This window comes from Methanoregula sp. (assembly GCF_028712425.1).
Lineage (GTDB): Archaea > Halobacteriota > Methanomicrobia > Methanomicrobiales > Methanospirillaceae > Methanoregula.
In genome coordinates this window covers 114,666-203,708 of sequence record NZ_JAQTQD010000002.1, presented here as the reverse complement: position 1 = coordinate 203,708, position 89,043 = coordinate 114,666, and the positions used below count along the sequence as shown (strand labels likewise).

Genomic DNA, 89,043 nt, shown 5'->3' with positions numbered 1-89,043 from the left:
GGCCGGACGATCTTTTATTTGTCTCCTTACTAGTTGAGCACACATCTTGGTATGGAGACAATGTACCTTAGATCTTTTGGTCATTCGCCGTTCTCTTTTCTCTCGTTCAAAGCATTTCTACAGAGCACAATTTTTCAAACGCGATCACGATTGCGATTGATTTGCTGATCCGGATCAACCGGACCCTGTTCACATTTTTTTGAGCGACCCCTTATCAAAAAATTTTCAGCAGACCCTGCCTGCGAAATGTTAACTGGATCTGTATGAACGGAAAACCTGCATGGTGCATCATCGACGAGGAGACTTCCGGATTTTCGTGCAGACCCTGTGCAATTTTTTCCGGGCAGTCCTTGCTCAAAATTTTTGCAGCAGACCCTGCTTGAATTTTTTTGCCGGACCCTGCTCACAATTTTTCAAACGCGATCACGATTGCGATTGAGAATGTGTTTTGGATCAATCAGACTTTGATTGAATATTTTTTGCCGGACTATAGGTATGAACTGTAAAGCTCACGCAAACGATGCGATGCCCTACGCGCAAAAGGTCTGCCGACTACTCGAAGAGTGTTGATACACACTTCTCGCAGTTCATGTTTGAAAACCTTCACCGGCTCGAAGAACACTCTGGCGTTCATCTCATGTCTCGACTATGATGAGTCTCGACATTGCGCAACTCACTTACCTGTCCGAGAACTTGCGGACAGGCCGTTGCCCGACGAGGGAGCGACGACCCCCCGAGCGACCGCTAGGCGGGGGGAGGGATCTCAAATATTACTCCGGGTTTTCGACCATCACTTCACGGGGAAGATTAACGCGGGAAAATGTTATGGTGAATAGCTGGTGCGACAGGTAATGGAGAACTGAATTCGCGGGTTCCGCACTCAACATCAGATCTTTTCGAATGCCTCAATGAAAGCTTCCCGGGAAATCCCCACATGCATGCAGATTGTCCGCAAGGTTGATCCCTTGATTGTCTCGTGATTCGGGATCGTCATCGGAATCTTTGTTCCATCCGGGTTCATGCGTTCGAGTGCAATATGGTTACCCATCCGGATAACAGAAAAACCGAGAGAATTGAACGTCTGGAGTACCTTCTGTTTCGGGACATCGTGAGGGAATTTCATTTCAGATGACGACCTCGGCCAGCCGTGCATCTACGATATCGTCATCGGAAAATGCATTCTTGCCAAAGGTCTCGATATGGAACCGGATCGCGGAGGTGATATCTGCCACTGCATCTTCATACGTGTCGCCTTCGCCAACAACAACACCCTTCATCCCGACAGGATACGCCACAAAGCCATCCGGGTGTTTCTCGACAATGATCTTGAATGGTTGCATGAATGTCTCCCGTCTTTGTATTTTATAGGCACCGGGAAATAATAAGGAGATCGTTTGGAAAAAAGATTGCGGATTTAGAAATCCGTCATAACCCTGAACTGGTCGATCTCATCACGGTTGAGCTGCTCCAGGAACTCATCAGCTGCATGGCCGATGTCCTTGCTCGCAGTGATGGCACGGCCGACCACGAGGATATCGGCGCCGGACTTCAGCGCTTCCTTCACGACATCGACGCGGATACCGCCGGCGGTTGCGACCAGCAGCTTGCCGCCTGCCGCCTTCTTGATGGCCGGGATGTCGCCCCAGGCATGGGCGGTCTCTTCCACATCGATTGCACGGTGGAGCTCCACGATGTCGGGCTTGACCTTTAAGCTCGCGATCAGTTTTACCGGGTTCGTGACGTTCAGCATGTCGATGATCGAGTAGATGCCGACCTTCCGTGCCTCCGAGATCGCCTTTTCGATGGTGGAGGTGGGGGCAAGGCCCGAGACCACGACCGCGTCGGCCGTTGCATCGGCTGCCATGCGGGCCTCGAGATTGCCGGTGTCGAGGATCTTCATGTCCGCGATGATGAACGCGTTCGGGCGGAGTTTCCGTATCTCGCCAAGCACCGAGAGGCCGAACTTCTTGATGAGCGGGGTCCCGGCCTCGATGATCACGTGGTCGTTGTCGGGAACGCTCTTCAAGACCTGGGCTACCTTGCCCATGTCAACAAGGTCCATTGCCACCTGCAGGTAGGGCGGGTCCCAGAGCCGGGTGACCTTGAAACCCATGACGGCGTGGGCCGCACGGTCCTTCTCGAAGACAAGCGTCTTGGTGTCCGGGAACTTCTCGAGCGCACGGTGGATCGCAAGCTTGGTTGCGCCGTAGTTGTAGCGGTAGATCTTGTTGTAGTCCTTTGCATCCGGGTGAACAAAGGCCGAGCAGATGATGACGGTGTTCTCGATATCGACACCGGCAAAGGCGTTCTCCTCAACGCAGTCGGCAACTGCCTTCGCAACCGCTGCCTGCACCGGGCCGAACATCTCGTTGACCTGGTCCATGTCCTTTAAGGTTACCTTTGGGATGATGACGGTCGCGGGCTTGGTCAAAAGATTCGGGCGTACAACGGCAAGGAGAGGGGTGTGCCCCTGGGAAAGCTGCGAGATCGCGTTTGCGAACGCGTTCCCGACCGGGCCTTCCTTGTCTCCCATGAGGAGGTCGATGTGCGCCAGTTCCGCGCCATCGCCAATGAGTGCTTCTCCGACAAGATACATGAAATTCTCCGTGTTATTCAATTATGTTACGCCAATCTATGATAAGGTTACGAGCCGGGCTCTGAGTCGTGGGAACGATCGCACCGTCCCGCACACATTTTGGTACAATACATGAGGCCCGTGCCGGCATCAAAGAGGCACTGGGGCTCCGACTCGTTGCAGGCGACTGGCCGTTGCCGGATCTATCCTGCGATCATGTGCGAGAGAAGGATGTTCAGCCCGATCACGATCAGGATAAGGCCACCCGCGATCTCGACCCGTTTCCCGAGAACGGACTTGAGCTGCATTCCCGATAAAACACCGGCACAGGAAAAAATGAAGGCCACGATCCCAATGATGAGAGCGGGAATAAGCACATCCATGTGGAGAACTGCAAAGGACACACCCACCGCGAGCGCATCGATGCTTGTTGCAAAAGAGAGAACCATCACCGGAACAAAGGCGAGGGTGCTGATCTTCTCTTCCTCTTCCCCGGTTTCCAGCCCTTCATGGATCATCTTTGCGCCAATGACCGCGAGCAGGATGAACGCCACCCAGTGATCGAACCCGGCAATAAGAACCGTTAATCCGGTGCCGGCAGCCCATCCAACCAGCGTCATGCCGGCCTGGAAACTCCCAAAGCAGAACGCGATGATGAGCGCTGTTTTCAAAAGATTTGCCTTTGTCGATGTCCCGATGGCAAGAGAGACTGCCAGGCAGTCCATTGCAAGCGCGATGCCAATGAGAACGGGGGTGACGAGGTCCATGGTTTGTTAATTGTTCGAGCCGGGGGGAAATAAGGGCACTGGACGCTCCACGATTATTCAGATGAACGATTATACGAGGAGTTTTCCCGAGAAGACCTGCACCGCATTGCTCGAGAGGATGACACGGTCGCCCGCAAGTCTCACTCGTACCGATCCTCCCCGTACTGAGCACTGGAACCCGGTCATCTCCGTCTTGTTCAGCTTCTCCCCCCAGTAGGGCGCAAGACAGCAGTGGGCCGAGCCGGTCACCGGGTCTTCGGGCACGCCAACGGCCGGCGCAAAGAACCGCGAGACAAAGTCGAAGTGCGGCAGATCGGATACCGCCGTAACAATGATGCCCCGGGCCTTGATGAGAGCAAGTGCCTCCATGTCCGGTTCCAGGCTGCATACATCATCGGCAAGGGGGAGCTCGACAAGGATGTCGAACCGGTTCCGGCCGGTGTAGAGCGGCTCGATCCCAAGCGCCTGCCCGAGCCCGGGGATCGCCATGGAGGTCTTCGGGGATTCGGCCGGGAAGTCCATGCTGATCCAGTCGCCGTCCTTTCGGGCTGTCAGCCTGCCGGAGAGCGTTTCGAAAACGATCTCCCGATCTTCTGGAACGCGGCGGGTCTCGTAGAGAACTGACGCTGCCGCAAGTGTTGCATGCCCGCACAGCTCGATCTCCTTTGCGGGTGTGAACCACCGCAGCCGCCAGCCCTGCCCCTCAGGGGAGAGGAACGCGGTCTCGGAGTGCTTCAGCTCGGCGGCCACCTGCTGCATCCATGTATCGTCAGCCGGGCCGTCCGGGATACAGACGCCCGCCGTGTTCCCGCGGAACGGTGAACTCGTGAAGGCGTCAACGAGGTGCAGTTCTGCTTCCATGGAAGAGAGGTTGCGTGCCGGGAAAGATAAACGATCGGACTGAACGCAGTGAAGAAATCCGGGAAGAGATCCGGAAAACCGGAAAAGCAGCTCTGATATATGGGAACTATATGGGAACTCATGAGTCCCGATCGAAGAAAATCTTAAGAGAAAACGTGGGGTTGGTGAGATTTGAACTCACGATCGACGGGTCTCTCCGACATGCGCATCAGTGCTCCAACGGGTCATCATCTTGTTATCAGTAGACCCATTGTTCATCATCTGCGAGCACGAAGAACGCAAAGACCGCTGGAGCCCGTCGCCATACCGGGCTAGGCCACAACCCCTTACACCAGCAGGGACGGTATTCCCGTGCTGACTCAATACAATCGCATTGCAGAAACTTAAGAGTTTTGTTCCCGTGCAGGCCCGGACATGACGGCAGGTGCACCACTTCCGCCACGGATCATCACGCATATAAAATCCCATGCCCCAGTACTGGTGCAATGGTCGAGGGCAGTTATACGTGCGGAACATCAGCAGTCCCCCTGCTGGGCATGACCATCGGCGAGATGGTCGACAGTATTGCAGCAAAATACCCGGACACGGATGCGGTCGTGTCGATGCACCAGGATATCCGGTGGACCTACAAAGAGTTCCTTCAGCAGGTGGACACCGTGGCCCGGGCACTGATGGGCCTTGGCGTGGAGAAGGGCAACCGCGTGGGCATCTGGGCTATGAACTATGCCGAGTGGGTGGTTGTCCAGTTCGCCACCTCCAAGATCGGTGCCATCATGGTGAACATCAACCCGGCGTACCGGACGTACGAGCTCGAGTACGTGCTCAAGCAGGCCGAGATCCAGACCCTGATCATCCAGGGCAGGTTCAAGACCTCGGACTACGTGGGCATGTTCTACGAGGCGTGCCCCGAGGCGTACGAATGTAAGCCCGGCAAGATCGCAAGCGAGAAGTTCCCGTTCCTAAAACACGCGATCTTCCTTGGTGATATCCCGTATAACGGCATGTTCACGTGGGGAGATTTCCTGAAAAAATCCGAGGAGATCTCTGTTGACGAGCTGAAGGAGCGGGGTGAGGGGCTTACCTTTGACGATCCCATCAACATCCAGTACACGAGCGGCACCACAGGGTTCCCGAAAGGTGTTGTCCTGACGCACCACAATGTCCTCAACAATGGCTATATCATTGGCGAAGGCATGGGCTTCTCAGAAAAGGACCGGCTCTGCATCCCGGTCCCGTTCTACCACTGCTTTGGCATGGTGCTCTCCAACCTCGCGTGCGTAACCCACGGTACGACCATGGTCCTGCCCGTACCAGCATTCGATGCCGAGGAGGTCTTAAAGACTGTCGAGAAGGAGCACTGCACGGCTCTCCACGGCGTCCCGACCATGTTCATCGCCGAGCTCGCCCACCCGAACTTCGCGAAGTACGACCTCCGCTCCCTCCGGACCGGCATCATGGCCGGTTCTCCCTGCCCCATTGAAGTGATGAAAGAAGTCAACACCCGGATGAATATGAGCGAGATCGTGATCGTGTACGGCCAGACCGAGACTGCTCCCGGCGTCACCATGACCACGACAAAGGACCCGCTAGACCGCCGGGTCACGACCGTTGGCCGGGCATTCCCGCACACAGAGCTCAAGATCATCGACCCCAATACCGGCAAGATCGTCCCCACGGGAGCGATTGGCGAGATCTGCGCACGGGGCTACTGCGTGATGAAGTGCTATTACAACAATCCCGCGGCCACCCACGCAACGCTCGACAAGGACCGTTGGAACCATACAGGCGATCTCGGCACCATGGACGATGAGGGATATTTCAAGATCGTTGGCCGGCTCAAGGACATGGTGATCCGGGGCGGCGAGAACATCTATCCCCGCGAGATCGAGGAGTTCCTGCACCACCACGAGAAGATCTCCGATGTCTACATCACAGGGGTGCCGGATATCAAGTACGGTGAGGAACTCTGCGCCTGGGTAAAGATGAAGCCCGGCCAGACCATGACCGAGCAGGAGGTCAAGGACTATTGCAAAGGGAAGATCGCCCGGTACAAGATCCCGCGGTACGTGCTCTTCGTCCAGGAGTTCCCGATCACGATCTCCGGCAAGATCCAGAAATTCAAGATGCGCGAAGAGTCGATCAAGGTGCTCGGTCTCGAAGAGGCGGCCCAGATCAAGACCGCGTAATCTCTTTCCTTTTTTGTTGTTTTTTCTTGAGGAATGTATCGCGATTCCGGTATCTTCCCTGCACCACCCACTGCTCCGCAAAGCCTTTGATGTGAGACAACGACATCGTGCATGCTATGAAAGCCCATCGTCTCATACCTGTTGCGGCCCTTCTGCTCCTCTCCCTTGTCATGGTCTTCTTTTCGGGGTGCACAACCGCCTCCCCTGACGCATCCACATCGGGAACGCAGGCCACGATGCCGGCGAACCTGAACGCAAAGGACTGCTTCTTCCGGACCGATGACTCTGCGCACAGCATGAACTACGGGGACATACGCGAGATCACGATCACCGGCCATGTCAGCAACATCTGCAGCGTTCCGATGGACAAGCTCACGGTACGGGCAACATTCTATGACACTGCCGGGAAACGTCTCGCCTCAGCTGACGGGTATGCCGGACGCGTCGGCTTCCATGAGACCGTGCCATTCACGCTTACAGCAGATATTCCATCGGACGCCGGAGCGTTCAGGTATACCCTGGAACCGGTATTTCTCCGGTAACCGGTACGGACACTCTCCCTTTTAGCGCACGCGGTAGCCGGAATAGTCCATCTGCGCCGCAATTGTTTCCAGCACCTCCATTCCGACGATCCTTAATAACAAACACGATCTTCATGGGAAATCTCTCCGGGATAATGAAAAATGGATCAGTGGACGCCGAACCATACAATATAGGATGTCGGGATCATGATGACGAGGAGCACGATCAGGATCTTGTACCCGCAGGTCTCTCAGATGCCGAGAAACGAGGGATTCTTCTCAGGATCGTACGATCCCGAACAGATGCGGTATGCCCGGGATGTCTCATCGTGCCCCGGGTGATCGTGGTGTTCGAATGCCTCATGATGGCGGGTCATAGTACCGTCATTTATCGGTAAACAGGTAAAACGCTGTCGGATTCCGGAGCTCGGGCATCCTGTTTTTGAGATCAGGATCGCTTCCTGAGCTTCTCCACCAGGCCGGAGACCCGGGCCTTTGCCGCGACAGTTGCTTCTTCATCCCGCTCCAGCATGACTGTGATCACGTCCCCCTCCTGGCAGCCCGGGGGGAGGAGCGAGACCGGGATGCTGATGTGCCGGGTACCGTCTTCACGGTCGATAAGGACCGCAATCTCTTCTTCGATCCGGTCTATCGTTGCCTTCATGCCCCTGCCTCGCCTGCCCGCGTATCGATGACCGTCCCGGCTCCATCCCGCAGGATCGCGAGGTCGCCGCTGTTGCCCCAGAGGGGGGATGACCTGCCCATGTAGAGCGCCGTGTCGTTCATGCTGCCGCTCCCGGAAAAGACCGTGACGGACGATGACGGGAGAAGGAGGACGGCCGGGAAGGTATATGTGCCCGAGCCGGTTTTGTCAGAGAGCGTCCAGCCGGCGATCAGGACTGCATCGTCTCCGCGGTTTCCAACCGTAACCCATTCGCCGTTCAGGTTCAGGCGGTCGTCGCCCGGTGCATCGAACTGGACCCTGCTGATATATACGCCGGAGGCATTGCCGAACTGGACCGGGGGAAACGTTACCGGTATTGTCACATTTGCAGGGATGGACGATGCGATGCCTGCTATATCGAGGGAGATCGTGGGCAGGGGTGTTGCCGCGCTGCTGGTTGCGGAGGCCGCGGGCGTTGCCGTGACTGTTTCGTGCCAGAAGCCCGCATCACCTTTTTCTGTCGTAACCGAGATTGTCTCTCCATTGCTCTCCACGCGGATCGTCCCGTCCGTGTCCGTGCGGAAGACCATGGGGCCTGCAGCCTTCAGCCGTTCGAGCGTCTCCTTGTGGGGATGCCCGTAATCATTTCCTTTCCCCAGTGACAGGATGGCAACCTGTGGGTTAACACGGGAGAGGAACGCCGCAGAGCTTGCACCGGAACTCCCGTGGTGACCGACCTTCAGCACCTGTGCGCCCAGCGGGTAGCCGGATTTCACCAGTGCCTCCTCCGCGGGAATCGTCGCATCACCCGTATAAAGCAGGTTCACGGTGCCGTACGAGACCCGGAGGACGATGCTGTTGGTGTTGAGATCGTCGCCAGTCCGCTCTCTGGGAGGCGAGAGCACGAGGAGGCGGAGCGCGGGATCGATACCGATGGTCTGACCTCGTTCTGCAACAATATAGGGGATCTGTTTCCGGTCAATCGTTACCAGGAACTTCTCGTACAGGGACGATGAGGAGGGGAGACCGGAATCGAGGACCTTTCCAACCTCGAAATGTGCGAGTACGTCCTCCATCCCGCCGATATGGTCGGCGTGCGGGTGCGTTGCCACGAAGAGATCGATCTTCCTGACGCCAAGATCCTGCAGGGCATGGACAACCGTGTCGCCCTGGTCCGTGTCACCGGCATCGATCAGGATCACCGTATCCCGGAAGAGAATGACCGACGAGTCGCCCTGCCCGACATCCAGGAAATACGCTTTGAGGTCGCCCGTGGTGTTCTGGTTGAGAACCGGACCGGAGTGTGTGCCGGAGGAGCCGGTGCACCCGGCAAGAAGGAGAGCGAGAACAAGAATGAGGGTGAGGCAGGCACCGGCCCGCAGCGGAGACAGAGAAGATACCCTCATAGGCTTCCTTATCCTGATTGTGCCCGTGCAACAAGGGCAACAGCTGCTTCCGCTGCCCCGTTCAGCACATATGCCTCATCGGGGATACCGCGGTCGAGCATCAGTACGCGGCCATTGCAGATGGTGGTCTCGACCGAGCCGCCGTTTGTGGAATAGACAAGGTTCGAGATCGCATTGTGGAGAGGGATGTTGCAGGCATCGCGGTTGCTGACAAGGATGATGTCCGCCGGTGCACCGGCCACGATCTTTCCGGTCGGAAGACCGAGCGCCTTTGCGCCGTTTGCCGAGACCATGGCAAGAGCCTCCGGCGCCGGAAGCACTGTGGGATTGTTCCAGAAAAATTTCTGGAGAAGGGCTGCCACCTTCATCTCCTCGAACATGTCGAGGTTGTTGTTCGAGGCGCACCCGTCCGTGCCCAGGCAGGGATTCGCACCGGCTTCCTTCAGGGCAGTGTACGGCATGGCCCGGTTGGTTGCTAGCTTCATGTTGCTGACCGGATTATGGGCAGCCGAGACGCCGCGCTTCCCGAGAAGAGTGCACTCCGCCTCATCCAGCCAGCAGCAGTGGGCGGCAACGGTGCGGGGAGTCAGGATGCCGCAGGCATCGAGGTGGGCTGCAGGGCGCATTCCGTGGGCCGCAACGCAGTCAGTCACCTCCTTCTCGGTCTCGGACAGGTGGATGTGGATGCCGATCTTCTGTTCCCGTGCAAACTCGGCGCACCACTTCAGACCTTCAGGGGAGACCGTGTAGATCGCGTGCGGCCCGGCAGCCGCGGTGATCCGGGGATTGTTCCGGGAACGGATATGGGATACGAGGTTCTCGGTGGCCTTGCACTCGGCCTCGCGTTTCTCCGCATTGAAGAGGTCGATGAACCCGTACGAGAGAACTGCGCGGATACCGGTCTCGTCAACAGCCTTTGCTGCCTGGTCCATCATGAAGTACATATCGTTGAACGCGGTGGTACCGGAACGGATCATCTCGATGCAGGCAAGTTTCGTCCCCCAGTAGATGTCCTCGGGTTTCAGGTGGGCTTCAAGCGGCCAGATCTTCTGGGAGAGCCAGTCCTGCAGGATCATGTCATCGGCATAGCCCCGCAGGAGGGTCATTGCCGCATGGGTGTGCGTGTTGACAAGCCCCGGGAGGACAAGCGCCCCGTTCCCGTCGATCTGGAAGTCCTCCTCTCCTTTCCACTCCTTTCCCGCCATCTCCCCGATGGATGTGATGATCCCCTTCTCGTTGATAATGATGTCCACTTTCTTCCCGTCGACGACAACATTTGTTATCATCAGGGAGTGATTCTTCCCGAATATCCCGTCCATGTCATCTGAAGTCATAATTCTTCCCGCTCCATTCAGCTCAAATGCTTAATTATCGTGTTCAAAATCTCTTCTGTCCTGTCCTTGTGCTGTCGGGAAACACTGACCATATGCTCGTACGTCAGGACTTCCGTTCCAAGGCCGTTCGCATAGTTCTCTATGGTGCAGAGTGCCGCAAACTCAATCCCCAGTTCGCGGGCAAGGGTAGCTTCGGATGCGACCGTCATGCCGACAACATCTGCGATCTTCGCGAGCGCTTCCACCTCCGCCACCGTCTCGATCCGCGGCCCCCGCGTCTGGACATAAATCCCCCCGTACCGTGCTGACGGGACAAGGTCTTTGAGTTTTTTTGCCAGACGTTCCGAGAGCTCGGGGCGGACGTGCTCGATTGCATGGTCATGGATGGAGGGGATGTCCGTCATGCTCACGTAGTCCGTAGGGATTAGGAGCGAGCCGGGCACGATCTCCTGCTTCAGCGAACCCGATGACCCGAATGCCACGATATCGGTGACGCCGGCAATGGCCATGGCCGCAAGGTTGGCCCGGTAGGTTATCCGGTGCGGGGGCCGGTTGTTCTGGTGGCGCATCAGCATCACAAGGTCCTTCCCGCAGAGTAGTTCTGCGGTGCCAAACGGCGTTGGCACGATCTTTTTCTTTAAGCTTGGGAGGGTTGAGAAGAGCAGGCTCGTGCCCCCGATGATCCCGAGCATCAGGCCCTCCGGGGAGGGGCAATGGGTGATGGAACAGTGGTAACTGCCATGGAATCCTTCCTTGGTGAGAAAGGTTGGCGGGGATGCACTAATACATACCGTATTCCGGACTCGGAATATTTGCGGGCCGAACGGCCCGGGCGGCAGGTTGACTCACCAATTCTTTTATCCAATGCCAACTTAGTAGATAGGAGCGGGCCGGTAGATCAGTGGTAGATCGCTTCCTTGGCATGGAAGAGGCCGCGGGTTCAATTCCCGCCCGGTCCATTCTCTCCCGTAAACTCTCCATTTCACCCGATTTTTGGTAATTATGCAGATATTCTCCCGGTCTTTTACCTCATTCCCGCAGATTACTCCGGGATCGATTTCGGAATGCATAAGAGAGGTCACGGCGAAACAGTCTCATCAGGTGCACCTCATTCCCGGTACGGGAGCTTTTTGGTGCAGCACAGTACCGTGGAATAGCGTGAGGTGAATCGGAAAGATGGCAGGGCAAAACAGGTTCTTCGGCAGGCGGATCATTGTCGTTGAAGACAGCCGCACCCAGGCTGAGTACCTCTGCCACCTCCTGGAACTGGAGGGCGCCACGGTCATGGCAGCGGCCACGGGAGATAATGCGCTGGCAGAAATCCGTAAAAACCCACCGGATATCGTACTCACCGATATTGTGATGCCGGGGATGGACGGGTACGAACTCTGCCATGCGATCAAGTCGGATCCCCGCACCTCCGGGATCCCGGTGATTCTTGTCACCCAGCTCCACGATCCTTCAGATGTCCTGATGGGGCTCGGTGCCGGGGCAGAGAACTTCATTGTCAAACCTTTCGAGCCGGAGCAGGTCTACAACCGCATCGTTGCCGCCCTTGCTGCCGCAGGAAGACCCGACCCGGACGGTCAGCCGGAGGCATTTGAGTATATCCTGGACGGGCAGGCGCACACGATCAATTTCAGCCGTTCGCGGATCCTCGACATCCTCCTCTCCACGTACGAGTTCGCCGTCAGGAAGAACAACGAGCTGCAGGATGCTCATGAACGGGTGACCGCGTTGAACGAGGAACTGATGGCGGCAGTCGAGGACCTCCAGCTGGCAAACCGGAACCTCTCAAAGGAGAATGCCGAGCGTGGACGGGTCGAACGGGCGCTTGCTGATGCCAACCGGAAACTCAACCTCATGACAAGCGTTACCCGGCATGATATCAACAACCAGATCCTCGTGCTCCAGGCTTTCATCGAGCTTTCGGAGATGGAAATCCATAACGAAAAAGTCCTCGATTATATCAGGAGGGCGAAGGCTGCCGCACGGACGATCCAGCGGCAGATCGCGTTCACCAAGCAGTACGAGGACATTGGCGTGAAGGCCCCCCAATGGCAGGACCTTGCCGAAGTTGTCGACCAGCTCCGGCAGGCCCTTGCCGACCAGTCCATCGTGCTTGAAACCCGCAATCTCCAGTATGAGGTCTATGCCGATCCGCTCTTCTCCCGGGTCTTCGAAAACCTTGCCGACAACTCCCTCCGCCATGGCAAAAAAGTTCGGAGGATCACCGTATCCGCTGAACGGACCTCTGATGGAGGGCTGCTCGTGGTGTACGAGGACGATGGCGCGGGGGTGAGCGAGGACGAAAAGACATTGATCTTCCAGAAAGGATTCGGCAAGAACACCGGCCTTGGTCTCTTCCTTTCACGGGAGATCCTCGAAATCACCAGGATCTCGATCCGGGAGAACGGGCTGCCCGACAGGGGTGCGACATTTGAGATCGCGATCCCGCCAGAAAGCGTGAGAACCGTCGGTTCACGGTGATTTCCCAGGTCCTGAAGTGCAAGGTACACCTGACATCTGCACATATTCCCTGCAACGGGCCGCTTCCGGCACCCGGCCATGCCTGCGTACATACTTTTTTATAGGAGCGCAGAGAGGGTACGACCGGAGATTATGCGCATCCGTGACCTGATCCTGCCGGAAGACAAGGTCTTTTTCACGCTCTTTTTGGAGATGGCCGAAAAGATCGGCGAGGCCGCCGCGACCTTCAACGAGATCACGCACGAACTTCCGGGCGGAACCGAGAAAGCCCACAAGGTCCGCCAGATCGAGCACCACGGCGACGAGATCACCCGGAAGATCTTCGAGCAGCTGGACGAGTCGCTGATCACCCCGCTCGAACCTGAGGAGATCGCACGCCTTGCCCCGGTGTTCGACGATGTCCTCGACCGTCTCGACTGGGTCACCCACCAGCTCTGCAACTACGAGATCCCGGCAACAAACGAGGTGCTCAAGGAGTACTCCTACCTGATCCTGCTTGCGAGCACCGAGATCGAGCATGCAGTAAAAAGTCTCTCCACGCTGAAGAATGCCGAGGGTGTCAGGACCCATACCACCGAGATCAGCCGGCTCTACAATATCTCGACAGAGCTTCTCTCGCGGGCTATCCCCGAGCTCTTCAAGACACAGGACCTCCTGATGATCATCAAGCTCAAGGATATCTACGAGGGCATGGCAAAAGTCATGGAGAAGTGCAATGATGTCGGCCATGTCATGCACGACATCGCCATGGCCCACGCGTGACCGTCATGGAACCGATCGTTCTTTTTGGCATCATCCTGGCCCTTGCCCTCAACTTCGTCAACGGGCTCAATGATGCCTCACACTCCATTGCAACGGTTGTTGCAACAAAAGCGCTCTCCCCGTTCAAAGCGGTCATCTATACCGGGCTCTGCAATATCGCCGGGCCGTTTGTCTTCACGACAGCGGTCGCAGCCACCATCGGGACGGCCATCGTCCATGCAGACGGGCTTACCCCGCTCTCGATCGTGGTCGCCATGGGTGCAGCGATCATCCTCGTCTTCGTTGCCACCCGGTCCGGCATCCCCATCTCAAGCAGCCACGCCATGGTCGGGGGACTTCTCGGCGCCGGCATTGCGGTCATGGGACCCGCTGCCGTTCTCCTGCCATCAGTGCTCGAAATTGAGGAGGTCATTGGTGCAGCCCTTGTCGGGGGTGCGGCCGGGACAGTCCTCCTTGGCCTCTTTGTCGCATCCTTCCACGAGAATGTGCGGCTCGGCGCCCTGCTCGGGGCAATCTGCGGGGCAGCCCTGATCATTCCGGTCCTGATGCTGCTTGGGCTCATCAAGATCTCAGGGCTCCTTGCCATCGTCCTCTTCATCTTCATCTCCCCTATTATCGGAATAACAGGAGCATTCTTCTTTGACCTCCTTATCGTCCACCTGTTCCGGCACTCCCGCCGGAACCGGATGAAGCGGGTCTTCCAGCCGTTCCACGTCCTTGCCTGCCTCGTCCAGGCCACTGCCCATGGCGGTAATGACGGCCAGCATGCGGTGGGAGTCATCACGGCCCTGCTCGTCTCCTCCGGAATCCTCATGAGTTTTGAGGTCCCCCTCTGGGTGGTCCTGACGTCCGCCGTCGCGATCGGCCTTGGAACCTTCTTCGGTGGCTGGCAGGTCGTCGACAAGATGGCAAAGGAGATCACGAAGATCCGACCGTACCAGGGATTCTGTGCGGCAACCGCGAGCAGCGCCATCCTTGTTTCGGTCACCCATGCGGGCATCCCTGTCTCGTCAACACACGCGATCAACGGGGCGATCATCGGGGTGGGTGCGACACGGGGGAAAAGCGCAGTCCAGTGGCAGGTTGTCCGGGAGATGATGACCGCATGGATCATCACGATACCGCTCGCGCTGGCGATTGCTTGGGCCGGATACTTCGTTGTCGTGTTTGTCACCGGGCTTTTATAGGACACGGCCCGTTTCGCTAAATTTTTATCATCTCCGGCCGATTTACCACCGGGTTTGTTATGGGTTTGCGGGAATTGCTGATACCCCAGGACAAGGTTTTTTTCGACCTGTTCGAGAAACAGGCAGGGATCGTGAAGGAGGCTGCATGGCAGCTTGTTGCCCTCACGGAAGATTTCACGAACGTCAAAGAGAAACGCCATGCCATCGAGAAACTGGAGCACAAGGGCGACCTCCTGACGCACGATATCTACAACCAGCTGAACACCACGTTCATCACGCCGCTCGATCCTGAGGAGATCTCCCGGCTTGCCGCGAGTCTTGATGACGTGCTGGACTTCATCGACGGTGCAACAGAGAAGATGCAGTACTATGGTATCGAAGCAGCCGACTCCCACATGGTCGAGCTCGCAAAACTGATCCATATGTCAGCGGTCGAGATCGAGAGTGCGGTCAAGGGTATCCGGTCGATCAAGGACCCCCGCTATGTCGAGGAGCGCTGCATCGAGGTGAACCGGCTCGAGAACCTTGCCGACGATGTGCTCGCCCAGGCGGTTACGGATCTTTTCAGGACAAATGACGCGATCATGATCATCAAGTTCAAGGACATTTACGAGCACCTCGAAACCGCGACTGACCGGTGCGAGGATGTGGCAAACGTCCTGTCCGACATCGCGATCCGTCACTCATGAGACTGTAACGGGAGACGCGAGGTGGCGGCAGAGTGATCGAGGCAACATGGGAACTGATCCTGATCATCATCGGTATTGCACTCATCTTTGACTTCACGAATGGGTTCCACGATTCGGCAAATTCTATATCAACGGTTGTATCCACAAAGGTCCTCACCCCCAGGAAGGCTGTGGTCTTTGCAGCCTTCTTCAACTTCATCGCGGCGTTCGGCTTTGGTGTCGCAGTCGCAAGCACCATCAGCAAGATTATCCACCTCGACATTGTCGAGACCGCGGTTGTCCCCTATATCATTCTCGCTGCGCTTATCGGCGCTATCTCCTGGAACCTGATCACCTGGTTCTTTGGCCTCCCCACCTCTTCATCCCATGCGCTTATCGGGGGGCTCGCCGGTGCCGGTATCTCGGCCGCGGGCCTTGCTGCGATCAAATGGTCAACAGTCGAGATCGTTGTTGCCTTTATGATTCTCTCCCCGATCATCGGCCTTGCCTGCGGGTTTGCATTCATGGCGGCCGTCCTCTGGCTCACAAGGAAATCAAACAAGCAGTCTGCCGAGAAAAATTTCCGGAACCTCCAGCTCGTCTCTGCGGCAGCGAACTGTTTCAGCCACGGGACGAACGATGCCCAGAAGACCATCGGCATCATCCTGCCCCTCCTTTTTGCCATCGGGTATTATGGCGCGTCTGTTGATCCGAACAATCTCCCGGTACCATTCTGGGTCATCATTCTCGCCTATACTGCAATCGCACTCGGGACACTTGCCGGGGGATGGAGGATTGTCAAGACGATGGGTTATAATATTATCAAGATGCGGCCTGTCCACGGTTTTGCCGCCAATGCTGCAAGCGCGTCCACCATCATCGGGGCATCCATTGCCGGTATCCCCGTGAGCACCACCCATGTCATCTGCTCGTCCATCATGGGTGTAGGGACCACCATGGGGTCGAGCTCAGTGAAGTGGGGGATGGCACGGACGATCATGTGGGCATGGATCCTCACGATCCCGATAAGCGCCGTCATAGGATTTGCCGCGTTCGTCCTGATCCGGATCGCAATCGGGTACTAATCTTATTTGGAAAATCCTTTTCATGTTGCACGGATCGCCCCCTTCTCACGCGAGTGCCCGCCCGTTCCGGGAATAGTCCGTCTGGGCCGGAAAGAATTACCCGCTTACCGACAGGTTAACAAGATCTTCACGTGATAAGGGGTACTACGGTATGATCGAAGCTTCGTGGGGCCTGATCATCTTCATTATCGGTGTAGCACTGGTTTTTGACTTCACGAACGGCTTCCACGATTCGCCAAATTCCATATCCACGGTTGTTTCAACCAAGGTCCTCTCCCCCCGAAATGCCGTGGTCTTTGCAGCCTTCTTCAACTTTGTTGCCGCGTTCGGCTTTGGTGTCGCGGTGGCGAGCACCATCAGCAAGATCATCCAGCTGAATGTTGTCGAGACTGCCGCCGTCCCGTACATCATCCTCTGTGCCCTTATCGGCGCCATATCCTGGAACCTGATCACCTGGTTCTTCGGGCTTCCCACCTCATCGTCCCACGCGCTCATTGGTGGGATGACCGGTGCGGGCCTGTCCGCGGCCGGGATTGCTGCGATTAAATGGTCAACGGTCGGGGAGGTTGCCCTCTTCATGGTCGTTTCTCCGCTGATCGGCCTTACCTGCGGATTCCTCTTTATGGCAGCCATCCTCAACATCACGAAGAAGGCAAACAAACTTTCCGCAGAGACCCATTTCAAGCGGCTCCAGCTCTTTTCCGCGGCCGCCTACAGTTTCAGCCATGGCACGAACGATGCGCAGAAGACCATGGGGATCATCGTCCCGCTCCTCTTTTCTATCGGGTACTTCGGGGCAGCTGCCGACCCGAACCATCTCCCCGTCCCGCTCTGGGTGATCCTCATCGCCCATACTGCCATTGCCCTTGGCACGCTCTCGGGCGGCTGGCGGATTGTGAAGACCATGGGATACAAAATCACCAAGCTTCGCCCGGTGCACGGGTTCGCAGCTGAAACTGCCGGGGCATCAACGATCATTGGTGCATCAATTGTCGGAATCCCGGTGAGCACGACCCACATCATCTGCACGTCCATCATGGGGGTCGGGACAACCATGGGGACGAGCACGGTGAAGTGGGGCGTTGCACGGACGATCATGTGGGCGTGGATCCTCACGATCCCAATCAGTGCCCTGATCGGATTTGCTGCGTTTGCAATGATCCGGGTAGTGATAGGGTACTGAACTCCATCGTCACCTTCCGGCAATCCCGGCACTATTGGGCTCTATTCAGACCTCCGTCGAAAAACCTGATGAGTTCCACGAACGATGATCCGATATCCGGAGGTCCGGCACCCCCTCCCGGTTCCTTCAGCCCCACACTTCCCTGACACCCATCCTCCAAATCGATTCAAAAAGCACCAATTAGGCTATTTTTGAAGTCTGAAATGCCCCCAAAATGCACAAAGTAACGCCAATTCGCCATCCGATCCAAAACAGCCCCCTGTAATTCACCAAAAAACGCGAGTTCCCAAAAACCCGTTTTCCAAAATGGCCTCTGATCCGAAAAATAAGCCCAAATTAAAGAGATAATTCCATAGTGCGATTACTCCCGAACAGAGAGTAAGAGCTTGAGAATGTCGAGAGGCATCAGACTTGAGACATGAGAAGAAAGTCTTCGAAGAACGAAGTTCTTCGAGCGAAGAGTCTCTCTGAAATCCCCCCTGCCGCCCTTCAGTGGATCTCCACCCTCTCCCCGGTCTCCATGTACTGGACGTTCTCGGCGATCTTGCAGGCATGGTCGGCGCAGCGTTCTAAGTACCGGGCAACCATGATGTAGTGCGTGCACCGCGAGATGGTCCGCGGGTCCTCCATCATGTAGGTGATCCCCTGCCGGAAGATCGAGTGACGGAGGGCGTCGATGGTGTCGTCGCGGGATGAGAAGGATTCGATGAGCCGGAGATTGTCGGTATCGTAGGCCTCGATCGCGTCGTCTACCATATCGATGACGAGCTCGGCCATGTGAGGGAGGCTCATGAGGTGTGCGATATGCGGGTTGTCGGACAGGTCCCGGACAATGTTTGCGATCACTTTCCCGTAGCGCCCGATGCGGAGCGAGGCGGTAATCACCTTGAGCGTGCACGCGATGATCCGCATGTCCTTTGCCATCGGCTGGTTGAGCGCAATGAGCTGGTAGCAGCGCTCTTCGAGCCGGACTTCCATTTTGTGGATCTCTTCCTTCCTCTCGACAACGGAGACGGCAAGCTCCTCATCCTGCCGGATGAGGGCATCCACGGCATCCCGCAGCATGGACCTCCCGAAGTGTGCCATCTCCACTGCTTCCTTCCTGAGTTCTGATAGTTCCGTGTGGAATTTTTCTGCCATGGTTCACCTACCCGAACCGCCCGGTGATATAATTCTCCGTCAGCTCTTCGGCCGGGTGCTCGAAGATCTGCTTGGTCTTTCCGCACTCGATCAGCTTGCCGAGGTACATGAATCCCGTGTAATCGCTGACCCGCGCTGCCTGCTGCATGTTGTGGGTCACGATGATGACCGTGTAGTCCGCCTTGAGCATCTCGATGAGGTTCTCGATCTTCGCGGTTGCGATCGGGTCGAGCGCCGAGCAGGGTTCATCCATCAGGATCACTTCCGGCTCGACCGCGAGCGTCCGCGCAATACAGAGCCGCTGCTGCTGGCCGCCCGAGAGGCCGAGAGCCGAGTCGTTCAGCCGGTCCTTCACTTCATCCCAGAGTGCGGCATGGCGGAGGCTCTGCTCCACGATCCGGTCGAGCTCGCACGTGTCCCGGACGCCATGGACCCGGGGGCCGTACGCAATGTTGTCGTAGATGGTCTTCGGGAACGGGTTGGGCTTCTGGAAGACCATGCCGACCTTCTTCCGGAGGGTCACGACATCGATGGACGGAGCATGGATGTTCTCGTCATCGAGCGTGATCTCCCCCGCGATCTTCACGTGGTCGATGAGATCGTTCAGCCGGTTGAAGCACCGGAGCAGGGTCGACTTCCCGCAGCCCGAGGGGCCGATCAGGGCGGTGACCCGGTTCTTCGGCACCTTCATCGAGACCGACTCAAGGGCGTGCTTCCCGTTATACCAGAGGTTGAGGTTGTTTGTAGTGATAATTGCGGATTCGGACATGGTTTATCCCCGTGCTTTGTTCTGGAAATGCGTTCTTACCAGGATCGCGACTGCATAGAACCCGATGACGAGCAGGAGCAGAACGAGTGCGGTCCCGTATTTGTTCATCGACGACCCGGGCACATTGGTTGCCAGGATGAAGAGGTGGTACGGCAGCGCCATGACCGGGTCGAAGACCGAGTCGGGCAGGAACCGGCTCGAGAAGACAACCGCCGTGAACATGATCGGCGCAGTCTCCCCGGCAGCCCGGCCGATGGAGAGGATGGCGCCGGTCACGATCCCCGGCACGGCCGGGGGTATGACGACCTGGCTGATGGTCTGCCACTTGGTTGCCCCGAGCGCAAGGCTTCCCTCGCGGAGCGACTGCGGGATGTTTTTTAACGATTCTTCTGTTGTCCGGATGACGGTCGGCAGGACCATCAGGGCAAGCGTGATCTGCCCGGCAAGGAGCGAGACCCCCAGGTTCAGATAAAGGACGATGAAGGCGAACCCGAAGAGGCCGAATACGATCGAGGGTGTGCCATTGAGCAGATCGACCCCGGTCCGGATGACTTTCGTGATCTTCCCTTCCCGGGTATATTCGACAAGGTAGACCGCGGCCCCTACGCCAAGGGGCAGGGCAATGGCGATCGCGCCGGCAATGAGATAGAGCGTCCCGATGATGGCCGGGAAGATCCCGCCCTCGCGGCCAAGGTCCCGGGGGGGCTGGGTAAGGAAGTCCCAGCTGAGTGCCGGCAGGCCGTGGACAACGATGTCGGAGAGGATGATGAAGAGGATGGCAAGGACGATGATCGTTGCAAGGCCGACCAGGCAGAAAGCCAGGGTCTGGATCCTTTTCTCCGAAAGATACGGTCTTCCGGCCAGCCACAGGCAGCAGGCCATGAGGATGACCGGTGCCAGCCACCAGGAGACCGATGTCAGGAAGACCAGCAGCACCGCGAGCGCGAGCATCTCGGCGATGAAAACAACCTTCCGCCGGGTCTCCGGTGCGAGGAAGGGTTGTTTCCCGGCCGTGGTTGTCCGCCGTTCTTTCAGCCAGTGGAGGATCGCGACCGCAGAGAGGTTGATGATGAGCGTGATGATGAGCAGCACGACCGCGATCCCGAAGAGGGCGCTGTAATGTTCGCTGCCCACCGGGACCTCCCCCATCTCGATGCCGAGCGTTGCGGTCAGGGTCCGGAGGGGCGAGAGGAGGTTCCAGATCGGGTCCGGGATGATGGCCGCATTCCCGGCAACCATCAGCACGGCCATGGTCTCGCCGACAACCCGGCCGATGCCGAGGATGATGGCGGCGGCAATGCCGGAGAGCGCGGCCGGCACGAGAACCTGGCTGATGGTCTGCCACCGGGTTGCCCCGATGGCAAGCGACCCCTCCTTGTACTCGTGGGGGACGGAGCTGATCGCGTCCTCCGAGACGCTGATGATCGTGGGGAGGGCCATGATCCCGAGCAGGACCGATGCGGCAAGCCAAGTCTCTCCCGAGGGGATATCGAAGCTCACCCGGATGAAGTTCGTGAGGACGATGAGCCCGAAGAACCCGTACACGACCGACGGGATCCCGGCCAGCAGTTCAACCGCAGGCTTGAGGACTGCCCTGACTTTCGGCGACGCGAGTTCGGAGATGTAGATTGCACAGCCAAGGGAAAGCGGGACGGAGAAGATCATCGCGCCCAGGGTGACGAGGAGCGTCCCGACAATGAGCGGCCAGATGCCGTACAACGGCTCTGCTGCGGTCGGGGCCCAGACAGGCCCGAAGAGGAAATTCGCGATGCCGACATCGGCAAAGATCGGGGATGCGTCCCGGAACAAGAAGAGCAGGATGAATGACACGACAATTACGGCAAAAGCGGCTGTGAAGAAGAAGACGGATTTAACAGAACGTTCCTTAAGAACAAAGAGGCGTGCAGTGTTCCCGGATCGTGGGGTGACACCGTTTGTTTTTCCCGTGAAGTCCAAGGCAACCAGCCTCCGTTCAAGAAAATGTGTTGTTTCTTCCCTCGCACATCAACCGACGGTCACGTATCCTTCGTCAGCCACGATCTTCTGGCCGTCTGCGCTGAGGATGTAGGTGATGAAGTCGCCGGTAAGCCCGGAGGGCTGGCCATTTGTTATGACATAGAGGTTACGGGAGACCGGGTAATCGCGGGACTTGACATTCTCAAGGTTCGGCGCAATGACCTTGTCGGCATTATACCAGATCGGAAGTGCCGTGACATCCTTGCTCACGAAACCAATCGAGACATAACCGATTGAACCGGGTGTCTGGGCAACGGTCTGGAGAACGGCGCCGTTGGAGTTCTTCTCAAGCATCTTTGCCGTCGGGGTCTTCTTTGCCAGCAGGTGCTCATCGAAGAAGGCGCGGGTGCCCGAGGCGCTGTCACGGCCGATCACCACGATCTGGTTGTTGGTGCCGGGGACACCGGCTCCGGTGATCTCCGACCACTTGGTAGTCTTACCCATGTAGATGTTCTTTATCTGGTCGAGCGTGATGTACGGGATCGTGTTTGCGGGGTTGACAACAACGGCAATACCATCCTGTGCAACCGTGGTCACAACGAACGAGGGGTACTTGGTCATCTCGGCACTGGTGATGTCACGCGAGGACATGCCGATGTCAACGGTCTTTGCACCGATGGCCTGGATACCAACGCCGGATCCGCCGCCGGATATCTGGATGTCCGCGTCCGGGTGGGTTGCCATGTACTGGTCGGCAGCCTTCTGGACGATCGGGAGGACCGTGGTCGAGCCGCTGATCCTGAGAGTCTGCTTCTGGCCGGTGGGGGCAGAGAGGGGCTTTTCTGCCGGTGTTTCGGCAACGGTTGCTTCGGGCGAAGCAGGGGCCGCTGCCGGGATCTGGTCCATGGCCGCAGCAGGAACTGCGGTGGGGTCAACGGTCTTTGCTTCAGCACCAGTACTGGTACCGGTACAGCCAGCAGCCACTGCAAGCATGACGAGTGCAATGAGGCTTACGGCAACAATCAGGATGGAACTCCGATTCGCATTCATGGATGTTCTATCAGCAATTTCACGGGAGCATATATACTGATTTTCGACATAAACTATAAAGATATATATACACTAAAGAGGAAGATAGAGACATATAGGTGACTCGGATTATCCGGGACGCAAAGGGGGGAACAATGGAGATCAGGAGAGTGCAGGTAACCGGCGGGGCATCATTTGTCGTCACCCTGCCGAAGGCATGGGCTGATGAACAGAAAATCAAAAAGAACGATCCGGTCGGGCTCGAGGTTCAGCCGGACGGGGCGCTTCTCGTAACAAAGAAGATCACGGACGAGCCGGTCCAGCGGGTGAAGGTTATCGACAGCAAATCTTTCTCGGACCCGGCATTTCTCTTCCGGATGCTGATTGGCGCCTACATCACCGGATTTACGACGATCCGGCTCACCACAAAGGACAGGTTCCCCCCCTTTGTCCGCACCGTTGTCCGGGACTTCACCCAGATGACGATCGGCCAGGAGGTCGTTGAAGAGACGGCAACTTCGATCGCCATCAAGGACCTCCTCAACCCGGCCGAGATGCCGTTTGAGAATACCATCAGGAGGATGTACGTTGTTGCACGAGCCATGCACGAGGATGCCATCACGGCGCTTGAGACACGGAACAAGACCCTTGCCCATGATGTTATCAACCGGGACACGGATGCCGACCGGCTCAACTGGCTTGTTGCCCGGCAGACAAACATGATCATGCAGAACGCGTTGCTCTCGCGGAAGATGACAATCTCGCCCTCCATGGTGATGCATTACTATATGCTGAGCCGGATCATCGAGCGGGTCGGCGACCACGCGGTCCGCATTGCCGAACACGCGCTCCCGATCATCGATGCCAACGTTGATAAAAAAGTCCTCACGGCAATCCGTAAGGCCAGCGCCATGTCGCTTGAAACCTTCGACCGGAGCATTGTTTCGTTCTTCGATGCCGACATGAAAGAGGCTCACCGGAATATCGAATCCATCAGTGCGCTCGAAAAGATATGCGGGGACATCAACAACATGGTGCTGAAACTGGACACGCCGGTCGCGATCAACCTTGGCTATATCGCAGAGAGCATCCGGCGTTCAGGGGAATATGCCGGGGACATCTCGGAAACGGTCATCAACCTGCTGGTCGAGCACGAGCATGGCCCGCACAAGTCCCGTGCCGGGAAGTAATTTCCGTTTCCATTCTGCTGCCGCAGACAGGCGATCTCGTGACAGGCGACCTGATTGCCGCTGAGGCCATGGACTGTGCGGGCCGGCTCCTTGAGTATTACCGGCGCACTGCGCAACCGAACGAGCGGACTGCCCGGTTCATGGAACGCATTGGCAGGGAAACACTGAAATCCGAGCTGTTATCATTACTTCCCTGTATACCAGGTGAAATGGTGAGATGAGATGAAGATCACGGATGTAGCAAAGGTCGTGTCGGGCCCGAACCCGCACCATGTGGATGCACGAAAAATATACGACTCCCCCCACGCGATGGCCGTCGTCATCACGCTCAATCCCGGCGAGGCGCTCAAAAAGCACATCACCCCTGTCGATGTCTTCTTCTACGTGCTGGAAGGGACCGGTGTTGTCGAGATCGGGAGCGAGAGGGAAACCGTGGGAAAAGACATGCTGGTCGAGAGCCCGGCAAAGATCCCTCACAAGTGGACGAACGAGAGCAACGCGGTCTTCCGCGTGCTGGTCGTGAAAGTGCCCAAGCCCACGGAAGAGACGAAGCTGCTGTAAGCAGGGGACCAAACTCAGAAAGGCACACACTGATTCATAATGGTGTGCGTGGTCGTCCCGGGGCTAGACCCGCGGAAGCTCTGACAGGGCCGGGATAATGTGTGTGGCAGGAGGAATGCAGCAAGAGAACCGTGTTTTTCGGGCATATCCGAGAGTCACTCTGCCAGAAAACTATCTCCCCGGTATGGGCTTATTTTTCGGATCGGAGTCCATTTTGAAAAACGGGTTTTTGGGAAGTCGCGTTTTTTCGCGAATTACAGCATACGGTTTTGGAAATATTGGATTTTTGGCGAGATTTTGAGGATATGGAGGGTAATTCGAACTCTAAAAATTGCCTAATTGGTGCCTTTTGGTTCAAAGAAGGGAGGAATTTCTGGACATGAGGCCGCATGGAGGAACCGGAAGGAGATTCCGGTTAAATCCCGTACCTGTCTCCGACGATTAGCGTCTGCGCTTCAGGCCGATTTCTCCCGGTACCACCGGCACATCTCCCGGATCACGCATTCCCCGCACTGCGGCTTCTTCGCATCGCACGTAGCCCGCCCGTGTGCAATCAGGACATCGGTGAGATCGCCCCAGTCCTTTCGCGGGAAAAGCGCCATGAGTTCGCGCTCGATGACCACAACATTGTCCGTATCCGAGAACCCGATCCGCTGCGCGAGCCGACGGACGTGGGTATCAACAGCGATGCCCTCGTTTTTACCAAGCGCATGGTAGAGCACGATGTTTGCAGTTTTTCGCCCAACGCCCGGGATCGTGAGCAGTTCGTCCATCGTCTCCGGCACACTACCGCCGAACTGGTCGATCAGTACCTGCGATGCGGCGATGATGTTCTTTGCCTTTGCGTGGTAGTAGCCGAGGCTGTGAATGATCGTCTCCACATCTCCGGCCTTCGCTTTTGCAAGTTTTGCGGGCGTCGGGTATTTCGAGAATAGGGCGGGTTTTACCTTCAGGACAGCCTTGTCGGTTGTCTGAGCCGAGAGGATGGTGAGGATAATAACCTCGAACGGGGAGCCGCGGCAGATCTTGCCAGCAGGTTCACGGGCATCCGGATAGCGTTTCAAAAGGGTGGCATAGATCCGGGCTGCGTCCTGCTTTCTCATGACAAATGAGGTAGGGCGGATTCGAACCGCCGTCAAAGCGTCCCAAACGCTCTAGGATGGACCAGGCTACCCTACTACCCCGTGCCATCATAGATGGGGCGGGTGAATAAAAATAGGTGGTGGTGTCGTGTCCCGTGCATCTTTCCTGAAGCGTGCGCGCCATACGTATCCGGAATGGACAACACCCGCGCGATTGCCCATGGCGGGGCGGGTGATCCGTTCACCACACCCGGGCAACCACTATTGATTGCTAAATTTTTTTTGCTTTGTGCCAAAAAGTTTATACACTATGCACAATATATTGTGCATTGCATACCATGGAACAGAAGCACGTTGTAACCAACAGCCTCATCGCTGTTGGGATATTCGCTGCCGTCATCGTATGTGTCGGCATGGCCAGTGGATTCACCATGACAAACTCGTTTGTCTCCCTTGGCTCGTTGAGCAATCAGAATACCGGAAGCCTGTCCGAAGAAAAGTACATCCATGTCGACCCTGTCGGCGACAGGACCGTCGGCGACATCTTCACGGTCACCGGGACCACGAACCTTCCGGCGGGTACCAACCTCCTGGTAGAGGTTATGCCGGCCACGTTCGAACCCGAGGGTGGCGTGAACGGTGAGTTCGCTGGCGCCGCGGGCGGCGTCGACGTCATGGCCGGGACCGGGGGCATCAACACTTGGTCCATGGAGGTCAATTCGTCAACGCTCAACCCGGTGAAGATGCTGGTGAACGTGTCGGTGTTCACGGGTAACGTGAAAAAGGGCGACTTCTCAACCAGCGGCCCCATCGGCACACAGGAATTCACCCTCCTTCCGGCATCCGGGAGTTCTGCGGGCAGCCACTCGCAGGGTTCAGGGACCGGCACGTACATCCGGATCGATCCGGTTGCCGACAAGACAACCGGCGATCTCCTGATTATCACGGGATCCACCGACCTGCCGGCCGGGATCCTCGTCATGGTCCAGACGGGCAGTTTTGGTACGAATACCATGGTACAGGAAGGCACCGGTGGCACGAACCGGTTTTCTGCGCCGGTTGATACGGCCATCCTGAAACCAGGTACCCTGACAATTACCGTCACCAAGATGAACAGCGATTACAGTCCGGGGACACTCACCGGAACGGGCAGGTTCACGCTGAACGGCCCCTTCCTGGCAACGGATACACCGGTAGAAGCCCAGGTCACCAGGGACGATTATATCCGCCTGAACGCCATCGGGGATCATACTGTCGGGGACCAGTTCCTCATCACCGGGACCTCCAGCCTGCCGGCAGGCACCGTGCTGTTCTGGCAGATCCAGCCGGACACGGACGCGGCCGCGACGTCCCCTGATCTGGGTGTGACGGGCATTATGGCAAACGCCCCCGTGACGAAAGGTGAAGGTACCGCAAACCGCGTATCGTTTGCCGTTGACCTTGGCAGCATGAATCCGGGCAGGTACCTCGTCACCGTGGGGGTAATGAAGGAGGATCCGTCAGCCACTGACTTCAGCATCAGCAGCGGAGACCCGACCGCCTCCTCCGGCTTTACCATCACTGCACCATAACACCGGTATGCCGGTATTTACCCCGAGGAAACCGTATGCTTGCCAGAAGAAGACACCATTCAGTTTTTACCGGCAGACTGCCGCACAGCCACGGATCCCGGGAACGGGCCGAAACCGGACCGCTGCCGGAAACCCTGTGTACCTGCATCCGGGAGAAGATCCACCACTTTTTCACATCCCTGATGGGAAGGACACCACACCAGATCAGGAGGGCCCATGAAACCCCGCAAGAGAGCAGATCTTATGCTCGCCTGCCCCGTCCTGCTCGCCGCCATCGCGATTCTCATAATCGCGGGATGCACGGATGCCGTACCGGATCAGCAGGATCAGGCACCGGCACTGAGTGAAACGCCGCACGAAAATCCGGCCGCTGCCGGGAAAAACAACCCTACAACGAGGGCCCCGGCCCAGCCTGCACCAGTACGGAGTACTTCTGTACCGGATACTTCTCTTCCGTACATCACGTTCGACCCGGTTGGCGACAAGAACATTGGCGACCTGCTGGTCTTCTCCGGCACAACGAACCTGCCGGAGAAGACCGCAGTGTACCTGTACCGGACCTTCGGGAGTACGGGAGAAGAGAAACTGGTCTCCAACCGCGAAGTCTTTGCCGGACCGGACGGAACTAACCGGTGGAGGTTTGTCTCCGATTCCAGCGGTTTTGATCCGGGCTCGTATTCCATGACGGTAACGAACGGGAAAAAAGACGTGAAAGGATCGGCACAGTTCACCCTGTCGGGGACATCGCTCCGCCCAAAGAGCGTGGTATACTATTCCGGGGCAAAGAAGTCCTCCCCCGGCACACCCACGATCACGGTGAATTCCATCGCAGACCATAAGCAGGGCGACGTATTCCTCATCACGGGCACGTCCAGCCTTGAAGAAGGAACGCTCCTGTTGTGCGACATCCATCCGGTCTATTTTGACGATGCATCAAAGAGACCTGCAACAGTGTATAAAGGCCCTTCGGGTACTGCCGGAGACACCCTCGTGGTCCGGGGGACAGGAGGGCTCAACACGTGGTCATTTGCCCTGGACACCAATGCGTTCGAGAAGACGGAGTATGTCGTGAACGTCACAACAGTCAGCGAGGATTTCACGATCCGCGAGATTGTCGGAAAAGCACAATTCGCCCTCAAGTAACAGGAGTCCCGGGGAATGAAACCTGATATATTTGGCACCGTTGCAATAATCGCGATCCTAATCACGGTTCTTATCTCCGGGTGTACAGGTGAGAATCCCCCAATTACCGGGTCAGGAAGTATGGCCGCAACACAGCAGGTGACCCAGGCTACAATACGCCAGACTATATTAGTAACTCCCGTACCAACAATGCCCGGCTGCGCCTACCCTCCGCTGAACCCCTGGACGTGGGTGCCGGAATCGTACGAGCCGGTGACAACAACGAAGATTCCACCTGAACCCGGTGCAATGGTCAGCAAGGCAGACCTTTTCGGTACGCCGTCCCTTAAATGGGAAGAATATGCATATTTCCAGAAGATCCGCAGCCTTCCCGATTCACATGGAATATCGAGAATGGAAAAAACCCGAAAGATGCATCAGGGCCGGCCCGCAATCCATGAAAATCATACATATTTCCTTCTAATAGAAGGCATGTCAGAAGAGCTTGCCGATACAACGATGGATGACATGTACTATGATGAGTACGGAAATATGATTTCCATGCACCGTCGGGTTATCAGGAACGGAGAGTTTCTTGAAGATGCAGACAGACCTCCGGTGAATATGAGCAGGGGGACACCGGACTGTTCCGGAACCGTCTTCGCTCTCCGGTACACGTTCGTAGGGAAGGATCCGGTTACCGTCCCGGCAGGGCACTACCCGGACGCAATGAAATATACCCGGAAGGATATCGATGAGTCCTTTCCGGGAAAAGAGACGCTCCTCACGTACTGGATTGACCCAGCTGTTCCTGAACCGGTAAAAATTGTGATCGATGATCCCAGGGAAGGATTGCTTTTCACGTATGAATTACGAGGCAGGGGATAGGGAACGACTTCCTTGGCACGGGACTTTTCCAATATCTATTGACAATGATAAAAATTTTTAACCTGATGCACAAAAAACATTACATGTGATCCGAATGAGGAAGAGTTACCTGAAATATGCCGGCATTGTTTCTGCTATCATACTGGCGATCATGTTCGCAGGTATCCTCATGACCGGATCCTTCACTATCTTTCCTGCCGTAACTATCGATCCCATTCCGGACCATGCAGCGGGGGATCTTGTCATCATCACGGGGACAACAAACCTGAAGGGAAATACCCGGCTGGAACTGGAGATCACTTCTGCTTCTCCCCTTCCCGAAAGAGAATCGCGTGTTGGGGCTACGGACGCATATATCGTCAGGAGCGGCGGGATGACGAATACCTGGTCGGGTGCGCTCGATACTTCGGCGATCCCGTCGGGGGAATACCGGGTGAAAGCCTATCCCCCGAATACCGTCAATGTCTCTTACAGCAGGGGGGACCTTCTCGCAACATCCCGCTTCACGCTGACAAACGCCACACCGGATCCGGACAGGATCACACGAAGGGGCGAGCAGCATGAGATTGAGTTCATAAAAATCGATCATATCGGAATGGTGTACCGCGGAGAGAAGATCCTCATCACCGGGACAACGAACCTTCCGGCAGAGACTGAATTATTGTATCTCGTGATCCCCCAATCCAATACCTCTGTCCTGAAGATCGATCCGAAGACCGGAATGCGGGAGGTCCAGCAGGGTTTCACGCGCTCAGGCCTGACACCGGTCCTGGGAAGAGCATACGAAGGCAACCACTGGTCGTTTGCCATCGACACCGCGGAGTTCATCCAGGACGAGTACGAGATTATCGTAACAACGGATTCGGTCAGCTCGGAGAAGATCGGGAAGGAGGGAACTTTTGGAACTGCATCCATGACCATTTTCGAACCGGATATCAGTCTTCCTCCCTGGACGGTGCCTGCAGCAGAGTCCTGCCAGGTCATCAGGATCAACCCATTCCCGAGCATTCCGACCGCCCGGGCACAGACAATCACCGGTACGACCAGTCTTCCGGCCGGGACAGAACTGTTGTTCCAGGTCCTGCCCGCGGAATTTGATGTCGGCATGAATCCGGCAACCGGGAATATGTACGGAACAATAACGGGAGCAACGGGATATGCTGAAGTGATCCAGGGATCCGGCGGGAATAACACCTGGTCCGTGGATATTGATCCTTCCCAGCTCCCGCCAAGGGATTATCTCGTGAATGTCAGCAAAGACCGAATCGATTCCCGGACGTATGAGACCCGGTACGGGAACACTTTCTGTTCCCGGCGAATCACCATCACGGGAGACGCCGCATGATCAAAAAGAAGTATCTCTTCTTTGCCGGGGTCCTGTCGGCTATTATCCTGACCGGCATGTTCCTATTCATCATCGTGACTGCATTCTTCCCGTCGCTCTTCCTGCCGGCCATTGCAATCGACCCGGTAACGAACGCAAATATCGATACGCACAACCGGCTGGTCCTGACGGGCACGACCACCCTGTCCGACATGAACCAGATTCACCTCACTATCGTCCGCAGCTCCCCGGGGCCGGTGCAGGGCGCCGGGTCACCGGCTACAGAAGTGCGGGGATTTGCCCGGTTGCTGTCAGATACCGGGGAACGAAATCCCTGGAAGGGATATGCCGATATCTCATCGCTGGACCCGGGAGACTATCTCATCACGTTTGTGAAAGTCACGTATTCGGAAAACTTCACGAAAAGGACGGAGAGCGAACCTCTCGCCACGCTCCCGTTCACCTTGGGAGATGAAAGAGCCGGTCCCGGGAGCCTGCGAAAGACCGCCATTGCAGATATTCCCTTCAAACGGATCAATACACCCAATGCAACAGAATCCCCGGGAACGCAGGATTATATCACCATCGATACCCTTCCTGAAATACAGACCGATGATGTCTACACCCTCTCCGGGACAACCAGTCTCCCGCCGGGCGAGGAACTGCTGGTCGAGGTCCTGCCGTATGTTTCCGGCGCGGGAATCGATCTTGTCATCGACCCAAAAAGTCAGTCCCAGATGACCGGGATCTTTTCATCGGTAGCCGGCATGGTGTCTGTTTCGGACGGGAGTTATGGCCCGGACTACTGGACATTCGAGCTGGAGACTTACCTGCTGGCACCGGGACAGTACATCATGAAGGTCAGTAACAATGAGTATAATCAGGCGAACATGACAAAACCTGCCGGGGGACTCTCCTCTTCCCGGGTATTCACCGTAACGGAGCGATCATCATGAAACGCACCACCTATCTTGCCGCATCCCTCATCGTGGCCAGCATGGTTGCCGCGATGGTCGGGTGGTCGATGGCTGCCGGCAATTTCCTTGTTGTGGTCATCGCCATCCCGCTTGGTATTATTGTCGTACTTGCCTGCCGGGCCCATGTCGATGTTGTTATGGCAGACGAACGGGAGACAAGGATCCGGAGCAAAGCCGCACTCCGCACGCTTGAGATCATCACGATTGGCGGAGCAATCGCCGCGGTCATCCTGTATTCCTATGTAGTAAGCGTCCCGCTCGCCCCGGTTATTACCGGAAAACTGGTTATCCATGACGATAGCAGACAATCCATGACCATCACCGAGTACCAGCCGGGGAGCGTCCCGGGCCCGGGTACCCTGGTCCGGTCAACAACCATCGATGACCTGAACTCCATGAACGAGAGCGAGGCAATGACCTATTGCACGTACGTACGGGAAGGATTTCGGGAGAATGAGGAGCGCGGTCTTGCCGGACTGACGCTTGGTTTCACCCTTGCGGTGATGCTCGCAGTCTTCGGAGCGTTTTATCTTTATTACGGCAGAAAGTACTAACCACAAGGCTTGTCATGAAGAACCGGATCAGGGTATTACGGGCCGAACACGAGATGACTCAGGAGCAACTTGCCGAGTTGGTCGGGGTTACCCGCAATACCATCATCTCCATCGAAAAGGACAAGTACTGTCCTTCGCTCAAACTCGGGTTCCGCATCGCCCGGATCTTCAACGTGGACATCAACGATGTGTTCACGTACGAAGATGATAAGGACGGGCCTGCTTCAGAAGATGAATAGGGACCCCAAGATCGCTTTTAAAAAAGGATATTACACCGGCAGCGGTTTCTTCTTACCTTCGGATACAACCGTGCCCCGGAACTTCCCTTTCAGGATCGCCTCGGCAAGATTCCCGGGATTGCGGCCGTCGAGGACGATGAGTGGGATGCCGCTTCGTTCGACCACGCGGGCTGCAACGATGTCGAGCACGTTGTTGGAGCCTGCGCCAAGCGCGGTCTTCCCCACGATCTCTAGCAGTTTCTGCGGCGTGATCGCATCGAAGCGGGTTGCCTTCGGGTTCTTCTTCGGGTCTTCGGAATAGATCCCGTCAACGGAGGTTGCGTTGATGAACGCCGTGGCTCCGACCCGCTCGGCAAGGACGGCAGCCACGGCATCGGTGGTCTGGCCCGGGGTGATGCCCCCCATCACCACGATCTTGCCGTGCTCGGAAAATTTTTTTGCCTCCGCGTGGCTCTCCGCGACTTTCGGGTACGCGGCCTCGCCCAGCGCCGCGATGAGCATGGTGGCATTGAGCCGGGTGATCAGGATGCCTATTTCGTCGGAGGTGCCCTCATCGATCCCGAGCTCGCGGGCGATATTAATGTACCGCCGGGCCTCGCCGCCGCCACCGACAACAACGAAAAGCCGGCACTTCTTCGCAATCTTCTGCAGCACCGGGACATAGTCCCGGATGGTGTGGTTTTCGAGCGACGGGATGAGGATCGAGCCTCCCAGCGAGATGACAACCTTCTTCATTGCACTAGTTTTTGTACCGGGTGCTCATAAAGAGTTATTTGCTATGTTGTACTGTCCCCGCTGCAAGAGCCAGGAAGTGTTCCCGGAAACAGGAGGATATATCGGCTCGATCTATATCTGCAAGGACTGCGGGTACCGCGGGTCGTTCGTGCTTGAAGTCGATTCGCCGGAAGGGATCAGGGATGTTGAACGGGAGGAGCGGAAGCATAAAAAGCCCGTCCGCTCACACACAAAACAAGGATAACAGGGTATGCATGAGGCACGCCAGTATGAAAAACGCGATAACAATGCCGTGAAGTGCTCGCTCTGCAACCACCGGTGCTCGATCAACGAAGGGAAGCATGGGATCTGCGGGGTCAGGATCAATGAAAAGGGGACGCTGTATGCCGCAACCTACGGGAAGATCAGCGCTGAAGCAGTCGACCCGATTGAGAAGAAGCCGCTCTTCCACTACCTCCCGGGCACGACATCCTATTCCCTTGGGAGCATCGGCTGCAACTTTCACTGCAGGCACTGCCAGAACTGGCACATTTCCCGTGCTGACCTTGAGACGGCACGCCTCCGCACCCTGTCACCGGAAGAGGGCGTGAGCCGGGCTGTCGGCAGTGGTTGTGCAAGCATCTCCTGGACCTACAACGAACCCACCATCTGGCACGAGTACGCGCTCGACATGGGTACGCTCGCCCGTGCCCGGGGGCTGGGCACGGTGTACGTCACCAACGGCTACATCACGGAAGAGGCCCTGCGGGAACTCGCGCCCATGCTCGGGGCATACCGGGTCGACCTCAAGGCATTCACTGAAGATTTTTACAAAAAGGTCTGCGGGGCTCATCTCCAGCCGGTGCTCGATTCGGCAGTGCTCGCCCGCGAACTGGGCATGCATCTCGAGACCGTGACGCTTGTCATCCCGGGCCTGAACGACAGCATGGAAGAGCAGGAGGCACTCATCCGGTGGGTGATCGAACATCTCGGCCCCGACACACCGATGCACTTCTCGGCTTTCCACCCGGACTACCAGATGACCGACCGGGGCGGGACACCGGTCGCAACCCTTGAGAAGATCTACGAGAAGGCAAAAGCGCTTGGGCTCCACTACCCGTATCTCGGCAATGTTTATCATCACCGGTACGAAAACACCTTTTGTCCGTCCTGCGGGGCCACGCTTATCGAGCGGCGGGGATTCTCCAGCCAGCCCATCGGCCTTGACGGGACCCGGTGCAGGAACTGCGGGGAGACAATTGCGGTCGTGACCCATGCCGATTGAACGTCAGAACGATACACGGTTCATTGCAGACAGGATGCTTGGCACCCTGACGCGCTACCTCCGGTTCATGGGTTATGACACCGAGAGCGCAAACTCCCTTGAGGAAGGGAATACAAAAGAGGACACCCTCCTTCTCGGGATGGCAAAAGAGCAGCACCGCATCCTCCTGACCCGGGACGCGGAACTTGCACGGCGAGCACAGGAGCAGGCCATTTATCTCCGGTCAGAGGATGTCATGGACCAGGTCCAGCAGCTGATCGATTACCGGGTCATCGAGCGCCGGCTGACCCTGAGCCGGTGCTCGCTCTGCAACACGAAACTCCGGGAAGCAAACACCTGCGAGATCGAACGGACCGATTACGCCCCCCGCAACTGGAGGAGCACAAGGTTCTACTGGTGCGAGCAGTGCCACAAGCTGTACTGGAACGGCTCGCACGGGAAGCAGCTGGAAACAAGGATCGGGACAGAAAGAAAAGAAGAATCCAATAATCTACCCTGAATGCGCAGGCCTCAGATCGCTTCAACCAGCACCTTGTAGAACTTCTCGGAGGCGCCCCGCTCGATCCACGGGCGGTGGCCGCACTTCTCCAAAAGGATGAACTCGAAATCCGGGAGGGCTTTTTTTAGCGGGCCGTTCACGCCATCGGCAGGGTGAGGATCCCAGTCGCCGTGGATCGCAACAACCGGGCACCGGATCTCCCGGGACATGTGGAGGATCGCCTGCTTCCTCCGCAGTTCGGCTGCCTCGTCCCAGACACCCCGGAAGACATCGTACTGGCAGTGGAAGCCCTCCTCCGGCACATTGGCCGGGTCGTAGGCATCAGCGCGGGCAAGGAGGATGCCAAGTTCCGCAAGGAGCGCGTTCTTGCCGGCTTCGGTGGTGCCATCGAGCCCTTCGATGATCATATTCACCCGGTCGCGGTCTGTTTTTTTGAGGCGGGCCATTCGTGTGCGGCTGATGGACGCGGCATGCTCCTCAACGAACGGCGGACACCCCACAAGGATCAGTTTCTTCACCTGATCGGGATACCGTGCAGCAAGTATCCACGAGAGGAACGCCCCCCACGAGAAGCCTACCAGGGTGACAGGGAGCATGCCGTGCTGCGACAGGACTGACCGGAGCTCCTGCACCTGTCCTTCAAGCGTTGTCTCGGTCTGGAAAGGTTCGAGGACACCTGCTACCGATGACAGCTCGCGGGCAACCGGCGCCATCTCGCCCGGTGCTCCCGGCCCGCCGTGGATCACTGCCACGGTATAGGGACCGGGCCCCCATTTCCGTACCGGCTTCATTGCACGTACCGGTTATTGTGCAGGCGTAATAAAATGTCCTTGGAGAGGACTGTCGCGGGATGTCAACGTCCCCTGCCGGCTTGTCTCATCAGTGCAAGAAGTCCGGCCAGGATCTCCTTTGGGGCTGGCGGATTACCCATGATCTTCAAGTCGACCGGGAAGATCTTCTCTGCCCCGCCGAGCACGGCGTAGGAGCCGGCAAAGATCCCGCCGTTGCAGGCATCGTCGCCAACGGCCACCACGAACTTCGGCGTCGGCATGGCATCGTACGTTTTTTTTGCCGCTGCCACCATGTTGTGGGTCACTGCCCCGGTCACCAGGAGCACGTCGGCGTGGCGTGGCGAGGCCGCGAACGTGATGCCGAACCGCTCTATATCGTAATACGGATTCGTGAGATTGTTGATCTCGATCTCGGCAGAATTGTCGCTCCCCGTATCAAGTTCGCGGATCGCGAGACTCCCACCAAACACTGCGTCGACTTCACGCCGGATCTCCCGGCCCAGTGCCTCGATCTCTTCATCCCGCACCGTGACATCGGCGGTCACTTTTCTCTTCAGCAGGCAGGAAAGCACGTTCACCATTATTACGTCACCTCACAGGTCTGTCCCCGCGTAGGACAGGTTCAGGCTCTTGTTGATGAGCGGGAAGTCCGGAACAATCTCCCCCTGGACTGCATGCTCGATGGCCAGCCAGTTGCAGTACGAGGCGGTTCGTACCTTGTAGCGTTCAACTACACCGTCCCGGATCCAGACCCAGCAGAGGTTCTGCCCCCGTGCAGATTCCACGAGAGAGAGGGTATAGCCGTCCTTTGCATCATATGCCTCCTTTACCGTCCCTTCCGGAAGGGTGGTGAGCAGCCGCTCGATAAGGTCGAGCGAATCCAGGATCTCGGATGCCCGGACGGTAAACCGGGAGAGCACATCGCCGTCATGCAGCGTCCTGACGGACGGGGGATGACGGGAGTAGATGCCATAGGGATGGTCGACTCTTACATCTCCATTCCCGCCGGAAGCCCGGGACGTCGGCCCGGTGATGTTGAGCGGCCGGAGGATCGATCTCCGGACCACACCTGTTGGCGAGAACCGGTCGATGACGGATGCTGTCGAGAGCACGATCTTCAGGCCCGTGCGGTACCGCTTCCGGACCTGCCGGACAAACTGCGCGAGCGCCTCCAGGTCTTCGGTGCGGATGTCGCGGGAGATCCCTCCGGGCACAACCATCCCCCGCAGGAACCGCGAGCCCGTAAGGAGGGCGTTTATCCGGAACACCTCTTCACGGATCACCGCAAACTGGCTTGCACCCAGCGGGAAGGCCACGTCCACGAGCATGCCGGCCTGGTCCCCGAGATGCGAACCGATCCGCTCCAGCTCCATAAAAATGGTCCGCAGGGCCCATGCCCGTTCCGGCACGTGTGTTCCAGCAATCTTCTCCGCGGCAATACAGAAGGCAACGGTGTTTACCACGGATTCGTCCCCGCTGACGGATTCAGCAATGCGGACAACGTCCTCTGGCAGTCTTCTCTCCGCCAGCTTCTCGATCCCGCGGTGCTTGTAGAACATCCGGACCTCAAGATTGAAGATTTTCTCACCGATAACACTGAAACGGAAATGTCCCGGCTCAATGATTCCGGCATGGACCGGGCCAACCGGGATCTGGTACACGCCGTCACCCTGCACGCTCCGGAAGGGATACTCTTCTGACGGGTCCACGGAAGGTTTCATCAGGGGAGGAACGTTCGCGACACTCTTTTTTAAGGAGTAGTAATCATCGGGATAGGTCTCATGGAGCAGGAGCCTTCGTTCATCGAACAATCCCTCAAATGCAATGCCAAAGCCATCGCGGCATTCCCGTTCGGGCCAACAGGCCGAGGGGAGGAGCCGGGCAATGGATGGGGCGGACTGCGCAGTGTCCAGCACAATGACAAGGAGGACGCCTTTCTTCTCAAAAACATACAGGAGCGAGAACGGTGCGCCGGGAGAGAAGCGTTCTGTGCAGAAGAGGCCAATCAATGCACACTCGCGAGATGCAAAGGCAGTAACAAGCGGCAGGAACTCCGTCCCGCTCACCCGGACATACCATTCGCCATTACATCCTTCGGTGACCTGTTCTGCAAGCGGACCAGGTCCCAGCAGTTCATGTACAAGGTGTTTTCCTGTACTCTCATCTGCATTCATCAGAACATCAGCTCCGCGATTACCTGGTCAAGGAACGCCACTTCTCCTGTCGTGATAACAGTCCCGAGAATAAGGATTATGACAAGGAGGACGATGACGGGTATGTTCATGCCAGCGGGGGTCTGGTAACGTATCATTTCGGGGAGTGTGCCGGCAGGGGAGACCTGCGTGAACGTGCGGATCACGAAGTACCCGAAAGCCCCGGCCGCAATGAAGAGCAGGATGAGAAGGATGACAAGGGCAACAGGGAAGAAACCCGCAAGCTGCACGAGCAGGAAGAACTTCGAGAGGAAGACCGGAAAGAGCGGCATCCCGGTGATGGCAAGGCCACCAAGGATGATACCCCATGCAGCAACCGGCTGGAGGGCAAAGACATCCCGCATATCGTCCACTGCATCCGGCGAGAGGGTGCTGTGGTACTGGCGGTGGAGGATCCCGGCAGAGAAGAAGAGGCCGGCCTTCGTGAACGCGTGGGCCATCACATGGAACAGCACCCAGAAGAGTGCAAGGGGAGTTGCCACCGCAAGCCCGATGAGCAGGATCCCCATGTTCTCGATGCTGGAGAACGCAATCAGTTTCTTGAGTTTCTTCTGGGGGAGCATGGACAGGGCTGCGATGAAGACCGTCAGGAGGCCGAAAACCAGGAGCAGGAGCGAAACCGTGGAGACTGCGGTTGTCCGGTGGACGATGGCAAAGACGCGGATGATGCCATAGATCCCCACATTCAGGAGGACACCGGAGAGGATCGCGCTTACGGCAGACGGCGCCCGTACATGGGCTTCGGGGAGCCAGGTGTGGAAGGGGAAGATCCCCGACTTTGCGGCAAAGCCGATGAAGATGAGGGCGAATGCCGCGATCATCATTTCAGGGGGGAAGGATCCGGCCTGCTGCATCAGGACGGTCCAGTTGAGGGTGCCGGTACCCACGACACTCCGCGAGACCTCGAAGAGGAAGATGAGCCCGACAAACGAGAAGAGCATGGAGACCGACGCGATGAAGATGTACTTGATTGCTGCATCTATGTTGTCCCGTGCGTACAGGATCGCGACCAGCATGGCAGAGATGACCGTTGTCAGCTCGGTGAAGATCCAGAAAAGGGCAAGGTTGTCCGAGAAGAATGCAAGGACGATGACCAGCAGGAGGAAGGCCCAGGCACCATAGAAGAACTTCAGGCTCCCCCGGGAAAGTTCCCGTGCCTCGATCAGGTTCTCGACATACCCTCTCGCATAGACCGCGGCGAGAAGGAAGATGATGGTGGCTATGAGCACTTCGTAGATGCCCAGATGGTCAATGAAGAAAAACTCGTTCCCGATCGCCAGTGTGGTCACGGGGATCTGCGCGGAAAGGATGAGCCAGCCCGAGAGTGCAAGGAAGATGGCGGCCTCTGCAATACATGCCGAGTTCATCTGACGATGGGTCCGTCCCAGCGTTATAACGGCAAGCGCCGCTGCCGCGACGAGGACAAAGGCTGCGAGGATCATGGCCCGTCCTCCGTGTCACCCACAAGATGGAAGCGGTGGAGGCGCTGGTGGTACTCTTCGAGCGTGGAATCGAGGCCAACGGTTAAGATCGTGGTCAGTATCACAAGGATGACAAGGTCGATGATGATCAGAAACTCGATGATGAACGGGAGCTCGGTGACAAACATCCCAAAGAGCAGCACGCCGTTCTCCATCGAGAGGTAGCCAAGGACCTTTGTAATGGCCCGTTTCCGCGAGAACGTGACCATCATTCCCATGAGCATTAAGGAGAGGCCGATAACGGCGCCAAAGAAGAAGAGGCTCTCCCTCGCCGGAGTCCCTTCAAGGATATTTGCCAGCGCTATGTAGATGAAGAGGATCAGCGCCATGGAGAGGAGAAGGGAGGTTGTAGGGCTCAGGAAATGGAACTCGATGTCGCGCCGGATCCGGATCCGCTCCTGGATGCTGGCGATGAAATAGGGGATGACGAGCACCTTGCTTACAAATGTTACCACGGCAATTCCAAGGAGGACAGTCACACCCTCAAGCGACCAGAGAGCAAGCGCCATGAAAACAAGGGTGAGCGACTGAACGGCGTAAACCGATACCAGCGAGATGAGGTTCCTTGTAGAGATGATGTAGGCTGCCGTGACGATGACAACCGCAAAGAGGATCCGGATTACTGACTGGATGAGCGCGGGATCGATCATGCGAACACCTCGATGATGATGATAAGCGTGGAGAAGAAGAACGCCATGGCAAAAAGGCTCGGGAGGCGGAAGAACCGCATCTTCGCCATCGAAGACTCAAAGAGGCCGATGATCCCGGCAAGGACCGTGACCTTGAGAACAAAGAGGACTGCCGCCACCGCGATCGTACCGATTGCAAGCGTCGTGGTGAGGCCGAAGGGGACGATGAGGTTGAGCAGGAGCGCCATCAGGAGCGTGAGCTTTACGGCAGCCGAGAGTTCCATGAGTGCCAGGTTTTTACCGGATTGCTCGAGGATCATCCCCTCGTGGATCATGGTCAGTTCCAGGTGCGTCTCCGGATTGTCGACCGGGATCCGGGAAGTCTCGACCACGAGGATGATGAAGAGCGAGATGGCAAGCAGGATTAAGGTGGGAGTGGAGGGTGCACCGGCAGCAGCGGATGCGGCAAACATGTCGAAGACATTTAAGGATTTGAAGACAAAGACCAGCGCAGCAAAGACGATGATGGTCGTTGGCTCGATAATGGCCGAGATGCTCATCTCCCGTGAGCTGCCCATCCCGCCAAACGGACTGCCGGCGTCAAGCCCGGCGAGCGCCATGAAGAACCGGGCAAGCGCGAGGAGATAGAGTAAAAGAATGATATTGCCAATCCCCCCGACCGGCTCAGGAACGAAGACGAGGGGGACGAAGAGGGCTGCGACCAGCATGGCGGCAATGCTGACGTAGGGCGTCAGTCGCATGACCCACGAGGAGTGCGACGAGTAGACCGTCTCCTTCTTCAGCAGTTTTGCGAGGGTGAAGTAGATCTGGAAGACAGACTGTCCGCTCCTCCCCTGTGCCCGGGCTTTCACTTTCTTGATGATGCTCACAAACAGTGGTGCTACGAGCAGCACAGCGACGGTGTTGAGGATTAAGTACAGGCCAAAAGAAAGGTTCATGCCAGCCACCCCAGGAAGACGATAACCGCAATCACGGCGCAGAAGACATAGAGGAGATACGTGTCAAGGCACCCGCTCTGGAACCGGGAGACCGTCTCCGCGGTCGCATACGAGGCCCGCGCAACAGGCAGGTACAGGTATTCCTCGAATACTTTGATGAGCCGGATTTCAGCCTTGCCTTCGGCAAAGATGCAGTTCTTCTGGTCAAAGAACGTGCGTTCGTTCTTCATCTTTGTCCGGTACACGGTGGAGAAGATGATGTCAATGGGTTCCGAGAATCCGTGGCCGGAGTATTCCATGGCCGGCTGTTGCGAGAGTGTCCCGCACCCCCAGGTATCGGTGACCCGTACGTCACGGGATGCCGTAAAAAAAAGGACCGCAAACGTGAGGACGAGCATGGCAAGCAAAAGCAGGCCGACAAGGAACATATCGGGCATCGGCACGGTAAAACCGGCAATAAAAAAGATCTGGGCGGCAAAGAGGCCAAGGACGATACAGGCCGATGCAAGCAGCGCCGGGCCAAGCAGCATCAGAAAAGGAACCTCTTCTGCCCTGCCACTCTCAGGAGAGCGGGGGAGCGCTAAAAAGACCGACCCGAACGCCTTGACAAAACAGGCAGCCGAGAGCGCGCTCGTCAGTGCAAAGAGGCCGAGGCAGAGGAAGAGCAGCACCTTGAAGAGCGGGTCTGCTACCGCTATGGAGGAGAAGAACGAGATGAACAGCAACACTTCGCTCGCAAACCCGTTTAGCGGGGGGAGGGCGGCAATGGCAAGCGCGCCGACAAAGAAGAGCCCCGCAGTGTAAGGCATCCTGTGGATTAGCCCCCCCATCTGCTCAATGTCCCGGGTGTGCGTGGCGTGGACAACAGAGCCGGCCGTCAGGAAGAGGAGACTCTTGAAGATGGCATGATTGAGGGTATGGAAGAGGGCGGAGAGCAGGCTGATCAGGGCAAGATCAAAAAGCTGGTAACTGGAGAAGATTACATACAGGCCGATACCCATGAAGATGATGCCGGTGTTCTCGATGCTGCTGTACGCGAGCATGGCCTTGATGTCATACTCCTTTAAAGCGTAGATGATCCCAAGGACAGCGGTTGTCGTGCCCATGATGAGGATAAGGATGCCCCACCAGACATCGGGTGAGAACACATCCAGCAGGAAACGGAGAAGACCGTATACCGCGATCTTGAGCATCACGCTGGACATGAGGGCCGATATCGGCGTCGGGCTCGCGGGATGGGCATAGGGAAGCCACTTGTGGAACGGGATGATACCTGCCTTTATGGAGAAACCGATAAGAAGGGCAACAAAAGCAATGGCCGAAACGGGAGAGACACCGGCTGGTGCCAGGACAAAGGAGCCCGTCGAAGAAAACAGGAGGACGATGCCCAAGAGGACAAAGAGCGTCGAGAGATGGGTCATCACGAAATAAAAGAGCCCGGCCTTCCGGGTCGTTGCACGGGAGTAATCGTACATCACGAGAAGGAACGAGCACCCTGCCATGAGTTCCCAGAAGACCAGGAAGGAGAAGGTGTTGGCGGAAGCCACCACGAGCACCATGGAGAGGATAAACAGGTTCGTACAGCCAGAGAGGAGATTCCTGCGCAAGCCCCCTTCAAGGTGCTCGTTATATTCTGCCGCATAGAGGGCAACGCATATCGACACCACGGAAATCAGGAGCAGGAAGAAGGCAGAGAGCCGGTCGATAACAAACGAGAGGGAGAAGCCGGCAACCGGCTGGTACGCAGTCCAGGCAATGTCGTTGCCGGTAAGGAAGAGGAAGAGCGAGAGAGCCCCGAGGAGAATGGATCCGGCGATGGTGCAGAGATGCGATCCGGCCCGAAAGATACGGCGGTCCTGCCATGTGCCGGCAAGGGGCAGGAGGACCCCGAGAACAAAGATACCGAGGGAAATGATGAAGAGCCCTGCGATCATGATACGATCACCGGAACCCTTGGGGCTGTTGCGTTCCCCCCATGTGTGGCAGGGGACGATCCAGAAAGAACACCGGACATTTCAGGAAGTTGTTGGTACCGATCCATTGAGATCATCGCGGATAAAAATCATCGCAGATATGAATTTAACACGTTTCTTGTTCAAACATTAAATAACTGGGGGGCATCCGGGCGGGAAAAATGCGTTCATTTAGCTGGGTATGGGGGCAAAGAATAACCGGGAAGTGTAGCAAAAATAAAAAATTGTGCCCCGTTTGTGAAAAAAAGGGAGAAATGAGAGTGTTTGATCAGGTGCGCGCCATGGCACCGACGGGATCAGGGCGCGCTATGATGCGAAGCAGCAGGAGATGATGATGAAAATCCCGGGGATTTTCATACCAGTGCTTTTTCAATCTCTGCCTTTGTCCGGTCAAGGACGATCCGGCCGATCTTCGTTACTTTGCCGTTGACTAGGATCATGGGGATGGGGGGGTGATCGCGCTCGATAATTTCTTTGATATATGCCGGGGTTCCCTCATCAAGGAGGGTCAGTTTCGTCGCCACGCGGTCCCCGTACGCTGCTTTCAGAGCGTTTGTGAGCGCCTGGAAAGCCGCAACCAGCTTTCCGGATTTGAAGCATTCTTCAAGGCCGCAGGTACGGTCATCGTCACAGGGAAAGGGGGAGCATTCCGAGTTCTTCAGGCCGACAACTTCGACTGTTACGGTTCCTGCCATGCCCATGATCTTTGCGGGAAAAGTATAAGAGAATGTTCAAAAGGATATCATACCCCGGGAACCTGCGGAAGAGATGCACCCCCATCTTCACTCTTTTGTAACGGAGAAGCCCGGAGACAAAAAATTACAGGAATCGCTCGAACCGGTCCTTCTTTGCCTTGCAGACCGGGCAGATGCCCGGGGGCTGATCGCGTGCACAGAGGTAGCCGCACACCTTGCAGCGCCAGACCGGGAATGGGAGACTCCCGAAAGTTGTCCCTCCTCCAACTGCGACTGTCTGGACAGCACGCTCCTTCATCGTTCCCCGCTGCGAACGGGGCGGGCGGCGTTCGGGAACGGGGGCGACCTTCCGTGTGCCATCTGTGATCGCCTCGCTGACGTACAAGGCACAGTAGCAGGCACCGTACTCCTCGATATCCGAATCCCGGTAATCGCAGGGGCAGACGATGTCAAGATCCACCTCCATCTTCCCGGAAGCCAGCCGGCAGGGGCAGGCCCGATACCCGTACCGCTGTTCGTTCTTCAGGAGACCCCGGATAAGGTTTTTTACAAACTCCGCATCCGGGTTAAGGCGGTATCCCCCGTCCAGGGCATCATTTTTGAGAGAATCGTATGCCCGGTCAACCTCCTGTTCGCTGATGCCGGTAAAGGTCATGGGCCAAGAGCCTCCCGTATCTCCTGCTCACGGAATCCGACAATGGTTTTTTTATTGTTAATGACGAGCGTGGGAAACGACCCGCTCGGGTTGAACTTCTCCACCGTGCTTATCGCGTCATCCTGCTCACTGCCATCGAGAAGATCGACAAAGGTGTAATCAAACGCAATGCCCATCTCACGGAGGAGATCTTTTGTCTTTGCACACCACCCGCACGTGGAAAGTGCGTACAGCACAATGTTTCCCTTGTCCTTTCCGTCAACGTGTTCCATGAAACCTGGTCTCCCTCCGTTGTATGATGGGAAGTTGCGGCAGATAGTATTTATACCCGGGGATAGTGCGCCGGTCACCTAAAAAAAGGGTGAAGGAAGTGTCTTCACTTTTTCTTCATGATGATCTCGACATCCTCCAGGAGGGCCTGGAGGTCTTCCTCGTGTTCGACCTCCTGCGAGAGGATCGTGAGGAGGATATTGTAGGTGACGGGGTCCTTGTCCTTTGTCTTCTTCATCAGGGAATTGTACGTCTTGATGGCGCACTGCTCACCCTTGATGTTCTGTTCTAATATCTTCACGATGAACGGGTCATCCGGAGCATCGTACCCGCAATTGGTGAACTTGTACCAGTCCTGCGGCTTTGTAATGGGAGTCCCACCGAGCTGGATGATGCGGGTTGTAAGCAGGGTCGCGTGGTTCAGTTCCTCGGTTGCATGGAGGGTGAGTTCGCTGATGACCGCTTCCTTGTTGGGGCCTTTTACAACCTTGGACCCTATCCAGTACTGGTAGTAGGCGAGCCATTCATCGCAATAGGCCTTGTTGAGCAGGTTTACGATCTCTTTTACGTTGCTTCCGACAATCTTCTGTCCTAACGTTCCCATGGTAATTCACCTCTGTTCCTGTGAGGAAACTATCCAATATCGGAAGCCATCCTTTAAATGGGTATCCGAACATGCATCTGGCATCCCCACAAGCCGGTTCCAGTTTAGGGGTGACAGGGAGGACAGGTGTCCACAGGAACCACCCTGCCACTGCACTATCGTTAATAACCTTTCAGGCATATCTAGTATGGAAATTTTGGTGGGGCTAGCATGAAAGCGGTTCTGGGTCTTGAGGATGGTCAGTTCGTTGTTGGGGATGGATTCGGTGTTGAGGGCGAATGTTCCGGTGAACTCGTCTTCAACACCGTCATGACAGGATATATTGAGGCGCTCTCCGATCCCAGCTATTTTGGCCAGATTCTGATGTTCACGTTCCCGACAATCGGCAATTATGGTGTCGATGTGCAGAATATGCAGAGCCAGAGCACGAAGGTCCTTGGGGCGGTCTGCCGCGAGATCTGCGATGCCCCTGGTTCACGGCCGACAATCCGTGAATACTTTGAACAGAAGAAACTATTCGGCATATCGGGTGTCGATACCCGCAGCCTCACCATCAAGACCCGTGTCCATGGGACCATGCGTGCCGCGCTGGTCGTGGGCAGCGATGATGGCGCGTATGCTGTGAAACTCGCACAAAAGGCCCCTTCCATCTCCGAGTGCACACCGATCCCCGAGGTTTCCTGCAAGGCCCCCTACCGCATTCCCGGAAAAGGGAAACGCGTGGCCATTATCGATCTTGGCCTCAAGACCAACATCCTCACCAGCCTTACGCGGAGAAAAGGCGATCTCTATGTCTTCCCCCATGATGCTTCCTACGACGATATCTTCGGGTGCGAGCCGGACTGCCTCTTCATAACAAACGGCCCCGGTGATCCTAAAGTTGCAACCAAGACGATTGCCACTGTCAAGAAATGCATCGGTGAACTCCCCATCTTCGGGATCTGCATGGGCAACCAGATCTCGGCGCTCGCTCTTGGAGGTAACACCTACAAGATGAAGTTCGGCCACCGCGGGGCCAACCAGCCGGTCCGGTACCATGACGGCAGGATCTTCATCACCACCCAGAACCACGGATTTGCTGTCGACGCCGAATCGCTGCCGGAGGGATGTGCAGTCACCTTCATCAATGCCAACGATGGCTCTGTTGAAGGGTTCGAGAACCGGGACCTTCGGATCAACTGTGTCCAGTTCCATCCCGAGGCCCATGCCGGTCCCCAGGACACGGAATGTCACTATTTTGACGGTATGTTCAGGAGGCTCGGATAATGCCCCGGAAGCAGCATATCAAAAAGGTCCTGATCATCGGGTCGGGCCCCATCCAGATCGGGCAGGCCGCAGAGTTTGACTTCTCGGGAAGCCAGGCGTGCCGGGCCATGAAGGAGGAGGGCGTCAAGGTCGTCCTCGTCAACTCCAATCCCGCAACCATCCAGACCGACCCGGGCATGGCCGATGCAATCTACATCGAACCGCTCCGCGCCGACATCATCGCAAAGATCATCGAGAAAGAGAAACCGGATGGGATCCTCTCCGGTATGGGCGGGCAGACCGGCCTCAACATGACCGCAGAGCTCGCGGAGAAAGGCGCGCTGAAGGATGTCGAGGTGCTGGGGACTCCTCTCGAAGCAATCTACAAGGGCGAGGACCGGGAGAAGTTCCGGTCCCTCATGCAGGAGATCGGCGAGCCGGTGCCAAAAAGTGTCATTCTCACCGGGCTCAACCAGATCGACGAGGCCATCTCCGCCATCGGCCTTCCGGCAGTTGTCCGGCCGGCGTATACGCTCGGAGGCGCCGGGGGTGGCATTGCCCATACCCGCGAAGAACTCACGAGGATCGTTGAACTCGGGCTCTCGCGCTCGCGGATCCACCAGGTCCTGATCGAGGAGAGCGTGCTTGGCTGGAAAGAGATCGAGTTCGAGGTGATGCGGGACTCGGCCGACACCTGTATCATCATCTGCGGTATGGAGAACGTGGACCCGATGGGTATCCATACCGGGGAGAGCGTTGTCGTTGCCCCCATCCTTACCCTCCGCGACGACGAGTTCCAGATGATGCGCAGTGCTGCAATCAAGATCATCCGGGCGCTCGATGTCCAGGGCGGCTGTAATATCCAGTTCGCGTTCCGGAACGGGGACTACCGTGTCATTGAAGTGAACCCGCGGGTTTCCCGATCCTCGGCCCTGGCATCCAAGGCAACGGGCTACCCGATCGCACGGGTTTCAGCAAAGATCGCAATCGGGCTCCGGCTGGACGAGATCACCAACACCGTTACCGGCTGCACGCCCGCATCGTTTGAACCTGCCATCGATTACATTGTCGTGAAAGTCCCCCGCTGGCCGTTTGACAAGTTCAAGGGTGCCGACAGGACGCTCTCAACCGCAATGAAGAGCACCGGGGAGGTCATGGCGATCGGGAGGACGATTGAGGAAGCGCTGATGAAGGCGAAGCGTTCTCTCGATACCGATGTCCAGAGCCACACGAGCCCAAGCGAGATCCGGATGATCCTCACCCGCCCAACAGACGAGCGGTTCCACTGCCTCTTCGACGCATTCCGGCAGGGCTTCACAGTAGATGAGATCGTCCAGCTGACCTCGATCACCCCGTTCTTTTTGGAAAAGATCAAGAATATCGTTGACATGGAAAAACGCCTTGCGGAAAAGGCCTGCGCAAAAGAAGACATCATCCAAGCAAAGAAGTACGGGTTCTCCACTACCGAGATCGCCCAGATCTGTGGAAAGTCCCCTGCTGAGATCGATTCCCATGTCGCCCCCCCGGCCTATAAGATGGTGGACACGTGCGCTGCCGAATTCCCGGCAAACACGCCCTATTTCTACTCAACGTACGAACCGAATTCCGAGATCACACCAACCGAAGGCAAAAAAGTCCTCATCCTCGGATCCGGGCCAATCCGTATCGGCCAGGGTATCGAGTTCGATTATTGTACGGTCCATGCAGTGCAGGCCCTGCGGGAGGAAGAGGGAGTTAGGGTCCATATCGTCAACAACAACCCTGAGACCGTATCGACAGATTTCGACACCTCGGACAGGCTATTCTTCGAGCCCATGCAGCTCGAGGATGTGGTAAACATCCTCAAATCCGACGCCTATTATGGCGTCATGGTCCAGTTCGGCGGGCAGAATGCTGTCAACCTGGCCGTACCGATCGAGAACGAGATCCGTAGGCTGGGCCTCTCCACCCGGATCCTTGGGACAAGCCCGGATGCCATGGATATTGCCGAGGACCGCGACCGGTTCAGCGTGCTCTTAAAGAAACTCAGCATCCCCTGCCCGCCCAATTCCTCAGCCTATTCCGAGGCGGAGGCAAAAGCAAAAGCAGCCCAGATCGGATACCCGGTCCTCGTCCGCCCGTCCTATGTTCTCGGGGGCCGGGCAATGGAGATCGTCCACGATGAGCGGGAACTTGATACGTACATGAAGGAAGCAGTCCGTGTCAGCCGGAACCATCCGGTCCTTATCGACTCGTATCTCCAGAATGCCATTGAGCTGGATGTCGACGCAGTCTGCGACGGGGAAGAGGTCCTTATCGGCGGTATCATGGAGCACATCGAACAAGCCGGTATCCACTCCGGGGACTCTGCCTGCGTGATCCCCACCCAGTCACTTCCCCCGGACATCATTAACACAGTGAGGGACTACACGAGGAAACTTTCCATCGGTCTTGGGGTCGTGGGGCTTGTCAACATCCAGATGGCCGTGAAAGGCAATACAGTCTACATTCTCGAAGCAAATCCCCGCGCGAGCAGGACGGTCCCGTTTGTATCGAAAGCAACGGGCATCCCTATTGCGAAAATTGCTGCAAAAGTCATGATCGGCAGGAAGCTGCGAGACCTCGGGTATAAGGAGAAGGAGATCGGGCATGTTGCAGTGAAGGAAGTGCTGCTCCCCTTCAATAAGCTGAACGGTGTCGATACCATGCTCGGTCCCGAGATGAAGAGCACGGGGGAGGTCATGGGCATCGACTATGATTTCGGCCTTGCGTTCTACAAGGCCTGTATCTCGGCCGACAACGAGCTGCCGCTCAAGGGGAATATCTTCATCTCGGTAAACATGGAGCAGAAAGAAGAGGTCATTCCGGTTGCCCGGAAACTGCAGGAACTCGGCCTTACCCTGTACGGGACCGAGGGCACGGTCGATTATCTCCATGATGCAGGTATCGAGGCACACCTTGTGCGGAAAGTCCAGGAAGGATCACCCAATGTCCTCGACATGATGCGGCACGGGGAGATCCGGCTCATCATCAACACCCCGCAGGACAAACAGTCTCGCCAGGACCACTACCAGATCATGCGGGCGGCAGTGGACTTCCAGATCCCCTATATCACGACCCTCCAGGCAGCGCGGGCAGCTGCACTCGCCATCGATGCCATCAAGCGCGAGAAAGTAACGCTTGAACCAATCGGCCATTATCTCAAATAAGATGACCCGGATTGGAGAAATCCCCATTTTTTAGAGTTTTTTCACATATCCCCCTGGTTCTCATGCCCGGGAACCGGACTGCTACCCTGATTTTTTTAAACCATAATAATTGAATATCCTTATATACCGAAATAACAAAAAAAGATGCATGAAGAAATTATTCGTTGTTCTTGCGATCCTGTTTATCGGGATTCTGCTTGCAGGATGTACATCCCAGCCGGCAGCACCTGCGGCCACCCCGACACCCACGCCCGTTCCCACGGAAGTCCTGACTGCAGTCCCGACCGCTGAACCCACCAAGGAAGTCGTTGTTGTTGTTGTCAACAAGACGACCCCCGAGGTAACTGCCACAGCTACCCCAGCCCCGGTCCCGACCTACACAATCACCTTCACCCAGGACCTGACAATCGTCCCCGATGCAACGGCCTATGTTAAGGTCGGAACCAAGGTCATCTGGCAGAACACTGACCCTTACAAGCCCCACACCATCCAGGCAAATGATGTTGTACTTGGCCAGTATTTTGGTAGTATGAACCCCATCAATATCCCGTACGGCGAAAGCTACTCGGTAGTCTTCGACAAGGCCGGTTCCTATGACTACACGACCGGACCCTTCCAGCCACAGATGGAAGCAAAGATCGTAGTGACGGCGTAACCACGATACTTGGGTTCAGGAATTCCAGCCTGAACAACCTTTTTTGTTCTTCTTCAGGTAATCCCTTTCCTTCATGCGGTGCTCCCGCTCCGTGTTCCTGCAAAACTGCCCCCTGAACATATATGCTGGTACTTCCAAGTAATACAGCATCAATGAGAACACAGGTGTAAAATGGGGAAAGGCACGATTGTCCTTGCATATTCCGGCGGGCTCGACACCTCGATCTGCATCCCGCTCTTAAAAGAGAAGTATGACTATGACCGCGTGGTCACGGTTGCCGTGAATGTCGGCCAGCGGGACGAGGAGATCGATGTTGCCACCAAAAAAGGCAAAAAACTCGCTGACCGCCACTATACCATTGATGTCCGGGAAAAGTTCGTTGCCGACCATATCTTCCCGGCCATTCGGGCCAATGGTTCCTACGAGGGATACCCGATGGGGACGTCTCTTGCCCGGCCGCTCATTGCTGAAGAGGTTGTCCGGATCGCAAAGAAAGAGAAGGCAACTGCAATCGGCCATGGGTGTACCGGGAAAGGCAACGACCAGCTCCGGTTTGACTTCATCATCAGGAGTGCCGGCCTCGAGGTTGTTGCACCAATCCGGGAACTCAACCTTACACGGGACTGGGAGATCGACTATGCAAAGAAGCATAACATCCCCGTGCCGGTGAAGAAGGACAAGCCCTGGAGCATGGACGAAAACTGCTGGAGCAGGAGCATCGAGGGGGGTCGGCTCGAAGATCCGGCATTCCACCCGCCCGAGGAGATCTACCTCTGGACAGTCTCACCGGAAAAAGCTCCTGCAAAACCAGAGAAGATCACGCTGACCTTCAAAAACGGCGTACCGGTTGCCCTGAACAAGAAAAAACTCTCCGGGTATGACCTGATCCAGAAACTCAATATCCTCGCCGGAAAACACGGGATTGGGCGCAACGATATGATCGAGGACCGCATCCTTGGCCTCAAGGCCCGCGAGAATTACGAGCACCCGGCAGCAACCGTCATCCTTGCAGCCCACCGCGATCTCGAAGGCCTGACTCTGACATGCCAGGAACTTGCATTCAAGCGGATGGTTGATGACAAGTGGTCAGAGCTCGCCTACAAGGGACTTGTCTACGAACCCCTGTATCATGCCCTCAACGCGTTCATCGAGACCACGCAGAAACGGGTCAACGGGACCGTGGACATGGAGCTCTACAAGGGCAGCGTGAGGATCCTGGGACGGTCGTCACCGGATGCAATTTACTCAAGCGATATGGTATCCTTCGACAGCGACTCCATCGACCAGTGCCATGCGATCGGCGTGTCCCAGTATTTTGGCATCCAGGCCCGCATGGTCAGGCAGATGCAGAACAAAACACGATAATCCTTTTTTTTCACCGGTACCGTCAACGACCCGTTCCCGCATCTCACCACTCTTCCCGGGGTGTTTCCATGTGGAGAAAGCGAAACGTATATGGAGATACAGACAAGAATCGGAGTACATGAGTGCCGGTTTTTTCTCCCGTTTTATAAGACCAAAACCCCATATTGTCGAGAGCCCGTCCCCGCCGTCAATAACCCATGGCGCAGGAATGAATATTCCCGAATACAAGAACAAACCCTACTTCATCGTCGGCTCCGTGGAGATGGGCAATACCACAACAAAATGCATTCTCACCGGCGTGAACCTCGATACCGGTATGTCATACGTGATCAACAAAACCGTCAGCATGAGCCGGGATATCCGTCCCCCGAAACCCGGTGAGACGATCTTTGGCGCAACGCTTGACGGGACCGAACTGACCCGCGAGGCGGTGACAGAACTCGTGCGGGACACGCTTCTCAAGTGCCACCGGGACGCCCATCTGGACATTAAAAACGAACTGGATTTTGTTGTCAGGAGCACCGGTGTCGTTGCCGAGATGGATTCCCCGGACCAGGTCGGGGACTTTGTCATCTCCCTTGCAAATGGCTGCCTTGTCGCAGGCGTCCCCCCACGGAAGATGACGCCCCCGATGTCAAAAGAGAACCAGTCCCAGAAACTCCAGCCCTACAGTTTTGCGGACAAGGTGGTCTTTGTCGGGGCAGTGGCCGGTGTTATCCCCCCGGTTGGCTCGACCGGTGTCGAGATGGTGGCAAACGAGATGGAAGGGGAGCTTGCCATGGCGGGGATCAAGGAAGGTGCGAAATGGACCCCGGTCGACTTCCGCAATCCCTGCGTAACGATAGACTTCGGGACAACCCTGGATGGGAGGATCACAAGCGATGTCGCCCCTGATGCGGAGAATCCCTTTGCCAAGACTGTGGGGAACTTCTGCGGCCTTGCCGGGGCGATCCCGGACGCGATTGTGAGGGGCACCGGGCTTGTCCACGAACGCACGGGAACGGCGCTGGATATCTTTGGCGAGCATAGCATCACCGGGGGGTTGTTTTCCGGGAGCAATCGCAGGATCGTGGACGACCTTGTAAACCGGTGTCATGAGCACATCGATATCCGGATCGTACCACCGGAACGGGACCGTTTCGGGCGTGTCCCGGTCAATGCACGGGTTGCCTATGAATCAGGTGTCGCCATGATTGGCTGTGACTGCGGGGTGAATTCCAGCGACCTTCCTAAACTGATCGAGATCGGTGCCGAGATCCACAAGACCCACTCGCTTGCAACCTTAAACGAGGTAGTGGACCGGGTCTGCACCCGGATGGCACTGCGCCTGATCGATGTTGCCATTGAAGAGGGGCTTGTATTGAAGAACTCCTCTATCGGATTTACCGGCCGTGCTGCCATATCGGGGAGGAAACCGGAATATATCCTTGAGGGGATCACGGAACGGAACCTCTTTGACAAACCAAACGACCACGTTGTCTTTGTCGATGACGGCCTTGCCCGGGGCGCGGCCCTGATGGGAAGGTGCATGAACTCGCTCGGGAAGCCCAAGAATCCCATCGGCGGCGTCCGCGGGGGCCCATGTATTATGAGCCGCCGGATCAAGATAGGTAAATAACACTGGTGAACAGTCATGACCGAAACAGAAGAAGAACAGTTATTCGATGTCCTCATTCCCCCCGGCGTACCTCAGAAACTCATTATCGAGATCCCCAAAAAATTCCCTGTTAAGATCGTGGAACGCCTCGAGCCCCTGAAGTTTGCCAACATGGAAGGTGACAAGCGCAACCTCCTTGCGTTCCGGGGATCTCTTGAAGAGGTAAAAAAGGTCGAGAAGTATATGCTCGACCAGCTGAAAGCGTTTGTAGAAGAGAAATAGGATATTATTTTTTCAGCAGCCGGACAAGCAGCGCTTTCTGCGCATGGAGCCGGTTTTCCGCCTCGTCCCATACCAGGCTCTGGCCGCCTTCCATCACTTCATCGGTGATCTCCTCGCCGCGGTGGGCGGGGAGGCAGTGGAGGACGCGGGCATTTGGGGATGCCAGTTTCATCAGGTCGGCATCGACCGTATAATCGCCAAAGAGTTTCAGGCGCTCCTCGCGCTCATTCTCGTCACCCATCGAAACCCAGGTATCCGTGACAATGACCTCTGCATCCTTCACGGCCTTCTCCGGCTCGCGGATGAGGGTCACCTTCCCGCCGAGTTCCTGTGCCTTCTTCACGTATTCAGGGGCAGGTTCGTACCCGACCGGGGTAGATACCGTCACTTCAAGGCCAGTAAGAACTGTTGCGAGGATCAGGGAGTGGCAGACATTGTTCCCATCGCCCACCCAGGTGACCCGCAGGTCGCGGGTGGAGCCGAAATGTTCCTGCATGGTCATGATATCGGCAAGGAGCTGGCACGGGTGTTCCATATCCGAGAGGCCGTTGATGACCGGGATCGTCGCATACCGTGCGAACTCCTCGATGGTACTGTGCTTGTAGGCCCGGATCATCAGGGCGGAGACATACCGGGAAGCCGCCCGTGCGGTATCGCGGATCTCCTCGCCCCGCCAGATTTGCATGTCGCGGGCGTTCAGGAAGAGGGCATGTCCGCCCAGTTCGTTCATCCCGACCTCAAACGAGATATGGGTCCGGGTCGAGGATTTCTCGAAGATCATCGCGAGAGTTTTTCCGGAAAGGAGCGGGTGGGTGGTGCCGGCTTTCTTCTGGCGCTTGAGCTCGTGTGCTTCGCTGAGCAGCTGCTCAAGCTCGGGCTCGCTGATATCGAGAATGGATATGAAGTCCTTGTTCATCGAAGCTCCCTCATGTGGGCAATGCGTTTCTCCAGTAGTTCCTTTGTCCCGATGTCCCTGCGATGCCGGACTTTGCCTTTAACACCAGATGCGGCCTGCTCAGCCGCCTGTTCTGCCTGTTCCAGAGTCTCCCCGGTGCCGACAAAGGCAAGAGTCCGGGAAGTCAGGGTGACCAGTGCGCCATCCTGCTTCTCGACATTGGCATAATAGAGGAGGGCATTGTCATGGGGCCCGAGGGTGATGACATTCCCTGCGTGAGGCGCCTCGGGATAGCCCTCCGGGACAAGGTACTTGCAGACAGTTGCCTGCTGATCGAACGTCACGTGTGAGGGCAGGAGCGTGCCATCGGCAATGTGGTGCACGATCTCTGTTAAGTCCGATGTCAGGAGGGAGAGGACGTTCATCGCCTCAGGGTCGCCAAACCGTGCATTGAACTCGATCACCTTGGGGCCATCACAGGAGTTCATGAACTGGCCGTACAGGATTCCTTTGTAAGGCCGGCCCGTACGTTCCATGGCGGCAACCGCGGATTTCATGATCCCGATAGCCTTATGGTAGTCCTTCTCCGTGACAAACGGGAGCATATGATCCGGCATCGAGTACGAACCCATTCCCCCGGTATTCAGGCCGATGTCCCCCTCGAACGCCCGCTTATGGTCCTGCACGAGCGGCATCGGGACGAGGTGGGTGCCGTCGACAAATGCCTGGAGGGTGAATTCCTCGCCAAGGAGGCGTTCCTCCAGCACGGCCTCTCCGTTTAAGGACTTCACGTATTCGATGGCGCCTTCCCGGTCAACCTGTTCTCCCATGATCCGAACGCCCTTTCCACCGGTCAGTCCGATGGGTTTGACAACGAGATCGCCATCGAAGGACCGGATGAATTCCACGGCTTCATCCGTGTTATGGAAGACCCGGTACTTCGGGCACCCTTCGATGGAATTACGTTCCATCATCTCGCGGCAGAAGGCCTTGTCTGTCTCGATCCGGGCAGCGGACTTCATCGGCCCCACGCAGGGAATCCCCGCTTCTTCGAGAGCGTCCACGATCCCGGCCTCTAAAGGGGATTCGGGGCCGATGAAAGCATACTCCAGCCCTTTCTCCTGTGCATAGGAGACGATCCGCCCGACATCGGTCTCCTTTGCCGAGAGGATGTCTTTTGCAATGGTTTCAATGCCGGGATTGCGTTTTGCCATGACCGAGAAGACTTCGGTGGTCGTGTTGCGGGCAAGGGCGGCAGCTATCGCGTGCTCCCTTCCACCCCCGCCTACAACAAGGATCTTCATAGTACCTTCCTAGTTTACGCCCGGATTAAAAATGTCTTCTCTTTCATCTGTTCAGGAGTTCGGAGATCCGGACAAGAGGGAGGATTGTTACGCCATGCGCTGCGAGCAGGGCCCCGGCACCCTGTTCACGGTCAACCACCGTTACTACGCAGTCTGCTCTCGCACCGGCAGCACGCAGAACGTTGATCCCGTACAGAGCAGAGCCACCTGAGGTGGTCACATCCTCAACAAGGAGGACGTTTTTATCCTTCACGTTCCCGATGACAAGGCTCTTTTTCCCGTGGTCCTTCTCCGCTGCACGGATGATTGCGTAGGGTTTCTTTTTGGCAATGGCCGTGGCAACGCAGAGCGGGACTCCCCCGACTGCCACCCCGGCAACAACATCGAATTCGTGTGCAGATGCAACGGCTGTGGCAACCGCAGTGAGGAGTTCGGGCCGGGTGACTGCAGTCTTCACATCAACATAATACGTGCTCTTTGCACCGGACGCGAGAGTGAAGTCACCAAACTCGATCGCCTTGAATTGTACAAGCATTTCTGCAAGGGCGTTAGTTACCATGGAACCTCCTTGACTTTCAGGGCATAGCCAATGATATTGGTGATCCGGTGGAGAAGCGGCGTGAGGATCAGGATGCAGATGAACGCGGGCAGCGTGACCTCGGAAAAGAGCCACGCCGGGTTGAACACCAGCAGGAGCAGGAATGCGCCTGCAACCAGGTCATACTGGTCGGCAATTGGCCATTTCGCCCCCCGCTCCTTCCCGAGCCTGCGCTTGAAGAAGCTCTTGGCCAGATCGCCGAGAAGGGCACCAACGGACAGAAGTGCCACAGAGAGGAGTGTCTGTTTCGGGAGCATGCTGAGATCATAAGCCCCGTAAGCCCAGATCTGGAGGGCACCTATTGCGATCCCGGCCATAATGCCGGCAAAAAGCCCCCTCCAGGTTTTCCCATCGCCAAAAAACCGCCTGCCGTCCTTATACATCTTCCCGCCATCGATGGGTGTACCTCCCCCGCACAGCGCGGCTATGGGGTTGGGGACGTAGGCCGGCAGCATGATCCACAGGGCTGACAGCAATGGTATTATGAAGGAATCAACGCTAATAATGTAGCACTCCAATACCTGTAATAAAGAGCAGATAGAAAGATTAAGGTTGCGAAAACAGGAATTCTCTAACGGAACCTTTCGATAACATCCTTTGGGTGGACATTAATGCTGATCAAGAAAACAAGGAGTCTCTGTCCCACATGCAGCTCTGTTGTGGATGCAGAGATTGTCGAAGAGGGCGGTAAGGTCTGGCTGAAACGGACATGCCCGACACATGGGAATTCTCAGCATCTCTACTGGTCCGATGCCGCAATGTATCACCGGTTCCAGGAATACGATGCTGTAGGAAACGGGATATCCAACCCCCAGAACACTGCACCGCCAGACAGCTGCCCGACGGCATGCGGGATCTGCAACAACCACCACTCCCAGACGCTGCTGGCAAATGTCGACCTCACCAACCGCTGCAACCTGGACTGCGATTTCTGTTTTGCCAATGCCCGGGCATGCGGGTTTGTGTATGAGCCCAGCTTCGATGAAGTCATGAAGATGCTCCAGATGCTCCGTGATGAGAAGCCAGTGCCGACACCGGCAGTCCAGTTTTCAGGTGGCGAACCCACGATGCGGGACGATCTCATCGAGATCATCAGGAAAGCCAAGTCCATGGGATTCCCGCAGGTCCAGATCGCGACGAACGGGGTCAAGCTGGCAAAGGAAACGGGCCTTGCGCAACAGCTCAAGGACGCCGGGCTGAACACGGTCTACCTCCATTTCGACGGGATCAGCCCGGAGACGAATCCGTTCCTTGCTATCCACAAGAAAGCCATCGAGAACCTGAAGAAGGTCGGACTCGGAACTGTGCTTGTGCCGACCGTGATCCGCGGGCGGAACGACAAGGAAGTCGGGGACATCATCCGGTTTGCCATCGACAACATCGCCGTTGTCCGCGGGGTCAACTTCCAGCCGGTAGCATTCACGGGTGCCGCAAGCGACGAGGACCTCCAGAAATCGCGTATCACGATTCCCGATGTTCTCGGCGAGATCGAAGAGCAGATGGGTGGCGTCCTGAAAAAGGACGATTTCTACCCGGTCCCGTGCGTGCTCCCGTTCTCCGACCTGGTCGAAGCCTATACCGGCCGGCCGCAGGTCCGGTTCACCGCCCACCAGCACTGCGGCGCAGCCACCTATGTCTTTGTCCGGCCGGAAGGGATTGTCCCGGTCAACCGTATGGTTGACGTTGACAGCTTCTTTGAGTCGGTCCAGCATATGGCAGAGACCCTGAAAAAAGGCGGGGCTATTAACAAGTACAAGGCGCTGCTCGAAGGCGTCAAGAACATGCACAATTCCGTAAAGAAGAGCGAGCAGAGCAACACCACGGAGTTCTGGAAGCTGATCAGCAAGGGCTTAATCGGCCAGAACTTTGATGCCCTCCGCGAGTTCCACTGGAACGCCCTCTTCATCGGCACCATGCATTTCATGGACAAGTACAACTATGATATCGAACGCGTCCAGCGGTGCTGCATCCACTACGCCACTCCCGACGGGAAACTGATCCCGTTCTGCACGTACAACAGCGGGCCGGTATACCGCGAGCAGGTCTGGAAGAAGTACGCGAAACAGCCGGAAAAGTAATTCCCTTTTATCTGGCAGTCCCGTGATCATCAGAAGACAAAGAACTGCCGTTATTCATCCATACGTTTATCAGGATATCCCCATCACAGATTTTTATGGGATTCAAAGAACACGTTGCTGACTGCATTCTCATCTTCCTCTCAATCCTCGCTGCTCTCCTCTAGCCGGCACCCTGCTTCAGGGCGTCGGCGGCCACTGGGCTGGATCATCGCACTCGTGGTTCTCTTCACCCTGCTCTATTTCGATGCCCGTTTCCGGGAGTGGACTGTACCGTTCACCCTTCGTGTTGTCAGGTCGCCCGCACTCAGTGAACTGTTCCTGAGCCTTGCCTTTCTGACCGCCGGTCTTGCCCTCTCATGGTTTCTGGACGTTGCTGTCAGCAGGGCCTATTCCGATATCGAGGGGGTGCTCCTGAGCCTCTGCCTATTTGGCGTGATGATGCTATTCATTTCATCAGGCCGATACTGGCAGTAGCATGCCTGAAGGAGGGTACTCCACCTGAAAACCCGGCCATTGGGGGGTATACCGGATATCCCCGCCACGATCCGCAAACACCGCTTCAACGACCCGGTCGACACGCCCGGTATCCAGCTCTCGGCTGATGTCATTACAGTACTCCCTGAACGGAGATGAACTGCATGGAAATGTTAAGGCCGCGATGCGGTAAGCGAGCTTGCCGGGACAGGAACCTAAAGAACTAAAAAAATGTTACTGGTAATCGATCTCTTTCAATGCCTTGTCGGCAAGTTCCTTCATCCGGGCTGAAATGCGGCTGGACGAATTGTAGTCCATGTCCTTCATGGCGTTAGCAATCTCGGTACCGAGCACGAAGATTGCATACTTGTGCTCCATCTTGCTCTTGTGCTGCTGGGAGGGCGTTATCTTGAGGGCATTATACTGGGTGAATTTGAGATCGGGATTGATCTCCTCAAAATATTGCTTGACCTCTGAGAGCATCTGGTGGAGATGGATCAGTTCCTCTTTGTGCATGCTACCACTCCAGACACAACAATGGATCTATGCAGGATAAATAAATTTGTATGAAGATGGTATGCACCAATTTCCCATTCAAAGGAAAATTACCGCAAATACCTGCTCTAAATCACGCTCCCATCTTCAGGAGCCGGATGGAGATCGGACGCTTGATGATCCCCCGGAAGTCCCGCGCAGCCACCCAGGAGAGGCCCTTCCAGACCAGCCGGTCAAGGAGTTTCTGGTCCACAGGACGGTCGAGGACAAGGCCGGTTGCCGAAGCATCGATCGTCTCGATCACCTTCTCCACCTCATCCGACCGGGCTTCGCGGACAACCGAGAGGTCATCGTTTAAGAACCGCGCCGTGTTCTGCCCTTTCACATCCTCGATGTGCTCCCGGAGGCTTAAGGGGCCACCGGAAGCATCACGAGAGCGTTTTGCAACCGCCGATCCCCGTTTCCTCTCGGATCCTTCATCGGTGTCGGGGATCGGGCGGCCGATCCGCAACTCCGGGGGGAGTTCTGCAGAGCTCTCGAAGTACTGGTCCCGTACATACTCGACCGGCACTTTGTTCCTGAGGGTCTTGATGACCTCTTTCCGGGTCATGTCTTCTACGCTTTTTCCTTTGGGGGAGAATGCAACGAAATCGATGTCAGCAACCTGCATGAGTTCCCGCAGGATCAGTTCCCCGCCGCGGTCGCCGTCGAAAAACGCAGTCGTGGTCTTCTTTGCGCAGAGATCCACGACACTCCCGGGGATGTTCGTCCCCTCGACCGCTACCGCGTTCTTGATGCCATAGCGCAGGAGGTTTAAGACATCCGCACGCCCCTCAACAATGATGATGGCGTCCGATTCGAGGACATTCGGGCCGGCCGGTACGCGTTCTTCTCCTATGGATCCTATCTTCTCCACGCGGAGCGTCTGCCGGACATCGTCCAGAAGCTCATCGGAATCGATCGTCCCGTCATCGAAACGTTCGATTAAGATCTCCTTTGCCCGTTCAACGATCTTCTTCCGTTTGCTGACGCGGATATCTTCGATGGAGTCAACCTTCACGCGTGCAACGCATGGGCCCACGCGGTCGATCGTCTCAAGGGAAGCGGCAAGGATGGCCGTCTCTGCACGGTCAAGGGAGGAAGAGATCAGGATCTCTCCCGTGGTCTCGCCTTTTTTGCTTGCTATCTGGACGTCAATGCGTCCTACACGCCCTGTTCTCTGGAGATCCCGCAGGTCAAGGTCTTCACCGAGCAACCCTTCAGTCTGGCCGAATATGGCACCGACTACGTCAGGTTTCTCGACCACCCCCTCTGCGGTGAGGCTGATGTGAATAAGGTACTTGGTAGTATCCGGTGAATACAAGTAAATGCACCCCCATGTATCATGCACTGTATGTATCGTGTGATCATAGGTATAAATTATATATATCACGCGTAATTACTTAAAGTTAAGGTTGCGCCCAAAGCGTGAAATCATGCCGTATGCCGCCAGAAACTGTTTTTTATAGTGCAGTTGAAAAGGCGATAGCGATTTAACAGCGATTCAGTCAGATATTCCGGTTATCCACTCTCTTCCAGAATCGAGAGAGCCTCGTTCACGGATATCCCCTCAACCCGGACGCGTTTCTGGGGCGATGTGGCGCCCGATAAAAGACTGACCATGGCAACCGGCCGGTTCAGCGTCCGAGCGACAAGTTCGATGACGGCCTTGTTCGCCCTGCCTTCCAGCGCCGGGGCAGAGACGCGGCACCCGATCATCTTGCGCCATTCGTTGTAACCGGCAGGAAAAGCATCTTTCTTCCCCCCTGCTGTCACCTCAATGGCAATGACAATCCCGTTCTTTTCTGAAGAGAGGGCATCGGCAATCCCCGTCATATCGGTACACCCGTCTTGAGAAGAAATGTCGCCCGGCATTAACGCACGCGGATCACCAGTGGCTGCTGCCATCCTTCACCGGTGTTTAAACCCATGCCGGGCTGTTTGCCTGTCGCGCATCCGGGTTGTCCCATGGATCACTTCCAGACGCTTGTCAATCGATCACCCGGGGACCTATGGATGCGCAGGTATCGGCACCAGTACATCGGCACTTCTGGATAATGAGGATTTGGGATGAAGATCGGGTAGAGTGGATAGGAGATGAGGAAGAAAGGGTCTTACGGGCAGTACCCTTTCCCGGCAAACCATTGCGGGGAACCGCGGGTGAACTCCCCCATATCATAGACTACCTCTCCGCCAAGGATTACCATGCGCGGAAAGATCGCGGGCAGACCGGAATATGGTGAGAATCCGCACTTGCTGTGGAGTGAATCGGGATCGATCGAGACTGCATTTTTCGGGTACAGGGTAAAATCCGCCCGGTCACCCGGATTGAATCCCGCGCACCGGATACCGAGGAGCTCGGCCGGTGCATGCGATGTCTTCCGGATCACATCGGAGAGTGAGATCCTCTTTTCCAGAACTGCAGCCATAAGAAGCGGGAGCATGGTCTCGACACCCGGGATACCAGCGGGGGCATCCTTAAAAACTGCCTGCTTTTCCGCGGGCGTGTGCGGGGCATGGTCAGAAGCAACGACAGTAATCTTGTCCCACGCTTCCCACAACTTCTTCCGCTCATCCTCAGACCGCAGGGGCGGATTCACCTTTCCCAGCGTTTCGGCTTCAACAAAGTCCTCCCGTGAGAGGAAAAGGTGGTGGGGCGTCACCTCCACGCTCCCCAGCGCAGATGCCGCAAGCACGGAATCCCGCGTACTCATGTGGCAGAAGTGAAGCCGGCACCCGGTTGTGTTGCACCGGCCCACCTCGCCTACTGCCCTGAGTTCACCTGCCGCAGACCGGATCCGGTCATGGGACGCCAGGTCACTATCATCTCCCTGCCCAACCTCCTCGGCATGGATGGTTGCAAGCGCACCGCAGGCGGAAATCTCCCCAAGCGCAGGTTCAAGCTCGCCCGGTGTTATCGCCTTTCCATAGCTGGATGGGGCAAAGAATGTCTCGCCAAATGCCATCGCCCCGGCACGCCACATCGAACGGATCGGCGTGTCGTGAGTAACCCCGCTGTTGATGGCAAAATTGCAGAGCGAATGCGTTTTTCCCTCAAGGATGCGGGCCCCGAGTACACCGGGTGTTATGATAGGCGGGATTGTGTTGGGCTGGTCGAGGACAACCGTCACACCTCCGGCAAGGGCGCTCCTGCTCCCGGTTGCCCAGTCCTCCTTAGCCGACTGGGGGCCACCCCGCATGTGGACATGCATGTCAACAGCTGCCGGAAGGACATACAAGCCGTTGCAGTCGATCGTCCTGTCGGCCTTCCCGCTGGCTCCTGCCCCCGTATGCAGGACTTTTCCCTCCTGCACGGTAATATCAGCGGTCCTGCCCCCAAGAAGCAGGACATTGCGCAGCACTAGCGCAGGAGCAGTCATACAAGAGAATTCAATTTCCGGACATATAGGCATAGTGTTGGCACCAGTCGTGATCGCGAATCTTTTGAGATGAGAGGGGAATCAGGCAATAAGTATTCAATCCTGATGGTTCAATGATCCGTATAACAATCCGGCTGCACGGTGTGGACAATCTCTATGAGGTGCCCTGCTCCCCGTGTGTACCGGGGATGTGACTGGCTATGGACAGGATCATAAAACTCACGCTCGGCCTTTTTGTTGTTCTCCTGGTATCGTTTGTTGCAGTAACGGCGTACAATGGCTATGTCGGGCAGGCTTACCGGTCAACACTTTCCAGTACGTATTCGTATTCCTGCACCCTCTCGACTGATGCCCCGCTCACGAACGTGACGCTCTTCCTTCCCGTCCCGGCAGATCCCACCGGCAACTCCCCGGTCATTGAACGCATGAGTGCACGGCAGATCCCCGGTATCCCGGACACATGGAAAACGGAACTGTACGAGACGGGAAAAGGGACATTTGTCAAAGTGACGGCCCCGGAGATCATCCCCCCAGCCGGGACTACCACAAATGACCCGTACACCATTACCCTGTCGGCTGAGATCCCGTCAAGGCGCGTGATCGATACCCGTGACCCGGTGACAGAGAGCCCGCTGTTCCGGCCGGTCCAGGACCTCAAACCCGCTGCATGTCGTGACGGGGCAGCAAGTGCAGCAGGCGGCCAGTGCTCCACCTACCTGACAAACCTGTACGCAAAGTATGAGGCAGACCCGAATGCCGAGGTAACCTACCGGTCGGAACTTAAAGGGAAGAATTCATGGACAGTCTTCGAGCCGAAAACTAATGAGTACCATTCATCGGTCTACCTCCTGATGTTCGGGGAACAGGCAGGATGGACACCGGTTGCCGGATACCTTGAATCGGGGATTGGTTCCTACGACGCACCGGTCGTGGATCTCTGACCTCCCCGTTTTTCTTTTGCCCTGTTTCCAGATCTTCCACGGCACTGCATCCCTGTTTCCTAGTCATGAACGCTCCTCAAAACCCACATAACCGATCGGCCGTACGCGCCGGCCTTTCTGTCGAAATTATCCAGAAGTGCGACCAGCGCACCGGGAAGAGGACGCGGGGCACGGTACTGGAGATCCTGACGAACTCCGCGTTTCACCCGCATGGAATCAAGGTCCGCCTGGCTGACGGGCGCGTCGGAAGGGTTGTTTCAATCCTTTCTCCCGACACCACCGGGAAGGACTGACCGAACCGCCTTCCGGCAGGGAGCTGGAATCCGTTACAAAGGTATAAGTCTTTGGATTCCCACCATTTCACTATCCGCAAGGATGACCGGTTCACTGCGGGCAGTGCCATGTTCCGGCAGGCGCAAAGAAAAATCCCGCGCTGGTGCGGTATCCTCGCCAAGGACTGGTTTCCATGGAATTTTCCGCCTGGCAGATGGATGCCCTGAAGGAGATGGCAAATATCGGGGCTGCGCACTCCGCAACAACCCTCTCGCAGATGCTTGAAACTCAGATCGGGATGAGCGTGCCTGAAATCAATATCGTGGATATTTCACGGGCAGGGGAGTTTTTGAGCGACGAGCTGACTACGATGGTCATCTTCGAGCTCCAGGGGGATATCCCCCACGGCGGTTTTCTGGTCCTGCATTTTCCCCGCGATTCTGCCATCAGGACCGCGGGCATCATGCAGGGATCGGCGGGAGCCATCCATTCCTTCGATGAGATGGACCAGAGTACGATTGTCGAGGTTGGCAACATCATGATCTCCTCGTTCCTCTCCGCAACTTCCGATCTCCTGGGATTCAACATGCTCCCCTCCCCGCCCGTGCTTATTGTCGACATGGCACATGCGGCGATAACCTCGCTGATTGCCCAGATGACGATCGATGTCGACGACGTCATCCTCTTCCGTGTTGAACTCAAGTCCGTGGAGCATAATATTGCCGGTAATATCCTCATCTTCCTCGAGATCAACACGTTAAAGAAAGTTGAGGAACGCTTAGCCGAGATGGTCAGGGTTCCCCCGGGCCGGTGAAAGATTCCGCATTTCCCCCCCCTTTCGCAATAACCTTATCCCGCGGCAACCAGAACATGATCGTGATACCATGAAGGTGCTCATCGCAATATCTCCGGAAAAATTCCGTGACGAGGAACTCGCCGAGCCCGTTGCCGCGCTCGCAAAAGCGGGAATCGCCTGCGATATCGCATCCACGCGGCGCGGCACCTGCACGGGCATGCTTGGAGCAAAAGCAACAGCAACGCTCTCGTTCGAGGAAGTTGAGCCCAAACCCTATGACGGGCTGATCATTGTCGGGGGGAACGGCACCCCTGCCCATCTCTGGGACGACGAGATCCTGCCCGTGCTGGTGCGGTACTTCCGGGAGTCCGGGAAGGTGGTCGGGGCGATCTGTCTTGCCCCGGTCGTCTTTGCACGAGCCGGCATCCTGAAGGAGAAGAAGGCCACATATAATGAAAATCCGCAAGCATTCCGGGAGATGAAAGCGGGTGGCGCAGTCCTTGTCAGCCAGCCGGTGGTTGTCGATAACCGGATCGTTACCGCGAACGGCCCGTCCGCTTCGAAAGCCTTTGCGGAGACCTTCATTAAGACACTGACCGCGGTGGAATGGTAAACGCGCTATTCTCATCCCTGTTTTTTTGGAGTGTAGTTTTCCTCATGTAATTGCCCATCCACTTGCATCGCATCCGTTCCGGTACACCACCGAAGAACAGGATCGTTTGTGTTTAATACCGCTCCGGAAAAACCATTTTTCCCATGAAACCGTGCCTATATATCCTCGCTGTCCTCACCCTCCTGGCATTGCTGCTTATCGCAGCCGGCTGTTCCCAGCCCGCACCCGCAGGCACCCCGGTTGTCTGGATCGTGTACGGGTCGGAGAAAGGTGATCTCTCCTATACTGACGCCGCGTACCAGGGTCTTCTGGCAGCACAGCAGAAACAGCCCCTCGTAATCCGTGAGTTCGTGCCTCGGGACTTCGAAACACTTCCTGCAGTCCTGAACGCAACGACGGGGGCGGCCAGGCCGGCTCTCATCATCACGGTCGGTTTCCAGTATGCCGGATTCACAAGGGAACTTGCGGATCAGCACAAGGATATCAGGTTCCTTGCCATCGACCAGGCAGGGATCGGATCGGACAACCTCAGGGCATACGAGATCACTTCATACGGGGACAGTTACCTTGCCGGAGTGCTTGCAGCATCGGCTTCGCGAACGCAGCATGTTGGCATCATCATGGGAACGGAGTCGGAAGTGCTTGACACATTCTTTGACGGGTATACTGATGGTGCCCGGGCAGTCAATGCAACCATTGCTGTTGACCATACCTATGTCCGCCATCATTCAACGGAGGGGTTCACCGATGCCCCGGCTGCCCAAAAGAGTGCGGAGGCAATGTACCGCAATGGTACCGATGTGATCTTTGCCTGTGCCGGGTACACCAACACGGGAGTATTTGGGGCAGCGGAAAACTCCCCGGGCCGGTTTGTGATCGGTACAGACTCCGACCAGTCCCCGCACGGCCCGGAATTCATTCTTGCATCTGCGGTGAAACGTGCGGACCGTGTCGTTTCTGTTGGTATCGGGGATACCCTTGACGGGACATTCACCGGGGGGAATGTCACTGCCGGGCTTACGGAGGGCGTAACGGGCATTGTGATCAATCCCCGGTTCGAGGGGTATAATGAATCGGTCAGTGCATGGGAAACGCAGGCACGGGCAGAAGAGAAAGAATACCTGCAGTCACGTCCCCGGAAGGGTTCCTGAAGCGCACAACCGCACGAAAAAGAATGGGAGGATTGGGATTCGAACCCAAGAACCACTAAGGACCGGATCTTAAGTCCGGCGGAGTTGGCCAGCTTTCCTATCCTCCCGCACACGAATATCCTGTTTGTCCTGTCAGGATAATGAGCGCGGCACCACCGGTTAAACGGGTGCCGTGTGCTCTCCAGTACTTGGCCCTTGGATATAAAAAAAAGATTCCCTGATTGTTCTGGAATAATGATGGATGATGGCAGTGGCATGAAGGGTGGTAAAAAAGCTATGTTTTATAGGATAGCCGGGGTACTGAGTGTGAACAACCGCATGTGACTTTCATGAGTGCCCTGACGCTGAACGGCTGGATAGAACAGGGGGGCCACCGGCTCAGCATTCCCGAGATCGAACGACTGTTACAAAACCACCCTGATGAACTGTCGCAATGTGGCGGAGAGTTCTTCCTTTCCCGGGACACCTGCAGTGCCCGCGACCTGTACGGGATCATTGAGGGCACCGGCCCGAAAGGCACTATCCTCTGCAACGGGAAAGCCACCGGGACGATCACTCCCACTGCACCGGAGATGTCCCTGGAGGCAGCGATCCGTACAGCCGTGGAGCTCCGCAGTAACGAGGGTGTCGTGGCATTATCGGGTGGAGTGGACTCGGCACTCGTTGCCGCCCTTGCCCGGCGGGAATGCGTTGCCGTGGGCGTTGAAGGATCGCATGACCTGAAACGGGCCAAGGTTGCAGCAGAGTCCCTCGGGCTTACCTGCACATTCGTGACGATCTGTGAGGAGGAGATCGCCATGGCCCTTCCAGTCGTTGTCAGGACTATTCCGGAGAAAAACCCGGTCAACGCGGGCATCGCCCTCACCCTGTACTTCGTTGCCCGCTGGGCTGGTGAACACGGGTACCGCCGCATCATCACCGGGCAGGGCGCAGACGAACTCTTCGGGGGATATTCACGGTACCTTACCACGGAAACGCTGGAAGAAGATCTTGTGCGGGACTTTGCCCGTCTTGAGGCGCAGGTCCGGCGCGATCAAGCCGTTGCGGCACTGCACGGGGCGTACTTCTCGATGCCGTACATGGACTTCCGCGTTGTGCGCGCCGCCCGGGCCATCCCTGCCGCGGAGAAGGTGCAGGGCGGCCGCCGTAAGATCCCCTTAAGAACGGTCGCAGAACGCCACATTCCCCCGGATCTCGCAGGGTACGAGAAGAAAGCCATGCAATACGGGAGCGGGGTCTGGGCAACCCTCCGGAAGCTTGCCCGTAAAAATGGTTATAAAACGTCCATGCAAGATTACATAGACCACATCAGCAGGGTGGAACATGGTCACTGAACAAGACGTACAACATATCGCGGAACTGGCCGATGTCGGCATTGGTAAGGAAGAACTGGAAGATTTTACCCACCAGTTCAACGCTATTCTCGAATATTTCGATATCCTCGATCGTGTCGAGGGGCAGGGTGCGGCAGCGCGCGATCTCTATAATGTCCTGCGCGAGGACGAAGTCGAGCCCTCGCTCCCGCAGGAAGAAGTGCTCCGCAATGCACCGGCCCAGGAAGACGGTTTCATCAAGGCCCCGAGGGTGATGTAGTGCCGGCACAGACGATCATCTTCGAGCCCGATGACAAATACAATGCATTCCTCAAGGTCTGCAACAAACCATCGCATACCAACGGGAAGCTGGCCGGTATCACGGTTGCCGTCAAGGACAATATCTCGACTAGCGGCATCGAGACAACCTGCGCCTCGAAGATCCTCAAAGGCTATGTCCCACCCTACGATGCCCATGTTGTCGGGCTCGTAAAGCAGGCCGGCGCCGCAATCGCGGGCAAGACTAACATGGACGAGTTCGGCATGGGCACCACCACCGAGAACTCAGCGTTCGGCCCCACCCTCAACCCCCGTGACACCGGGCGTGTCCCGGGCGGCTCCAGCGGAGGGAGCGCTGCGGCAGTTGCTGCCGGCATGGTCCGGATGGCCCTCGGGACGGACACCGGCGGTTCGATCCGGTGTCCCGCAGCATTCTGCGGCATTGTCGGCCTGAAACCCACCTATGGCCGCGTCTCGCGGTACGGCCTCATTGCCTACGCCAACTCGCTCGAACAGATCGGGCCGATGGGAAAGACCGTCTCTGATGTCTCCACCCTCATGGGCGTCATTGCCGGTTACGACCGCCATGATTCGACCTCGCAGAACAAGCCGTACGACCATATCCCCCGTGCCGACATCAAAGGCCTGAAAATCGGTATACCGGCAGAGTATTTCGGCAAGGGCGTTGACCCGCAGGTCGCCGCTGTTGTAAAGAAGGCGATTGGCCGGCTGGAGGAACTCGGGGCATCCACCGTCCCGTGCAGCATCCCCTCCATGGAATACGCCCTTGCAGCATACTACGTGACCTGCACGTGCGAAGCGAGCTCCAACCTTGCACGGTTCGATGGGGTAAGGTACGGCCCGGCTGCGGACACGAAGAAGTCCTGGCATGACGCGTACCAGGAAGTCCGGAGCGCCGCGTTCGGCACCGAGGTCCGGCGCCGGATCATGCTCGGGACATTCGCCCTTTCGAGCGGGTATTACGGGAAATACTATTCCAAGGCACAGGTCGCCCGCGAGAATGTCAGGAAGGACTTCCAGCGGATCTTCCAGGAAGTCGATGTCATTGCCGGCCCGACCATGCCGACTATCGCGTTCCGGCTGAAGGAGAAGAGCGACCCGCTCTCGATGTATCTCGCCGATATCCTCACGGTGCCGGCGAACCTTGCCGGTATCCCGGCAATATCCGTCCCGTGCGGGAAGTCCGAAGGCATGCCGGTCGGCCTCCAGATCATGGGCCGGCACTTCGAGGACGAGCGTGTTGTCGATGTGGCATATGCCTACGAGCAGGCGGTGAACTGATATGGCGGAAGAAGAGACGCAGGTCATTGTCGGTCTTGAAGTACACTGCCAGCTGGACACGAAGAGCAAACTCTTCTGCGGGTGTTCGACCGACTACCGCAGCGACGGCCCCAACACCCATGTCTGCCCCATCTGCCTCGGCCTGCCCGGCGCTATGCCGGCGCTGAACAAGCGGGCCATCGAGTATGCTATGAAGGTGGCAAAAGCCCTCAACTGCGAGATCGTGAACGAGTCCGAGTTCTCGCGGAAGAACTACTTCTACCCTGACCTGGACAAGGCTTACCAGATCACCCAGTACGACAAGCCCCTTGCCGAAGGCGGTTACCTGGAGATCGAGAGCGACGCGGGCGGAGAGAAGAAGATCCGGTTAACACGGATTCATGTCGAGGAGGACCCCGGCCGGCTCGTGCACATGGGCAATGTCGAGCGCGGGAAGTACTCGCTCGTGGACTACAACCGTGCCGGTGTCCCGCTCATCGAGATCGTCTCCGAGCCGGACATGCGCTCGCCCAAGGAAGCGCGGAAGTTTTTGAACAAGCTCCGCGCCACGCTCGAATACTTAAGCGTCTTTGACTCAGAGAAGGAGGGGTCGCTCCGTGTCGATGCCAACATCTCGATCAAGGGGCACGAGCGCGTTGAAGTCAAGAACATCACCTCCTACAAGGGCGTGGAGAAGGCACTCACGTTCGAGGTCACCCGGCAGAAGAACCTGATCCGGCGCGGACAGAGGATCGAGCGCGAGACCCGGCACTTCCTTGAAGGAAGGGGAGTCACCCAGTCCGCCCGCAGCAAGGAGCAGGAGCACGACTACCGGTACTTCCCCGAGCCCGACCTCCGTCCGCTCCGGGTGAAGTCATGGGTAGACGGGATCGTCCTCCCCGAACTGCCGGATGCCCGCCGCGAGCGGTTCATGGCGCAGTACGGCTGTTCGCTCAACCATGCCCGGACCCTGACCGGCGACCTGAAACTCGCCAACTTCTTCGAGAAGGTCGTATCATCCGATCCCAAAGGGCTCTCCCCGCTTGCATCAACATGGATTGCCGATACGCTCATCGGCGAACTGAACTACCGGGACATGGGACTGGATCCCGTTGACCCGGAGAGCATTGCCGCCCTGGTACGGCTGCTGAAGGCCGGGACCATCACCGACAAGAGCGGTGTCGAAGTGCTCCGGGTGATGCTTGACCAGCGGCTGAAGAAGGAGAAGACCGAGACACCCGATGCGATCGTAACCCGGCTTGGCCTGACAAAGACGACCGGCGACACGGGGGCCATCGCAGCTGCCATCGAAGAAGCAATTAACGATAACCCGAAAGCGCTTGAGGATTACCGCAACGGCGAGGGCAAGGCAATAAACTTCCTGGTCGGGCAGGTCATGAAGAAGACCCGGGGCAAGGCCGACCCTGCCGAACTGAACCGTATGCTCAATGAAGCGCTGAAAAAGAGGGGGGCGTAATACCCGTGCACCTGATCGTTGCAGAGAAGAACATCTCGGCCCGGCGCATTGCCGAGATCCTTGCCGGTGGAAAGAGAGTTTCCGAGCAGAAGGACGCCGGCGTCCCCACCTATCATTTCGGGGACACCGTGACTGTCGGGCTCCGTGGCCATGTCGTGGAGATCGACTTCGAACCGGGATACCAGAACTGGCGGAGCGAGACTGCAACCCCGAGAAGCCTCATCGATGCAAAGACGATCAAGGTGCCAACAGAGAAGAAGATCGTTTCCCTCCTCCAGAAACTGGCGAAAAAAGCTGACCGGGTCACCATTGCAACGGACTTTGATACCGAAGGAGAGCTGATCGGCAAGGAGGCCTACGAGCTGGTCAGGGCCGCAAACAAAAAGGTCACGATCGACCGTGCCCGCTTCTCTGCCATTACGGCACAGGAACTCAGCCACGCCTTTGCCAACACCACCGAGCTCGACTTTGCCCTTGCCGCAGCTGGTGAGGCCCGCCAGTCCATCGACCTGATGTGGGGCGCGTCCCTGACGCGGTTTATCTCGCTTGCCGCGCGGAGGGGAGGCCAGAACATCCTCTCGGTAGGCCGGGTCCAGACCCCGACTCTCAGCATGATTGTCGACAGGGAGAAAGAGATCGAGGCGTTTGTGCCGGAGAAGTACTGGCAGCTTGCCCTTGACTTCGAGAAGCGGGGGGAGGTGATCGAGGCCCGGCACACCAATGGCCGGTTCCACGAGAAGGCCGCAGCCGAGCAGGCCCGCGACCGGACCCAGTCGCCCCTTATCGTAAAAGAGGTCAGGATCGGGACCAAGCAGGACCGGTCCCCATCCCCATTCGATACCACAACCTATATCGTTGCCGCAGCCCGGCTCGGGCTCTCGGCGGCAAACGCGATGCGGATCGCAGAAGACCTGTACATGAACGGTTTCATCTCGTACCCGAGGACCGACAACACCGTCTACCCCCCGTCGCTGGATATTAGCGGGATCCTGAATACCCTGAAAAACTCCCCGTTTAAAAAGGATGTCGAATGGACGATCGCCCACCGGCGGCCGGTCCCAACCCGGGGCAAGAAGTCATCAACCGACCACCCCCCAATCCACCCTACCGGCGCCGCAACAAGGGAAATGCTTGGCGACGATGCGTTCCGGGTGTACGAACTCGTGCTCCGGCGGTTCCTTGCCACCCTTGCGCCGGATGCCCAGTGGAAGACGATGAAGGTCCTCTTCGACGCAAATGGTGAGGAATATACCACAACCGGCGGCCAGCTCATGGAATCCGGCTGGCATGCGGTGTACCCGTTCTCGGAAGCGCGGGAGACGCTCCTTCCGGAGTTTGTCACGGGTGAAAAGCTGCCCATAAAGAAAGTTACTCTTGACGAGAAAGAGACCCTGCCTCCCGCACGGTACACCCAGAGCAAGCTCATCCAGCGGATGGAGGAACTGGGCCTTGGAACAAAGAGCACGAGGCATGAGGTCATCGCAAAACTTGTTTCCCGGAAGTACGTGGAAGGAGCACCTCTCCGGCCCACGCTGGTCGGCAGGGTTGTCACGGAGTCACTTGAACACCACGCCGACACCATAACAAAGCCGGACATGACCCGGACGCTCGAATCGCATATGCAGCTGATCAAGCAGAGCCAGCGGACTCGCGAGGACGTGATCCGTGAGTCCCGGGACATGCTGCACCGTGCCTTCGACCAGCTCGAGGCAAACGAGCAGGTCATAGGCGACGATATCCGGAACCGGACCGCCGAGGAGATGAACCTCGGGAAATGCCCGGTCTGCGGCGGAACGCTTGCCATCAAGCACCTCCGCGGCAACACGCAGTTCATCGGCTGCTCGCGCTACCCGGAGTGCAGTTTCAACATCGGCCTGCCGGCAGCGCAGTGGGGATTTGCCATCAGAACAGATGAGAAGTGCGAGAAACATGGCCTGAACTTTGTCCGGCTCGTGCGGAAAGGGGCCCGCCCCTGGGACATCGGGTGCCCGCTCTGCCACCAGATCAACTCCAACCGCGAGTCGCTGGAGGAGATCCCGTCTGCCGACAAGGAACTGGTCGACCGGATCCAGGCATGCCATATCTACACGGTCGCCGAGCTTGCGCACAGTACTACGGAGGATCTTGCAAAGAAACTGGGCATATCTTCGGAAAAAGCTGCAATCCTTACCCGCGATGCTACTGTCGTGCTGGAAAAACTCCGCCGCCGCTCGGAGTGCCGCAAGTTCATGCGGGACCGGCTCATCCCCCGGAAAGGGCGGAGTTACGCAAAGATCCTCGCGGCACTCAAGGATGCGGGGATAACAGACCTCTCGCTCCTTGCAAAGGCCGATCCGGCTACCCTGAAGAAAGCGGGAGTCAGCGACGCAGAGACAGAACAGCTGCTCTCCGATGCAAAGACCGTGTACCACAGCCAGATACTAAAGGAGATCGGGATACCGGCCGTAAGCCTGAAGAAGTACATTGCCGCGGGAATCGTTGAACCGGAAGCGTTCTGTACGCAGTCTCCCGCCTCACTCAGCGAAAAGACGGGTATGTCCTTATCAACCGTCCAGAAGCACGTCGGCAAGGTCTGTACCTACCTCAAAAAGCCGGTCCCGAAGAAATTTTCGAAGCTCCAGATCGAGCGCGGGAAGAAACAACTTCTCGCGGTAAGCGGGCTTTCCACACCCCAGGTGGAAAAACTATTCAAGGTGGGGATTGTTGACGGTGACGCACTCCTTGCCGCCGACCCGGTCTCTGTTGCTGCCGCTGCGGGAATCCCCGAACAGAAGATCCGCGACTACCAGAAGGTCCTCAAAAGAAAGAAAGACACCGCCATCATTCAGCTGTAGGCAAAATTTACTTTTTTTTCAACGCAAGTTCGATTGCAACCCGCAGGTCATTGTCCTCAAACGGTTTGACAACGAACCCGTCCGGCTGCGTGGCCTTCGCCCGGTCAAGTGTCGGGCCGTCAGAATGGGACGTGACATAGACAACCGGAATAGAGAATCCCTTCTTGATCATTTTTGCCGTTTCGACACCGTCCAACTCTCCCTGGATGTTGATGTCCATGAGGACAAGATCCGGTTTTGTCTTCACCACGAGTTCCATAGCCTCGGCACCGGAAACCGCCCTGCCGGCTACCTCATACCCCATGTTCTTCAGCCGCCAGTCCTCGACCTTTGCAATGATGTCGTCATCCTCAACAAGGAGAATCTTTCGTGGAGCCAATACAGAATCCTCCGCTTTACATTTCAGGTATGGCGCTTCTCATGTTTACATTTTATCCTCATTTTTCACGAAGCGCCAGGTGCCGTTCGGGATGATGAGTTCGAACCGGGACCCCTTCCCGTACACCCCGGTCTCCCGGATCGAGATGCCCGTGATTCGCAGGATCTCTCGGGCTAAGAAGAGTCCCATCCCGGTATTTTTTCCGACGCCACGCTCGAAGACCCGTGCCTTGGCGGTGTCGGGTATCCCGACACCGTCGTCCTCGCAGATAAGAGTCAGCCCGATATCGGATATCTGGTAATAGAACCGTATCTTCGTGAGGTGCTCACCATATCGCAGCGCGTTGTCCACGAGATTGTAGAAGACCTTCTCCAGCAGGGGATCCGCAAATATCTCTGTCTCCTCGAGATCGACTTCAATGGAGACCCCGGGGCTGCTGAGGCCCGAAACGGCACGGGCGGCAACGTCCCGGACATTCTGCCAGACCGGTGCATTCACCCCCACCCCCTGGTAATCCCGCGTGAACGTGATCTGCCGCTGGATGAGCCGGCCCTCCTCCTTGATCTGTTCCAGCAGCCGGGCCAGTTCCTCACGGTTCCCGGATGCTATGGCCATGTCAATCAGCCCGAAGATCCCGGTGATGGTGTTCAAGATATCGTGCCTCGTGATATCGTTCATAAGGTTCAGTTTCTGGTTTGCCAGGTGAACGGCATCCTCGATGCGTTTCCGGTCGGTCATGTCGGTAATCGTGCCCACGAAGCCACGGACCTCTCCCTCGTTGTCATAAACCGGGGCCGACTGCCCGTAGAGCCAGATGATCGTCCCGTCCGGTCGCATGAACCGGATTTCACCATCCGGAAAGAGCCGCGACTGGAACTTTTTCCACATCTCCTTGGAGATGCGCATACGGTTCAGCGGTTCCTGGATCTCTTTCCACGCGCGGCTTCGCATGTCCTGGAAGGTCATGCCGGTCATCTCCTCCCACCGCTCATTGACGTACGTGAGGGAACCGTTCACCTTGCTCTCGAAAACCCCTACGGGTGTGGTCTTGAGGATGTGCGAGAGACGCTCCTGGCTCTTCTGGAGCTCCTCCTGCATCTGGAGGCGGGCTGTGTTGTCGATAAAGGTCTCCAGCAGGCACGAGCGCCCATGGAGCATGACCGGAACAACGTGCTTGATGATAGAGATCTGGCTCCCGTCAGAGCGCACAAGGATACGCTGGGAATTGACCACCTGCATGCCAAGGTCCGTGACCGGGCATTTCCCGGCCTCGGCAGGGCAGACGACATCGTGACAGGGCCTGCCAATAATCGCGTCAAGGGTCGTTCCTATCATTTCCAGGGCGGCAGGATTGGCATCGATGATTGTATGGGTCCCGGCATCGATAACAAGGATCCCGATAGTGACTGACATGAGGAGGGTCTGCAGGTACTCCTGGCTCTCGATGAGCGCTTCTTCAAGCGTGATCCGTTCCGTGACATCGATGAGGACTCCGCGGAAGCCGACAACCTGCCCATCCCGGTGTGCGAGAGAGGTAGAGATGATTGCACGCATCAGCGTGCCATCGGTTTTACAGAACGTGTAAATCTCACCGGTTGAGGTTCCATCAGAGAGGATTGCTGTGAGCCCGCGACGCATCCGCTCCCTCTCCTTTTCAATGAGGAAGTCGGTGGCATGCACACCGCTCCTGATCATCTCATCTGAGATCCCGAACAATTCAGCACCGACCTTGTTGGTATAGAGGACCCGTAAGCCGGCGTCCATCTCAAATATAGGGAGCGGGAGCAAGTCTGCAAGCTCATGGAACCGGGCCTCGCTCCGGATAAGTCCTTTGTTCGCCTCGTCAAGGGAGTCCAGCATCCCATTAATCTCACACGCCAGTTCCGCGAACTCATCGTTACCGGTCACGTGAATCCTCCGTGAGGAACCCGGCCGGGAGCTGATACCCTGCACCTGGGCGCCAAGCGACGTGATCCGGGAAAGGACAAGCCGGTCGAGAAGGAGAAGTGATGTAACCCCGAGGATAAGCCCGGCCCCAAGAACGATAAGGATATACTGGGTCGTAGTAGTTACACCCTGCTGGTAAATTGTCCGGGGTTTTTGCACCTCCAAAAAAAGCCGTCCCTCCCCATTGATATCACGGATGAGAGCATACCCGGCAATCTTGTCATTCCCAATAATCTCGATAGTCCTTGCACTGTCGTCCTTCACCCTCTCCATCGATTCCCGTACGGAACCGGGGATTTCCGGGTCGCCCGCTGAAAAGAAGCGAACCACCTGCTGCGCGGGATTGACCGGGACAAATGCCGCAGTATCATCCAGATACCTGCCCATGATCACGCTGCCCGTGGGTATACCGGTGAGATCCGAATGGATGATCGGGCAGGAGGCTACAATGACCGGGCGCCTGTCAAGTACCAAAATCCCGGTGGTGGTGATAAGCCGTTCTGATATATCGAGCAGCGGACTACCAGGCACAAGGAATCCGCCAAGGGATTGCGGTATCGATCCAATGGTCTGGTTCACCGGATTATATGCACCGGAATAGACAATCTCCCCCTTCTCATTGGTCATGACAATGAAACTGACCTCCATGTTGCGATAAACCCCCGGCAAAAGATTTGTGGACTCATATGCCGGGTCCTTTCCGTTGACGAACTCATAGGTATCGTCCCACTGGCCCCAGTCCGCAGTTATCGTTGAGAGGGAACGGTATTCGGAATCCAGGCGGCTTAGGGCCAGGTCGATGTCCTGCATGACATACTGCTGCTCGAGGGTGCTATAACTGGTAAGCGAGATGTTTGCAACAAAAAGGACGATCAACGCGAGGATAACGATCAGCAGGGTTATCAGAATGACGCTGGTCTTTTCCTGGAGTTTCATGTTAATCGTCCGATCATTCTCCCGTTTTTATTGGCGGGATATAAACTGTTCTGTGCCCGGATGTTCTTTTCAGGCATGCAGGGATACCGGTATATTTGGGTGGAGCGCCAATACTACAGCAGATCAACATGAAATGGAAAGACTGGGTCCACGTGACGAAACTCGATCCCGACAAACAGCTCAAGGCGGGCGATATCGAAGCGATCGCTGCCAGCGGCACGGACGCCCTGATGCTCTCGGGCACCCTCAACGTCACGAAGGAGAACCTTTCCGCACTCTTGAAAGAGGTGAAAGCCTACAACCTCCCCCTGGTCATGGAGCCTGCCGGGCCCGAAGCGGTCCTCATGCAGGGGATCGATTACGTTTTTGTCCCGAGCGTGATGAATACGACCGAGGTTACCTGGATCGTGGGGAAACACAAGGCATGGGTCCAGATGCACAAGGGCAGGATCCCCTGGGGCGATGCCATTGTCCCGGAGGCGTATATCGTACTCAACCCGAATTCTTCGGTAGGCCGGGTGACAAAAGCCGTTTGCGACCTGAAACCGGATGAGGTTGCCGCGTATACCTCCGTGGCTGACCATTACTTCCATTTCCCTATCGTGTACATAGAATACAGCGGCACCTTTGGCGACCCGACAGTGGTGAAGGCCGCATCCGATGCCATTGACAAATCCATCCTCTACTATGGCGGCGGGATCAATTCCGCGGAGAAGGCTGAGCAGATGAGTAAGTACGCTGACACCATCGTTGTCGGGAATGCCGTGTACGACCAGGGACCTGCCGTACTGAAGGCAACCGTGGACGCTGTCCAGTAACTTTTTTATGCCCGAGATCGAGATAGTCCTCGTTGCTCCCATCTATGAAGGAAACGTGGGATTTGCCGCCCGCGTGATGAAGAACTTCGGATTCTCCCGCCTCGTACTCATCGATGCCTGCCCGCTTGGCAATGAGGCAAAGGCCCGGGCATCGCACGCACAGGACGTTCTCGCGAATGCCGAAGTCTGCACAATAGAGGACGTCTTCGCCCGTAGCAACATCATCATCGCAACAACCGGAACCGTGAGCAAGTCGATCTGCCACGCTATGCGGATGCCGTTCTATTCGCCAAAAGAACTCCGCGAGCGGGTGAAGGATATTGACGGACGGATCTCGATCCTCTTCGGGCGCGAGAACTGGGGGCTCAATAACGAGGAGGTGAAACGGAGCGACATGATCTGCTCCATTCCCACGAACGAGGATTACCCGATCCTCAACCTCTCGCACGCGGTCGGCGTGGTCTGTTATGAGCTCGCGAACCTCCCGCTGCCGAGCTACGCCCTCTGCCCGCCGCAGGATATGGAGTATCTCTACCAGCACATCGACCGGTATCTCGACGGCATCCACCACCCGAAGTTCAAGCGCGAGAATACGCTCATCCTCATCCGCCGGATACTCGGGCGGTGCAACCTCACGGTGCGGGAGGCGAGCACGCTCCACGGGCTCCTGCGCCGGAGCGAGTGGCACATTGATCCGAAGCTGCTGGACCGGGACAAAACGGGCGCACGGAACCTCCGGGATTTCAGGGACGAAGACACCGAAGAAGAGATGTAGGTCTCGTACGGGGGAAGTGAAATACCCCGACCAGAGAAAGGTAAAACTCTCACAGTTCTACGGATTCCTCTGTCCCATTTTTTTCCTGTCGCTCTGATCGGTGCCCGGTTTGTCCGGATCCTCGGATCAGTCTGGTACATGCGTTTTTGGTGGAGAAGAAGGCCGAACATGGCGCTATTCTGGAATGCTATTAACAGTAATTCTCATTTTATTGGAACGGATCAACCCTGATGAGGGGGGGTCGGACGGTGTACTTCTTTGATCCGATCTACGGGATAGTCTGAAAATGTCAGTCGTAACACCGACTCCACACCTATCATCACAAATACCAATCCGGTTTAAGTACACCGCCCGACCCCCCCTCCCCCCACCCAAAATCCGGTAATCTTCCGGCAAATCCACCCCGGAAAATCGTCCTCGGCAAGGTTTCCTGCCTATAGGGGGTCGGGCGGTGTACTACTTGCATCCCCGTGAGTCCGCGTACCTTCCCGCGTTCAGTGTTACGCCTTTAATATACCAAGAAAACCCATTGTATACGGATGATCTTACCGGATCGGAGATGAATCAATGCGACTTCTTCTCATTCATTCAGATTACATAGAATACGAAGCCAAAAAGAAGACAAAGATGGCAGAGGAGGCCTCTGTCCTTTCAGACAAGGAGACCGAGGCACTTACTGTTTTTTGCGCTGTTGAATCGATCGATGAAGAGGATCTCGATGGCGTGGTACTCCAGGGTATCGAGGAAGTGAAGAAGACCGCAGGACAGGTCACTGTAGATAAGATCGTTGTCTACCCGTACGCCCACCTCTCAAACGACCTTGCCACTCCCGAGACGGCAGTCTCGGTGCTCAACGCACTCAAGGCCGGCCTTGAGAAAGAAGGATTCACCGTCAAACGTGCCCCGTTCGGCTGGTACAAGTCCTTCAAGCTCTCCTGCAAGGGCCACCCGCTCTCGGAACTCTCCAAGACTATCATCCCCGGTGAGACAACGGCAAAACCGGCGAAGAAAGAGGTCACACACGAATGGTTCGTCCTGACTCCTGACGGAAAACAGCACGACACTAAAGAATATCTCGATGACTCCCCGTTCGGCTGCATGGTAAAGAAGGAACTTGGTATCGCGACCCCGGTCGGCGGAGACCCGGCACATGTCGACCTGATGCGCGGAAAAGAACTCGTGGACTACGAGCCCGCATCCGACGTCGGATGCCTCCGCTGGATGCCGAAGGGCAAACTCATCCGCGACCTTCTTGCCGATTACGTGCTCCGGATGGTGCTCGAATATGGCGGGACACCGGTCGAGACCCCTGTCATGTACGACCTCGGCGACAAGGCGATCTTCGAGCATGCGGACAAGTTCGGCGAGCGGCAGTACCGGTTCAAGTCCAACAACCGGAACATGATGCTCCGGTTCGCGGCCTGCTTCGGCATGTTCTCGATCATGCGGGACATGCACATCTCCCCCAACCACCTCCCGATGAAGATGTACGAGCTCTCCACCTACTCGTTCCGCCACGAACAGAAAGGTGAGGTCATCGGGTTAAAGCGCCTCCGCTCCTTCACCATGCCCGACATGCACTCGCTCTGCCTTGACATGCCCCAGGCCCTGAAGTGCTTTGAGGAGCAGCTCGCAATGGGATGGCAGACCGGAAAGGACTTCGAGACAAAACTCGTTGCCGCATTCCGGTGCACGAAGGGATTCTATGCCGAGCACGAGGCATGGGTCAAGAAAATCGTGAAGGAATCGGACTGCCCAATGCTCATCGAGATCCTCTCCGACCGCGTCCACTACTGGATAGCAAAGATCGACCTTGCCGCAATCGACGGCCAGCTCCGCCCCATCGAGAACCCGACCGTCCAGATCGATGTCGAGAGCTCGACCCGGTTCAACATCAAGTACCACAAGGAAGACGGGACGCCCGTCCACCCGCCGATCCTCCACTGTTCTCCCACGGGGAGTGTCGAGCGCGTGATATGCGCAATCCTTGAAAACACCTCCACCCAGGCTGTACCGGCGCTCCCCACCTGGCTCTCGCCCGTGCAGGTCCGGGTCGTGCCGGTGACCGAGAAGCACCTTGGCTATGCAGAAGAACTGATGACCGCCATCAACGCGGCGCAGATCCGGTGCGACATGGACGACCGGAACGAGACCATGGGCAAGAAAGTCCGGGAAGCCGGTATGGACTGGGTGCCCTACGTAATTGTTGTCGGTGACGAGGAAGTCGCATCGAAGAAACTAACGGTAACGATCCGGAAGAAGTCGCAGCCGAACAAGCCTCACAAGGAGCAGCTCACTGCCGATGCTCTCATCGCTGCGGTGAAGAAGGAAGTCGAGGAGAAGCCGTTCCGGCCGCTGTATACCCCGAAGAAACTCTCGCTCAAGGCGAGATATATCTGATTTTTTTCTGTTTTAGCCCTTTATTATTGTCGAATCTATGTCATTCATCTGAATCGCTTCTTGCACCACAAGAGCCAAAACCTGATTTCTCCACGAAGTCATCCAGCCTGTCATCGCAAGGGGATGGGGCGGACAGGGAGAGTTATCGGAGAAAAGAAACAGACAGTCTTTCAGGGCATTGTTATAAACCGGAAGTTCGCAGGAAATTGATATCCCGGATACCCGTACCATGATCAATAGAGGGGACCCAAATGACCGGTTTATTCACCAGTGGCATCCGGACCCTGGCATTCCTTTTTCGTAAGATCCTCCCTGTCTCCGTGATGCTACGCAGAATTTTCATCCATCTTTTGGGAAAGGGCACTATCAAGGGCTGACTTCAGCTCACAGTCAGAAAAGGGTTTGAGGACGTATCCATGTGGATTGATCTCTTTTGCCCGGGTAATCGTTGCCTCATCACCAAAGGATGTCACAAAAATTACCGGAATATGCAACTCATCCCGGATTATCCTTGCAGCACCGACCCCGTCCATAGTCCCGCGGATATGGATATCCATTAAAATAAGATCCGGTGCATGTTCACGTGCTTTGGTGATGGCGTCATCTGCTGTCCTTACGGCACAGACAGGGTGGTACTGCATTGACTCGAGGATCATCACAATATCCCTGCTGATGATCGCCTCATCTTCAACCACAAGAATTCTCGGCTTGCCCACAATTTCCTCCAGTCCTTTGAGAACGGTAAAAACCTGCGTGATGATTCCGGAATGCGGATCCTGTAAGTTCGTTGCAATACAATAGTTTTGGATAGTGGGGTATATGATTCCGGGGACGATAAATCCATTGATTTTATCCCCATTGCCGCGAATAGGCAAGAATTTAGTATATTTTATTAGTTCCACCATATGGGGAGAGAAAAAAATTTATATAGTATCGTATTTTTTACCCATAAGACATATTTACTATAAATAGTCTATTATCTCCTGTAACATCATTCAGTCTCTTAACAACCAGCGTTACAACGGTGATAAGAGAGGAGATTATCCTCGATGGCCAATACTTCGGCCGGAACGATTATATATTATTTATCATCGTGTTCGGGCAAGAATGTGGAAACAATATGGAGAATAATCCGCAGTACTTGAAAAAAAGACTGAAACCGGTTCAACCAGCCGGTAAATACTTCACGATCGTTTCCTTCAGCACATCCAGCGAGACCGGTTTGTGGAGGACACTGACATGAGGATCGCGGATCTGCATCATCCGCTCACCCACCTCGGGGGCTGCTGTAAAAAGAATGACAGGAAGATCCTGCATCCCCGGAAGCTCCCGCAGGCGTTTCAAAAACGTCCAGCCGTCGATCGGCACCATCATGATATCAAGGAGGATGAGCGCCGGCGGGTCGCGCCGGATCACCTCAAGGGCTGCATTCCCGTCGGGCATCAGGACCGGTTCATAACTGAGTCTCCGGATCAGGAGGTCCATCATTTCGAGGATGGGCCGGTCGTCCTCCACGAGCATGACCTTATGTGTCACGGGACACCTCTGCCGGGCGCTGTTTCGGGATATGGATCGTGAACGTGCTCCCGACATTCACCACGGAATCCACGCTGATGAACCCGCCATGCAGCTGGATGTAACGCTTTGCAATCGAGAGCGAGAGACCAATGCGTCCGGCTTTTTTCCCATTTGTTGTAAGGTCCTGGGCGTTTTGAGTCTTGAAGATCTCGTCAAGCTGGGTGTTGGTGATCCCTATCCCATTGTCCCGTATGGCGAGACGGTGCATCGTGTCCTGTGGCGTAGAAACATACACGATGCGGATCCTCCGCGGGGGATTGGAATAATTCACCGCATTGGAGAGCATGGAGTTGATAACCGTCGCGATCTTTGCCTGGTCTGCATCGAAGATGAGATCATCCGGAACATCGATTGCAATCTCAGCATGAGCGCTATAGCGTCCACTGTCAATAATGCTGTGGAGCAGTCCTGGCACACCAAAGGCAGCATAGTCGATCGGGATCTTCTCCGCTTCCAGCACGGAGAGCTCCAGCATCTGGTCGATGACCTGGCGCTCGTGGTCAATACTCTTTGCAACCCGGTCGAGAATGGCTTTTGTCTCGTCCGTAACGCCATACTTCTCCGGGTTCCCGGTCAGCATGGCAAGGTATCCCGTGATGGGCTGGAGGGGGGAGTGGAGCTCGTGGACTGCCGTGTTGATGATGCCCCGGCGACGTATACTCTCATGCTGGACCGACTCCTTCAGCCGCTCATATTCGGTGATGTCAACAAGGTTGATCAGGACTGCCGGGCTGCCCTTCTGGTGGATCCACGTAAAGAAGAGGGTGCCCAGTTTTGTCTCGCCGGTCTTTGTCCGGAACTGCACTTCCATCAGTCCGGGGAGGGGAGCGCCGGAATCCGGTGTATCCGGCAGGGCCGGAAAACCATCGCGGTCATCCGGATGGACAAGGTTTCGGAAGTCCTTTCCCATGAGCTCGTCTGGATCATATCCGGTGAAGGCCCGGAACGTCGGATTCGTATAGATGATCTTCCCGTCTTTGATAACAACAATGCTCGTTGGGGCGTGGTCGGTAACCTGCTGGTACCGTTGTGAATTCTCTTCGGCAGCCTGCTCGGCGAGTTTCCGCTGGTTGATGTCGATGACCGAGCAGGAGACCAGGTTGGCATCAATCCGGCTCCACGAGAGGTTCACCCAGAACGGTTCGCCGCTTTCTTTCAGGAACCGGGTCTCGAAATTGATGACGTCCTCGCTCGACCCGAGATACTCGAAGAACCGGCGCTGCTCTTCCCTTGTATCGAAGAACTGCGAAAAATTCATCCCGGGCAGATTCCCGGTCCCATAGCCGGTCATAGCCGAGAAATGGGAGTTCGCTATCTTTATCGCAAACGTGTTCTTGTCGAAGAGGACGATACCAAGGAGCGAGGTATCGAAGATACCACGGTACCGGGTCTCGCTCGTGTTGACCTTCTCGGTGAAATATGCGACGACCGCGGCGATACAGATAAAGAGGATCGCCTGGCCGGTCGTATAGATCAGGCCGGCGGTGTCGGGGAATACGTATATGTATGCCAGCACTTCGTACACAACGGCACAGAACCCGGCAAGGAAGAGGCCGCGCCTGGGGTAAAAGTACGTGGCATAGAGGATCGGGAAGTAGAAGAGCTGGGAGTAGATCGTCTCAACATGCCTTGTAAGCGAGATGGACGTGATGAAGATGCACGAGAGGGTGAGCGAGGCGATGACAAAAAGCCGCACGATCTCTGTGTGCGAAATGGTATGCCCCGCTACAGATAGAGACCGATCCATGGGTATTGTCGTATTATCCGGGAATGGTTATAAATATTCTATCCGGGTGACGCCCGGTACCTGCCGCTTTTCACGAAACGGGATGCACTCGAAGCCTTTCATATACAGGACAGGATCCATGAATCAGGCCGCGAGCGGAGAGAGTTTCTGTATCACCCGCTCTACCTGCTTCACGGCTGTCCCTATGTAGGCATCGGGAGAAAGCAGGGCTGCAATCTCATCCCTTGAACAGAAGCGGACAACGTCAGGATCCTGTGCAAGGATATCGACAAGCGGTTTTCCTTCAGAAAGGGCCTGCATACTTGCGACCCTAATCTTCTCGTGGGAGTCCTGCCGACTCATGCCCTTCTTTGTCAGTTCGATCATCACCGATTCAGCCATGTTGATCCCGTGGAGGAACTCCAGGTTCCGGCGGATAGCATCCTTCCGGATGACAAGCCCCACGATGATCCCGGCCATGAGCCGGAGGCAGTGGTCGGTGAGGATAGAGGCCTCCGGGAAAAGCACCCGCTCGCACGAGGAGTTCGTCAAATCCCGCTCGTCCCAGAGCGTGTTGTTCTGGAGTGCCGGTTCAACAGCAGAGCGGATGATCCGGGCAAGTCCGCAGACCTGCTCGCTTTTTATCGGGTTGCGCTTGTGGGGCATCGTGGAGGAGCCGACCTGGTTCTTGCCGAACGCTTCCTCGACTTCACCGATCTCGGTCCGCTGGAGCGAGCGGATCTCGACACCGATCTTATCGAGGGTTGTTGCAACGTTCGCGCAGAACATGAAGTACTCCGCGTACCGGTCGCGGGCAATCACCTGGTTGGAGACATCCACCGATCCCATCCCCAGGTTTGCCATCATCGTTGCCTGCACATCCATCCCCTTTGGCCCGAGCGCTGCCTGGGTCCCTACCGCGCCGGTCATCTGGCCAACTACGACCCGGGGGCACATCTGTTCGAGCCGCTCGATGTGCCGGCCGACCTCGCTTGCCCAGATGGCGAAGCGAAGCCCGTAGGTCGTGGGAACCCCGTGCTGCCCGTGGGTCCGGCCAATACAGACCAGCGTCTTGTTCTCTTCCGCCCGCTTCAGGAGGACCGCGAGGAGTTTCCGGAGTTTTGTATCGATCAGATCGAGCGACTGCCCGAGCTGGAGGCCGGTCGCGGTGTCAAGGATATCGTTGCTCGTTGCGCCGTAATGCACCCATCGCCCGGACTCGCCCGTCACTTCCGCGATCGATTTGACAATCGCCATCATATCGTGGCTGATCTCGAGCTCGATCGCTTTTGCCCGTTCGAGGGATGCGTTCTTTGCTTTACTCTCGATCTCGGCTGCCGCTGCTGTCGGGATCATCCCGTGGTGCGCCTCGGCCTTTGCCAGCGCAACCTCGGCCGCCACGATGCAGGCAAACCGGTTCCTCTCACTCCAGACGGCACGCATTTCCGGTGTGCCGTAGCGCTCCTCGATGGGGTGGACTGCCATGTGAACAGATCTGTTGTCCGGGAATATAGGGATTGGGGGATTGTTTGGAATGCAAGAATCTTTTTCGCGGAGATTATGTAAAATTGTCCTTGTTTTGATGAATGTGCCACTCGAAGATTACTTACACTTACCAGGGCGCGCAGTACATCATATTTCAATCCTTGTTCTCGTGAATGTTTCGCTCGAAGCCTTCCGGTTGTAGAAGTCAAGCGCCTGACACTGGGTTTCAATCCTTGTTCTCGTGGATGTTTCGCTCGAAGTGGCCTCTTCGATAGTGCGGTCCGCAAAAATGTAGGTTTCAATCCTTGTTCTCGTGGATGTTTCGCTCGAAGTCTTTGAAAAGTTCGTCATAGCCTGCGAGCTTCAATTGAAGTTTCAATCCTTGTTCTCGTGGATGTTTCGCTCGAAGTGGCCTCTTCGATAGTGCGGTCCGCAAAAATGTAGGTTTCAATCCTTGTTCTCGTGGATGTTTCGCTCGAAGGCTCCCCCCCTTCTCATCTTCGAGCCTTGGAGCGAGTTTCAATCCTTGTTCTCGTGGATGTTTCGCTCGAAGGCACGGAAAGCGACCGGAACGGTCAAGCAGCCGGGTTTCAATCCTTGTTCTCGTGGATGTTTCGCTCGAAGCGTGGCATGCTCAACGCGGTCAACGTTGTTGCGTTGTTTCAATCCTTGTTCTCGTGGATGTTTCGCTCGAAGAGTATGTCGCAATGGCACAGCGCCGGCTCGACCGGAGTTTCAATCCTTGTTCTCGTGGATGTTTCGCTCGAAGAAACGAGGTCCTCGCCCATCAGAACGACCTCCTCAGGTTTCAATCCTTGTTCTCGTGGATGTTTCGCTCGAAGCTGACTGATAGAATTGATTCATTGAGATCCATGAAGTTTCAATCCTTGTTCTCGTGGATGTTTCGCTCGAAGAAGAACCGACCAAAATGAAACGCTACGGACACCTATAGTTTCAATCCTTGTTCTCGTGGATGTTTCGCTCGAAGAGAACCGACCAAAATGAAACGCTACGGACACCTATAGTTTCAATCCTTGTTCTCGTGGATGTTTCGCTCGAAGCTGGTGTCAATGCCACGCACGGTCTGCGGAGGACTAAGTTTCAATCCTTGTTCTCGTGGATGTTTCGCTCGAAGCCGGGGTGCGATGACGGGCTCCATGCTTACCCAGGGTTTCAATCCTTGTTCTCGTGGATGTTTCGCTCGAAGAAGACGATCAACCTGACAAAAGAGACCACGCTCTGGTTTCAATCCTTGTTCTCGTGGATGTTTCGCTCGAAGTCCATTTTGATTTACGCGGTTTATGTGAATACAAAGTTTCAATCCTTGTTCTCGTGGATGTTTCGCTCGAAGGTTTAGTGCTTGCAGTATATTTATTGAATAGGTGAGTTTCAATCCTTGTTCTCGTGGATGTTTCGCTCGAAGGAGATGAAGGCAGCACCCAGGAACAAGTGTAAAAGGGGTTTCAATCCTTGTTCTCGTGGATGTTTCGCTCGAAGCGGCCCTGGTCTTTGACAATATCCCCTTTGACCAGGGTTTCAATCCTTGTTCTCGTGGATGTTTCGCTCGAAGACGATATCCACGCCGAGAACCTCACGAAATGGACGGTGTTTCAATCCTTGTTCTCGTGGATGTTTCGCTCGAAGATTGTCCTTATGGGTGGTCAGAGTCCCGGACTGCTGTTTCAATCCTTGTTCTCGTGGATGTTTCGCTCGAAGTCAGATACAATTATACTGTGGGGAGGGACCAACTGGTTTCAATCCTTGTTCTCGTGGATGTTTCGCTCGAAGATTTGGAACAATGATAAATTAGGAGGTGAATCATGGGTTTCAATCCTTGTTCTCGTGGATGTTTCGCTCGAAGTCTTCCCGATGACAGTATCGTGATTATGGGCGGTTACGGGTTTCAATCCTTGTTCTCGTGGATGTTTCGCTCGAAGCCACGACCAGAGACAGGTATGCCCCGTCCTCGTGCAGTTTCAATCCTTGTTCTCGTGGATGTTTCGCTCGAAGACAGGCGAGATGGCCTTCTTGTCGAACACCCAGCCGGTTTCAATCCTTGTTCTCGTGGATGTTTCGCTCGAAGGAGCGATAAACGAACCGGGCATATCCACCAGTACCGGTTTCAATCCTTGTTCTCGTGGATGTTTCGCTCGAAGGCATCATGAAGACTGCCACTACGGCCAATACCTCCGGTTTCAATCCTTGTTCTCGTGGATGTTTCGCTCGAAGGGTCCTGTACCTGATCGAGGGGAAAATCTGGAATATGTTTCAATCCTTGTTCTCGTGGATGTTTCGCTCGAAGCGGTGGCGGGATCCGCGGTCCCGACAAAATTCGCAGGTTTCAATCCTTGTTCTCGTGGATGTTTCGCTCGAAGCAGACAGGCCCAGGCTGCTTACGATTACGCATCCGGAGTTTCAATCCTTGTTCTCGTGGATGTTTCGCTCGAAGTTGCGGCCCTGGTTGGCCGGACGTTTCATATATTAGTTTCAATCCTTGTTCTCGTGGATGTTTCGCTCGAAGTGCATACCCCGCGTCCGAATTTTACCGGCTATCTGGGTTTCAATCCTTGTTCTCGTGGATGTTTCGCTCGAAGTATAGACGATACGAGGCTATAACAATGAGATTACGGGTTTCAATCCTTGTTCTCGTGGATGTTTCGCTCGAAGATACTTGCACGATTAGGGCTTTAACGGATGCCGTATGTTTCAATCCTTGTTCTCGTGGATGTTTCGCTCGAAGTACAAGGAAGATAAGCGGTGAATTATCGAAGGAATGTTTCAATCCTTGTTCTCGTGGATGTTTCGCTCGAAGTGGCTTGATTATAGACGGTGGTTGATGCATAATTGGTTTCAATCCTTGTTCTCGTGGATGTTTCGCTCGAAGCATCACTTACGAGATCATACCCGCGCCCGTTCTCGGGTTTCAATCCTTGTTCTCGTGGATGTTTCGCTCGAAGAGACAGCGCTAATATTGTATCAGGCTGTTCTATGGGGTTTCAATCCTTGTTCTCGTGGATGTTTCGCTCGAAGAAAGAGCCGCGATTACCGGTGCTCGATGTGGTGGGGTTTCAATCCTTGTTCTCGTGGATGTTTCGCTCGAAGCTTAGGCTCGATCGGAAGAACCGATTGCGCCAGGGTTTCAATCCTTGTTCTCGTGGATGTTTCGCTCGAAGCTTAAACTGATTATGTTAATTCCGCCCGGCTGGATGGTTTCAATCCTTGTTCTCGTGGATGTTTCGCTCGAAGTCAATGAAGAACTGGTAATCAGTCAGGTCGTGATCGAGTTTCAATCCTTGTTCTCGTGGATGTTTCGCTCGAAGAAACGGCAGATCCCGCCATCAGAACACCGCCATAAGTTTCAATCCTTGTTCTCGTGGATGTTTCGCTCGAAGACCGGCCAGAAACCCGATAACCAGGGAGATCACGAGTTTCAATCCTTGTTCTCGTGGATGTTTCGCTCGAAGTTGTTGTTACGCCGTCTATTAGAAAGGAATATTTTCGTTTCAATCCTTGTTCTCGTGGATGTTTCGCTCGAAGGCCGCGAAATTTTGCGTATTTTCCGCTGAATCGCGACCAAATCACTTAAA

At 56.3% G+C, this 89,043-nt stretch carries 83 protein-coding genes, 4 tRNA genes and 1 CRISPR repeat array; of the genes, 43 read left to right on the top strand and 44 right to left on the bottom strand.

Annotated features, from left to right (window positions below; genetic code table 11):
- Positions 1–886 precede the first annotated feature (886 nt).
- From PHF39_RS01865 to PHF39_RS01840, 6 genes are all read right to left on the bottom strand, one after another.
- Positions 887–1,123: a type II toxin-antitoxin system HicA family toxin gene (locus tag PHF39_RS01865; RefSeq protein WP_300219577.1), complete on the bottom strand. Its 237-nt coding sequence runs from the start codon at positions 1,121–1,123 to the stop codon at positions 887–889.
- Position 1,124: 1 nt separating this feature from the next.
- On the bottom strand, positions 1,125–1,340 hold the full coding sequence (locus PHF39_RS01860; protein WP_300219575.1) for a type II toxin-antitoxin system HicB family antitoxin: 216 nt from the start codon (positions 1,338–1,340) through the stop codon (positions 1,125–1,127).
- A gap of 74 nt (positions 1,341–1,414) precedes the next feature.
- Positions 1,415–2,596, bottom strand: a complete 1,182-nt coding sequence (locus tag PHF39_RS01855) for a bifunctional 5,6,7,8-tetrahydromethanopterin hydro-lyase/3-hexulose-6-phosphate synthase (RefSeq protein WP_300219573.1) — start codon at positions 2,594–2,596, stop codon at positions 1,415–1,417.
- 182 nt (positions 2,597–2,778) lie between these two features.
- Positions 2,779–3,342 carry a manganese efflux pump MntP family protein gene (locus PHF39_RS01850; RefSeq protein ID WP_300219572.1) on the bottom strand — a complete coding sequence of 188 codons (564 nt, stop codon included), beginning with the start codon at positions 3,340–3,342 and terminating at the stop codon, positions 2,779–2,781.
- Positions 3,343–3,411: 69 nt separating this feature from the next.
- Complete coding sequence (locus tag PHF39_RS01845) at positions 3,412–4,203, bottom strand: PhzF family phenazine biosynthesis protein (protein ID WP_300219571.1); 792 nt, start codon at positions 4,201–4,203, stop codon at positions 3,412–3,414.
- 156 nt (positions 4,204–4,359) lie between these two features.
- Positions 4,360–4,529, bottom strand: a tRNA-Trp gene (locus PHF39_RS01840).
- A 159-nt stretch (positions 4,530–4,688) separates the two neighbouring features.
- On the opposite strand from PHF39_RS01840, the gene PHF39_RS01835 reads away from it, so the two are divergent.
- Together PHF39_RS01835 and PHF39_RS01830 are read left to right on the top strand one after the other, a co-directional pair.
- Complete coding sequence (locus PHF39_RS01835) at positions 4,689–6,389, top strand: AMP-binding protein (RefSeq protein WP_300219569.1); 1,701 nt, start codon at positions 4,689–4,691, stop codon at positions 6,387–6,389.
- Between the two features lie 116 nt (positions 6,390–6,505).
- Entirely contained in the window at positions 6,506–6,931 is a 426-nt protein-coding gene (locus tag PHF39_RS01830; RefSeq protein WP_300219567.1) for an FxLYD domain-containing protein, read from the top strand.
- A 230-nt stretch (positions 6,932–7,161) separates the two neighbouring features.
- Here the strand turns inward: PHF39_RS01830 and PHF39_RS01825 are convergent, their stop codons facing one another.
- The 5 genes from PHF39_RS01825 to PHF39_RS01805 all read right to left on the bottom strand — a co-directional run bounded on the left by PHF39_RS01825 (position 7,162) and on the right by PHF39_RS01805 (position 11,006).
- On the bottom strand, positions 7,162–7,287 hold the full coding sequence (locus tag PHF39_RS01825) for a hypothetical protein (protein WP_300219565.1): 126 nt from the start codon (positions 7,285–7,287) through the stop codon (positions 7,162–7,164).
- 71 nt (positions 7,288–7,358) lie between these two features.
- A complete protein-coding gene (locus PHF39_RS01820; RefSeq protein ID WP_300219563.1) occupies positions 7,359–7,574 on the bottom strand; it encodes a DUF3006 domain-containing protein in 216 nt (71 codons plus the stop codon).
- Positions 7,571–8,980 (bottom strand): lamin tail domain-containing protein, encoded by a 1,410-nt coding sequence (locus tag PHF39_RS01815; protein ID WP_300219561.1) that lies wholly within the window; start codon positions 8,978–8,980, stop codon positions 7,571–7,573. The genes PHF39_RS01820 and PHF39_RS01815 overlap by 4 nt, the downstream gene beginning before the upstream one ends.
- Before the next feature lie 8 nt (positions 8,981–8,988).
- The gene (locus PHF39_RS01810) at positions 8,989–10,314 is read right to left on the bottom strand and encodes an amidohydrolase (protein WP_300219559.1); all 1,326 of its coding nucleotides are present in this window, start codon (positions 10,312–10,314) and stop codon (positions 8,989–8,991) included.
- Positions 10,315–10,331: 17 nt separating this feature from the next.
- Complete coding sequence (locus PHF39_RS01805; RefSeq protein WP_300219557.1) at positions 10,332–11,006, bottom strand: MTAP family purine nucleoside phosphorylase; 675 nt, start codon at positions 11,004–11,006, stop codon at positions 10,332–10,334.
- A 195-nt stretch (positions 11,007–11,201) separates the two neighbouring features.
- Here PHF39_RS01805 and PHF39_RS01800 point away from each other — a divergent pair.
- From PHF39_RS01800 to PHF39_RS01770, 7 genes are all read left to right on the top strand, one after another.
- Positions 11,202–11,273 (top strand) — tRNA-Ala (locus PHF39_RS01800).
- 217 nt (positions 11,274–11,490) lie between these two features.
- Positions 11,491–12,804 carry a hybrid sensor histidine kinase/response regulator gene (locus tag PHF39_RS01795; protein ID WP_300219555.1) on the top strand — a complete coding sequence of 438 codons (1,314 nt, stop codon included), beginning with the start codon at positions 11,491–11,493 and terminating at the stop codon, positions 12,802–12,804.
- Positions 12,805–12,936: 132 nt separating this feature from the next.
- On the top strand, positions 12,937–13,566 hold the full coding sequence (locus tag PHF39_RS01790; RefSeq protein ID WP_300219554.1) for a DUF47 family protein: 630 nt from the start codon (positions 12,937–12,939) through the stop codon (positions 13,564–13,566).
- 5 nt (positions 13,567–13,571) lie between these two features.
- Complete coding sequence (locus PHF39_RS01785) at positions 13,572–14,753, top strand: inorganic phosphate transporter (RefSeq protein WP_300219552.1); 1,182 nt, start codon at positions 13,572–13,574, stop codon at positions 14,751–14,753.
- A gap of 59 nt (positions 14,754–14,812) precedes the next feature.
- Positions 14,813–15,442 (top strand): DUF47 family protein, encoded by a 630-nt coding sequence (locus PHF39_RS01780; RefSeq protein WP_300219550.1) that lies wholly within the window; start codon positions 14,813–14,815, stop codon positions 15,440–15,442.
- Between the two features lie 32 nt (positions 15,443–15,474).
- Complete coding sequence (locus PHF39_RS01775; protein WP_300219548.1) at positions 15,475–16,506, top strand: inorganic phosphate transporter; 1,032 nt, start codon at positions 15,475–15,477, stop codon at positions 16,504–16,506.
- Between the two features lie 151 nt (positions 16,507–16,657).
- Entirely contained in the window at positions 16,658–17,689 is a 1,032-nt protein-coding gene (locus PHF39_RS01770) for an inorganic phosphate transporter (protein WP_300219547.1), read from the top strand.
- A gap of 489 nt (positions 17,690–18,178) precedes the next feature.
- Here PHF39_RS01770 and phoU read toward each other — a convergent pair whose 3' ends face one another.
- The 4 genes from phoU to PHF39_RS01750 are packed head-to-tail and all read right to left on the bottom strand — an operon-like array spanning position 18,179 to position 22,604.
- Complete coding sequence (gene phoU / locus PHF39_RS01765) at positions 18,179–18,829, bottom strand: phosphate signaling complex protein PhoU (protein WP_300219545.1); 651 nt, start codon at positions 18,827–18,829, stop codon at positions 18,179–18,181.
- A 7-nt stretch (positions 18,830–18,836) separates the two neighbouring features.
- The gene (pstB, locus tag PHF39_RS01760) at positions 18,837–19,598 is read right to left on the bottom strand and encodes a phosphate ABC transporter ATP-binding protein PstB (RefSeq protein WP_300219543.1); all 762 of its coding nucleotides are present in this window, start codon (positions 19,596–19,598) and stop codon (positions 18,837–18,839) included.
- Between the two features lie 3 nt (positions 19,599–19,601).
- The gene (gene pstA, locus PHF39_RS01755) at positions 19,602–21,554 is read right to left on the bottom strand and encodes a phosphate ABC transporter permease PstA (protein ID WP_300219541.1); all 1,953 of its coding nucleotides are present in this window, start codon (positions 21,552–21,554) and stop codon (positions 19,602–19,604) included.
- Positions 21,555–21,602: 48 nt separating this feature from the next.
- Positions 21,603–22,604 (bottom strand): phosphate ABC transporter substrate-binding protein, encoded by a 1,002-nt coding sequence (locus PHF39_RS01750; RefSeq protein WP_300219540.1) that lies wholly within the window; start codon positions 22,602–22,604, stop codon positions 21,603–21,605.
- A 98-nt stretch (positions 22,605–22,702) separates the two neighbouring features.
- Between PHF39_RS01750 and PHF39_RS01745 the strand changes: the two genes are divergently transcribed.
- The 3 genes from PHF39_RS01745 to PHF39_RS01735 are packed head-to-tail and all read left to right on the top strand — an operon-like array spanning position 22,703 to position 24,334.
- On the top strand, positions 22,703–23,773 hold the full coding sequence (locus tag PHF39_RS01745) for a phosphate uptake regulator PhoU (RefSeq protein ID WP_300219538.1): 1,071 nt from the start codon (positions 22,703–22,705) through the stop codon (positions 23,771–23,773).
- 38 nt (positions 23,774–23,811) lie between these two features.
- Entirely contained in the window at positions 23,812–23,994 is a 183-nt protein-coding gene (locus PHF39_RS01740) for a hypothetical protein (RefSeq protein ID WP_300219536.1), read from the top strand.
- A gap of 1 nt (position 23,995) precedes the next feature.
- Positions 23,996–24,334 carry a cupin domain-containing protein gene (locus PHF39_RS01735; RefSeq protein ID WP_300219534.1) on the top strand — a complete coding sequence of 113 codons (339 nt, stop codon included), beginning with the start codon at positions 23,996–23,998 and terminating at the stop codon, positions 24,332–24,334.
- 455 nt (positions 24,335–24,789) lie between these two features.
- Here the strand turns inward: PHF39_RS01735 and nth are convergent, their stop codons facing one another.
- Both nth and PHF39_RS01725 read right to left on the bottom strand, forming a co-directional pair.
- Positions 24,790–25,437: an endonuclease III gene (nth, locus tag PHF39_RS01730; protein WP_300219532.1), complete on the bottom strand. Its 648-nt coding sequence runs from the start codon at positions 25,435–25,437 to the stop codon at positions 24,790–24,792.
- A gap of 6 nt (positions 25,438–25,443) precedes the next feature.
- A tRNA-Pro gene (locus PHF39_RS01725) sits at positions 25,444–25,518 on the bottom strand.
- Positions 25,519–25,754: 236 nt separating this feature from the next.
- Between PHF39_RS01725 and PHF39_RS01720 the strand changes: the two genes are divergently transcribed.
- The 7 genes from PHF39_RS01720 (at position 25,755) to PHF39_RS01690 (ending at position 32,091) form a co-directional block, all read left to right on the top strand.
- Positions 25,755–26,987, top strand: coding sequence for a hypothetical protein (locus PHF39_RS01720; RefSeq protein ID WP_300219530.1), 1,233 nt, complete (start codon positions 25,755–25,757; stop codon positions 26,985–26,987).
- Positions 26,988–27,203: 216 nt separating this feature from the next.
- Complete coding sequence (locus PHF39_RS01715) at positions 27,204–28,130, top strand: hypothetical protein (protein WP_300219528.1); 927 nt, start codon at positions 27,204–27,206, stop codon at positions 28,128–28,130.
- A gap of 15 nt (positions 28,131–28,145) precedes the next feature.
- Complete coding sequence (locus PHF39_RS01710) at positions 28,146–28,997, top strand: hypothetical protein (RefSeq protein ID WP_300219526.1); 852 nt, start codon at positions 28,146–28,148, stop codon at positions 28,995–28,997.
- A gap of 85 nt (positions 28,998–29,082) precedes the next feature.
- Complete coding sequence (locus PHF39_RS01705) at positions 29,083–30,342, top strand: hypothetical protein (RefSeq protein WP_300219525.1); 1,260 nt, start codon at positions 29,083–29,085, stop codon at positions 30,340–30,342.
- On the top strand, positions 30,339–31,277 hold the full coding sequence (locus PHF39_RS01700; RefSeq protein WP_300219523.1) for a hypothetical protein: 939 nt from the start codon (positions 30,339–30,341) through the stop codon (positions 31,275–31,277). Before PHF39_RS01705 ends, PHF39_RS01700 begins: the two co-directional genes overlap by 4 nt.
- The gene (locus PHF39_RS01695; RefSeq protein ID WP_300219521.1) at positions 31,274–31,852 is read left to right on the top strand and encodes a DUF2178 domain-containing protein; all 579 of its coding nucleotides are present in this window, start codon (positions 31,274–31,276) and stop codon (positions 31,850–31,852) included. Before PHF39_RS01700 ends, PHF39_RS01695 begins: the two co-directional genes overlap by 4 nt.
- Before the next feature lie 14 nt (positions 31,853–31,866).
- A complete protein-coding gene (locus tag PHF39_RS01690) occupies positions 31,867–32,091 on the top strand; it encodes a helix-turn-helix transcriptional regulator (RefSeq protein WP_300219519.1) in 225 nt (74 codons plus the stop codon).
- A 30-nt stretch (positions 32,092–32,121) separates the two neighbouring features.
- Here PHF39_RS01690 and pyrH read toward each other — a convergent pair whose 3' ends face one another.
- Entirely contained in the window at positions 32,122–32,826 is a 705-nt protein-coding gene (gene pyrH / locus PHF39_RS01685; protein WP_300219517.1) for a UMP kinase, read from the bottom strand.
- Positions 32,827–32,869: 43 nt separating this feature from the next.
- Here pyrH and PHF39_RS01680 point away from each other — a divergent pair, with 43 nt between their 5' ends.
- From PHF39_RS01680 to PHF39_RS01670, 3 genes are read left to right on the top strand one after another with little or no spacing between them, the layout of a single operon-like run.
- On the top strand, positions 32,870–33,070 hold the full coding sequence (locus PHF39_RS01680) for a hypothetical protein (protein ID WP_300219515.1): 201 nt from the start codon (positions 32,870–32,872) through the stop codon (positions 33,068–33,070).
- A 6-nt stretch (positions 33,071–33,076) separates the two neighbouring features.
- Positions 33,077–34,090, top strand: a complete 1,014-nt coding sequence (gene amrS, locus PHF39_RS01675) for an AmmeMemoRadiSam system radical SAM enzyme (RefSeq protein ID WP_300219513.1) — start codon at positions 33,077–33,079, stop codon at positions 34,088–34,090.
- Positions 34,080–34,589 carry a Mut7-C RNAse domain-containing protein gene (locus tag PHF39_RS01670; protein ID WP_300219511.1) on the top strand — a complete coding sequence of 170 codons (510 nt, stop codon included), beginning with the start codon at positions 34,080–34,082 and terminating at the stop codon, positions 34,587–34,589. The genes amrS and PHF39_RS01670 overlap by 11 nt, the downstream gene beginning before the upstream one ends.
- Positions 34,590–34,600: 11 nt before the next feature.
- Here the strand turns inward: PHF39_RS01670 and PHF39_RS01665 are convergent, their stop codons facing one another.
- From PHF39_RS01665 to PHF39_RS01615, 11 genes are all read right to left on the bottom strand, one after another.
- The gene (locus PHF39_RS01665) at positions 34,601–35,380 is read right to left on the bottom strand and encodes an alpha/beta hydrolase (RefSeq protein WP_300219509.1); all 780 of its coding nucleotides are present in this window, start codon (positions 35,378–35,380) and stop codon (positions 34,601–34,603) included.
- 62 nt (positions 35,381–35,442) lie between these two features.
- Positions 35,443–35,961 (bottom strand): NADH-quinone oxidoreductase subunit NuoB, encoded by a 519-nt coding sequence (gene nuoB, locus PHF39_RS01660; protein WP_300219507.1) that lies wholly within the window; start codon positions 35,959–35,961, stop codon positions 35,443–35,445.
- 12 nt (positions 35,962–35,973) lie between these two features.
- Positions 35,974–37,554 (bottom strand): NADH-quinone oxidoreductase subunit C, encoded by a 1,581-nt coding sequence (locus tag PHF39_RS01655; protein ID WP_300219505.1) that lies wholly within the window; start codon positions 37,552–37,554, stop codon positions 35,974–35,976.
- Positions 37,554–39,035, bottom strand: a complete 1,482-nt coding sequence (locus tag PHF39_RS01650) for a proton-conducting transporter membrane subunit (RefSeq protein ID WP_300219503.1) — start codon at positions 39,033–39,035, stop codon at positions 37,554–37,556. Before PHF39_RS01650 ends, PHF39_RS01655 begins: the two co-directional genes overlap by 1 nt.
- Positions 39,032–39,724: a hydrogenase subunit gene (locus tag PHF39_RS01645; RefSeq protein ID WP_300219501.1), complete on the bottom strand. Its 693-nt coding sequence runs from the start codon at positions 39,722–39,724 to the stop codon at positions 39,032–39,034. Before PHF39_RS01645 ends, PHF39_RS01650 begins: the two co-directional genes overlap by 4 nt.
- Positions 39,721–40,662 carry an NADH-quinone oxidoreductase subunit H gene (locus tag PHF39_RS01640; protein ID WP_300219499.1) on the bottom strand — a complete coding sequence of 314 codons (942 nt, stop codon included), beginning with the start codon at positions 40,660–40,662 and terminating at the stop codon, positions 39,721–39,723. Before PHF39_RS01640 ends, PHF39_RS01645 begins: the two co-directional genes overlap by 4 nt.
- On the bottom strand, positions 40,659–42,596 hold the full coding sequence (locus tag PHF39_RS01635; RefSeq protein ID WP_300219497.1) for a proton-conducting transporter membrane subunit: 1,938 nt from the start codon (positions 42,594–42,596) through the stop codon (positions 40,659–40,661). The genes PHF39_RS01640 and PHF39_RS01635 overlap by 4 nt, the downstream gene beginning before the upstream one ends.
- A gap of 392 nt (positions 42,597–42,988) precedes the next feature.
- Positions 42,989–43,336: a hypothetical protein gene (locus tag PHF39_RS01630; protein WP_300219495.1), complete on the bottom strand. Its 348-nt coding sequence runs from the start codon at positions 43,334–43,336 to the stop codon at positions 42,989–42,991.
- A gap of 118 nt (positions 43,337–43,454) precedes the next feature.
- Positions 43,455–43,985 (bottom strand): ferredoxin-thioredoxin reductase catalytic domain-containing protein, encoded by a 531-nt coding sequence (locus PHF39_RS01625; protein WP_300219493.1) that lies wholly within the window; start codon positions 43,983–43,985, stop codon positions 43,455–43,457.
- The gene (locus tag PHF39_RS01620) at positions 43,982–44,257 is read right to left on the bottom strand and encodes a glutaredoxin family protein (protein ID WP_300219491.1); all 276 of its coding nucleotides are present in this window, start codon (positions 44,255–44,257) and stop codon (positions 43,982–43,984) included. Before PHF39_RS01620 ends, PHF39_RS01625 begins: the two co-directional genes overlap by 4 nt.
- A 104-nt stretch (positions 44,258–44,361) precedes the next feature.
- Complete coding sequence (locus tag PHF39_RS01615) at positions 44,362–44,859, bottom strand: ferritin-like domain-containing protein (RefSeq protein ID WP_300219489.1); 498 nt, start codon at positions 44,857–44,859, stop codon at positions 44,362–44,364.
- A 210-nt stretch (positions 44,860–45,069) separates the two neighbouring features.
- Here PHF39_RS01615 and carA point away from each other — a divergent pair, with 210 nt between their 5' ends.
- The 6 genes from carA to PHF39_RS01585 all read left to right on the top strand — a co-directional run bounded on the left by carA (position 45,070) and on the right by PHF39_RS01585 (position 53,191).
- Entirely contained in the window at positions 45,070–46,125 is a 1,056-nt protein-coding gene (gene carA, locus PHF39_RS01610) for a glutamine-hydrolyzing carbamoyl-phosphate synthase small subunit (RefSeq protein ID WP_300219487.1), read from the top strand.
- On the top strand, positions 46,125–49,292 hold the full coding sequence (carB, locus tag PHF39_RS01605; RefSeq protein WP_300219485.1) for a carbamoyl-phosphate synthase large subunit: 3,168 nt from the start codon (positions 46,125–46,127) through the stop codon (positions 49,290–49,292). Before carA ends, carB begins: the two co-directional genes overlap by 1 nt.
- 148 nt (positions 49,293–49,440) lie before the next feature.
- Positions 49,441–49,947, top strand: coding sequence for a plastocyanin/azurin family copper-binding protein (locus PHF39_RS01600; RefSeq protein ID WP_300219483.1), 507 nt, complete (start codon positions 49,441–49,443; stop codon positions 49,945–49,947).
- Between the two features lie 171 nt (positions 49,948–50,118).
- Positions 50,119–51,312 carry an argininosuccinate synthase gene (locus PHF39_RS01595; protein ID WP_300219481.1) on the top strand — a complete coding sequence of 398 codons (1,194 nt, stop codon included), beginning with the start codon at positions 50,119–50,121 and terminating at the stop codon, positions 51,310–51,312.
- Positions 51,313–51,430: 118 nt separating this feature from the next.
- Positions 51,431–52,930 carry a methanogenesis marker 14 protein gene (locus PHF39_RS01590; protein ID WP_300219480.1) on the top strand — a complete coding sequence of 500 codons (1,500 nt, stop codon included), beginning with the start codon at positions 51,431–51,433 and terminating at the stop codon, positions 52,928–52,930.
- 15 nt (positions 52,931–52,945) lie between these two features.
- Entirely contained in the window at positions 52,946–53,191 is a 246-nt protein-coding gene (locus PHF39_RS01585) for a hypothetical protein (protein ID WP_300219478.1), read from the top strand.
- 4 nt (positions 53,192–53,195) lie between these two features.
- On the opposite strand, the gene argF is transcribed toward PHF39_RS01585, so the two are convergent.
- The 4 genes from argF to PHF39_RS01565 are packed head-to-tail and all read right to left on the bottom strand — an operon-like array spanning position 53,196 to position 56,443.
- Positions 53,196–54,107 carry an ornithine carbamoyltransferase gene (gene argF / locus PHF39_RS01580; protein ID WP_300219476.1) on the bottom strand — a complete coding sequence of 304 codons (912 nt, stop codon included), beginning with the start codon at positions 54,105–54,107 and terminating at the stop codon, positions 53,196–53,198.
- A complete protein-coding gene (purD, locus tag PHF39_RS01575; protein ID WP_300219474.1) occupies positions 54,104–55,390 on the bottom strand; it encodes a phosphoribosylamine--glycine ligase in 1,287 nt (428 codons plus the stop codon). The genes argF and purD overlap by 4 nt, the downstream gene beginning before the upstream one ends.
- A gap of 43 nt (positions 55,391–55,433) precedes the next feature.
- Positions 55,434–55,949 (bottom strand): orotate phosphoribosyltransferase, encoded by a 516-nt coding sequence (gene pyrE / locus PHF39_RS01570; protein ID WP_300219472.1) that lies wholly within the window; start codon positions 55,947–55,949, stop codon positions 55,434–55,436.
- The gene (locus PHF39_RS01565; RefSeq protein ID WP_300219470.1) at positions 55,943–56,443 is read right to left on the bottom strand and encodes a CDP-2,3-bis-(O-geranylgeranyl)-sn-glycerol synthase; all 501 of its coding nucleotides are present in this window, start codon (positions 56,441–56,443) and stop codon (positions 55,943–55,945) included. Before PHF39_RS01565 ends, pyrE begins: the two co-directional genes overlap by 7 nt.
- 156 nt (positions 56,444–56,599) lie before the next feature.
- Here PHF39_RS01565 and tes point away from each other — a divergent pair, with 156 nt between their 5' ends.
- Positions 56,600–58,066, top strand: a complete 1,467-nt coding sequence (gene tes, locus PHF39_RS01560; protein ID WP_300219468.1) for a tetraether lipid synthase Tes — start codon at positions 56,600–56,602, stop codon at positions 58,064–58,066.
- 114 nt (positions 58,067–58,180) lie between these two features.
- On the top strand, positions 58,181–58,540 hold the full coding sequence (locus PHF39_RS01555) for a hypothetical protein (protein ID WP_300219467.1): 360 nt from the start codon (positions 58,181–58,183) through the stop codon (positions 58,538–58,540).
- Between the two features lie 234 nt (positions 58,541–58,774).
- Here the strand turns inward: PHF39_RS01555 and PHF39_RS01550 are convergent, their stop codons facing one another.
- From PHF39_RS01550 to pyrC, 4 genes are all read right to left on the bottom strand, one after another.
- Positions 58,775–59,056, bottom strand: coding sequence for a UPF0058 family protein (locus tag PHF39_RS01550; protein WP_300219466.1), 282 nt, complete (start codon positions 59,054–59,056; stop codon positions 58,775–58,777).
- 112 nt (positions 59,057–59,168) lie between these two features.
- Complete coding sequence (gene dnaG / locus PHF39_RS01545) at positions 59,169–60,398, bottom strand: DNA primase DnaG (RefSeq protein ID WP_300219464.1); 1,230 nt, start codon at positions 60,396–60,398, stop codon at positions 59,169–59,171.
- A 197-nt stretch (positions 60,399–60,595) separates the two neighbouring features.
- Positions 60,596–60,982, bottom strand: coding sequence for a DUF167 domain-containing protein (locus PHF39_RS01540; protein ID WP_300219463.1), 387 nt, complete (start codon positions 60,980–60,982; stop codon positions 60,596–60,598).
- A gap of 206 nt (positions 60,983–61,188) precedes the next feature.
- On the bottom strand, positions 61,189–62,454 hold the full coding sequence (pyrC, locus tag PHF39_RS01535; RefSeq protein ID WP_300219462.1) for a dihydroorotase: 1,266 nt from the start codon (positions 62,452–62,454) through the stop codon (positions 61,189–61,191).
- Between the two features lie 200 nt (positions 62,455–62,654).
- Here pyrC and PHF39_RS01530 point away from each other — a divergent pair, with 200 nt between their 5' ends.
- The 5 genes from PHF39_RS01530 (at position 62,655) to PHF39_RS01510 (ending at position 66,228) form a co-directional block, all read left to right on the top strand.
- Positions 62,655–63,395, top strand: a complete 741-nt coding sequence (locus tag PHF39_RS01530) for a hypothetical protein (protein ID WP_300219460.1) — start codon at positions 62,655–62,657, stop codon at positions 63,393–63,395.
- Positions 63,396–63,460: 65 nt separating this feature from the next.
- Positions 63,461–63,688: a YwbE family protein gene (locus PHF39_RS01525; protein ID WP_300219459.1), complete on the top strand. Its 228-nt coding sequence runs from the start codon at positions 63,461–63,463 to the stop codon at positions 63,686–63,688.
- 173 nt (positions 63,689–63,861) lie between these two features.
- Positions 63,862–64,482: a chemotaxis protein CheC gene (locus PHF39_RS01520; RefSeq protein WP_300219457.1), complete on the top strand. Its 621-nt coding sequence runs from the start codon at positions 63,862–63,864 to the stop codon at positions 64,480–64,482.
- A 70-nt stretch (positions 64,483–64,552) separates the two neighbouring features.
- On the top strand, positions 64,553–65,077 hold the full coding sequence (locus PHF39_RS01515; protein ID WP_300219455.1) for a DJ-1/PfpI family protein: 525 nt from the start codon (positions 64,553–64,555) through the stop codon (positions 65,075–65,077).
- Positions 65,078–65,220: 143 nt separating this feature from the next.
- Positions 65,221–66,228 (top strand): BMP family ABC transporter substrate-binding protein, encoded by a 1,008-nt coding sequence (locus PHF39_RS01510; RefSeq protein ID WP_300219454.1) that lies wholly within the window; start codon positions 65,221–65,223, stop codon positions 66,226–66,228.
- A 24-nt stretch (positions 66,229–66,252) separates the two neighbouring features.
- On the opposite strand, the gene PHF39_RS01505 is transcribed toward PHF39_RS01510, so the two are convergent.
- Positions 66,253–66,335 (bottom strand) — tRNA-Leu (locus tag PHF39_RS01505).
- A 222-nt stretch (positions 66,336–66,557) separates the two neighbouring features.
- Between PHF39_RS01505 and PHF39_RS01500 the strand changes: the two genes are divergently transcribed.
- Genes PHF39_RS01500 through PHF39_RS01480 form a run of 5 tightly spaced genes read left to right on the top strand, consistent with a single transcriptional unit; the run spans position 66,558 to position 73,412 of the window.
- On the top strand, positions 66,558–67,562 hold the full coding sequence (locus PHF39_RS01500) for an asparagine synthase C-terminal domain-containing protein (protein WP_300219453.1): 1,005 nt from the start codon (positions 66,558–66,560) through the stop codon (positions 67,560–67,562).
- Positions 67,552–67,821, top strand: coding sequence for an Asp-tRNA(Asn)/Glu-tRNA(Gln) amidotransferase subunit GatC (gatC, locus tag PHF39_RS01495; protein WP_300219451.1), 270 nt, complete (start codon positions 67,552–67,554; stop codon positions 67,819–67,821). The genes PHF39_RS01500 and gatC overlap by 11 nt, the downstream gene beginning before the upstream one ends.
- Complete coding sequence (gene gatA / locus PHF39_RS01490) at positions 67,821–69,122, top strand: Asp-tRNA(Asn)/Glu-tRNA(Gln) amidotransferase subunit GatA (RefSeq protein ID WP_300219449.1); 1,302 nt, start codon at positions 67,821–67,823, stop codon at positions 69,120–69,122. Before gatC ends, gatA begins: the two co-directional genes overlap by 1 nt.
- Before the next feature lies 1 nt (position 69,123).
- Positions 69,124–70,578 (top strand): Asp-tRNA(Asn)/Glu-tRNA(Gln) amidotransferase subunit GatB, encoded by a 1,455-nt coding sequence (gatB, locus tag PHF39_RS01485; RefSeq protein ID WP_300219447.1) that lies wholly within the window; start codon positions 69,124–69,126, stop codon positions 70,576–70,578.
- Between the two features lie 5 nt (positions 70,579–70,583).
- Entirely contained in the window at positions 70,584–73,412 is a 2,829-nt protein-coding gene (locus PHF39_RS01480; RefSeq protein ID WP_300219445.1) for a DNA topoisomerase I, read from the top strand.
- Between the two features lie 7 nt (positions 73,413–73,419).
- Here the strand turns inward: PHF39_RS01480 and PHF39_RS01475 are convergent, their stop codons facing one another.
- A complete protein-coding gene (locus PHF39_RS01475; protein ID WP_300219443.1) occupies positions 73,420–73,791 on the bottom strand; it encodes a response regulator in 372 nt (123 codons plus the stop codon).
- 45 nt (positions 73,792–73,836) lie between these two features.
- Positions 73,837–76,674, bottom strand: coding sequence for a PAS domain S-box protein (locus tag PHF39_RS01470; RefSeq protein WP_300219441.1), 2,838 nt, complete (start codon positions 76,672–76,674; stop codon positions 73,837–73,839).
- Positions 76,675–76,802: 128 nt separating this feature from the next.
- Here PHF39_RS01470 and PHF39_RS01465 point away from each other — a divergent pair, with 128 nt between their 5' ends.
- The 3 genes from PHF39_RS01465 (at position 76,803) to PHF39_RS01455 (ending at position 80,667) form a co-directional block, all read left to right on the top strand.
- On the top strand, positions 76,803–77,492 hold the full coding sequence (locus PHF39_RS01465; RefSeq protein WP_300219439.1) for a phosphoglycerol geranylgeranyltransferase: 690 nt from the start codon (positions 76,803–76,805) through the stop codon (positions 77,490–77,492).
- Positions 77,493–77,499: 7 nt separating this feature from the next.
- Positions 77,500–78,267: an RNA methyltransferase gene (locus tag PHF39_RS01460; RefSeq protein ID WP_300219437.1), complete on the top strand. Its 768-nt coding sequence runs from the start codon at positions 77,500–77,502 to the stop codon at positions 78,265–78,267.
- 567 nt (positions 78,268–78,834) lie between these two features.
- Complete coding sequence (locus tag PHF39_RS01455) at positions 78,835–80,667, top strand: threonine--tRNA ligase (RefSeq protein WP_300219435.1); 1,833 nt, start codon at positions 78,835–78,837, stop codon at positions 80,665–80,667.
- A 326-nt stretch (positions 80,668–80,993) separates the two neighbouring features.
- Here the strand turns inward: PHF39_RS01455 and PHF39_RS01450 are convergent, their stop codons facing one another.
- From PHF39_RS01450 to purB, 4 genes are all read right to left on the bottom strand, one after another.
- On the bottom strand, positions 80,994–81,572 hold the full coding sequence (locus tag PHF39_RS01450; protein ID WP_300219433.1) for a response regulator: 579 nt from the start codon (positions 81,570–81,572) through the stop codon (positions 80,994–80,996).
- 259 nt (positions 81,573–81,831) lie between these two features.
- A complete protein-coding gene (locus tag PHF39_RS01445) occupies positions 81,832–82,203 on the bottom strand; it encodes a response regulator (protein WP_300219430.1) in 372 nt (123 codons plus the stop codon).
- Positions 82,193–83,992: a PAS domain-containing sensor histidine kinase gene (locus PHF39_RS01440; RefSeq protein ID WP_300219428.1), complete on the bottom strand. Its 1,800-nt coding sequence runs from the start codon at positions 83,990–83,992 to the stop codon at positions 82,193–82,195. The genes PHF39_RS01445 and PHF39_RS01440 overlap by 11 nt, the downstream gene beginning before the upstream one ends.
- 123 nt (positions 83,993–84,115) lie before the next feature.
- On the bottom strand, positions 84,116–85,456 hold the full coding sequence (purB, locus tag PHF39_RS01435; RefSeq protein ID WP_300219426.1) for an adenylosuccinate lyase: 1,341 nt from the start codon (positions 85,454–85,456) through the stop codon (positions 84,116–84,118).
- 151 nt (positions 85,457–85,607) lie between these two features.
- Positions 85,608–88,993: direct repeats of the CRISPR family, unit length 37 nt; unit sequence GTTTCAATCCTTGTTCTCGTGGATGTTTCGCTCGAAG.
- Positions 88,994–89,043: the final 50 nt, after the last annotated feature.

Coding starts and splice junctions, on each gene's coding strand:
- PHF39_RS01865 (WP_300219577.1), bottom strand. CDS start 1,123: ATGAAATTCCCTCACGATGTCCCGAAACAGAAGGTACTCCAGACGTTC.
- PHF39_RS01860 (WP_300219575.1), bottom strand. CDS start 1,340: ATGCAACCATTCAAGATCATTGTCGAGAAACACCCGGATGGCTTTGTG.
- PHF39_RS01855 (WP_300219573.1), bottom strand. CDS start 2,596: ATGTATCTTGTCGGAGAAGCACTCATTGGCGATGGCGCGGAACTGGCG.
- PHF39_RS01850 (WP_300219572.1), bottom strand. CDS start 3,342: ATGGACCTCGTCACCCCCGTTCTCATTGGCATCGCGCTTGCAATGGAC.
- PHF39_RS01845 (WP_300219571.1), bottom strand. CDS start 4,203: ATGGAAGCAGAACTGCACCTCGTTGACGCCTTCACGAGTTCACCGTTC.
- PHF39_RS01835 (WP_300219569.1), top strand. CDS start 4,689: ATGGTCGAGGGCAGTTATACGTGCGGAACATCAGCAGTCCCCCTGCTG.
- PHF39_RS01830 (WP_300219567.1), top strand. CDS start 6,506: ATGAAAGCCCATCGTCTCATACCTGTTGCGGCCCTTCTGCTCCTCTCC.
- PHF39_RS01825 (WP_300219565.1), bottom strand. CDS start 7,287: ATGACCCGCCATCATGAGGCATTCGAACACCACGATCACCCGGGGCAC.
- PHF39_RS01820 (WP_300219563.1), bottom strand. CDS start 7,574: ATGAAGGCAACGATAGACCGGATCGAAGAAGAGATTGCGGTCCTTATC.
- PHF39_RS01815 (WP_300219561.1), bottom strand. CDS start 8,980: ATGAGGGTATCTTCTCTGTCTCCGCTGCGGGCCGGTGCCTGCCTCACC.
- PHF39_RS01810 (WP_300219559.1), bottom strand. CDS start 10,314: ATGACTTCAGATGACATGGACGGGATATTCGGGAAGAATCACTCCCTG.
- PHF39_RS01805 (WP_300219557.1), bottom strand. CDS start 11,006: ATGCTCGGGATCATCGGGGGCACGAGCCTGCTCTTCTCAACCCTCCCA.
- PHF39_RS01795 (WP_300219555.1), top strand. CDS start 11,491: ATGGCAGGGCAAAACAGGTTCTTCGGCAGGCGGATCATTGTCGTTGAA.
- PHF39_RS01790 (WP_300219554.1), top strand. CDS start 12,937: ATGCGCATCCGTGACCTGATCCTGCCGGAAGACAAGGTCTTTTTCACG.
- PHF39_RS01785 (WP_300219552.1), top strand. CDS start 13,572: ATGGAACCGATCGTTCTTTTTGGCATCATCCTGGCCCTTGCCCTCAAC.
- PHF39_RS01780 (WP_300219550.1), top strand. CDS start 14,813: ATGGGTTTGCGGGAATTGCTGATACCCCAGGACAAGGTTTTTTTCGAC.
- PHF39_RS01770 (WP_300219547.1), top strand. CDS start 16,658: ATGATCGAAGCTTCGTGGGGCCTGATCATCTTCATTATCGGTGTAGCA.
- phoU (WP_300219545.1), bottom strand. CDS start 18,829: ATGGCAGAAAAATTCCACACGGAACTATCAGAACTCAGGAAGGAAGCA.
- pstB (WP_300219543.1), bottom strand. CDS start 19,598: ATGTCCGAATCCGCAATTATCACTACAAACAACCTCAACCTCTGGTAT.
- PHF39_RS01750 (WP_300219540.1), bottom strand. CDS start 22,604: ATGAATGCGAATCGGAGTTCCATCCTGATTGTTGCCGTAAGCCTCATT.
- PHF39_RS01735 (WP_300219534.1), top strand. CDS start 23,996: ATGAAGATCACGGATGTAGCAAAGGTCGTGTCGGGCCCGAACCCGCAC.
- nth (WP_300219532.1), bottom strand. CDS start 25,437: ATGAGAAAGCAGGACGCAGCCCGGATCTATGCCACCCTTTTGAAACGC.
- PHF39_RS01720 (WP_300219530.1), top strand. CDS start 25,755: ATGGAACAGAAGCACGTTGTAACCAACAGCCTCATCGCTGTTGGGATA.
- PHF39_RS01715 (WP_300219528.1), top strand. CDS start 27,204: ATGAAACCCCGCAAGAGAGCAGATCTTATGCTCGCCTGCCCCGTCCTG.
- PHF39_RS01710 (WP_300219526.1), top strand. CDS start 28,146: ATGAAACCTGATATATTTGGCACCGTTGCAATAATCGCGATCCTAATC.
- PHF39_RS01700 (WP_300219523.1), top strand. CDS start 30,339: ATGATCAAAAAGAAGTATCTCTTCTTTGCCGGGGTCCTGTCGGCTATT.
- PHF39_RS01695 (WP_300219521.1), top strand. CDS start 31,274: ATGAAACGCACCACCTATCTTGCCGCATCCCTCATCGTGGCCAGCATG.
- PHF39_RS01690 (WP_300219519.1), top strand. CDS start 31,867: ATGAAGAACCGGATCAGGGTATTACGGGCCGAACACGAGATGACTCAG.
- pyrH (WP_300219517.1), bottom strand. CDS start 32,826: ATGAAGAAGGTTGTCATCTCGCTGGGAGGCTCGATCCTCATCCCGTCG.
- PHF39_RS01680 (WP_300219515.1), top strand. CDS start 32,870: ATGTTGTACTGTCCCCGCTGCAAGAGCCAGGAAGTGTTCCCGGAAACA.
- amrS (WP_300219513.1), top strand. CDS start 33,077: ATGCATGAGGCACGCCAGTATGAAAAACGCGATAACAATGCCGTGAAG.
- PHF39_RS01670 (WP_300219511.1), top strand. CDS start 34,080: ATGCCGATTGAACGTCAGAACGATACACGGTTCATTGCAGACAGGATG.
- PHF39_RS01665 (WP_300219509.1), bottom strand. CDS start 35,380: ATGAAGCCGGTACGGAAATGGGGGCCCGGTCCCTATACCGTGGCAGTG.
- nuoB (WP_300219507.1), bottom strand. CDS start 35,961: ATGGTGAACGTGCTTTCCTGCCTGCTGAAGAGAAAAGTGACCGCCGAT.
- PHF39_RS01655 (WP_300219505.1), bottom strand. CDS start 37,554: ATGAATGCAGATGAGAGTACAGGAAAACACCTTGTACATGAACTGCTG.
- PHF39_RS01650 (WP_300219503.1), bottom strand. CDS start 39,035: ATGATCCTCGCAGCCTTTGTCCTCGTCGCGGCAGCGGCGCTTGCCGTT.
- PHF39_RS01645 (WP_300219501.1), bottom strand. CDS start 39,724: ATGATCGATCCCGCGCTCATCCAGTCAGTAATCCGGATCCTCTTTGCG.
- PHF39_RS01640 (WP_300219499.1), bottom strand. CDS start 40,662: ATGAACCTTTCTTTTGGCCTGTACTTAATCCTCAACACCGTCGCTGTG.
- PHF39_RS01635 (WP_300219497.1), bottom strand. CDS start 42,596: ATGATCGCAGGGCTCTTCATCATTTCCCTCGGTATCTTTGTTCTCGGG.
- PHF39_RS01630 (WP_300219495.1), bottom strand. CDS start 43,336: ATGGGCATGGCAGGAACCGTAACAGTCGAAGTTGTCGGCCTGAAGAAC.
- PHF39_RS01625 (WP_300219493.1), bottom strand. CDS start 43,985: ATGACCTTTACCGGCATCAGCGAACAGGAGGTTGACCGGGCATACGAT.
- PHF39_RS01620 (WP_300219491.1), bottom strand. CDS start 44,257: ATGGAACACGTTGACGGAAAGGACAAGGGAAACATTGTGCTGTACGCA.
- PHF39_RS01615 (WP_300219489.1), bottom strand. CDS start 44,859: ATGGGAACGTTAGGACAGAAGATTGTCGGAAGCAACGTAAAAGAGATC.
- carA (WP_300219487.1), top strand. CDS start 45,070: ATGAAAGCGGTTCTGGGTCTTGAGGATGGTCAGTTCGTTGTTGGGGAT.
- carB (WP_300219485.1), top strand. CDS start 46,125: ATGCCCCGGAAGCAGCATATCAAAAAGGTCCTGATCATCGGGTCGGGC.
- PHF39_RS01600 (WP_300219483.1), top strand. CDS start 49,441: ATGAAGAAATTATTCGTTGTTCTTGCGATCCTGTTTATCGGGATTCTG.
- PHF39_RS01595 (WP_300219481.1), top strand. CDS start 50,119: ATGGGGAAAGGCACGATTGTCCTTGCATATTCCGGCGGGCTCGACACC.
- PHF39_RS01590 (WP_300219480.1), top strand. CDS start 51,431: ATGAGTGCCGGTTTTTTCTCCCGTTTTATAAGACCAAAACCCCATATT.
- PHF39_RS01585 (WP_300219478.1), top strand. CDS start 52,946: ATGACCGAAACAGAAGAAGAACAGTTATTCGATGTCCTCATTCCCCCC.
- argF (WP_300219476.1), bottom strand. CDS start 54,107: ATGAACAAGGACTTCATATCCATTCTCGATATCAGCGAGCCCGAGCTT.
- purD (WP_300219474.1), bottom strand. CDS start 55,390: ATGAAGATCCTTGTTGTAGGCGGGGGTGGAAGGGAGCACGCGATAGCT.
- pyrE (WP_300219472.1), bottom strand. CDS start 55,949: ATGGTAACTAACGCCCTTGCAGAAATGCTTGTACAATTCAAGGCGATC.
- PHF39_RS01565 (WP_300219470.1), bottom strand. CDS start 56,443: ATGCTGCCGGCCTACGTCCCCAACCCCATAGCCGCGCTGTGCGGGGGA.
- tes (WP_300219468.1), top strand. CDS start 56,600: ATGCTGATCAAGAAAACAAGGAGTCTCTGTCCCACATGCAGCTCTGTT.
- PHF39_RS01550 (WP_300219466.1), bottom strand. CDS start 59,056: ATGCACAAAGAGGAACTGATCCATCTCCACCAGATGCTCTCAGAGGTC.
- PHF39_RS01540 (WP_300219463.1), bottom strand. CDS start 60,982: ATGGCAGCAGCCACTGGTGATCCGCGTGCGTTAATGCCGGGCGACATT.
- pyrC (WP_300219462.1), bottom strand. CDS start 62,454: ATGACTGCTCCTGCGCTAGTGCTGCGCAATGTCCTGCTTCTTGGGGGC.
- PHF39_RS01530 (WP_300219460.1), top strand. CDS start 62,655: ATGGACAGGATCATAAAACTCACGCTCGGCCTTTTTGTTGTTCTCCTG.
- PHF39_RS01525 (WP_300219459.1), top strand. CDS start 63,461: ATGAACGCTCCTCAAAACCCACATAACCGATCGGCCGTACGCGCCGGC.
- PHF39_RS01520 (WP_300219457.1), top strand. CDS start 63,862: ATGGAATTTTCCGCCTGGCAGATGGATGCCCTGAAGGAGATGGCAAAT.
- PHF39_RS01515 (WP_300219455.1), top strand. CDS start 64,553: ATGAAGGTGCTCATCGCAATATCTCCGGAAAAATTCCGTGACGAGGAA.
- PHF39_RS01510 (WP_300219454.1), top strand. CDS start 65,221: ATGAAACCGTGCCTATATATCCTCGCTGTCCTCACCCTCCTGGCATTG.
- PHF39_RS01500 (WP_300219453.1), top strand. CDS start 66,558: ATGAGTGCCCTGACGCTGAACGGCTGGATAGAACAGGGGGGCCACCGG.
- gatC (WP_300219451.1), top strand. CDS start 67,552: ATGGTCACTGAACAAGACGTACAACATATCGCGGAACTGGCCGATGTC.
- gatB (WP_300219447.1), top strand. CDS start 69,124: ATGGCGGAAGAAGAGACGCAGGTCATTGTCGGTCTTGAAGTACACTGC.
- PHF39_RS01470 (WP_300219441.1), bottom strand. CDS start 76,674: ATGAAACTCCAGGAAAAGACCAGCGTCATTCTGATAACCCTGCTGATC.
- PHF39_RS01465 (WP_300219439.1), top strand. CDS start 76,803: ATGAAATGGAAAGACTGGGTCCACGTGACGAAACTCGATCCCGACAAA.
- PHF39_RS01460 (WP_300219437.1), top strand. CDS start 77,500: ATGCCCGAGATCGAGATAGTCCTCGTTGCTCCCATCTATGAAGGAAAC.
- PHF39_RS01455 (WP_300219435.1), top strand. CDS start 78,835: ATGCGACTTCTTCTCATTCATTCAGATTACATAGAATACGAAGCCAAA.
- PHF39_RS01450 (WP_300219433.1), bottom strand. CDS start 81,572: ATGGTGGAACTAATAAAATATACTAAATTCTTGCCTATTCGCGGCAAT.
- PHF39_RS01440 (WP_300219428.1), bottom strand. CDS start 83,992: ATGGATCGGTCTCTATCTGTAGCGGGGCATACCATTTCGCACACAGAG.
- purB (WP_300219426.1), bottom strand. CDS start 85,456: ATGGCAGTCCACCCCATCGAGGAGCGCTACGGCACACCGGAAATGCGT.